This is a genomic window from Chitinophaga sp. MM2321 (assembly GCF_964033635.1).
GTDB lineage: Bacteria > Bacteroidota > Bacteroidia > Chitinophagales > Chitinophagaceae > Chitinophaga.
This window is the reverse complement of record NZ_OZ035533.1, coordinates 1,384,111-1,499,453: the sequence shown is the minus strand read 5'-3', so window position 1 is coordinate 1,499,453 and position 115,343 is coordinate 1,384,111. Positions and strand designations below refer to the sequence as shown.

Below are 115,343 nucleotides of genomic sequence, written 5' to 3'. Positions count from 1 at the left end.
ATTATTTCTCAGGTGGCTCAGATGCTACTAAATGGAAGGAATAACATGTCGGTTTTTTCCAATTTTAAGCACACATATACCGGTAATTTTGTGTTATTGTTTAACAATTAATACTTATAAAGATGGAAATTCCTACAGGACACCAACCCGTCATGCCCTACCTGATGGTCAACGATGCACAAAAATTCATCACCTTCATGGAAAACGTTTTTAATGCTGCATTAACGTTCAAGCGGATGCGGGAAGATAATACAACGGTCATGCATGCGGAAATACAGATCAGCGGCAGCACCATCATGTTTTGCGAAGCTACCGAGCAATGGAAGAAGCAGCCCGCCAACTTATTTGTATATGTGGACAACGCAGACGAAACATACAAAACAGCAATAGACAACGGCGCCACCACCTTAATGGAACTTGCCGATCAGAACTACGGCCGGGCCTGCGGCGTAACAGACCCCTTCGGAAACATATGGTGGATTACGTCCGTACAATAGCACCGGTGAAGAAAAGATGATAAGCCCCCCTTCCCCATAGCGCCTTTAAGCCAAACAGCTTAAAGGCGCTATTTTTTTATAATTTTACTATCTTCGTCTGCATATTCCTGAGAGCATAATAAAAGGACCCCTAAAAAATTCCAAAAAAGCTCTCCCTGATACCGTTTCTGAAAATCATCCAAAAATTCATCTTTATATAATTCCGCGATTTTATGAGTTTCTTCAACTTCCTGATTTCCTATTCGAAAGTCGAATCCGTTCTCGGCCTGTTGTCATTTATTATTGCCGCAACATTGGGCTTTTTAGCCTATCAGCGGGCATCAAAACTAAAAGGGATCGCGAAGATCGTGTCTCTAGCCGACACCCGGAATAAGTCAGATCTGGCGAAAGCCTTACTGGAAGTTATACCATCTTACAAAATACCGGACCTGAACAAAGCCCAGGGTTTTGAAATCATCAAACTGCAAATGCAACAAAAATCGGTTGAGTTTAAGAGTAAGATGAATTTACTGCGTTTAGGAATGATTATATTCTCCGTCATTGTTATACTCATTCTTGTTCAAGCCTATTTTAAGTTTGAACAAACAAGACCGGTTGTCAACGCGGAAACCCACGGTAACAAAAGCCCCATCCTGGTTGGCGACAGCAACCAGGTCAATTATGTTGATACCACAAATAAAAAATAATGAAAACCCTCCTGGCCGTTCTGTCTCTCATTATTATAACTATCAACATAACTGCCCAGACAACCTATGGCGATAAAAGTCCTGTTATTATCGGCGCCAAAGGAAAAGTAAACTATGTAAAAGAGCGCAGCATCCAGCGTAAAGTACCGCCTGAACTTTCTCATTACCTGGCCGGATTGCTTATTTCCAATAACATAAATGCGCATACCTCCAGTCTTAATGCAGCATTGGATGTATGGTTCAAGAAATATAATGAATTAAAAACCGCCATTGACAAAGTACAGGATGCCAACCTGAAGAACCAGGCAAAACTCCGGTTGGCTGAAGGGAACTTTACGGAAGTGGAATCAATCATAAAAACAAAAACGAATTATAGCTCACTCCTGCATACCTTCCCTAAAACCTATCAGACATCAGGCAGCGAAAGCCCCATCATTGTTGGGGACTATGGCAGCGTTACCTATGTGGTGAAAGAAATTATCACCTATAAATTACCGGAGGGACTTACTGTAAACCTGCTGAATGAATTAAAGTCAAAAGATAATCTTGTCAAAACACAACGTACCCAATTAGGGAATTTACAAAGCACCATAGAAAACCGGGAGTCTGTTATAAAAGATTATATAAGCCGGTATAACCTCGTAAAGGAAAAATTAAAGAACAGCCCTTCACAGATTTACCAGCGGGCATACGCCGCCTTTTCCAAAGGCAATTTAACCCAGGCATTAAAAGAGCTCGATTTATCTGCCCAGCATGATAAATCCTATGGAGAATCAAGCATATTAAAAGCAAAGATCCTGCTGCTTCAATTAAATTATAATGCACTGGATTCAAGCTTAAGGGAGATTGATAAATCATACAACATAGGCGTACAGCTCAATCCCAACGGGGATAATACTTTTGAGTATGGCAAGTTCCTGTCTGATTATGCAGGTAACTACCCGGCAGCCATCGTTTTCTTTGAAAAATCTTATGAATTAACGACTGATCAACGCAGAAAAGTAGAGATCCTCAATTACCTGGGAATCGCCTATTCAACTGTCGACAGAATAAAAGCAAATGACTTTCATGAGAAAGCCCTTGTAATCCTGGAAGGGATGGAACCCATACAGGACAAAAGTTTGATTGTTACAAAGTCTTTGATCTTGTCAAACCTGGCAGCCGGTTATGCCAGTGGCTATTTTGATATAGCCATGATCAATAAATCAATCGCATTTTCTAAAAGGGCTATTGAAGAACTGGACAAGCTACCTACACTGTCAGAAGAAGATCAATACAGGAAGGCGCTCTATTACAACCAGCATGGAAAGGAGTATGCCATGATTGCAGACACAAACCATGCAATAGCATGTTATAATAATGCACTAAGTTTCCTGGAAGATGCCGCTCAAAGAAAGCCTTACGTGTTTACGATAGGGTTAACGAGTGTATACTACAACATGGCGGCGCTTTATTCAACTACCGGGCAACCCTTAAAGGCCATTGAATGGCTCAGTAAAGCAATAACGCTCACCGAACCCAAGATAACGCCGGGCAGCCGTATTTACCTGGTAGCTACCGTGCAACTATACTCCGCATTAGTAAGCAACTATGCTTCCCTCAATATGCTGAGTAATGTAATGGCAAGTCTCAATACAATAAATGCGCTGCTTGCACCCTTTGTAGCATCCGACCCCAAAACCTTCCTGATTCAAAGAGCCGCTCTATATACAGATCTCGGGAATATTTATCTGAATACAAATAACATCGATTCAGCCCAAAAATATATCTCCGGTGCTTATGATTATTATAGTAATAATTTTAGTGCTGCCCAATTCAACAAACAAAAATTTGCGCTTTGCATCAACCTGATGAATGAAATACAGCTCCGCACAGGGCAAACAGCAAATGCAGCGTTGTACAACAGGAATTTGCTCACCAAACTTACCAATAGTGCTGTTATCAATAAGTTTGTTTATGATGATTTTATTCCGCAGATATACGCCCAGCTTGCAAAAGTATATGCCACCACCAATCAGAAAGACAGTGCCCTTTTTTATATAGATGCAGCTTTAAACCTGGTAGAACCCAAAGCAAAACAATATGGCACTACTTATCTATATACCTATTTCACCTACGCTATACAGGGTTATGGCATGAGCTTAAAATTCAAGGATTATCAAAATGCCCGGACCAGGGCACAATCGTTCCGTGACAACTGTACCACCATCCTTAATGTAGATCCTTTTGTAAAAGCCAATATGCAGGCAGTGATTGGCGAATGCATATCAGGTTTCTCCGTCGTAACCTTTCAATATACGCAGGACCCGGCCACGGGCATCTTACCAGCTACTGATCTGAATAATTTATACTTATTTGCAGAAGAATATTTTAATGAAGGAGAGAAGTACTATATAGTTGCTGTACAGCGTAACAAAAATGAAACATTAAAATATGCACAAGCCTTGTACTACGCGGCTTTTCTTCAATATTACTGGGCAACAAAAAGTAATACCGCTGCGCAGCAGCAATCACATGCAGATAAGAAATGTGCCATTATTAAAAAGGTGGATGCTTTACTGAAACCCGTTCCGGTCAATCAATTTGTAACCGCATTAAATAACCAGCTGGCATTTATAAACACGGGTTGCAACTAAATATTACACCTGCTTATTGCATAAACAATCTACCAGCTCACCGGCCCCCGGATTACTGATCATACCTCTATAAGGGTATATCTTTCTACTAAAAATTTATGAAATAAAAGTATGATAACAATTTGTTAATTTTTGTATACATTAGTACCGTTAATAAATAAGCTCGCCTGATTAATAGGCTCACAGTCCTTTAAATGCTTATCTGTGGCGGATTTCATTTATAAATAGAACAACCAGGATCACATCTTATCCTTATTACAGGCTTAAAAACGTTATGAATTTGTGTATTCCATTACTACATAGTGATACATCATTGCTGGTCCGGCTGGCCGCCGGCGATGAAGCTGCATTTAATACACTATTTGAAAGACATCGCGATAAATTATATAATTACCTGCTTAAGATCACCAAATCACCTGAAATCGCTGAAGAGTTTGTCATTGATGTCTTTGTTAAATTGTGGGTAGGCAGGGAATTAATGGTACAGGTTCATCACCTGGAAGGCTTTCTGTATAAAGTAGCGTATCATAAAGCCATCGACTTTTTGAGGGTTACCTCCCGTCATGACCGTTTACAGAAAGTATATATTGAGCGGCTGGAACAACTGCCCGAAAAGCGTGCAGACGACCTGTTGATTGATATGGAATTAAGACAACTACTCCTGGAAGCGGTTAAACAATTGCCCCCGAAACGACGGCTTATTTATACCCTTAGCCGCGAACAGGGATTAACGCATGACCAGATTGCTACTGCATTGAACCTTTCCCGCAACACGGTTAAAAACACCATGATGGCCGCCACCAGGTCTATCAGCAACTTTTTACAAAGTAATGGCCTCGATAAAGCCGCCCTTTCCATATTATTTTTCATGGCCTGAATCACCGGGCAATCTCCCTCCTGATAATTATTTTTTTTCCCAATAGCCCTTCTTCTCTATTCATGTCGTCTTATAGATATAAGCATATTTTATGTCTGCAAATCTTCAGCGACTGCAATACTTACTTCAGCAATACCTCCGGGATACCGGAACCCCGGATGAATTACGGGAGTTTTGGGAACGCTTCGCGGAGCTGGAGGAGGATGATCCTTTAAAGAAAGAACTGTGGCTGCTCTGGCAAAGTTCAGCTGTTGAAGATCAACCGGAAAAGAAAGACTGGAAAAATGCGGAACAACGCATCCGGGAGCAAATAGCGACACCGGATAACAGGCAATCTTCCTTCATTACAAGACGCATTTTCGGGCGCGTTGCCGCCGCTGTCATTGTGCTGCTCACCGGAGCCGCGATGTATTTTCTGGTCTTCCAAAAATCATCCGTACAAACAGCCCACACCGAAATGCAGTCGCAACGCTTTAAGAACGATCTTATTCCAGGCGGAAACAAAGCGGTACTCACCTTGTCAAACGGCACGCGGATACTGCTGGATAGCGCAGAAAACGGTATGCTGCTCCAGCAGGGCAATACAAAAATATTGAAACAAGGCACCGGCCAGCTGGCTTATAAAACAACAGGCCCACAGGGAAAAACAGGAAACGAAATATTGTTTAATACGTTGAGTACGCCCAGGGGCGGGCAATACAAACTAACATTGCCCGACGGCACGCAGGTATGGCTCAACTCCGCCTCCTCCATCCGGTTCCCCTCCGCATTTTCAGGAAAAGCAAGAGACATACAAATAACAGGTGAAGCTTACTTTGAAGTAACGCATCTCCAAGCAGCTATTGGAAATGGAAAAAATATTCCTTTTATCGTTACGGTAAACGGCATGAAAGTGGAAGTTTTGGGCACTCATTTTAATATTAATGCCTACGAAGATGAAGGCATCATAAAAACCACCCTGCTACAGGGAAGCGTGAAAGTAATACAGGAAGATCAGCAACAAATACTCATTGCCGGACAACAAGCCAAACTAAAGCAGGATGGGCATCTGGAACTGGTAAAAGGCCCCGACCTCGAAGAAGTGATGGCCTGGAAAAATGGTTTCTTTCAGTTTCAGAACGACTCCATTTCCAATATCATGCGACAGGTGGCGAGATGGTATGATGTAGATATAAATTACCAGGGAAACATCTCCCAGCTTTTTATCGGCAAGGTACCAAGAAATGTGAATGTCTCTACCCTACTCAGTATACTGGAATCTACAGGATGGGTACATTTTAAAATCAATGGCAGGGAAATAATAGTAGAACCATAAATCTATCATTCTAAAAGCATCATTCCATGAAGACAAGGGATCCTTAAATGCTTTCTTAAGGATAAAAAAACCGGAGGTGTTGGAGCACCACCGGCGGATGTTTAGTTATCCTTTTAAGCCACGACTAATGACTCTTAAACATAAAACTAAACCATACAAAGGTATGAAAATAATTGTACATGGTAGATCCATGCATGTATTATCTATTCACAAAGCACTGATGGCTATGAAGCTCACGGTCTTCTTATTAACCGCCTTTTGTTTGCAGGTAAGCGCGGGTGCCTATTCCCAATCGATCAATCTTTCTGAGCGGAATGCGCCCCTGAAAGAAATCTTCCGGGAGATAGAGCGGCAGACAGGCTATACTTTCTTTTATGCCAAAGACCTCCCACAACGATCAAAGAAAGTAACGGTCAATTTACGCAATGCTTCTATAGAAGAAGCATTACGCAAATGCTTTGAAGCGCAACCATTCACCTACAACATTATTAATACCGTCGTTATTGTAAATACAAAAACACCCCCTCCTTCCGCTACAATACCCACCCCGCCGGATGCGCGGGTGGATATACATGGTACCGTTACTGACCAGAATGGAGGACCACTAACCGGTGTAACCGTTATCCTGAAAGGATCACAAACCGGTGCCCTCACAGATGCAAAAGGACATTACACTTTACAGCTGGACGACCTGAAAGGAATCCTGATATTTACCTTCATCGGTTTTGACAGGCAGGAAATACCCATTGATGGCCGTTCTATGGTCGATGTGGTGATGAAACCAAGTGTTTCTTCCCTCAATCAGTTAGTAGTGGTAGGATATGGTTCACAAAAGAAGAAAGATTTAACAGGTGCATTGGCAAGAGTAGATATGGAACAAACCCGCCAGCAACCAAATGTAAACCCCGTTCAGAGCCTCAGGGGCACAGTAGCCGGTGTAACCGTAGTGGATAATGGCAGACCGGGATCAGATGCTTCCATTATTATCAGGGGAAGAAACTCCATTTCTGCCAGCAACAACCCATTAATTGTATTGGATGGTATTATATACGCAGGTGGAAGTTTATCCGACATCAATTCAAATGATATTGAATCCATCGATATCTTAAAGGATGCCAGTTCTTCCGCCATCTATGGCTCCCTGGCGGCAAACGGCGTTATCCTTATCACTACTAAAAAAGGAACAACTACTAAACCGAAAATCACCCTGAACTCCTATTATGGCATTTCCGATTTTGCGCATACACCCGAGTATCTGAATGCCGAACAATATTTAAAAGCGCGTAAAGATGCAGAAGTAGCCGATGGTGGATCGCTTCCTTTTCAGCCTTTGGAAGAAGAAAATATTAAAAAAGGGATTACCATCGATCCGTGGAAAGCCATCAAACAAAATGCACCGGTTTACAGCAATGAGCTGGGTATTTCCGGACGCAGTGATAAAGTAACCTATTACTTTTCGGGCGCTTACACCAGTGTAAAGTCGCCGGTTATGGGTGATAACTTTAGCCGTATCGCCTCCCGGATCAACCTCGATGTAGCCATCACCAACTGGCTGAACATAGGCACCAATACAGGATACAGCGTGAAGGACAATTCAGGGGTAAGGGCCAATTTAGGCGCCGCCAGTATGATAAGCCCCTATGCGGATTTATATTATGATGATGGCGTTCCCCGTCCTCTTCCTATGAACCTGGGTGCGGTAGTCAATCCATTAACACAAACATTGCTCAACGATAATTCCGATATAACAAAAACACTTTTTACCAATACCTATGCGGATGTATCCTTACCACTACCAGGTTTAACTTATAGATTAAACCTGGGATACACGCTGAGAAACCAAAAGGTTTTTAACTATACGCCTTCCTTCAAACGCGAACAGTTTTTTAACCTGGGCAGTGGTAGTAAAAGTTATGCCGAATCCAATAACCTGACCGTAGAAAATATTCTCAAATATGACAGGATGATAGCCAATGACCATGGCATTAACCTCACACTCCTGTATGGCATTTATACCAACAAAAGCGAGAACTCATCATTGAGCAGCAAAAATATCTTTAATGATGTGTTGGGATATAATGCGTTGGAAATCGGTGATAATTTTGCCATCAACACCGATGCAGGTAAAAGCCAGCAAATATCGACCATGGCACGTCTGGGCTATAGGTACAAAGGTAAATATATAGCAGATTTTACGGTGAGACGTGATGGCTATTCCGCCTTCGGACGTGGCAGAAAATATGGCGTTTTCCCCGCAGTTGGTGTAAGCTGGAATGCTTCTGAAGAAAATTTTCTTGCGGATGTAAAGGCATTGAACAATTTAAAATTCCGTGCTTCCTGGGGCAAAAATGGTAACAGAGGTGTAAGCGCCTATTCTTCCCTGAGCAGTTTAGGCCAGGTGAATTATGTGTATGGAGACGGTGGCGCCACGGCGGTAGGACTATATACCACTTCGCTGGGTAACCCGAATTTAGGCTGGGAAACAACTGCCAGTATAAATTTCGGCATTGATTTCAGTGTGCTCTCCAATAGAATTAGTGGCTCCGTTGATTATTACCGGACCCAAACCAAGGACCTCTTATTAAATCAAAGTATTCCAAACATGTCGGGGTTTACTTCGTTCCTGAGAAATATAGGGGAAACGGAAAACAAAGGTTTTGAATTATCCCTGAATACAATCAATATTCAGCAAGGTGGTTTTGTGTGGAATACCAAAGTTGCATTCTCGCTAAACAGAAATAAAATTGTACGGCTTACAGGCAATGATTTAAATAAAGATGGGAAAGATGATGATGATATTAACAACAAATGGTTTATAGGTTATCCGCTTGGTGCAAACTTTGACTATGTCTTCGATGGTATTTACCAGGAAGGCGATGATATGTCATTAATTCCAAGCGCCAAAGCAGGACATATCAGGTTCAAAGATATTGACGGAGATGGCGCCATTACACCCAGAGACAAACAGGTGATCGGATCTAATGAAGCGGATTTTCTAGCGGGTCTCACCAATACATTCTCTTATAAGGGCATATCGCTGATGGTCATTTTCAATATGCGTCGGGGTGGTGAAAGTGCTATCCCTTCCCTCAATCCCGGCACGAATTACTACGATCTGTTTAATACCTTAAATGTTCCCCACTGGACCCCGGAAACGCCCAGCAATATCTACCCGGCTATTAATTACAGGGATCCGTTGGGATACCTCTTTTATCAGAGCAGGGATTTCATACGACTACAGGATATTTCAGTTGCTTATGATTTGCCTCCTTCCCTGCTGGCAAAAATTAAAATGAATGGTATAAAAGTATATGCCAGTGGTAAAAACCTGGTAACCTGGACGCACTGGATGGGCTGGGACCCTGAATTTGGCGCCGGTGACAGAAGTCCGGGCGACAATGGTCCAATACTTAAGACATATACCATAGGTGTGAATATTCAACTTTAAACATTCGGGGACATGAATACTTATATAAGATCAATAATAAAGGATAACTATAATGTGCCTTGCGCAGTTCTCCTATTTATATCCTGTTTTCTTTTGGGAAGTTGTAAAGATTCTTTCCTGGACGAACTCCCGCTGGATAGATTTAGTCCGGAGGTATTGCTGGTTGATTCAGCAGGATTTGAAACAACCCAGGCGGCGCTGTATTATGCTGCCCGGCAGGAAGTAACACTAGGCGGCGTGAACTTCGACTATATGAATTTAGGCACCGATATATGTGATTGGGGGCGGCCGGACAGCAGGGGTTTTAAAGATTATACCCTGCTAAATTCTGAATATGATCCCGTAAATACTTATTGGAACTGGGGATATAAAGACATGATCAGGCAAACTAACCTGATCCTTGATAACCTGGAAGATCCCAGGGCCCGGTTGTCAGCAACAGCAAAAGCAGCTTTCTCAGGACAGGCAAAATTCTTCAGAGCCTATGCCTATAATGTGCTGGTGAATTTATATGGGGGCGTTCCGATTGTAGATCACCAGATTACTGAACCTAAATTTGATTTCCAGCGTGCTACGAAAGTAGAAGTCCTTCAATTTATCAGGAAGGACCTGGAAGAAGCCGGATCAGAGTTGCCTGTTACGGCCAATGAATCAAACGGAAGAATCTATAAAGCAGCCGCCTATCACCTGCTGGCAGAAGTTTATATCAGTTTGGGAATAGAAACAGGAGACGCTTCTTTTTATGACCAGGCCATCGCAGCAGCCAGTAAAGTTATCAACGGAGAAGTAGGCGATTATAAACTAATGACCGCGCGGTTCGGAGACTTAACACGGGAAGGAGATGTTTTTTCCGATCTGTTCTGGACCAATCAACAAAACCGGTCGTCCGGCAACCTGGAAGTAATATGGGCCCTGCAATTTGAAAGCTTTACCATTGGCGGAGGAACAGGCACCGGCGCCGGATCCGGCAATATTCTCGCCCGTTTATGGGGAATGGAGTATGATAAAATCAAGACACCGAATGGTGTTTCCAATATTTCCTCCAGTGAAATGCTGAGAGGTATTGGTGTCATGATCCCGTTGAATTATTTCAAGTACGACATCTGGAACCTGGATGCTAACGACATGAGAAATTCAAAATATAATATCCGGCGGGAATTTTATTATGATAACCCGGCAGATCCGGAATATTATGGCAAAAAAATCCTTACCGGCAGAGATGCCAAAGGCAAGCTGGTTGTGGCAAAAGCAGATGGAACACTTACCAGCCAGGTACTGGATACCACCCGTGGATATTATCCCTGGATCAGGAAAATTGATGGCATTGCTTTCAACAATGATGTAACACTCGGACAAACACCCAATGAAGTGATAAAAATGAGACTGGCAGAAACCTATTTGTTAAGGGCCGAAGCCTACTTCAGAAAGGGAAATCCGGGAGATGCCAAAACAGATATAAATACCGTTAGAAGCCGGGCACACGCCACGCCTATCACTGCCGACCAGGTCAGCATCGACTTTATCCTGGATGAACGCGCCAGGGAACTGGTTATTGAAGAGCCACGCAGAAGAACATTGGTGAGGATGGGTGTATTATACGATCGTGTCCGTAAATACAATCCTTCTTCTGCCGGCACCATCCGGCCCATTAATCTGCTCTGGCCAATACCTCAGAGCGTTATCAACTCCAATACAGGTGCTGTAATAGCACAGAATCCAGGTTATTAAAGCATCCGTCTTTAATGATCAAAGCAGGAAAAACAGGCTATTCATTCAACGCATTTAAAACTATTAAAAATGAACAGGAAACACTTCATACAACAAGCGGCGGCCCTTACATCAGGCGCCCTTTTAATACCTCATATACTGTTAGCAAATAGTAAATCAAATCCGGTTATCCTCCTCGTTTCAGGATGGCAGGATGTAAATATAGGAGACATCGCACACACACCCGGATTGCTGCATGTGCTGCAAACATTCATTCCAAAAGCAAAAATAATTTTGTGGAAGAAAAGCCGCGGAGAAGAAGTAGCAAAAATGCTCCACCGGGATTTCCCCAAAGTAAAAATCATTTATGGAGATGTAGATGCTGATAGAAATGTAGATAACCCTGAAGTACAGGAAGCATTCAAAACGGCAGATATAATGATCCACGGTTCAGGGCCCGCAGTAGTAGGACAAAACAACCTGGAAGCCTGGGTGAAATATTCAAACAAACCATTTGGTATTTACGGAACCACCATACAGTTTATCAATGATCATCTCAAAACCCTGCTCAGGAAAGCATCGTTTATATATACCCGTGAAACAGCTTCCATAAAGAAGCTTCAGGAGGCTGGCATCACCGGAGAACATATATCCTTTGCACCGGATGCTACGTTTTATATGGATATCCAGGATAAAACCAAAGCCGGTAAATTTCTGACAGAAAATAAACTGGAACCGCAAAAGTTTATCTGTGTTATCCCCCGTTTAAGGGTAACGCCCTATTACCAGTTCAGACCCAATAATGCGGGATGGACAGATGAAAAAATCAAAAAGACAAATGAACTAAATGAGAGCAAAAAAGAGGTGGATCATGCCAAGCTGCGCGAAGCCATGATTGCCTGGGTACGTGAAACGGGAAATAAAGTGCTGGTATGCCCTGAAATGACCTACCAGGTAGGTATTATGGACGAGCTATTAATCAATCCGCTACCGGATGATGTAAAACCGCACATCATCAAACGCGGTTACTGGATGCCGGATGAAGCAGCCTCGGTATATGCAAAAGCGCATTCAGTCCTCAGTTTTGAATGTCACTCCCCTATTATCGCAGCAGCCAATGGCATCCCGTTTTTTTATCTGAGGCAACCGGAAGATACCATCAAGGGGCAAATGTATTATGATCTGGGCTTTGATGACTGGGTTTTTGAAATTGAACAAACCAGTGGAAAGCAGATTGCAGCAAGGTTACGGGAGGTATGGCAAAACTACGGTCAGGCCAAAAGTAAAGTAGCTACTGTGATGAAAAGGATAGACAAGATATATGCAGATGGGACAGATTTTGTAAAAGAGGAAATTAAAAAAAGCTGAGAATAAATTATCTTATGTAACATAACCCCGGGCCACCACCCCGGGGTTTTCTGCTTATGGCGATAAGAAATTGGTGAGCAGATAAATTCCACCCACATTACACTCCCTATGCTGAACCGAAGATGATCATGTTAATCAACCTATGATCAGTTTGATCTAATTCAAACATCTCTAATCTAAAATTGAATTCTACTCGTACATATAGGATCAGCATACTACAACTTAACTGACAATCTATCCTAATATAAAGCCCTCTTTGTAGATACCAGGATCATATTAATCAATTACAATGATAGCTGTAATGACCATTAGCTAATGTAAAAAAGGGTTTATGTATCATGTATTGACGGATAAAGAACTACTTACCGCTTACAACAACGGGGATGCTACCGCTTTTAAGGAAATATACGACAGGTATTGGGGCCTGTTGTTTAACCATGCCCGAAGGATGCTTAAAGATCAGGATCTGGCAAGCGATGCCGTTCAGGATGTGTTTATGATGCTGCTCTCTAAATCCCGGCAGGTTGATCAGGTCAAATCCGTTCCCGGTTTTTTATATGGCTGTATGCGTAACAGGATCATTAATGACATGGCGCATGAAAAAGTAAAGGACAACTATGTCAGGTTTCTCCAGCACTATAGCCTGAATGACTTTACAAACATCGAAGAAGAGATTTTCGAAACCCGGGAAGATATAGAAAGGGAACTGCACGAACGCATTGAAGCGGAGATCTCCCTCCTGCCGCCAAAGATGCGAGCCGCATTTGAGCTTGCAAAAAAAGAACACCTCAGTTATAAGGAAATTGCCATAAAAACCGGTACGAGTGAAGGAACCGTCAAGAAACATATCTATACTGCCCTGCGTATTCTCCGTAACAAACTGAACATTTTACTCCCAGGTTCATTTTTTCTATAAATTTAAAAGAATATAACAAATTATATATCAACAACTTACACATTAAAACCTCGAATTCTCCAAAATTTTAATAAAAAAAAGCAAGAATGGACTACCACTAAATGGTACCCATCCTGTACATATTTTTACATCATCAACCCATCAGGCTTAAACATGGAAAAAGAAGAAGCACTAGCATTAATCGCACGTTACCGTAATGGAACCTGCACACCGGAAGAGAAGCTACTGGTCGAGAGCTGGTACCTGGAGATGGCAAAGACTGAGTCCATGCCGGAAGGCCAGCCCGATTTTGAGCAGATTAATGAAAGCATCTGGAATGCACTTATAGATCATGATGCCCGTCTTATTCATAGAAAAAACAAAAGGACCATTCCATTTACCCCGTTAAAGATAGCCGCTGCCGTGCTGGGATTTGTTTTAGCAGCCGGCACGATTTGGTGGTTTCTAAATCCGGTAATTATACCCGACGTACCACAACTCGCTGCAACCGATATAGGGCCTGCCAGTAATAAAGCTATCCTCACCCTTGCAAATGGACAGCAAATCACCTTGGACAGTCTCCACCAGGGTGAACTCTCCAAATTAGCAGGTCTCAGCATTCAACAATCTAAAAATGGAAAGGTTACCTATACCATAACCAAATCTACTATAACCAAATCCGATGAGACAACTGGAGAACAATTGAATACGATCAGTACGCCTAAAGGAGGCCAATATGAAATTGTACTAGAAGACGGTACACACGTCTGGCTGAATGCCGATTCAAAAATCACTTTCCCCCAAAGTTTTACCAAACTAAAAGAAAGGAAGGTAGAACTGATTGGAGAAGCCTATTTCGAAGTAACGAAGAATCCTACAAAACCCTTCACAATTCAGAGTAATGAACAATTGGTAACCGTAACCGGCACACATCTCAATGTATGCTGCTATCCTAAATCTGAAAACATGCAAACTACGCTCGCTGAAGGAAGCGTCGTGGTTTCCCTACCCAAAACCGGGGCACACATAAACCTCTCTCCCGGAAAACAAGCGATAGTTACATCACATGAAATCCTGGTTAAGCAAGTCAATCCAGACGATATCATTGCCTGGAAGGACGGGCTATTCGTTTTCGTCCAAACCCCATTGCAGCAAGTGTTACGAGAAATTAGCCGATGGTACAACGTTGAGGTTGATTACAGCAATATGCCGCAAATAAGTTTCGATGGTGAAATCTCCCGTAAGATTCCGCTATCCGAAGTTTTGAGGTCAATTGAAATCAGCAGCAACATCAAATTAAAGATGGAAGGAAGGAGGATCATGATCAACTAATACAAAACTAACAACACAAACATAATCATTGTAAAAGACTAAAAAACCGGAGTGCTACTAACACCCCGGTTGTAGTCAGGTCTTTTGCATGTCGAGATGAATCAACAATTTTAATTACCTAAACTAACCAAAGATATGAATAATACTATTCATACCGATGCAGCTGCATTTTCTTTTTTCAACAGGAAAATGCCTGTACTCACCCAAAGACAAATTCAATTCATTATAGCCATGAAAATGTTTCTGATACTTCTGGCCATTTCTTTGAGGGTTTCCGCTGCGGCCTATTCGCAGGAAATTACTCTTTCGCTCGAAAAAGCACCCTTACGTGATGTGATGAAATCGATCAGGCAACAAACCGGGTATCAGTTTCTGTTCAAAAGCTCCTATCTTAAAGAAGCTAAGCCAGTAACGATTGACTTACAAAAAGAGAGTGTAAAGGATGTGTTGGAGAAGATTTTTTCGGAGCAACCATTTAGCTACACAATAGAAAATAAAGTCATCATCATACAACCCAAGATTGATAAAAAAAAAGATGACAAATTCACTCCTGAATCAATACTTGATGAGGAAAAACAAATCATCATAAAAGGGAAAGTTATAAACGAAAAAAACGAACCCCTAATTGGGGTGAATGTCAGAGTGAAAAATGGGACAGTTGGAACAACGACCAACCAGAATGGTGAATATTCCATAACCGCAGGGCCAGATGAGACCCTTGTTTTTAGTTATATCGGCTACCTAACACTTGAAAAAAACATCAACCAGCAAAATGAATTAAACATTATACTTATTCAAAAAGACAATCAGTTAGATCAAGTTCAAATTATTGGCTATGGCACGACCACACGCAGGTTGAGTACTGGGAACATTGGAACTATAACTTCAAAAGAAATCCAAGATCAACCCGTTGGGAACCCTTTACTCGCAATGCAAGGCAGGATACCGGGAGTATTTATTAATCAAAACTCCGGACTTCCAGGAGGTGGTATAACAGTTCGGGTTCAGGGCCTGAACTCGATAGGCCAAGGGAATGATCCATTATATATAATTGATGGAGTACCTTATAATTCACAACGGCTCCCAAATCTTGCTTCGCAATTGGGGAATTCAGGGGGAGTGGCAGCCCCGGGCCAGGACATACCTTCAGGCAATCCATTGAGCTATTTAAATCCTGGTGACATAGAAAGCATTGATGTCTTAAAAGACGCAGACGCGACAGCCATTTATGGCTCCCGTGCAGCAAATGGTGCTATTCTGATTACTACCAAACGAGGAAAACCTGGTAAGACAATTTTCGACTTTACAACTCAGCAGGGATATGGTAAAGTCGCAAGTAAGTTAAATTTAATGAATAGGCAGCAATATTTGGAAATGCGGAAAGAGGCATATAAAAATGATGATTTACCTATTCCTACATCAGAAACTATCCCTGACCCTTCAAACTATGACCTAACAGTTTGGGATACGACAAGAAATACCAATTGGCAAAAGGAACTTATTGGAGGAACTGCAAAATATTCTAATTATCAGTTGGCCATTTCAGGAGGAAACGAACAAACTACTTTTAGAATAAGTGGAACCTATAATAGACAAACTACAGTATTTCAAAATGATTTAAATGATTCAAAAGCCGCTATTGGATTCAATTTGAACCATACCACTAATGATCAAAGGTTCAGGACTCAATTTTCAATAAACTATTTAAATGATGACAACCGATTACCAGCTATAGACCAGACAAGAACTGCCATTATCATTCCACCAATTGCACCAAAGATTTTTAATGAAGATGGTAGCTTAAACTGGCAGCGAATCGCTTCAGGAACAGATAGCGTCTCCACTTGGGCAAATCCACTATCAATGATACAAAGTAGGTACAAAAATAAAACTAATAATCTAACAGGGAATCTGTTAATGAGTTATAAAGTACTTGAAGGTTTAGAGATCAAAGGAAGTTTTGGTTATAATTTTGCAAATAATAAAGAGGTTGTTACCTATCCCCTAACGATTAATGCCCCAGAACTTCAATCTATATCCCAACGATATGCGAATTATGGTTATGGCAATATGTCTTCTTGGATATTTGAGCCTCAAATCACATATAATAAGGAGCTCAAAAAGTCTAAAATAGATCTACTAGTTGGTGGAACATTACGTAAAGACATGACTGACAATTTATTGCTCCAGGGTTCTGGCTATATAAGCGACTTGGTTTTGGAAGATATTCGGTCTGCATCATCTTTAAATACCAATTCAACGATTAATTCCATTTATAAATATATAGGAATATTCGGAAGAATAAACTATAACTATGATGAAAAATATATCATTAATCTTAGTGGCAGAAGAGATGGCACCAGTCGTTTCGGATCGAATAACAAATTTCACAACTTTGGTTCTATTGGAGTTGCCTGGCTTTTTAGTAATGAAAATTTCATAAAGGAGATGTTATCTTTTATAAGTTATGGAAAACTAAGAGCGAGTATTGGTACAACAGGAAACGATCAGATAGGGGACTACCAATATATGAGTTTGCTTAATTCACCAATTGGAATTAGTATGCCTTATTTTGGTCAGCGGGCATTAATCCCCAATGGTCACCCAAATCCATCTCTTGCTTGGGAACTTACCAAAAAAATTCAACTAGGAATAGATATTGGCTTTAATAATGACCATTTAATAGTCGGACTTACGTACTTAAGAAATAGATCATCAAACCAACTATTGAGTTATCAACTGCCGATGACTACAGGTTATCCTTATGTACTAAGAAATTTTCCAGCGACCATAGAGAATAATGGTTGGGAAATCAGTATTAATTCAACTAATCTAGCTACAAACAAATTTAAGTGGACTTCTTCATTCAATGTTACTATTCCAAAAAACAAACTAATTGAATTTAAAAACCTAGAAACATCTGTTTATTCAAATACATTAATTGTCGGAGAACCTATTGGTACTGTCCCAGCGTTTAAATTCGCTGGTGTAGACCAGGAAACAGGACTTTATCAATTTTACGACTCAAAAGGAACAGTTACCACTTCACCTTCATACATCACTGATAGAATATACTTCTATAATCCTAATCCTACACTCTATGGAGGTGTACAAAATGAATTTCAGTTCAACAATATATCAATAGATTTTTTGTTTCAGTTCGTTAAACAGGATGGCCAAAATTATCTAACAGGGAATTATCCGGGGGCATTCTATTCAGATCCTACGACAACCTACGGAAATCAACCAACATATGTATTAGATAGATGGCAAGTTTCAAAAGTTAATACGGTAATCCAGAAATATACTACGACCCAACCAGTTTCAGATCTATATGCCCAGTCAAGTAGCTTATCCTTTTCTAATGCAAGCTATATCAGACTAAAAAATGTATCTATTTCCTGGCAATTATTGAAACAAATGAAAATAAAGTCAGTACTAAGAAATAGTAGAATTTTCCTTCAAGGACAAAATTTAATAACAATCACAAACTATAACGGGTTAGATCCAGAAAGTCGATCAATAGCAAATTTACCCCCACTTAAAGTATACACTATGGGGATTCAATTAATATTATAAGAACGGATAACTATTAATACAAATGACATGAAAATAATTAACAATCATATATTATTCATATTGTTGTCAGCAATCCTATTTACTGGCTGCAAAAAATTTGTATCAGTCGATACGCCTATTAACAGTATTAGTGATGAAAATGCATTTAACGATGATAATACTGCCGCTGCCCTACTTAATGGTATATATACAGACCTGAGTTATGGAGATAACTTTTCTACAGTAACAAATACTAGTGTTGCTGCGATATCTATCCTACCCGGGCTATCATCTGATGAATTGAGCCTATGGCCAGGGGTTACCAACACAACACTTTTGGGCTATTACAAAAATGACTTGAGGGCAATCACATTAGGTTCAAATCATTATTGGAATAAACTGTATTACACAATTTTCTTAAGCAATTTTGCAATAAACGGATTATCAACGACAACTAAATTAACACCCTCCATAAAACAGCAGTTATTAGGGGAAGCATTGTTCGTTCGCTCATTTTGTTATTTCTATCTAATAAACTTATATGGAGATGTTCCATTCACAGTAGAAAATAAATATGAAATTACTGCTTCATTAAAACGGACTTCGATGGCAGAAATCTATCAGCAACTCATAAAGGATTTATTGAGTGCAGAAAACCTACTGAACTCTAACTATTTAGACGCACATGGTAATGCCATTTCATATGAAAGAATACGGCCCAATAAAGCAGCTGCAAAAGCATTATTAGCTAGAATCTACTTATATACTGAAGATTATCCAAATGCTGAACTTAAGGCCAATGATATAATAGAAAATAAATATATGTATGATACTGTATCGCTAAATAATGTATTTCTAAAGAACAGCAAGGAAGCAATCTGGCAGCTGCCTTCAGTTAATGGTACTACAAGTCAAAACACTGGAGAAGGACGGCTATTTATTCTACCACAGACCGGCCCCTCTTCTTCATTGCCTATGTTCATAAATCAAAATCTTTTGGATGCGTTTGAGAATGAAGATTTACGAAAATCAAATTGGACCAAACAAATTACGGTGTCAGATAAAGTTTATACATATCCATACAAATATAAAATAGGTAAAGTAAATACACCGACATCAGAATATCTAATGATATTACGTACTGGCGAGCAATATCTTATAAGGGCAGAAGCAAAAGCCAAACAAAATAAACTGGATCAAGCAAAATCAGATCTTAATGTCATCAGAAGACGTGCCGGTTTGCAACCAACCACCGCAAAATTACAACAACAAATACTTGTAGCTATCGCTCACGAGAGGCAGGTTGAACTATTTACAGAATGGGGTCATAGATGGTTGGATCTAAAAAGAACAGGTCAAATAAATGAAGTAATGAGCAAAGTTACTTTGGAAAAAGGGGGGACTTGGGATAGCAAATGGGCTCTATATCCAATTCCTGCCCAGGAAATAAGTCTTGACCCCAATCTAAAACAGAATCCAGGATATGAATAGAAGTTTATAGCCAACAATCCGACTAAATAAAACTCCTATTATACTCCAAAATAATATTTCCAATGAAAATTATTTCAATTGATAATGAATTTTTATTAATGTAAATGATGAGTAATTAAAACGAAATAATAAAACAAAAAACATTCACATTATTTACAACAGTAATATCAAAATGAAGAAAATTAACTTAACTATAATACTTTTATCATTGCATTTTACATTAAATGCGCAAAGTTCGGGAATATCCTTTTCAAGGGGTCTAAGTTGGAATCAAATTTTAGAAAAAGCTAAAATTGAAAAAAAGTTTATATTCTTAGATATTTATGCTACGTGGTGTGGTCCATGCAAAGAAATGGATCGTGAGGTTTATTCACAGCCAATATTAGGTGATTATTTTAATGATAAATTCATATCGATTAAAGTTCAACAAGATACAACAAATGCTGATGATGAATCGACTAAAACATTTAGGAAGGACGCAGAGAATCTAACTAAAAAATACAACGTATCTGTACTTCCTACTTTCCTATTTTTCTCTACAGATGGAGAACTATTACAAAGAGATTTTGGATTTAAAAAAACAAGTGAATTTCTTGAATTGGGAAAACAAGTATTAGATCCAAAGAAGCAGTACTTAACCCTATTAGCTGATTATAAAAATGGCAAAAGAGACTTAGAAAGCATGTTCCTTCTCTTAAATATGGCTAAACAAAATAAAAACAAAACGCTGGTAGACTCAATTGTATTTTCTTGTGGCGAATATTTAGACAAAAAAAATGAATTCGAATTAACTAAAAAAAATAATCTAGTTTTTTATGGATCAAATTCATCCTCCATTTCAAGTGAAGATAGAATTTTCGGTTTAGCAGCAAAAATCCCTAAAAAACTCGATTCTATTATTGGACAAAAAGGATGGGCTAATGACATAAGAGAAATCGTAATCAATAGAGAAGAAATCCAGCCCAATTTGTGGGACGGTTTAAAAGAAAAGAACACGAAGCCAAATTGGAAATTAATGGAATCTACAATTAGTAAAAAGTATTCCGGTATTGATGCAGATTTAATGGTTTTGAAAGCTAAGATTAACTATTACAGAAAAATTGAAAACTGGAGCAAATATATTAAATTTAGAAACCGGTTGAATTCGATTGATCCGCCCAGATCTGAACCAATGGAAATTTTTCTTCGCTACAATGCACCTGCCTGGGATATCTTTTTATATTCTACCGATAGAAGTGCATTAAAGGCAGCACTAAAGTGGAGCGAACATTCTCTCAATCAAGAGCTAAATATTGAAATTAAAATGCAATTCTATGATACTAAATCTAATCTCTTATATAAATTAGGAAGAGAAAGGGAAGCTATCCAACTGGAAAAAAAAGTTATAGAAATCTCAAATGAACTTGGTAAAAGAAGCACTAAAAATGGAAAGGGCCCATTGATAGATGATTATTTACTAAACCTCAAAAAAATGAAATTAAATCAACCCACATGGCCTGTTCAGAAAAATCGCTAGCACATATACTCCAAACGATCATACTTGCGATAAGTATACTTTTAAGTACAAACACATATGGTCAAAAGCCCAAGCTTGACTCTACAGTATTTGAAAGCTGGCCTACACTAATAGGAATTACACAGGTAAGCGGAGATGGAAAATTTATAGCTTATACGGAAAGTCACAAAAGTCTAGGGCAATTAAGCTACATTATCAAGTCCATAGATGGATCATGGGAAAAAAGGTTTCAAAATATAAAGCTTTTCCAATTTACATTATCCAGCAAGTTCATCACAATATACAATACAGGAGATAGTATCATAATCCTTAAACTAGGTGGAAAAGAACATAGTATCATTACAAACGTAACTAGTTGCGAAGTCCTAAAAGACCATGACCATGAATATTTAGCGTATCAACAAGCAGGGATCAGTAAGAATTTTTTTTTATTAGATTTTGAATCCTTTAAAACATGGGTATATCCAAATATTGAAGCAATATCCTATAGTGAAAATAACGCTACCATTATATTGAAAAGGAATATGCTTGGAAAAGAATCATTGTCTTGGCTGAATTTAAATAATAAAAAAGAATCAAAATTTTGGGAAGGGGTCAAGGTTTCCGATATAACAATAGACCCTAAAGGAAATCAGATTGCATTTATAACGGAAGATGGGATAAAAACAATTTGGAACTATAAAAAAAACACTTCGAAATGTATCAATTTACTATCAAATGACTCAATAAATGGGATTTTGAAATACAATAATTCTACGGACCTATTATTTATTAAGCTGGCAGGCAGAATAAATGAAAATGAAGCAGAATCTCCATTGGTTGATATATGGAGGTATTCGGATATCGATTTGTCAAACCCATCTGGAAGAGTAAAATTTCCTAAAAGCTATATTGCATCTTTAGAAATAAAAAGTTCAAAATTAGTAATCTTGCAGGGAGACAATGAGAAACTTACATTGTTCGATAAATCCATTTATGACTATGCCTTATTGACATTAAGTAAAGGTGATCAAAGGGAATTATTTTGGAACAATAAAGTTGTTAGTCAAAATTTTATCATCAACTGTAGAACTGGCGATAGAATACCAACAGAAATTGAATATATATGGGGTATATCTCCAGATGGGAATTACTTCTTGGGAACTGACTCATTACAGAATAAATTGCTCTCACTAAACCTATTAAATGGAATTACAAGAAATCTTTTGGATAAGGTTCCAGATATATACAAGGAAAACAACAATTTACCAACTACGATTGTGTGGTTTAGTGCCTGGTTGCCAAATAAAAAATCAATACTAATTCATGACAAATATGATATATGGGAGGTAAAACTTAACGGAGATAAAGTCCCTTATTGTTTGACTGGAAAACAAGGTAGAAATAACAAGATCCAATTTAGCATCATTAATATTCATTCCAATTCAATAATTATCAATGATGAGTCTATTCTAGGGAGTGCTTTTGAAGAAAAAACTAAAAGGAATTGTATTTTTATGTTGAATCCAAAAGCACCACCTAAAATTAAATCACTGGCTTTAGAAGATGTCTTTACCTATGACGACAATAATACAGACTACACCAGTTTTACACCTATAAAAGCAGATAAAAGTAACCTTTGGGTAGTGAGAAGAGAAACGGCAATGAAAAGTCCTAACTTGTATTACACTACAGATTTTAAAAATTACAAAGAAATTTCGAGTATATATCCTGAGTTAAACTATAACTGGTTAACCAGTGAACTAGTTAATTATTATACATCCTTAAATGATACTTATCAGGGAATAATTTACAAACCGCAAAATTTTGATTCAACCAAAAAGTATCCGGTTATTATCCATTTTTACGAACAAAAATCGAATCAACTTAATGTTTATCAAAAGCCTATCGCCACTGGTGACAACCTAAATATACCATGGTATGTAAGTCGAGGCTATATCGTTTTTACACCAGATGTAAAATATTCCGAAGGTGATCCCGCCAAAAGCGGGTATAAGCAGATCATTGCCGCCGCACAATTCATATCAAAAAAAAGCTGGGTCGATTCCTCTAAGATTGGCATTCAAGGTCATAGTTATGCTGCATATATGATAAATTATGTTGTCAGTCATTCTAAAATATTTGCAGCAGCTATCTCAAGCGATGGGGTTTCTAATATAGTTTCAAATTACTTGCAAACCTACAAAGGAAGGGGATTTCAATATTTTTATGAAAGAGGCCAGGGAAATTTAATAAAAAACATGTGGGAGGCAAAAAATCTTTATACTGAAAGTTCACCAGTTCTGGAGGCAGAGAATGTAACTACTCCACTACTTCTTGTTCATGGGAAAAAAGATGAAATTGTTAAAGTAGATCAAAGCGTTAGCTTTTTTTTAGCCTTAAGAAGGTTAAAAAAGGAGGTGTGGCTACTGCAATATAATAATGAACCTCATGTAATAATGAAGGATAGAGCCAGAATAGACTATACCAAAAGAATGGATCAATTTTTTGATTATTTTTTATTGGGCAAAGATTGTCCCAAATGGATGTTAGGAGTAGGTGGTAATTAAAGTAATATTTTAAATTATATAAAACTATATAGAAAAAACGGATTCAAAATCAATTGAATCCGTTTTGTAATTTGATTATTACGTTTATTGTTTGTCAACAATATAACGCAAAGTTGTACATGCTAAGCCGGATGTTGCATTACAATACTTTTGTAAGCTTGTAGTTTGGGTTGAGACAGCCAAATCATTGATAGGAACAGTACAAACCTGGCCGGATGGGCTTGGTATTGATCCATCATCATTGAAACAATAGATAGTAGAACCCCTGCTTGCAAATGCTAAAGAAACGGCAACAAAACCAAATACGCCAATGGCGCTAAATACTAACTTTTTCATATTAAATAGATTTTATAAAGAAAGATTATTGCCTACTATTTTATTAGGGTTTTCGGCTTTTCCCTGTTCCCCGGAGAAATTTATTTAATTATATATAATACATCAAGGAAAAAAAATAACAAGATACTTTATTACGAAATTAATAAGGCCTTTATCAGCATACGTTTATTTAAATGTTTTGGCTATAAAACAATTGCCATTAGATAATATATCGCAGAATCTAAGTGAATCAACCTTTGCTGAATATCTGTAGTTATAAATTACGCTATCACATAAACCGGCAGTAGTTCCATTTCCATGGCAGTAAATCGTGGCACTTTTTAGATTGAATGCCAAACAAGAAATCACAAGTATTGTAATTATAAATGGGCTCAGATATACCTTATTTTTTTTCATCTAAGATCCTTTAAGGAACAAACCATTTTTACAATTTAATCGAGGCTTCTAGTTGATTTAAGCTAATTGCACCTAAGTATGCACTATTCAATTTTTTGTCTCTTAGATAGATACCTAAAAATGGAACACTAGGAGGCCTGAAATATTTGGTGGTAATGTACCCAGTATCGATACCAACTATTATATATAATGGTCCCCAATGTCAGGACCGATAATTTGTCGATCTAAGCTTTATCAAGTGCTTACAAAATAGATGCGCTTGCGCATCTGTTTTGTAAGCACCAGCCCCACCAGGGGCTAGGCAGCAATCGTTTTATAAAGATCCGCTGGCGTTTTGTATCCCAGTGATTGATGGAAGCGCGCCGTATTATAAAACTCAAAGTACTGTTGCAATCCTTGATACAAACTTACTCCGTCTTCGTATACGTTCAAATAAATATTTTCATATTTAACACTTTTCCATAACCGCTCAATGAAAATATTATCAATCGCTCTGCCCTTCCCATCCATACTGATCTGTATTTCATGATTTTTCAGCATGCCGGTAAATATCTCGCTGGTGAATTGGCTCCCTTGATCAGTATTGAATATTTCAGGTTTACCACTTGTCGTTATTGCTTCTTCAACTACGCTTTTACACCAGTCTGCGGTCATCGTATTACTGACACTCCAATTTACTACGTACCGGGTATGCAAATCAATTACCGCACAAAGGTACATGAAGCCTTTACGCATAGGCACATAAGTAATGTCTGTTGCCCATACCTGATTGGCCCTCGTAATCGCTAACCCTTTAAGTAGATAGGGGTATACCTTATGCGATGTATTCGGATCACTCGTACCTGGTCTTTTATATAGTGTCTCCCAGCCCATTAGCTGCATTAGGCGGCGAAGCCGCTTGCGGTTGACGAAATATCCCAGGCCACGCAACCAGATCTTTAACTTCCGTTCCCCGAAAAACGGGGTCTTATAGTACTGCTCATCAAGCAAGCGCATAATGGTCATATTCTCCTCCGTTTCGGCAAGCGGTTGGTAGTACAATCCACTGCGATGCAGGCTTAATAACCTACATTGTTGCCGAACACTTATCAATGGATTTGAAGATTCAATCATTCCCCTACGGGAGACTAATGACTTCAACGCAACTTTTTTTTCAAAAAATCATTCTCCACCTTTAACTGACCAATTTGGGCATATAGTTTCTCCATTTGGGCCTCCTGGTCTTCACTAGTGCTTGTGGGAGTATCAGAGTCAAATGCTCCAGCCAATTTCGCGGCCGCCTCCCGCTTCCACGTGTTTATTTGTGTTGGGTGTAATTCATACTTCTTCGCCAGCTCCTCAATTGTGCTGCGCTCCTTGAGGGCTTCTAATACTACTTTTGCTTTGAAGTCCCCGGTAAATTTACGTCTGCTCTTTTTTGTCATTACTTGGCAATTTAAGATGATTTTTTATATCTTAAATACCGGACCTTTTTTCGGGGACCATTATAATATTCTTATGTTTATCTAGATCAAAAAGTTTACAAAAGCCTCTTAATTCTTCAAAATCCCCGTTTGTAACTAAACAAAATTGCACATCTTTAAATTTGCTAATATTATTTACGATTCTCCTTGTTTCCATTCTGCAATATGGACATCCAGGAGAAAAATAGAATAGGACAATGGGCTTTCCCGCATCAAATTCAGCAGTATTAAAAAAACTAGTGCTATCGCTCAATAAAATATTAAAGATCGGCAGATTCTCGCCTTCCTTACCAGTAATTACAGGCTTTACATCTGGCTTTGTACAACTACCAATTCCGACCCCGAAAAATATTAAGGCAAAAACAAAACGGTTCATAGTTTGTAGTTATTAACGGCTATATTTTAATCTCCCTTGATTAATTTCTTTAATAGGGAATCTGCTTGCTAATATTGCTATAACCCCGATGAGAACAAAAAAGAGATTGAATAAAAGGTGTTGTGGCCAAGTGAGATTCTGTAGGAAGCCACCACATGTACAAGGCAAATGGCTAAAAAATTTCATCATGTATGCAACATACATAGTAAACCCTATCATTAATCCGGTACTTAAATATAGACCTATCCTTCTAGTTCTCGGAACAAAAACGACAAGTGCAATAATAATTTCAGAAACAGGCAAAAGCCATGTAACTATACCAGAAAATGGACTGATTACTGGCATCACAGCCATTTGCTCTCTTGTCAAATCATATTGCATCAGTTTTGAAATTGCCGTATAAAGTAACAAACATATGTAGAGCAAAGGGATACCTTCCCCAAGAATCCACTGCCTAATTTTGTTCATATTATAAACATTAATTACAAGAAGTATTGTTCAAAAATTAAGTTTGGAACAGATATTAAAATTCAATTAGTAGGCGCCACAAAATTCAATTTTCTACAGGTAAGGTTCTGCACTGCATTGCAATATCGAAGGTCACCTGTATTGTAAATTGTTATTTTTAAATCCGATATTGGTATGTTACAAACCATTCCGGCAGGGCTTGGAACTGCTCCATCAGGGCTGAAGCAATAAATTAGATCATAGGGGCTAGTAAAAGCCATGGAGATTATAACGATACACATCACACCAGCTGCGTTAAAAATTAGCTTTTTCATATGGTATTGTATTTTAATTAATATTTTACAAAGACCCTATTTGTTGCTATCTTCTCTTTGTATCACTATTACAATTTGAAATTGACATTACTTTTTACGGTACCTTAATAAAGATTTGGAAATCAAAATTTCATGGATAGAAACAATGAATCTACTAGTTCTACAAATCTTAAAACTGTACATTGATAGGCAAGCGGCACCTTGCAAGTGGCTGGCCTGCTCAAATTACAGGATACCTACCGCTACCTATTATAAAAAAAGCAAGAAATTGAAAGGCACAGCACTTCTTCAATGGGTTACTTAAAAAGTAACGATCATTTGTTGCATGCACATTCCATGCGCTATCTTAGATTGGATAGCAGGAATTACAGTGCTAAAATTTTTAAAAATCCGGTCTGAGGGTAAACTGTGTCTTTAATTGGCTATAGATTATACACCTGGGCTAAAGTTATTTTGAGTGTTTTCTTAAATCCTAATACGGGTCGTTGGTCACAAGGCGTTTTCATCTAATCCTTCTACTAAATTAAAACTTTAAAAAATACTAACCAAAGGAAAAGTGCGATCAAATCTGTTATTTTTCACTGCGTTTCTTCTTCAGCGAAATCAAACCCGGTGGCTTACTAAATACGTATTGAAATGCCCTGGTGAAATTCGTTGCATTCCGGTAGCCCAATTTGCGCGCCACCAGCTTGACCATCATGCCATCCTCCAATAAAGCTTTGGCGTACTCCATAGAAATATCGCGGTGGTATTCATATATGGTAATCTGGAAGCAAAATTTGAAACCAAGCCGAAGTGACGTTTCACTTAGCCCTGAAGTCCTCATTAATTGTTCTATGGTCAGGCCATGCCCTGCATTGCATTCAAGATAGGCTTTAACCAGGCAGAATGCCGCTATTTGGGTTCTGGATAGGTTCATTTGAAGATTATCTGAGGGTGAGTGTATGAATTAATTTAGGTTAAGACGATACAACTATGGCAGCAAAAACGCTATTTTAAATAAATAGGAATTTACTAAACTCCAGCTGAATAATAATAGCAGTAGTAAAAATCATGAATTTGTGTACCGATTCGAGAAATTTAAGTAATGATGAGGTATTCATTGGAAATACGAATGAGGTGTGACGAACTTACGAAAGCAAGAAGTTGGTTGCTGCTGACAATTGGCTTCGATGGATTATATGATGACTAAGATGACGATACAATCCAGGGTGCAGTTATTACCTGATTCTCATATCAGGTGTATAATACTGGCAAATTCATTTTATTAATAAAGGCGCCACCTACTGATGTATAATGTTTTATGCCATCAGCTATATTTTGATTTGAAATTTATTTGTATCTGAAAGCTGCTTCTCTTAATAACTATATAATTACTGTTTGTTGTTATCCCCTGTCAGCTTAACTTTGAGCTGAGAAGCATATATTTTTTTTCTTACCCCATCAACCCCACTTTTATGAGAAAGCTATTTCTGTACATGGCATTGGTAACGCTATTACTGGCCTGTAAAAAACTTCCATTCCCATGGTCTGATCATTCCCCGGAAAACATTGATCTGAAGATCACAGATATGAAAGGTAATACATTGGAAACTGTATTTTCGGGACTCACAATCAAACTATCCTCACCGGAATTTGTAGCATGGAACAAGCAAGGACTGCTTAAAAAAGCAGCTAAATTTTATTTTGATAAACAGGAAGTTCCCATAAAAGATGCGCAGGACGACTATATACTGTTAGACCTCTGCCCATACTATACCAGATTGATACGGCGCGTCTGGGGATGAACCTGTACCTCAATGGCCGGTACTATGAATTATGCCGGGCCTGCATACTTTACAGACCTACCGTAACCGGCACCGTGCTGGCAGGCGGTCCCTCATCTTCATTGTTCACACTTCCTGCGGAGATGATAACAGATGCAGCGGGAAATATTTATATAATCGATCAGCGGGCTACACACGATGTTGTATTGAAAGTAACACCGGATGGTGTAGTAACTACCTTTGCCGGCGGCGCCAATGAATTTGGCCGCTTAATGGGTATGGGCCTTGATGCCGTCAGGGGATTACTATATGTAGCAGATGCCACCAGTCAACAGGTGAAAGCTATCAACTTCAGCGCCCCCGCTACCATTACAATACTGGCCGGAAGCGGTACTGCCGGTAATGCAGACGGTACAGGCGCTGCAGCATCCTTCCGTTTTGGTGCGCAGCTGGTGAGTAATTTCGGCTCTTCAGAAACCGGCCAGGGGTTAGTAGTAGATGCAGCAGGCAATGTAATTGTAGGTGATAATTCACCTGATGCGCCTTTTGCTTCACAATTGAGGAAGATCACACCCGCAGGTGTGGTAACAACTGTTGCAGGCAGTGTAATCCGCCCCACCAATCAAGCAGAGGCGGCTTCTCCTTCCGGCATTGCTGTAAATGCAGCCAACGATCTTTTGTATGTGGGTGGCAGCTCAGGTTTTTTTCAGGGTATTACAAAGATCACATCAACCGGCACTGCTTCCAGGCTTGCAGGCCATATTACTTTTGAAGGGCTGCATGACGGATTGGGTGCGATCGCGCAGTTTTCCTACCCCAAAGCTATTCATTACCAGTTCCCTTATTACTATGTAGCAGATGGCACCAATGGTGCGTTACGCAGGGTAAGCGCAGATGGAAATGTAATCACACTGGCTGGTGTAGGACATTTCCTGACACCCACCTTTTGCAGTTGCCCGGATGCAGGCCCTGTGAGCGGCAGTTATGTAATGCCATGGTTGGGTTTAACTACAGATACCTATGAACTACTGGCCCGGAACATTAAGATGAACCAGGCAGGTGGTGTGGCCGCTGTAAACGGGGGATTGATCTATGTGGCAGATTACGGGTATAAATGTATCTGGAAGATTACGATCAGGTAGTACTTTTAAAATACAAGACGGTTCATCAGCGTTATATGAAGTCACACCTATTGCGGTTATTATATAACGCTGAGAAAACCGGCTTTCATTCTACCTGGTACCTGATGTTTTTTCTTCTTCCATAAAAAATTTGGGTAACTTAAAAGTTACATTTATATTTGGGTAACTCAAAAGGTACATATAATGGAAAGAGCAATTAAACATACCTGGTTTTACTCCCATCCACCAGAAACGGTATGGGATTACCTGACCAAACCTGAATTATTATCACAATGGCTGATGGAGAGCAACTTTCAACCCATTGTCGGGCAGAAATTTCAGTTCAATACAAAGCCTAAAATAAAATTCGGTTTCGATGGCCGTATTTATTGCGAAGTTTTAGAACTTATCCCCTATAAAAGACTTTCGTACTCATGGAAAGGCGGTATCGGAAAGGAGAATGTTACGCTTGATTCTATTGTTACATGGACACTTACCCAAAAAGATAATGGAACACAGCTAACCCTGGAGCATAGCGGTTTCAGAGGAATGAAAAATTTCATCTCGTACCTCGTAATGAACAAAGGATGGGCAAAAATTGGGAAAAGATTGGGTGAACGTATAAACACTTACAGGCATGACACAACCAACACTTGATACATTTCAGGTTATCGCAGATCCAAGCAGGCGACAAATTCTGCAACTGCTGACAAAAGACAGCCTGACCATCAATTCCTTAGCTGAAAATTTCGACATGAGCAGGCCCGCTGTTTCAAAGCACATAAAAATACTACACCATGCGGGCTTTATATCTATTCAGAATATAGGTAGGGAAAGACATTGTATACTTAAACAGGATGGATTTAATGAATTGCAGGAATGGATCAATTATTTTGACAAATTCTGGGTATCAAAATTGAAAAAACTGGAAACCCTTCTAAATAATAAAAACAAAGAAAAATAAAAGGACGTGATATTTCAAATCATATCTTTTCATTTATAATTTTCTTTATCAGGACAATCTGTCCAAGGTGATAATGCGTGTGCTCAATAACGCCAAGCAAGTTTCTGTAATAATTTCCGTATTTCGGATCTGCAAAATCGTGGAATAGTATTGCTTCGTCTAAATTCTCCATCAGCAAAGCTAATTGCTCTGCCTCCGTAAATGTTTTCGTTACCAGCTCCTGCCACGCATCTTCAGCCGTGATGGGATGTAGATCAAAGCTGAACTTATCACTGGCCTGTAAAGGTTTCCCTTGCAAAACCTTTAAAATAGCACTCACATAATAGTTAATGTGAAAAACTAAAACAGCTATCGTATTTAGATGATGAACCTTTGTGGTCGCCTGTTCCCAGTTTACATCCGCTAACGTATCTTTCAAATTTACACTAGTCCAGTTACCTCCAAAATAAACATCCCTGAAGTGCTTTGATATTTGTTTGGTTGAAGTCATAATAGAAAAAAGAGTGTGAGCATAAAAATAGTATCCAGCTATTTCATCAATGAAAAATACCACTGGAAATTTCGCATCGAAAATCTCCATCTGAGATACAATATACTAAATGAAAACGTGATACTAAATCCAGTTTTATCTTTTAATTTTGTAGCTGTTAATAAGTGTTATGGAATTAATTGTAACATTATTGAATTGCCTTATTTTCCTTTTGCTGGCAGCTCTCCATTTGTATTGGGTATTTGGTGGTAAATGGGGAATGGACGCTGCTATACCTACCCAAGGAAATGGGAAGAAACTATTCCGGCCTGGCAGGTTGGCAACCTTAGTGGTTGCATTGGGATTGATTGCTTTTGCAGTCATCAATCTGGCCCATGCCGGATGGGTATCGTTAGGCATACGGCCACAATATTTAGATGCTGGCCTGTTGGTGATTTCCTTAATCTTCTTATTCCGGGCAGTAGGTGATTTCCGGTATCTCGGTTTTACCAAACGTCACAGACAGTCGCTATTCGCAAAGCGGGATACTTTTTTTTATAGTCCGTTGTGCCTGGTTCTTGGCGCTTTTCATTTATTCATTTTCTTATACTAAAGGTTGCGTACGCATACTCCGGCAAGGTTGGCATTTTTAATTTCATTTCTTATCTTTTGTAACCTTTCAGGTCTGCATTATTGCTGAATTCGTCAAAAAATAAAATTATGAAAGCAGCCGTCATAAATAATTTTGGAATAACACCGCGTTATGAGGATTTTGTCGATCCTGTTCCCAGTAATGATGAAATACTTGTTCATGTAAAAGCCGTTGTACTCGAAAACTTTGAAAAAGGGGTCGCCGGTGGAAAGCATTATTCAAGCAAGAATATGTATCCTCAATTTCCAGCCGTTGTGGGGCATAGAGGAATAGGTATGACGCCTGATGGCAAATTAATAGGTTTTAGCATCATGTGGTCACCCTACGGTTCATTCGCAGAAAAAGCTGTTGCAAAAAATTTTACGCCCATTCCCGATGGGATTGATGCGGAGATCGCGGCGGCTATCCCCCCTTCAGCACTGACTTCTCTCCTGCCATTTAAAAATACCGTGAAGCTTAATAAGGGAGAAACAGTTTTGATAAACGGAGCAACAGGGGTTTCCGGAAGAATGGCCATCCAAATAGCTAAATTATTGGGCGCAGGACGGATTATAGGTACAGGAAGAAATGAAACATCACTCAAATTAATAAAAAGTTTAGGTGCAGATGCAGTTATCGATCTAAAACAATCCGATGAAAACCTTTTAGATGCATTTGAAAAAGAAGGAGGAGAAAAGGGCTATGATGTCGTTATTGATTTCCTTTGGGGACACCCTGCCGAAATACTGATGCAATCCTTTGTCCCAAAGAGTATGGGGGTCGCCAGGAAACGTATACGCTACGTAAGCATAGGCGAGAAAGCAGGTTCAGTTGCCAATATTAAAGGTGAGATGTTGCGGACCTCAGGCCTTGAATTATCTGGTGCAGGCAAAATTTCTCCCGAAGAAATTTCAGCAGGTATGATGCAGGTGTGGGACTGGATAAAAGAAAACAAGCTACACATGGACATTGAAAAAGTGCGACTCGCCGATATAGAAAAAGCCTGGCTAAGAAATGATCTCGAAGGAAAAAGACTGGTAATTATTCCTTAGTAATATTTACTATTGTTGATTTCTATATCTTTCAATGTCTTCCTTTGTTGCCGTATATATTTCTGCTACCTCAGCCTGATTATCTTCGTAGACTTTCACTCTTACCGGAACATCTGCTTTATTCGCTTTTTTGATGAGATCGATATATCCATCACTATTCTTTAATCCAAGATCGATAAAGAAAAAACGGGCATGTGGGTAAAGTGCAAGTTTTACCGTGTCATTTTGAGTGGTTCTTATTTCTGGCAAAACAAGCCCAACTTCTAGTGTTGCGCCTTCTTTCACTCTTTTTTCCTGGGCTTTATCATGAGTCTTTTTACAACTTCCCAAAAGCACAAGGGCGCCAATACTAATAGTGCAAAAAAATGCAGGACTGATAATTTTGAAATTAAGCATATAATTTAAGGGCTTAGCTGCACAATTTATGTATTATTTAGATCAGTTATGTTCTCAAATAATTTCATTAAATTTAATGCACTGAAATTAATCCTCAATCTCTAGTATGTTATTCCGTTTCCCACCAGAGGCTCCAGACATAAATGACCCCACTTTTTTATCTACAGATTTTGAAACCTTTGCCAAGCTTAAAATCGAATCCAAAGTGGTGGAAGAAATACCGGAGATGTTAATGTTGACATTTCTTCACCATCGTCTATTCTTGAAATGTTTAAAAAAACCGGTAAGGTGGATGCTATTATTTGTACGGCCGGAACGGGATATTATGGTCCTTTCTACGGAATGACACAAGAAGATTTAATGCCGGGAATTAAAGGGAAGCTATTGGGTCAAATAAACCTGGTTCTTTTAGGGAAAGACTTTTTAAGCCCTGAGGGTTCGATTACCTTAACAACAGGTATAGCTGCCGTTCATCCGGCCCGTAACGGCGCTGCAGTCGCAATGATAAACGGCGCAATTAATAGCTTTGTATTGGCAGCTTCGCAAGAGCTTAAGGAAGGTAAAAGAATTAATGCAGTGAGTCCAGGCCTTGTTGAAGATAGTAAAGAACGGTACGGAGAATTTTTTCCCGGATATAACCTTGTACCTATGAAAAAGGTTGTGAACGCCTATATTTTAAGTGTTGAAGGTGCGGTACAAGGAAAAATCTTAAAGGTATATTCATAAGAATGTCCTATCGAATGCACCATTCAAATTAAAAACAGCCCAACCACACCATCTTAAAAATGAAAAAGCGACACAAAATCCATTATTGAATTTTGTGTCGCTTTTTGCGGAGAGTCAGGGATTCGAACCCCGGGACCTGTTACAGTCAACAGTTTTCAAGACTGCCGCAATCGACCGCTCTGCCAACTCTCCAGGAGCGCAAAAGTATAAAAGGAAATCAAAATAAAAAAATATTTCGGAAAAAATAATGCAGATCAGCCACTATAGCGGATAAGGAGTAATTAAATCAGCCTGATTAATGAAGACCGGAACCAAGAATAACATCTTAATCCGTTTTAACCTCCACCAATCAGGCTGATTATATAAATCAAATAAATCCCGCTTTTATTTCCATCCACCACCAAGGGAACGATACAGCTCTACCATGGCGCTTAAACGCTGCCGGTCAATATCTGATTGTCCCAATTCAGCTTGCAGTGCGCGTGACTGCGCTGTAATTACTTCCAGGTAATTGGCCATGCCGCTGCGGAACAGCAACTGTGCCTGCTGTACGGCCAGTTGCGTGGTGCCTACCTGCTGGTTGGCAATCGCCTGTTGTGATTTGAGTTTATCCAGCCTCACGAGTGCATCACTCACCTCTCCTACTGCTGTAAGTGTGGATTGCTTGAATTCAATCACTGCCTGTTCCCGCTGTATTTTAGCTACTTCCAGCTGTGTTTTTAATGCACGGCGCTGGAAAATGGGTTGGGCTATGCTGCCCGCTACCGTACCAAACAAAGAGGCCGGCAGGTTGAACCAGTTGCTCGCTTTAAATGAATTAACGCCTCCGTTGGCGGTGATATTCAATGCCGGGTACATGCTTCCCTGTGCCACACCTACGGCTGCGTTGGCGGCTTCCAGGCCCATTTCGCTGGCACGTACATCAGGACGGCGGCTCACCATGGCTGCGGGAATACCGGTAGGTAAAACATCCCCCACCTGGAAGTCGTGCAACGCACTACTCCGTGTAACCGTTCCCGGTAGATCGCCGGTTAATATACGGATCGCATTTTCCTGGATAGCGGTGCCCTGTTCCAGTTGCGGTACCAGTAATTCGGCCGTTTGTTTTTGTGAGATCGCCTGTTGTACCGCCAGTTCTGTCACATCACCGGCTGCCTTCTGTAAACGGATCATTTGCACAATCGTATCACTGAGCGACACATTCCTTTTTGCGATGCTCAGCTGGTTGTCCAGCATCAGCAGATTGAAATAGCTGTTGGAAATAGCCGCTACCAATCCGGTCTGTACTGTACGCTGGCCTTCATAGGTCTGCAGATAAGTGGCCAGTGCAGCCTCTTTCTGACGACGGATCTTTCCCCATACGTCTATCTCCCATGACATCCCAACACCGAGGTTATAATCTTCCACATGATCCCCGAAATTAAACTGACTGAGGTTCATGCCATTAAAACTATTCTTGGAAGGGAAGTTTGTATTGGCACTTACCTGCGCCGTAAAAGCCGGCAACCACGCCACTTTCGCCTGTTTCAGGTAAGATTGTGATGCTTCTACACGCTTTACTGCCAGCTGCAGATCATAGTTGCCGGTAAGGGCCTTCTCTATCAGCTGTTGCAGGGTAGCATCGGTAAAAAATCTTTTCCATTCCATTTCTGCTATACTGCTATCGGATGGAGCAGTGTTGCCGAATTGTGCGGGCAGCGCCACCGGGGGCCGCTCATAATTGCGACCAACCCGGCATGCTGCTACACCTACAACTAAGGACAACAACAAAAAATGAAATATGCTATATCTTGTTTTCATTTGTATTATTTCTGATTCTGATAATATTATTGACTGGTCGCATTAGTGCACCAGTGCCTCTTCTTCTGCTTCAGCACTCACCATCATCGGTTTACGCTGGATCTTTTCCTGGAGATACTGGAAGATCACAAACAACACCGGTATCACAAAAACACCCAATACCACACCCGTCAACATCCCACCGGCAGCACCGGTACTGATAGAGCGGTTACCCAATGCCGATGAACCTGTAGCACGCATCAGCGGCAATAAACCCGCAATGAAAGCGAAGGATGTCATCAGGATAGGGCGCAAACGCAGGCGGGCCGCACGGATGGCCGAAGCCACCAGTCCCATTCCACTACGCCGCCGCTGCACCGCATACTCCACGATCAGGATGGCGTTCTTCGCCAGCAAACCAATGAGCATGATCAACCCTACCTGTACATAGATGTTGTTGTCGATACCAAACAGGTTGATGAATACAAATACACCAAAGATTCCCAACGGAATAGAAAGGATCACCGCCAATGGCAGGATATAACTTTCATATTGTGCCGCCAGCAGGAAGTATACAAATATGAGACACAGTGAGAAGATGATCACCGCCTGGTTACCGGCACTGATTTCTTCCTTCGTCATCCCTACCCATTCGTAGGTGTACCCTCTCGGCAGGTACTGTGCTGCCACTTCTTCTACCGCTTTAATGGCGTCACCACTACTATAGCCGGGCTTGGCCTGACCATTAATCGTTACCGCATTAAAGAGGTTATTACGTGTCACGGTTTCTGGTCCGTATACCCGTTTCAGTGATACTATTGTATTGATAGGCACCATTTCGCCATGCTGGTTCTTTACGTATACCCCTTCCAGTGATGAAGGTTCTTTACGCAGGTCTGCATCCGCCTGCACAATCACCCGGTAGTATTTACCAAAGCGGTTGAAGTCAGACGCAAACATACTGCCGTAGTATACCTGCATGGTTTGCAGTACATCACTAACCGGAATACCCAGTTGCTTTGCTTTGCGGTCATCTATCTCTATTTCATATTGCGGATGGCCATTGTTGAAAGTAGTAAAGGCAAACGCTATCTCTTTGCGCTTCATCAGCTCACCGATAAATCCATACGCTGTTCCGCCCAGTTTATCCAGGGTACCACCGGTACGATCCTGTAATACCACTTCAAAGCCGGCCACATTACTGAATCCAGGAACGGTAGGCATATTGAATACAAAGATGCTGGCTTCTGGTATAGCTGCCAGTTTACCCTGCAACATGCCCATGATCTTATCCATATCCTTCAGCTTACCACGGTCAGCATGCGGTTTCAGTTTTATAAAACCTACACCCGATGTAGCACTGCTGGAGTTTGACAGAAAGTTAAAACCGGATACACTGAGGTAAGAGCTGGTAGACTCCAGGTCTTTCACAATGTGTTCTACCTTGGCTACTACCTCGCGGGTACGTTCCAGGGAAGAGCCGGGAGGCATGGTTACGGCGTATACCGCAAAGCCCTGATCTTCTGTAGGAATAAAGCCGGATGGGGTTTTACGCATCATCCAGAAAGTTGCCAGCCCAATGATCACAAGCCCTCCGATAGTCACCCATTTCCTTTTGATCAGAAATTGTAAACTACGTGTATACTTGTTCGTCATAGCATTGAAGCCGGTATTAAAGGCGGTAAAGAAACGTTTACCAAAACCTTTTGGTGGCGCATCTTCTTTATGCCCCGGACCACCCACATGGTTACTCTTCAGCAACAGTGCGCACAAAGCAGGACTGAGCGTCAATGCATTCAATGCGGAGATCAGGATGGCAATAGCCAGCGTAAAAGCAAACTGCCGGTAAAATACACCCGCCGGCCCCGTCATAAAGCCTACCGGGATAAACACCGCAGACATCACCAACGTAATGGAGATAATGGCGCCGGAAATTTCCTGCATGGATGACAAGGTAGCTATACGCGGATTCACGCCCTTCTCCATTTTGGAATGGACGGCCTCCACCACCACAATCGCATCATCCACCACTATACCGATAGCCAGGATCAATGCAAACAAGGTGAGCAGGTTAATAGAGAATCCAAATAACTTCATAAAGAAGAAGGTACCGATAATCGCCACAGGCACAGCTATCGCCGGGATCAGGGTAGACCTGAAATCCTGCAAAAAGATGAACACAACGATGAACACCAGGATGAAAGCTTCTATCAGCGTATGTTTCACCTGGTCAATAGATTCGTCCAGGTATTCTTTGGTGCTGTAAATATTGAAGTATTCCACACCGGAAGGAAAAGTAGCGGCCGATTTCTTCATCAGCGCATTGATCGTTTCCTGTATTTCATTCGCGTTGGAACCTGCGGTCTGATTGATCGCGATACCTATACCGTATTTACCATTTACTTTGGTATCACTGCCATAGGTAAAGGAACCAAATTCTACGCGGGCTACATCTTTCAGGCGCAGTACGGATCCGTCGGCATTGGCGCGCAGGATAATATTTTCGTACTGTTCGTCTTTATTCAGTTTCCCTTTGTATTTGATCACATACTCAAAAGACTCCTTGCTGCCTTCACCAAAACGGCCGGGTGCTGCTTCCAGGTTCTGGTCGCGGATAGCGCCCAATACTTCCTGGGGAGACATATTATATGCTGTGAGCCTGTCGGGCTTCAGCCAGATACGCATGGAATAATCCTTGGCGCCGAATACCATTGCCTGACCAACACCTTTTACACGCTGGATTTCAGGAATGATATTGATCTTGGCGTAGTTCTGCAGGAATGTTTCATCGTATGCAGGTTTATCACTCATCAGGTTCACCACCATGATCATACTGTTCTGCACTTTCTGTGTGCTGATACCGGCCTGCACTACTTCCGCAGGTAGGAGACTGGTGGCTTTGGCCACCCGGTTCTGCACATTCACCGCTGCCAGATCAGGGTCTGTACCCAGGTGAAAATAAATGGTGAGTGACATGGAGCCATCGTTATTGGAAGTAGAGGTCATGTAAGTCATGTTCTCCACACCATTCACCGCTTCTTCAATGGGTGTGGCAACAGAACGTGCCACAACTTCGGCATTGGCACCCGGATAGGATGCGGTCACGGACACACTGGGTGGCGCGATTTCCGGGAACTGGCTCATGGGAAGCGTTACGAGCGCCAGTATCCCCAGTAAAACCAGTATGATGGATATAACGGTAGCCAATACGGGCCGTTCTATGAATTTCTTGAACATAAAAGCATTAGAATTTAAGCGTCATCAATTAGATGCCGTAATAGATTTTTTTTCCGCCGCGCAACAACACAAATAGTATGCTTTGCGTGAAAAAATTAAAGAGGTCTTACTTTCAGCAGGCTGTCGAGTGAAATGTGCTGCGGTGCAATCACCACACCATCATGCAGACGGTCAAGACCGGAATACACTATTTGCTGACCGGCTTTTACGCCTGTCTCCACAAAATAGTAGTTACCGCTTTTACCAGCTATCGTAATAGGAATACCTGTTACTTTATTACTGTCTGCCACAACAAACACCATTATTTTATCCTGCAACTCGTAGGTAGCTTCCGTTGGAACAACGATGGCCTTCGAAAACACTTCAGGGATGCGGATCTTACCGGTATTACCGGAACGCAGCAGGCCGGAGGCATTCGGGAATGCAGCACGGAAGCTGATAGCGCCCATCGTTTTATCAAACTGACCTTCCATGGTTTCTACCTTTCCTTTTTCAGGATAGATGCTGTTGTCTGCCAGTTTCAGTTCTATCTGCGGCAGTTGTTTCACTTTATCAGCAATGGTGTTGCCGGATGTTTCATTCTTGAATTGCAGGAAGTCGGCTTCACTCATAGAGAAGTAAGCATACACTTCGCTTACATCAGACAATAAAGTAAGTGGTTGTGGTTCTGCCCTTCCTACCAACGCGCCTTCTTTGTAAGGAATCCTACCTATATAACCACTCACGGGTGCCGTGATCAGGGTATAACCTACGTTGATGCCTGCACTGCCCACCTGCGCCTGTGCTTGCGCCACAGCGGCTTTGGCGGCCTGATAGGCTGCCTGTGCAGTTTTCAGCTGTACGTCTGATACCACATTATTAGCGACCAGTGGTGTGATCCTGTCCACTTCTACCTGTGCTTTATCCAGGTTAGCTTTTGCAGCCAGTAAAGATGCATTGGCATTCCCTTTTAATTCACTGTATACGCGGTCATTGATTTTAAATAAAGGCTGTCCCTTTTTTACATAAGCGCCTTCATCTATATAGATCTTATCCAGTATTCCTTCTACCTGTGCGCGTATTTCCACGTTCACACGGCCTTCCAGCGTTGCGCTGTATTCACGGTAAGTAGTGGCAGGCAATTCACCTACTTTGATCACCGGCAAAAGAGCCGCCTGCGGGCCATCATTTTTGGCCTGGGTAGTACCACAGCCAGACAGCACTGCGAGAACAATAACACTATAAATTAAGCCTGCCGGCAAGTTTGCGAAAATTGATTTCAATGGTTTCATACTTCTTTTTTTAAATCATGCTAACAATAAAGTCACCTTCCCTGGTACGAAGACGGGACAAGAGAAGACAAAACAGCTCATGTCGCTTCGCAGCAGCAGCTTATGTAACAGCAATCGGGTGTGAAAGTACAGGTAGTAAATGCTATGGCTCCGGGCCACGCATAATGTTACAGCACATTATACGTATGAGCACAGCAATAAGTTACTACTGTAAAAAAATAAATGCAAGAAAAGATATTGCGGCTTTCCGCTAAAACACTATCATGGTTTTCAAATTTTGAATGATGTACGGGCAACATCATTAATTGACAACGATGCAAAAGTATAACAATAATATTAACGGACGTTTAAATTATTACGGGATTAATTGTACTTTTCACGGGTAGTCTTTTGAAATGATGCCGGGGTCAGTCCGGTATGCTTCTTAAAGAAGCGGTTAAAGTAGGCATCATCCTCAAAATTCAATCGCCCTGCTATCTGCTTGATAGAGTGCTCACCCCAATACAGCAGCCGCTTTGCTTCCATGATGCGTTTTTCATCAATCACATATTTGGCATTCCGTCCCAGCAAACCTTTTACTGTATCGTTCAAATGTCCGGGTGTTACAAAAAGCATTTCTGCATAGTCGGCCACCTGTGGTTTCTCATGATAATGTTTATCTACCAGTACCTTAAACTGTCTCGCCATATTGTACTGCGAATTCTCCGCATTGAGCCAGCCGGAGGAGGGTTCAGAAATACGTCCGCAGGCAATCACAAAAGCATTCAGCAGGTTGCGGATCACCGCATCGCGGCGCAGCTTATTGCTGTCGTACTCCTTTGTAATAAGACTTGCATACGACATCACTTCATCCATCTGCTCCTCATTCAACGGAATGAGGCCGGAGCTGAACACACAGCGCCAACAGCTTACTACGCCCTGCATTTCAGGTATCAGGAAATCGGGAGAGAAATAAATATTGATCATTTCTGTTTCCGTTTCCATCTCATGCTGATGCACCTGGTCAGGTTCCATCAGCATGATAGCCGGCGCACTCACTTCATATTGTTTAAAATCAATCGACTGCCGGATGGTGCCTTTAATCAATATGTCAATACTATATCCATTATGACGGTGGGGTATCCCTAATTTTTCTACTGCCTGTTCACAGCCTTTCATTTTTCCAATGAAAAACGGCGAACCTCCTACACAATCCTCTAACCGGTAAACAGGAATGCCTGCAACACTTCCGTATTTTGCTACTTCCATTTAAAATCGGGTTTGTAAGGTGATCAATCTACTGTTTCTTTTGGCTTCTCCTGCACCACCACCAGGTCACTGAGCTTCACATTGATAGGGATATTTCCCAGCTGCACAATAGCCCGTTTATCACGGATCTCCAGCAGCTTGCCTACCTGTCTGTTACTCACAATCTTTACCTGGTCTCCTACCTGACACTGACCGCCAACTTCTTCAAATTTATCTTTTACTTTTTTGTCGATCTTTTCGTTTATCTGCTTTTCACGACGACGGAATAACAGGATCTCAGCCTGTTTCATCACCCGTTCTTTATCATCGGTACGCTTCCATTCCACGACGATCTGCTTCAACTTTCGTTCCATATCTTTCAGATATTGCAGGTCATTTTCCTTGATCTGGTTCTGCAATTTCATAAAAGTAACCTGCTGGTGCTTCCGCTCTTTATCTGCCAGCAATTCGTATTCCTTCTTCAGCCGTTCGTTTTCTTTCAGCAGTTTCTGCAACTCTTTTTCCTTCGACTCTACTACCTGGAGATCCTGTTCTGCCTTGTTCAGCAATTTATCCAGCTGGAAGTGTCCTTCATCCACGAGCTTTTTAGCACGCGCAATGAGGGCAGGATCAAGACCAATACGTTCCGCAATAGAGAAGGTGTAAGAGCTGCCCGGTTTTCCTACCATCAGCTTATACATCGGCATCAGGCTCTTTTCATCAAAGCCCATCGCGCCGTTGATGATACCTCTTACCTTGTTGGCCATCACTTTCAGGTTGAGATAGTGCGTGGTTACAATGCCAAAGGCGTGCTTCTTCGCCAGTTCTTCCATAATCACTTCTGCAAAAGCACCGCCCAGGTTCGGATCTGAACCACTTCCCAATTCATCTATGAAGAACAACGTTCTGCCGTTGGCGTTCTCCATAAAATATTTCATGTTCTTCAGGTGAGAGCTATAAGTACTCAGTTCAAATTCCAGCGACTGTGTATCCCCGATGTGGATCATCAGTTGTTTGAAGATGCCCATCTGGGAAGAAGGATGCACGGGTACCAGCAAACCGGATTGCAGCATCAGCTGTAGCAGTCCTACTGTTTTTAACGTCACCGTTTTACCACCGGCATTGGGTCCGCTGATCACGAGGATATGCGCATCCTTATCGAGATTCAGGTTTACCGGGATCGTTGGCTTGTTGCTTTTACGGTTATATAATAACAGAAGGGGATGATAGGCTTGTATGAGGTGCAGCTGTGCCTGTGGTACCAGCATCGGGTAGTTGGCGTCCATGTCCAGCGCCAGTTTGGCTTTAGCACGGATAAAATCAAAGGTCCCCAGGATTTCGTGGTAGCCGTTGAGCAATCCCGCGTAACTGCTAAGGGAGGCAGTCATCGCTTTCAGGATGCGGTACACCTCACGGCCTTCTTCTCTTTCCAGCGATTGTATATCATTATTGAGTGCAATCGTTTCGTCCGGTTCGAGGAAGGCAGTTTTGCGGGTATCGGATTCACCGTGGATGATGCCTTTGATCATGCGCTTGTTTTCTGCATAGATGGCTACTACCCTGCGGCCGTTCAGAAATGCTTCTTCCTGGTCGGCCAGGTAGTTGAGCTTCTGCAACTTTTGCAGGATACGGTCAAACATGCGGCGCAGCTCCGTACGCTTGCGGTACAGGGAGATCCTGATCTTCGACAGCTCCGTAGAGGCATTGTCGCGCACCTGTCCGGCTTCATCCAGCACTTCATCTATCAGTGCGGTGATCTTCTTTTCGTAGTGGGTATCTTTGATCACTTCAAAAAGGCCACCATATTGAATACGGCGGTCATGATCAAAAAAGCGGACGATACTATGCATGCTTTCCGCCAGTTTGCGCAGCATCATGGCCTGTTCGCCAGATAAAACCGCGCCCTGGATAGATAAGAGACGTAGCTCTGTTTTCAGGTTTAAAATATAGTCGTTAGGAAAATATTCCTGCAACAGGATCAGTTGTTTGAATTCATGTGCCTGTTGTAAAGCTGTTCTAACGTAATCTATATGCGTGTGCAGCCGGAGGTCGATAGCCATCTGCTTACCTAGTTCCGTTTTGCAATGCTCTTGCAGCAATGCCTGAACTTTATCGTATTCCAACTGCATTAACGCAGACTCAGGAAAATATTTCAAGTGATATTTATTTAAAGATAAAACGGCACCATCGTTTAACAACGGTTTGTTGCCAGTAAAAATGATTAATTATCGGGCGCTTAAACGCGCCGCCCATAAGATGGCGGAGAAGTAGAGTCTGGGAAAATTGATTATCTCTTTATCATCGGCGATGTCATTATGCTATCAATGTATCCGGTTTCCCGGCTTTTTATATCTGTTCCTGCTGCTGCTGACGTATATTTTTTGACGGATTTCAGGGCCACATAGGTTCCCACAAACGGCAAAAGAATGTTAAAGTTACTTAACTTGTCGTTCTCTTGCATCATTTATTACGTAAATTATAAGGAATACAGACCTGTCAAAGATGAAAAGATATCGTGCAATACCGCAACAGTATTATATTCAGATACATATAAAAAAAAGCTGTATTCCTCCATTTTTTATGAGAAAATATTCAATATTCATGTTTCTGATCACATTGGCCCTCTTTGCCTGTGCGCAGAATAAAAAAGATAAAGTACCCGGTGATATGGAAGTAAAAAATAACACGAATGTAGAACAGGCCACCTTCGGCGGGGGCTGCTTCTGGTGTACAGAAGCCCAGTTTCAGTACCTGGATGGTGTACTAAAAGTGGAATCGGGATATGCGGGCGGATCAGTACCCAATCCTACCTACGAACAGGTTTGTGAAGGCAATACCGGTCATGCGGAAGTAATCCGGGTTACCTACGACACCACAAAAATCAGCTATGAAGAGCTGCTACAGGCATTCTGGGTAAGCCACGACCCTACCCAGCTTAACCGGCAGGGCAATGACGTGGGTACCCAGTACCGTTCCGTGATCTTCTACAACAATGAAGACCAGCACCAAAAGGCCGAATTTTATAAAAACAAATTACAGGAGTCAGGCGCCTACGATAAACCTATCGTTACCGAAATAGCGCCCATGACCACCTTCTACGAAGCAGAAGATTACCATCAGAACTACTATAACCAGAACGGCAAACAGCCCTATTGCACCTTTGTAATCAAGCCCAAACTGGAAAAATTCAAGAAAGCGTTTAAGGACAAACTGAAGAAATGACCAGGATTAAAGGATTTGCAGGATTTATAGGATGGGTGTAGAAGATCTAAGTGAATAAGATGTAAGCGGATAAGTTAAACTATGCAAACATCTTTGCTTGTATCTTCTACACCCATCCTATAAATCCTGCAAATCCTTTAATCTTGGTCAATCCTTTTTAATCCTGGTCAATTGTGCGTATATTAATGGTATCCTAAAAACTGCCATCTGTTAATGAGTGCTATTCTACAAGCTGCCTGCCCCTATTGCGGCAGTACTGATACAATTCGTACTATACCTGAAAAAGATCCATTTAATATAATGGTTATCTGTAATAACTGCCTGCGGGTGGTTGCCGGAAATGAAAGTGAAGCCATCAGGGGCAAACGGGCTCCTGTGGCCGCAAGGAAGGCTATTGCAGAACAAACGGTCAAACTTTGCCTGGATAACGGCAAAATCCACGGTGTCAAATATTACTATACAGAATACAACAAACTGCCCGGCATTGAGAAAATAGAGCTGCTACAGGCAAAGGAAGACGTGGAAATGCTGTTGCAGTCCCGCGGCCTTACCAATGCCATAAAAAGACCCAACAAAAACGGCTGCGTGATCGTCATCATCATACTCCTCCTGATTACCGCCAGCGTGATCTATTTCTTTACCCACCGGTAAAACTGCTTTACAACGATAAATTTTTCCATTCCCCCCAATTGGCGTACTTTTGTACTGTAACAAAGTCAATTACAGAATGAACAACGCCCGCTTTCCCATATCACTGCATATTCTTACCCTCATGACCAGGGAAACCGGGACATTACTGTCATCCGACTTTATTGCCGGCAGCATTAATATCAACCCCGTGCTGGTGCGCAAAGAAATCAGTAACCTCCGCAACCACGGACTGGTAGAGAGTAAGGAAGGAAAGAACGGTGGCGCCACCCTGGCTAAACCGGCATCGCAGATAAAACTGTCAGATATTTATCACGCCGTGCAACAGGTATCGCTGCTGGGCAACAGCCGCAACAGCCCCAACCCCGATTGCCTGGTAGGTAAACAGATTAATACACACCTCGATCATTTATACCAGGAAGTAGAAGGGGCACTACTGCATAAACTGGATAAAATAACCCTGGCTGACTTTTCAGGGCAGTTTATCTAACATTATAAATTTTCGATTTTGAGATTTTATTTCAACTATTAATCTCCGCTGTATTTCAAATTCCAAAATCAAAGATAAATAAATCCCAAAATATTTAACATGGAATTGCACGACCTCCATCATATTGCCACCGATTTTAAAAATACCGATGAGATGCCTGTGATGTTTATCGGGCACGGTAATCCTATGAATGGTATCAGTGACAACGCTTTTACCCGTACACTGGGAAAAATGGGAAAGTCGCTTCCCCACAAACCCGCTGCTATACTGGTGATCTCCGCGCACTGGCTCACCAAAGGCACACATGTGCTGGTAGCGCCACAACCAAAAACCATTCACGACTTTGGCGGATTCCCCGAGGCGCTGTTCCAGGTACAATACCCTGCACCAGGCGCACCGGAACTGGCACGTGAAACCAAACAACTTATTACAGGAACCACGGTTATAGAAGATGATCACTGGGGCCTGGATCATGGCGCCTGGACGGTATTGAAACACATGTACCCGCTGGCGGATGTTCCGGTATATCAACTCAGTATCGATTATCAGCAACCACCGGCATATCATTATAAACTGGCCGCAGAACTGAAAGCACTGCGCCGCAAAGGTGTGCTCATCATGGGTAGCGGCAATATTGTTCATAACCTTTACCAGGTAGTGTTCAGCCACAACGCACAACCATACGACTGGGCTATTTCCTTCGATGCCACCGTGAAACAGAAGCTGGAACAACGCGCCTTTACCGACCTGGTAAACTATCATACCCTTGGACAGGAAGCGCAATTATCTATCCCTACCAACGAGCATTATCTCCCGATGATCTATACCCTGGGACTGGTCAACAAAAATGAGGACATACAGTTTACGTATGAAGAAATACAGAATGGCAGCATTAGTATGCGCTGCTTTCAGACGGTATAATTTAATCAGTTCTTAAACTTTTTGCCGGATTGGTCGCTGCTGCTTTCACCGCATGGAAGCTCACAGTGGCCAGTGCAATAACAGCTACGCCACCTCCCGTGAGTACAAACACCCATAAACTGATACCGGTACGATAGGCGAAGTGACTAAGCCAGCGATCCATTACCCACCAGGATAAAGGAAACGCCAATGCGGAGGCGACCAATACCAGTTTCATAAAATCCTGCGACAACATACTTACAATACTGCTGGTGGAAGCCCCCAGGGTTTTACGCACGCCTATTTCCTTCGTTCTTTGCATAGCGGTAAAAGCAGCCAGGCCAAAGAGTCCCAGGCAGGCGATGAATAATGACAGCATGGCAAATAACATAAAGATCAATTCCTGCTTTTGTTCACCGGCATATTGTTTCGCAAAATTCTCGTCTATAAAACTATAATCGAAAGTGTGTATGGGGTCAAATGAGCGAAAGGTTTTCCCGATAAATGCCACCGCAGCAGGTACATCTTTCTGGCTGATCTTAACATAAATATTATCCTCAAAATTTGGGGAGGGTGGCATTTCCAACACCAGTGGCGCTATTTTATGTTGCAGAGAATAGATATGAAAATCATTCATAACGCCCACGACTACACGTTCTACCCTTGTACCCTGATCATCTATTTTAAACTGTAGTCGTTTACCCAATGGCTGTTCCCAGTGGAGCGCCTTTACCAGCGTTTCATTCACCAGCACAGCGTAGTTCCTGTCTGCTTCACCGGTATCAGAAAAATTGCGCCCACTCTGCAGGGTGATGCCCATTGTTTTGAGATAGTCTGCATCTATCATAAAGTTTTGTGCGATATAGGATTCATCGGAGATACTGCCGTTCTTCTCGAAGAAAAATCCGTGGCCGCCGATATTATTCTTCCCTATCGGATTGCTTGCCGCCGATACCTGCTGAATGAGGGGATTGCTGAGCAGCTGCTCTTTCAGCGCCCTGACCTTGTTGCGCACCTCATCGCTGTGGAGATGAAATGATAATACCTGGTCTTTATTGAAACCAAGGTTCTTTTTCATCACATATTGCATCTGATCATAAGCCACGAGGGTGCTTGCCACCAGCATAATGGCAATAATAAACTGGAACGTAACCAGCCCTTTGCGGAATCCGGCATGGCTACCGCCACCCAGCTTACCTTTCAGCGCACTGATGACCCGGAAACCGGACATGAATACAGCAGGATAAATACCGGCCAGCAAACCCGCACATAACGACAACATCCCGATAGCGCCCAATGTACGGGCTATTCCGTATTGCCAGATGTACAGGTGCGTACCCGTAAAGGAACTGAAATAAGGTAACGTTACAACCACAATCATCAGCGCCACCACCGCTGCTATCAGCGTCAGCAGAATCGCTTCTATGAGGAACATGCGGGCAATATCATCTCTCCCCGATCCCATTGTTTTCCGCACTCCCACTTCCTTTACACGGCCGGCTGCGCGAGCAGTAGCCAGGTTCATATAATTGATACAGGCAATGAGCAGAATAAGTAAACCGATGAAGAGAAAGATATAGATATACAGGATATTCCCGTTGGGAGAAATTTCATAATCCAGGTTCGAATGCAGGTGGATATCATGCACCGGTTGCAATTCCATCTTATAGGTAACGTTGCCCATGTGTGGTTTTAAATATCGTTCGAAGAACGCCGGGAGTTTACTTTCCAGCTCTTTAGCCCCGGCTCCCTCCTGTAATAACAGGTACGTATATACGTCGAAATTCTGCCAGCCATCTGCATTGTACCCCGGCGGTAATACGCGCAATGCACGGAACGAAAAATGAGAGTTGGAGGGCACGTCTTCCATCACGGCGGCAACGGTGTAAGAGATGCCGTCTTCCATCTGCAATGTTTTACCGGCAGCAGCAGCTGCATCGCCAAAGAGTTGTTGCGCCAGGCTGCGTGTGAGTACCAGTGCATGTGGGTCCGACAAGGCAGTAGCCTCATTGCCCGCCAGCAGCGGGAAAGAGAAGACACTAAAAAAAGAACTGTCCACAAAAAACATGTCTTCTACCTGCACATTCTTTTCACCATATTTCAATAATGCACCGCCATCCGGCAGTACCCGCGTAATACTTTCTATCTCCGGATAATCCTGCTTCAACACCGCTGCAAAAGGCGCCGAGGTAGAAGCCAGTTTAAGATTGCCACCAGACCAGGTAGCATGATTCACGGCCCGGTAAATACGGTTGGCATGCGGATAAAAATTATCGTAGCTGCTTTCCTGTAAAACATATAACAGCAACAGCCAGCAGGCAGCCAGGCCAATAGACAAGCCTGCTATATTGATCAATGTATAATACTTGTATCTGATAAGATTACGCCACGCAATGAGCAAGTAATTCCTGTACATCCTGAAAAAATATTACCGTTGAAAAATAACCCGCACCACATTGCCTTTATACAAAACAGGTAACAGCAAAAACATGCCATTACCTGTGCTGGTTAATTATTAATCTAAAATATATTATTTATTATATTAACATGTTCGGTTATGATACAAACTTTGTACGATATCAGGCTTTGAGCAGCTCTCCTTCCTTTTGTACTACCTTATTATCAATATTGATATCAATTGCTTTCAGGATCTCTTCTTTCATTTCTTCTGTAACACGGCTGTAGCCAAACATTTTTGCAATGAAAGGCACCGCATCTTCCCGTTGTATGGCAACGGCATCTTTCACTACTTTTTCCAGTGCTACGCCCATTTCTTCTACGGAAATATAATTGACCTTGCGGGCGCTGGCCGGTAACTGGCTGCGGTTGCGCACTACAGGCTCCGGCAATGAAGTATGCCACAGGAACTGTCCTTTGATCCTGATCCTTTTGCCGGCATCCGCATGCCTGACAGCATGCCGCAATACTTCGCGGATGCGGGGACCAACCCGCGTAATGCCTGCTGCTTCTACCATCCGGCGTGCTACTTCGTCGAAATGAACGGGGCTTTCTACGGTCACCACCTGCTCAATCCAGTTACACAACTCCCCGATAGGAGAAAGGTGAAATTCCTGGTCTTTGATCGTTGGCGGCAGTACCGCAATTTCATAAGCCGGCGCTTCCCTGCTTTCTGCCGCTACCACCTCCCGTGTCAATGTCAAGGGCGCGGTATCCAGTGCAACGGCTGCCTGTACTTCGTCTTCTATTAACAGGGCGCCTTTGGCTTTCTCAATAGCGGCCACCAGGCGGTGTAGTTCCCGCTCCGGATTGCGGAACCAGTCTGTACTCCAGATCCGGTGGATCTGCCAGCCAATAGCTTCCAGCATTTGCTGACGCAGCCTGTCACGGTCGCGTGCTGAGCGGGCGGAATGATACGCAGCGCCATCACATTCAATACCGAGGATATAACGGCCCGGATTTTCTGCATCTACAATAGCCATATCTATATAAAAGCCCCTGGAACCAACCTGCTTTCTTACAATGTATCCCATCGCTTCCAGCTTTTCAGCCACATTCTCTTCAAAGGGGCTGCCCGCCGGAAGGCCCGTCTCTACAGTGGTGTAGAGCCTTCCATGTTGTGCGAAATACAGGAAATTTTTCAGCGACCGGATGCCATAACTTTTTGTTCTGTTCAGGTCAATATCATCAGATGTGATGTTCGTAAATACTTCACAGCGGGTCTTTGCGCGGGTGATCAGTACATTCAGCCTCCGCTCTCCGCCTTCATTATTCAGTGGTCCGAACGACATGGCCACATAGCCTTCCTCCGTACGCCCGTAACCGATAGAGATAAAGATCACGTCGCGTTCATCCCCCTGCACATTTTCCAGGTTCTTTACAAAGAAAGGTTCATCCTGGTGATTATTGAAGAAGGATTCCAGCTCAGGATGTTGTCTGCGCCTGAGTTCCAGCACGTCGGTGATCGCCTGGCGCTGTGAGGTACTGAATGCCACCACACCCAGGCTGAGGGCTGGATTTTTGCGGGCATGCGCCATGACCGCATCGGCAACGATCTCTGCTTCTTTAGGGTTGGTGCGTGTTTTACCACGGTCGTACGCCGTATCTTTCAGGTGATGGAACACCAGGCCCTTGTTGTCTTTGGAACCGGGACTGGGAAAGATCACCAGTTTATTTTCATAAAATTCATGATTGGATAACGTGATGAGCGATTCATGCCGGCTTCTGTAATGCCAGCGTAGCATGCGTTGCGGCGCACCCTGCGCATCGCAGAGACCCAGGATGCTCTGCATGTCTGCCGTCACATTTTCTTCATCATCTGTTTCTTTTATAATTGTATCAAAGAAACTGGTGGGTGGCAACTGCTTAGTATCTCCCACTACCACCAACTGTTTGCCACGGAGAATAGCGCCCAGCGCCTCTACCGGGCGAACCTGGCTGGCCTCATCAAAGATAACCAGGTCAAATTCCAATGCACCCGGCGGCAGGAAATTAGCGATAGACAAGGGGCTCATCATAAATACCGGCTTGATGGCCTGTATGGCCAGTCCCGCTTCCTGCACCAGCTTGCGTATCGGCATATGCCGCGCCTTTTTATTAAACTCCGTACGGAGAATATTTACCTGTCCACCTGCATCTACACGAGGCATCTGCTCCCAGTGATGAAGCGCGGCACGGGCACGGTTATACTGTAAATTCAGCACATCTACACGCCGGAACTGCTGTATCAGTTCTTCATGACTGGGGCGGTCAAATTTACGCAGCACGGGCTGTGTTTTCACAGCTGTTTCCACGAGGTATTCATACCATGTTTTCAGCAATGTCGTTTTCAGGGAATGCTGCGCCTCCGGCCAGTCGAGGGCCGGTGTGATCAGGCAGCCGAGGTTTTCCTGTATAGCCGTTTCCGTTATATTGTTCCAGGCAATGACATGATAGATTTCCGGGAGCTGATTGATCCAGACAGCTAACCGCTGGCTTCTCGCGGCAAATGGCGCGGGCAATGCCGCTGGCCCCATTTCCAGTTTTTCCAGCAGCCGTGTTTGCACGGCTGCTACCGCCGCCAGTAATTGCATGATCAGATCACGGTCTGCTGCAGCGAGTGCCGGATTTATATGTGTGCCCAGATAGGCCAGTACAGCAGCCGGACAGGTACCTGCTGCAATACGTTTATGCGTTTCTGTTAGATAGTCCGTAACAATGGTTAATGCCTCCCAGTCGGATTGCTGTTTCTCATACCGGCTGCCGAACAGTTCTCTTCCCAGCACTGCATGCTCTTTGAGGATAGCATCATGACGCCGGTATTCCAGGATCGTATCTATATACAACAGTTTGTCATCATTATCTTCCGGCAGTACACCTTTGCATAATGCAGCCAGTTGCTGATTGCTGCGTTTGTAAGCACCGATCAGGAACTTATACCACTTACTACCATGTGCCAGCAGGTTTTCCCGGATCTCCAGTACATTTTGCTCATATGCTTCCGGTAAGAAGATCCTTTCAAATGCCTGGTGAATTTCGGTGGTACGTTTGCCTGCTGCCAGCCATTCCGCGATATCCTGCCGGTTCAGCAGCCAGCCTTTATGTGCAATATTTATGTCCGTCAGATCGGGTTGCCGGGATAGCAGATCGCATACATCCGCGAGTTGTTCGCATTCCCTGGCATCCAGGGGGACGGTGATGCCCATCTTTTGCGCGATGCCGGCAGTGGTTTGTTCCAGTTCCTGTAGCGAAGCCGCCGTTTCTTTCAATAAGCGCAACAATGCTTCCTGTTCATGTGGCAACAGTACCGTCAAGCGGCTGCCCCGGAACGTATGTGCCGATGGGATGCCGGTGTCCTGCAAACAGGCCTGGATGCGTTGCGCCAGGCCAGCAGCCTTGTTCATCGCAGCAGCATCCCAGGATGCCACTCCCGGTATATTGATCACCGGCAATTCCATACCGGCAGTTTCTTCGTTGATCCGTAACAGGTAGCCAATCACCTGGTGTACAGAAAGACCGCTTTGCGCTATCGGCGCATTTACCGACAGGCAATATTCATTCAATTCATTTTTATAATTGCCGAGCAATAGTACTTCTTCCTGTAATTGCTGTATAGTGGGGCGTCCCAGCTCCAACACACGGCGCAGCTCCTGGTGTAACTCTTTTTTGTTGGCTTTATGGCTGTGTAATTCCAGGCAGGCTTCGCCCAGCTGGATGTTATCCAGTCTGCGTTTTACCACTTCCAGCGCCGCCATCTTTTCCGCTACAAACAACACTTTTTTTCCTTTGCCGATAGCATCTGCAATAATATTTGTAATCGTTTGCGACTTCCCTGTACCCGGCGGACCCTGGATCACCAGGTTACGCCCTTCCTGCACGGCCAGCATGGCCATGATCTGTGAACTGTCGGCATCCACTACCTGGAATAATTCATGCGCATTGGTATCATTATCAAGAAAAGCATCTTCCGGCACCTGCGGTAAATTATCTGAAAACCCGCCACCAAAAAGGCTCTGGATCACAGGATGTGTCAGCAGTTCATCGCCCTGTTGCCATTTGGCTGCGTCCAGGTCGTTGTAAATCATAAACTTACCGAAAGAGAAAAAGCCCAGCTCAATAGTATCCGAAGCCACTTTCCAGCCAGGAACACCGGCCACCGCTTCTGTAACCTCCACAAAATATGCGTTGACATCAAAATCATCGGCCTCCGGCAGATCCGGAATAATGATATTGAACTCCGATTTCATCTTCGCCTGTAACGAAATATTCGCGCCTACTTCTTCCAAAGTATATTTCAAACGGAAACGCTCCCGCGCACTGGACCGGTCCAATAACACCGGCACCATGATCAGCGGGGCCATCCTCACTTCCTCACTGCCAGCCTCCTGCCAATGGAGCATACCCAGTGACAGATACAGAATATTCACCCCCTGCTCTTCTATACTCATCCTTGCGGCATAATATGTATTCAGCAACCGGGTATGCAGGCTTACCTGGTTTTCATTTGTCTGCAAACGTGTATCATTATACGCTTCTTTCGACACTGCTGCAACCGGTTCATTATACACCACCTCACTCTCCTCCCCCTTCTTATCAGGGCGTCCTAAAAAAGACATGGCCTTATTCTCCTTTACGAGAATCTCATAAACAGCGGCGGAAAGTTCTTCTACAATATGTAAACCTTTACCCGCCGGCAATTTGTAATTCAACAAAGGATTTCTAAGACCTAAGTCCAGTAATTCCTTGCGGGATGACTCAAGCTTTGTTAATATGGATGCGATCATAATAGCTATGGAAGAATGAAAAACGTTGCAAATATAACCCTATAAACGGGATGGGGGGCGGGGAAGTATGTAAGGCAATAAAAATTACGGATTACACCGGCCGTCTTTCCACTACTTTTGTTTTTTCCAGCCAGGAATTAAAAACGGTATAGAATACCGCCAGGATAATAGCTCCCTTAAACATCCCTGTAAATCCCCAGGCTACCATTCCACCTATCACCCCCAGGAAAAGCACCAGGAAAGGGAGTTTGCCGCTCTTGGCAATTAAGATTGGTTTTAAAACACCATCTATTACCATCACGCCGGCTCCATAGATGGCAATAAAAACAGCCCATCCGGTACTGCCTTGCGCCACCATCCATATCACCAACGGGATCCATACCCACAGCGGGCCTACCTGTATCAGCACCAGGAAATAAACCAGTGCTGCAAGTCCCAATGCAAAAGGAATACCCGCTATTGTAAAACCTATCCAGGAAATAACAGCTGCAATAAATGCCGTACCCATTACGCCAATGGCGACGCCTTTCACCGCCTGCCCGGTGGCATCAATCAAAGCATGACCATCTTTTTCACCAAACATATGCGTCATGGTAGCGTATAGCGGACTTAACATCTTCTCACCACTCACCAGGAAAATAGCCGACACAATAATGCCTGCAATAAATTGTAACGCCACCCCTATAATACCCGCGCCGGTTGTAATAACATGATGTAAAACATCCCTGATCTGATGCTCATAAACACCCGCAGTTTCTTTAGGATTAAGTTGCAGATGCTGCCAGAACGAGGCAATATCGCCACCAACATATGGCATCCCTGTAATCCATGCAGGCAACCCCGGAATACCGTTATCGCGCGCATTCGTAATCCAGTGATTTACATCTTTCACATGCTGATTCAGGGCGGAAATAATATAGATAAATGGTAACGCCAGTATTGCAATAAGTATCACCGAATAGATAGTGGCGGCCAGTTTACGTCTGTTACCCAGCAACACAACCAAACGTTCAAAAAGCTTGGCAAACGAAACAGCAAAAATGATCGCAAACGTAAAAACACCAAAGAACACTTTCAATACATCATACAAGGCATACATAAGACCCAGTAATAACAGCAACACTAAAACTGTTTCAATGATTCTACGCGAAGTAGATGGGATGCGGGAGTTCATGGTGAAGATCAGATTTACGGTTACTGAATAGTTACTGTACTGCGGGCACTAAACAAATTACTAAAATATATGCGAATTGCAATATGGACTCTTCGCTACAATCGGTCCCTCCGGGACCCAATGCAGCGGATGATTGCAGCGAAACGATCATTGCTTTATCTTCATCGTTTATCGCTAATATTTTGTAAGCAGGAGGTAGATTCACAACACTATCGCTGTTTAGTATGTCGATTTTCACCACTCATCAACAGGGGTTAATATCGTCCCTGACAGGAAAGATTAACAATTATTAATTTAATAATATCGACGATTGGGTATCCTGGAAAAAGGAAGATTCCTGTATGTAACACCTCATAAAAAACCGGAACTTTTTGCAAAAAGTTCCGGTTTTCGGTGTCGGGGATAGAAAATTCTACGAACACACCTATCGTTTTATGACGTTATTAAACTTTATATATGATGAAATTAATATACATATAAGTAAATAACAATATCAAGTAATTTATGTATCCACTAACACTAAATACAATTAAGATGATTAATAAAGAAATTAAAAATATGAAAAATGTAGCGAATCTGTTGAAACTTCACAGATAAGTAATACACAGCAACCATACAATATGGCCTATGTTTATTCTCACCCTAATAAACCCAGCTTTATCCTTTTTGAGCCTTTTGCCTTCAACTTTTATCTTTCCCTGGACCTCTAAATATATTTCGCTCCTGCCGTCTTTGAGGGTCTGCATATTCAGATTTAGGACTTCATTAAGTTCGGGTTACAATGACCGCTAACGGTTTATAGCTTTGCCTTCGGTGTGGAATAAAAAGCACTAAAGTTCAAATTTAGCACAAAAGATTATAGAAAGTCAAATGTTCAACCTAGTACTAAAGCCACACTGGCGCAAAAACAATGTTAGCGGTTCGGCTTTTGTTTGATTAATGCTTGTATTTTGTTATCAGTTGTCTGAATGCTTGTTTGATTTCGTCAACAGGAATGTCGTCCAATGGATTTACTTCCAAAGTAGTTATGCTATGTTTTTTTCGTTCTACATTAAAAGAAGAAAACCTTTTATCTTCAACAAAACCCACAATAATTTTTTTTCTATGGACCCACAAAAATCCCAGATTCAATTCATTGTAACAGAAAAATGGAATTTGGTATTTCCGTTTGTATACAATGTTTTCGTCAACCGACAGTACAATAGATTTCAACGCAAGCAAACATTCTCTTGTTGCTGTTTCCTGCTTTTCGTAATAATGTTGTAATGGGTTTATTATCGAATTTTCCATTTACTGTTTTGTACACTTTTTTTGTTACAGAATTCTATTTGTAAGAGCTTTTAATTAGGACAGATTTCCCTTTACATAACCAATTGCTTCTGTAATTTTGCTGTTTGAAATGGTCATTAAATTAATTCCCCGAGTTGAATTTTCTAAATTATCTCCCCATAAAAATTCCCATTGAACAGTTGCTTTTTCTCCAAGCACAACAATTTTTTCAGGGCGAAATTGAGTATTATGTGTATTTATAAGTGTTTCCCAAAACTTATAACATTCTGTAAAACCTGTTGTTATTAAATTATCTGCCCCTTCCATTACACAATTCTCGTCTATTAATTCATTTAGTAATGTTGCATCGTGAATTTGAAATGCTTTATTGAATAAATCAATAACTTCGGCTGTAGTAAGTTGTTTCATTTATATTTTTTTATATACATTGTTAGCGGTTCGTTGTTATTTTCTCTGTTGTGTTCACGAAGTATTTATCAATCCGCCACTGGAATGCCTGGTCAGTCATTTTTTGGTTCGTAACTCAAAACAATTTTCCCGCCTGGATATAGCTTTGCTTGAGTAGGATTAAATTTTAGGACGCGATCAAGTGAATTGAAAATAGTCATCCCGTTACTAATGGCGGTTGGATTAACAATAAAATGATACTCGTCAATGAGTCCTTCATTTATTAGCGAAGAAACAAAACTTGCACCGCCAAAAACAAGAATGTCTTTACCATCTTGTTTTTTAAACCTGGCAATTTCTTCTACAAGATTCCCTTTTGCCAAATTGGTGTTGTTCCAAGTTGATTTGCCAAGTGTTTTAGTGAAAACTACTTTTGGAATATCCGCTATTTTTTTTGCAAAGGGATGCGTTGGATTTTCGATAGATGTATCCTCCCAATATTTTATGATGCCTTCTGCCGTTTTTCTGCCAAGTAAAAGAATGTCAGAGGTATCAAGGAGAGAACTCATAAACGATGTAAGTTCGTCATCTGGATTCCAAGTCATCCAATCACTTTTTCCATTTGGTTGTGCAACGTATCCGTTAATGGTCATTTGCATTTGTAATTTCACTTTTCTCATTGTCGTTCTATTTTTTAAAAGTTGATAATAATGTGTCTAGTTCATTTAATGTCATTGTAAATCCTTCTTTGAAGCCCATTTGGATATGCATTTCAATGTCGGAAAGCTTTTTATGCTTTATTGCAATAGCTACTTTTGTCGTCCCGTTGTCTTCGCTAAAATTCAATTCCCATTCTGATGTTGGAAATTCCGCGTTAATATTTTCATCCTTGTCAGCAAAAGAAGACAGCCATTTTAAATTTGTTTTTGGGGTAATTGAAGTGAATTTCTGAACTGAATAATGTTCTTGTCCTTCGGGACTTACCATTGCATAAAATCTGCGTCCACCCACTTTGAAGTCCATATTTTTAGTTTTGGAAGTCAAAGGTTTAGGTGCCCACCATTGGTCAAGAATTTCTTGTTTTGTAAATGCGTCCCAAACCAATGAAAGTTCGGCTGCAAATTCTCTGTTTACAAATACCGTATTTGTTGTTTTGTCAACGTTAAAATCAAATAGTAAATTTTTCATCGGTTATTGTTTTTTGAGTTGATTAATATTTTGTCTCAATTATCAAGAGTTAACATATAGCCTTTTTTGATGTCCGAGGCATGCCATTTTTTCAAAAACATCTATGCTCCCATATTGGGCAATAACTGTTACCAATCGTTGTCGAAGCTCTCCAAACCAATTCAATGTTTGCGGAAAATTCACGATTAATGATAATCGTTTTATCTTTATTATTGACTGTAAAGTCAGACAATAATTCTGTTCTCATTTTTTCTGATTTTTAATCGATAATAATACTTTGTCAAGTTGATTAAATCGGGTTTCCCAAATCTTTTTGAATTGCTCTAACCATTTTTCTATTTCTTTCATTTTGTCAATTTCAAGTGAGTAGTAAATTTCTCTGCCTTGATGTTCTTGTTTTACAAGTTCGCACTCTGTCAAAATGCGAAGGTGTTTTGAAACGGCTTGTCGTGTCGTGTCAAAGTGTTCGGCAATGGCGTTTGGTGTCATTGCCTGCAAAGCAATTAAAACGATTATCGCTCGTCTTGTCGGGTCTGCTATTGCTTGAAAAATGTCTCGTCTCATTTTGGTCTTTGTTGGTTGTGAAACCATTCGGTTGCAAATATATGTGCAACTATTCAGTTTCGCAAATTTTTTTTTCGTTTTTGGATTGCTAAAGAATCTGTCGGAATTGTCGGAGAGTAGGGGTTGTCCAAAAATTGCCCATACCTAATGGCTAATCCCAATTAGGGGTAAATTAAAAGAAAGGTACAAAAAGCGCCACGACTTCGTTGTAGAGGATTTTTTCTTAGCATTTTCTTTGAATACTCAATTCTTAGGGCTTAGCGAAATATTCCGACGAATAGTATTTATGTCCATTACAGTACTATTTTTTTGACGCATCTACTTTCTTTTTATCTATCACTTTCGCATAAACCGCTGTAGTTTTTAAATGCCTATGCCCCAAAAGCTTTGATACAGTATAAATATCTGTACCCATTGTTATTGTAAAGTAGCATAAGATTTCCACTTAGAGGTGTGCTAAAATGCTGGTGTGGTGTTTCAATGACCGCTGGATACTCAAAAGGCAAATTGAAATATTACTTATACTACACTTGCCAGGTGCATAGAGGACAAAATTTTCCTGGAGAAATGCTCCATAGTAAATTAGAAGAGCTGCTTGACCATTTGAGCTTTTCTGATAAACAGGGGGATCACATTATTGCTACCTGTAAAAAAAGATTAGAGGCTTATTTTAAAGAAAGCCTCCTCGAAATCGAGGAGGCTTCGGATTCTTCTTATGGAGTCCAGTTCTGTGTCCCGGATTGGATTCGAACCAATGGCCTGCTGCTTAGAAGGCAGCTGCTCTATCCAGCTGAGCTACCGAGACGACTGTGTGTTTTCCTTTTAATGTGAAATAAATAACTATATTTATCTCTCTTTTTGGGAGTGCAAATTTATGGAAATTCTTTCCAATAAATCAAATTTAATTTATTTTTCTTAAATATCGATGTGAATACCATGAATGTACAAATTGAAGAAAGCTGGAAGGAAGTACTGAAAGATGAGTTTAATAAAACCTATTTCGCAGAAATTGTGATGCACCTGAAACACGAGAAGGCGTTGGGTAAAATCATCTATCCTCCTGGCAACCTGATGTTTAATGCATTTGAAAAAACACCTTTTGACAAGGTGAAAGTAGTGATCCTGGGACAGGACCCTTATCATGGTGCCGGACAGGCGCATGGACTGAGTTTTTCCGTACCTGATGGTGTAAAACCACCACCATCACTTGGAAATATTTATAAAGAGATGAAAACAGATCTTGGCCTGGAAATCCCTAAGAGCGGCAATCTTACCAAATGGGCGGAGAACGGGGTATTACTGCTCAACGCCTTTCTGACCGTAAGAGCGGGCGAACCAGCCTCACACAGTAAGATCGGGTGGGAAAGTTTTACGGATGCCGTTATCCGCAAAATTTCAGATCAGAAGAACAATGTTGTATTCCTCCTCTGGGGCCGTTTTGCACAGGATAAACAAATTCTGGTAGACGCTACCAGGCATTATATTCTAAAGGCAGCGCATCCATCTCCTTTTAGTGCAGATAAAGGTTTCTTTGGTTGCAGACACTTCTCAAAAACAAATGAATTACTACATAAAGCCGGCATACAACCCATAGACTGGAGACTGTAATACTGGTGTAATTTTGCTATATTCCATACCAAATGAACCGGCTAAAGGCTACGCGCTAAAGCTAACAGCTATGTTAAAAAATATCTTCGGAAGAATATTTGCACTTTATGCATTGCTGCTGTTTGCAGGCACCATGCTGGTCATCTTTATTCCCATCTGGATAATATCTTACTGGCCCGATCCAAAGAAAACAAAGGGCTTCCTGGCCATCGGGCGCATATGGATGAAAGTTTATATGCCCCTGATCGGATGTCCGGTGATCAGAAAAGGACTCGAAAATTTTGCTCCCGGTCAAACCTATGTAGTCGTATGCAATCACAACTCACTGATTGATGTTCCGGTAACAACTGCCGGCATTCCCGGCCCCAATAAAACACTGGCAAAAGCATCTATGGGAAAGATCCCCCTGTTCAGCGTACTGTACAAAATAGGCGGGATCATGGTAGACCGCAGTAGTGAAGCCAGCAGAAAACAGAGTGTGGAAGACATGAAACATGCACTGAGCCTCGGCATGCATATGCTGCTGTATCCCGAAGGCACCCGCAATCGTACTAATGAGCCGCTGAAAGAATTCTACGACGGCGCTTTTGCCCTCGCCATAGATACGCAGCTGCCCATCATCCCTTCATTGCTATTTCATACCAGGAAGATAATACCGGCAGAGAAAAAACTCTCTGCATGGCCGCATCATATCGAATATCATTTTCTGCAACCCATACCTACCACCGGTATGACACGTGAAGACGTCCCCGCATTGAAAGAGAAAATTTTCCGGCTGATGTGGGATTATTTTATAGCAAAAGACAAGCAATAAAAAATGACGGCATTGCAGCGCATTATAAGCGAAGATCAATCGCCTGTATCTCTCTACAACACCGTCATTCATCACTTCTTCTTAGTACAGCGGGTTCTGCTCCATATTCGGATTCGCCAGCAATTCCGTTAATGGAATCGGATACCTGACATCCCTTTCCGGGTTACAGGAGCGCGTTTCTACCGGTAAAGGCTTCCCCGTAGAAGGATCTACTGCACCATACACCGATCCGTTCATAATAGTGCCGAGAATACCCCAGCGCCGTATATCATAAAAGCGGGCGCCTTCAAATGCCAGCTCCGACATACGTTCGCGGCGTATCAACTGCCGGATCTTCTCCGCAGAATTATACCTGCTCACATCTACTTCGGGCATACCTGCCCGCGTGCGGATATCATTCAGGTATTTTATTACATCCGGATTCTGCCAGTCGCCCAGCTCCACCAATGCTTCCACATAGTTCAACAATACTTCTGCATAACGGATGATCATATAATCCAGTGAAGGACTGGCGCCGTTACGATCTTTCGGATCAAGGTATTTACGCACCCAGAAACCGGTAGCTGTACTGTTGAGCAAGCCTACACGGTCACTGCCCGTTTCGCCAAACGGACGGAGCGTATCCTTTTCATACACCTGGTTAGGCGCCAGTACGGATGCCGCCATACGTGGGTCCCTGTTGTTTTTAAAGAAAGGATCTTTCTCGTAAATAGCCATCGAATCGGGGCCCAGTTCTTCCAGTGTTTTTCCCTGCAATGTTTCAAAATTATTCACTACCTGTAATGTAGGCGAAACAACGGTTTGCCCGCCAACACCATATGGGGCAAAGGTTCTCCAGGCAGTGGAACAACCATTATCTCTGAAAAATATCCGCTCTTTATTTAATTCGCCGGCATAGGAAAACAACTCGGCAAAGCTGTTGACTTTTGTAGAAGTACTGCGGTGCAGGGCATACACGTTCTGATCCATCACTTTTCTGGCAGCCATTTTAGCCGTTTCGTAGTTCTTATAAAACATGGCCAGCTTACAGATCAATGCCCAGCAAACACCGGAAGAAATACGCCATGCTTCATTGTTGTTATAAACATCCGGAAGATGCGATGCAGATGCCGTCAGTTCATTTACAATAAAATCATACACTTCTTTTTCCGTATTACGTGTTGTATTGCTGCTGCCCGGTTCCAGGGAAGTAGTAACAATGGGTAAGCCACCAAAGAACAACAACATTTCCATGTGATAATAAGCCCGCATGGCGCGCGCTTCATTCTTGTAGCGGTCTTTCAGTGAAGAATCCATGTAGCACTTGTCTACATTTTCCAGGAAACGGCAGGCACGGCGGATATCCTTATAATCATCCCGCCAAAGATTGGTGGCCACATCCCAGTCGCTGTTCTGCAATCCTTTTGCATAGGATTCATAAGCGCCGCGTGTATCCTGACGTGCAACTGCTTCATCACTCAGCGCAGAAAGGAACATCAGCTGTCTGCCGCTGGAGCCGGCCGGCAAACCGGCATACACAGAACCGAGTGCACCGGTGGCATTGGTTTCTGTTTTCCACCAGGTCTCATCCACTACATTTATCGGATCATCATGTGTGAGAAACTTCTTACAACTACTGATCATCAACACAAATGCTAAAAGCATAAAGGAACATATCTTTTTCATACTACCCATTATTAAAGTTGAACATTAATACCGGCAATAAATGCCTTCATTATACCATAAGTCCACTGATCTCCCTTGCTCTCCGGATCCGTCAGTTTCAACGAAGTAAAAGTGAACGGGTTCTGTGCATTCAGGTAAAAACGCAAACCGTGGATACCTGCACGCTTCAGGAAATCAGCCTGCGTGTTGTATCCTATCTGTACATATTTTATGCGCAGGTAAGCGGCATCCTGTAACCAGAAATCAGATGATAATTTATTATTGGCCGGTAAAGTATTTAAGCGTGGAAACATAGCATCCGTGCGGTCCGGCGTCCAGTAATTATCTGCATAAAAACGGGTAGGCACGCCCCCGTCCCTGCTGTTATCCATAGGCAATGCCAGCATACCCGCCAGCAATGCATCTGCTTTGTTGGTGCCCTGCAACAGGAACTCCAGGTCAAAATGCTTATAGGCAATCCTGAAATTTGCAAAGTAGTTCAGCCTGGGAACAGGATTACCGATCTCGGTCTGGTCTTCACTGCCGATGAGTTTATCACCGTTGAGGTCCAGGTATTTTATATCTCCCGGTTGTGCGCCCGGCAACACAGGAATTAAGGGATTACCATCTTTATCAAAATCACTTTGCTGCAATAATCCGCCCGTTTTATAACCAAACATACCAGCGGTGGTACCACCCTCCTGCCTGATTGTGGTAGCTGTCACATAGGGGCCGTTTAACAGCGATACGATTGTGTTTTTATTATAGGTAACACCGGGACGGAAAGAGATATCCACCTCTTTACCGATATTGCCGTTATAATTCAGGGATAACTCCCATCCTTCATTCCTTACCTTTCCTGCATTCACAGGTACCGCATCTTCAAAGCCACCGGTATATGACAACGGAGGTGCGAGGATAATATCATTTGTAAGTTTATTATAGTAATCAAATACTACTTCCAGTTTGTTCTGAAATAAACCCATATCCAGTCCTATATCCAGCATATTCACGGTTTCCCAGGTAATATCGGGGTTACCATAATTTCCTTCTATACCACTACTGTTACTGATCGTGGTCTGGTATCTGTACAATCCGATGTCTTCATTACCCAGCTGTCCGTAAGAAGCGCGCAGCTTCATATTGCTGATGGTGGGCAGTTTCGCCATAAACGGCTCTTTGCTGATATTCCAGCCGGCAGCCACGGAGGGAAAGAAACCATATTTATGTCCCTGGGCGAATTTGGAAGAACCATCCAGGCGACCGGTAATTTCCAGCAGGTATTTCTCTTTAAAAGAATAATTTAATTTGGCATAGGTAGATACGATAGATGAGATGTTCAGCGTAGTAGTCGTATTGTTATCTTCTTCCTGCGAATAGCCGGCCATCGCAAAGAAATGGTGATCTTTCACATCCAGGGTGTAATCTGCATTGGCGCCGATATAATAATAAGTAGTGCGCCCCTGCGTATAGGTCCGTTGCTGGGACCAGGTTTGCAATAACTGACCGGTATAATAATCAAAGAAGTTATAGTTGTCACGTAGACTTCCTTTCAAATCACTGTTGAGCCGGTAACTGAACTGCCCGCGCAGATTAAGGCCGGGAATCACTTCCCATTTGGGTTGCAGGTTAATACTGGACTGCGCATATTCATTACTGAACTTACCGCCTTTTTCTACATAGGCCAACGGATTCACAATATCTACATAACGGCCGTAGATATCATCAACGCCCTCTACCTGTGGATATTTAGCAAGAATGGTAGGCGGTACACGGTACACATCCTCGAGGATACGGGTACCATTATGACCGAGCGTACGATTAGGTAACAGGATGTTCCGTTTAATGGCCAGCAGGTCCATATTCACCTGGAAATTCTTTGCCAGTGAAATAGAAGTGTTAGCCCTGATATTATATTTCTTGCTACTGGTAACAGGTGTCATCCCTTCCTGGTACTGGTAGTTGGCATTCAATGCAAAACGCGCCAGACTGTTACCACCACTGAGTCCTACGGAGTGACTGGTAATAGGCGCTCTTTTATTTACGATCAGGTCCTGCCAGTTGGTATTGGGATATTTTACAGGATCTGTACCGGCAATGGTGTTTTGAATATCTTCTTCGGAATACAGTGCGGGTTTACCGGAATTTATCAATCCTTCATTGTACATGCGCATATACGCAGGCGCGTCTACCAATGAAGGCATAATAGTGGGCGACTGCACGCCGTAGTATCCGTCATAGGTCACGGCTACACGGCCGGGCACCCCTCTTTTGGTGGTTACCAGGATCACGCCGTTGGCCGCCCTGGCGCCATAAATAGCAGCAGCAGCGGCATCTTTCAGTACGGTTACACTTTCTACCGTCAACGGGTCTATGAAATCCATATCCATCGGTACGCCGTCTACCATCACCAACGGACTAGAACCATTGATAGTACTGATACCGCGGATTTTGATAGTCGCCGCATCTCCGCCGGGCAGACCGGAAGCCTGGCTTACCTGTAAGCCCGTAACACCGCCCTGCAATGCCTGCGAAATAGTAGTGATCGGCTTTCCGGACATCGCTGACTTCACATTCAAGGTAGCCACGGAGCTGGCAATGTGTTTGCGTTGTTGCTCTGTAAGTCCCACTACCACTACTTCATCCAGCGCCGATACTTTTTCTGCCAATGAAATAGAAAGCGCATTATTGTTCTTTAACACGTTAAATTCCGTAGGCGTAAACCCAATCAGTGAAAATACCAGCACTGCGTTTTTTGGCGCCTGGATACTGAAGTAACCATCCGCATCACTGGTGGTTCCCCTGCTGCTTCCTTTTACGCCAACCGATACGCCGGGAAGCCCCTCAGGTGGCTCGTGCGTATCATATACGCGGCCTTTGATGGTAAGCAGGCTATCTTCACGTACCTGTTGTGAAAAACGCGGTGGTTGTTCTGCTTTAGGTACAATCGCTACCTGGTTACCAATAATCGTATAGCCGAGTCCGGTACCTCCCAATGCTTTGTCCAGTACTTCCACCAGTCGCCGGCCCTGCAAACGCAGCGTGATGTTTTTCTCTCTGCTGAGCAGTTCATCTTTATAAAAGATGCGCCAGTTGCTTTGTTGCTGGATCTGCCGGAAAAGCTCCGTCAAAGGAGCATCTTTAACGTTCACGTGCAGGGGGGAATTCTGTGAAAACGACTTACCATACGCGCTTACCAGTCCCGCGAAAAAAAGGATCATTACCAGTCGCATAACATGCCATAATTTGGCTGGCGCATTGCACAACGGCAAACTGCGCCAACAAACGTAAAATTTTTGCATACATTTGTTTGGTTTAATTAGTGAAAATAGTTAACCGGACTGCCTGTTTGCGCAGGCAACCTATACCGGGAGATGCTGATACATCTTCCGGTTTTTTTTGTCTTCCTGGATTTTATCTGGTCTTAAAAATTACTTTCCCTCCGTGTTTTTCATATTGCAAAGAAGTGGTAGCTGCTACTATATCCAATACATCGTCCACTGTTTTCTCCAGGTTTAAATTCCCTGAAAACGTTTCATTGCCTGATTGTGTATCTACATCAATTGGTTGATTATAATATCTCGCCAGTTTTTTCAATATTTCTTTAAGCGGTGTGTGTGTGGCGATAATAAGTCCTTCCTTCCAGGATAAGTATTCGTTTATGTTTACATCATTCACTGTAATATTCTCTGCACCGGCAGTATACATCCCCCTGTTGCCAGGTCGCAGCTGCGTAGCTGTTCTCCCCGCCCTGCCGTTGTGATAGGTCTGCAACTGTACACTTCCGCTGGCAAGCACCACCTGTTGTGTGGCATCATCTTTATAGGCGCTCACATTGAAAGCGGTTCCCAACACCGCTACTTTCAGATCGGCGGCATATACGCTGAACGGTCTTCCCGCCTCCTGCTTCACCTCAAAAAAGGCTTCTCCTTCCAGGAATACTTCCCGCTTGTTTTTTCCGAAAGCAGCCGGATACACCAGCCGGGAGCCTGCATTCAACCATACCTGTGTACCGTCTTCCAACTGCAGACTGGCAATATTGCCGTAAGGAACCAGTAAAGTATTAAATACAGGTTTATCCTTAACAAGCTGCTGATGCACTTCCTGGGAATCTACTTTCAACGTGGTTCCGCTGGACTGGTAAGTAATCACTGCATGATTATTTTTAACCAATAGTTGCCGGTTATTACCGAGGATCACACTGGTGGAAGCAGATTTACCGGTATCAAAATGTTGTTCAGCTGCAAATGCCAGTAACGCATGTTCATCGCCCTGCTGTTGTTGCAGCGTCCATAAACCCGCGCCCAGCAATACCAGGATCGCAGCAGCCACTTTCCATACAAGCGGCCATGACACTATCTTCGGGCGAACAACAATATCACCTGCTATCTGTTTCCACAGCAACGCTTTTTCTTCCTGCGATAATTGTTCATTACCCGATGCCTGCACAATGGCAATCATATTATCCATCTGCTGACGGTCGTCCGGATACTCACTTTGCATGCCGTCTTCCGGGGAATTATTTTTGTCTCTGGCCATAAATTATAATTGCCCTCCTATAATAGAGTAACGGAAAACGATTTTATAGACACGATAGCGAAAGTTTTTTTAAAATTTTTTGAAGAAGGCCAGCAGCAGAAATCCAAAAACAGGAATAGCCGTGATGAGCAGCTCTTTTCTCAGCTGCCTGATAGCGCGGTAAGCCAGTGTACGACAGGTAGGAACGGAGATCTGCATCAGCTGCGCAATCTCTTCATAGGACAACGCACAGTTATATTTCAGGTACAGGATCTCCTTCTGACGCGCAGGCAATTTATTCATTTCCGCTGCAAGCTGTGCCAGTGCAGCGCATTGTTCTTCTTTTGCAATGATCTGACTTTGTACATCCGCTGCTTCAAAGGTGAGCGCAAAATGGCTTTCTATAGCAGCCATATCATCCTGTAAGGATAAACGTGCAGATTTTTTTAGGGCCGCATTGAGTTTCCGCCGGAACGAAATCAACAGGTAAAATTTTATATTGACCTGTGACGCCAGGTTGCGCCGGTGCGTATAAAGATCTGTAAACAAGTCATGGATGGTATCTTTGATCAACTCCGTGTCACGCACATACCTCAACGCATAGGCGTAAAGCATGTCCGCAGAGGCCTCATATAATATCTTAAATGCCTGCTGATCGCCTGCAATGATATCTTGCCACAATGTTTTCTCATTTACGCCGGTAAGCTTCATCGGATGATTATATTAGTGCGGGTCTGTAACGGGCTTTAAGTTACACAACAGCCTATAAAATTAAAACACCTTTCTTAATTTAATATTATGAAATCATGATCCTCCTCAGATATCGCAACTCAGGGAGAAAATAATATCAAAAAAAATCCCGGTCACCTGAAGTAACCGGGAAAATACTGTTGCTATACTAAAAATCGTAGAACTGTCGCGATCGGTTTATACGGAGATCCCGCAGGATACCGGCCTTCGGGTTGATGGTAATACTAAACTGCCGGAAGGTCCCAAACGGGATCAGGTTGATCGACATCTGCCAGCAGTGCAGATCACGCGAGATATACATATTGGTATAGGCTACCTGCATATTGGTAAAATCAAAACCACTATTCAAACCAATTTTCCATTTCGGCGTAAGACTGAAATCACCGTTGAAACTAACGTATTGGGTTATACGTTTTACAACACCACCGGAATCCAGGATAATCGTATTGGTATAAGATAAGCTATAGGACAGATCCACACGCCAGGGAATGTCAAAGTCCACATACTCGCCCGGGTTATTACGCACCATTTGTAACTGCCGCTGCTGCGCTGCAAAGGCAGCATCGCCCGTTTGTGCATTCTCAATGGAATCTATCTTCTCTTCTTTATCCTTGCTCTTTTTATCTTTCGACTGGAACGAAGTACTCATTGATACACTCGCATTGGTCAGTCTTCCCAGGCTGATCTTTCCCTGCTGCCATACATATTTATCCAACCGGTGACCGCGGGCATCTACCTGGTATGGATCAATATTACCACTGGCCGAAATATTCAGTTTATCAAACAGGTTGGTACGTGCATAAATACTGAAAGTAGATAGCTTAAAGGAGTCTGCTACCAGGTTATAACTACCATTGATCCCAAAACCATCCAGCAATTTCACTTTTTTCTCATGGTTACCGGTCGTATCCTTTTTCGAGAACACTTTCATCTCCAGGTTATTGTCCAGCCCGAAATTCAGGCCCCCGAATGCACCGGACGATGGCACCCCGATGATGGCGCCATCAAAATAGGATACCCTTTGCGAATCTCCGGGGTTATTGGAATACCGCAGGTTGTAATAATACTGGCTGGAAAGATCCGGACGATAGCTGGCACTGATGGTAGGCCGCACTACGTGCCGGATGCCCTTCACCTTGGAATGTTTGCTGAAAGCATACATACCATACACGGCAGTAGACAGTGATAAGCTGGCGCTGATATCGCGGGCAGCATAAAAACCGGGAACATACGTGGTATCAATAGCACCCAGCGTATCCGTGGTAAAGTTGTATTTATTAGGATCCCAGGATCTTACAAACTTCTTCGTATACCAGTACTCGCTATAGTTGATACCGGGCGATAAAGTCAGCGTTTTAAGGATCGGGATAGAAAAAGACACCGGAATATTATGTTGCATACCTGTTTGCATGGCATCAAACATCTGTTGCTTGCCAAACAGGGAATCCTTGAAGTTTGCCTGGTTACGTAACAGGGTATTATAGGAAACCCCTATTTTTTCATACCATTTGGGTGTTCCTACCATTTCTTTTGGCTGGAACGGATAGATGGTATTTACGGTAAATGTTGCATCCGGGAAGGACAACGACACATCGCGGGTACTCAGGTTCTGCGAGTGATTGATCCCCACGCTGAGGTTGTAAGGCTTACCCTGCCAGCTTTTGGAGAAGCTGATAGAGGACCCGATGTTATTGTTTACACGGGTATTATAATCAAAAACGTTGTACTTGTTATAAGAGGAGGTACCGAAGTTTACGCTGGCGCCAAAGTTTACGCCGGGCCGCGCCTTACTGTCCATACTATGATTCCAGGTGATACGGAAATCTTTGGAGGTACTGAATTCTGACTTTACCGCCGGGTCGCCGAAGCGGGTATTGGCGAAACTGAGGTTTAGCCCCCCATTGTACCGGTAACGCTTCCGGTAGGTAGGACTGGCCGTGAGGCTCCAGCTGCCGTAAGAATATACATCTCCCCGTAAAGTCATGTCCAGATGATCCCCCATCCCGAAATAGTAACCGCCGTTTTCGAGTCCCATACCCTTCTGCTGGTTGACCACATATTGTGGTGGCAGGATCCCCGAACGTTGTCCCTGTGTAATCGGAAAAATGGCGAACGGGATAAATAAAGGAGTAGGAATCCCCATAATTTCCAGGTTTGCCGGACCGGAAATAATAAGTTTGTCAGGGATAACCTTTATTTTGCGGGCTCTGAAGCTAAAGTGAGGGGTATCGAGGTTACAGGTAGTGTAACCGTTTTTGAAACCAAAAATGGTATTACCGGCACCTTTTTTTGTTTGCTCACTATGAACAAACCCTTCACCGTATTGAGAACGGGTATTATAGATCTTTGCTTTCTGGGAGGTAAAATTATAACGGAGTGTATCTGAGTCAAAGCTCTGACCACCATCGTTCATCACCGGGCGACCATATATTTTTCCGGCAGTATCCTTTGCGTTGGTAGCTTCCAGCACACCGGTAGCCTGATCAAAGTTCATTTTTTCTGCGGAGAGGTCGATGGTTTTATATTTGGTATTAGCGGCGCCATACAGGTAAAAACGCTTATCCGGTACCATGAGGATAATAGAATCCTTTGCTTTGTAATTAACCGGTGCATCCAGGGTATCTTTTGATATCTTGGGAATAAATAAGGTATCTACGCTCCCTTCTGTGCTGGTATCTGTGTCCGGAGACAGCTTGTTGGTATCTGCTTCAGACACCGGAACGGCTTTGGGAGGCGTGATTTTACCGGTATCTTTCCGGGTAACCGGAATGGTATCTGCCAAAGTTTTGTTAAAAATAGGCGACAAATGTGGCCTACTGATGGCAAATGCATCTATAATAAGGGGAACGGCAATGATCACACCTGCTAATACCAGGTATGTCTGTCGGAAAAAATTTTTATAATTATTTTTGTAGCTAGCGTTCATGTGTTAAGGCGGGCACAAACCTACAAGATTTTATACAATATATTACAAATGGTAACTTGTAAAGTTTGGACGGCTACAACTGAAAAAATAAAGTAAACTCCCATGGAGCAAGTGAATTATTAATTAAACAGATAAACTTTTTTTTATTTTTTGCGAAAAACAGCACCCATTAAAATGAGAATCATGCGCTGGAACCGACTTTGGATTTTAGGACTGGGAACATTATTCACCTGTACCTTTTTTATTCAGGCAAAAAACAATCCAGTTTCTTCGAAACGGGATAACCCTATCAGAACAATTGTCATTGATGCCGGCCACGGTGGTGAAGACCCCGGCGCCAAAGGCAGCTATTCCACTGAAAAACAGGTAACGCTGGCAGTGGCACTTAAGCTGGGAAAGATCCTGGAAGATAACATGCCCGATGTAAAGGTGGTGTATACACGAAAATCTGACCGTTTCGATGATCCCCGTAAAAAAGCACAGATTGCCAACGATGCCAAAGGTGATCTCTTTGTATCTATCCACTGTAATTCTACCGGAAAGATCCGGAAAGTGACCGGTTACAAAACTGTATACCACAGAAAAGGTAAAAAGAAAATACCTGTCAAACAGGCCATCTACGCCTACTATCCCAGCAATGCCAAAGGTACGGAAACCTATATATGGGCAACCAGTAAGAACAGCGCAAAAATGGAATCCCTGAAACAGAATTCCGTGATCGTACTGGACGCCAATTCTGAAGAAACCAGGCAATTAATGGATGATACCGATCCCGAAACGTTCATCCTGCTGAATACCCTGCGTAATGCCTACTTTGATCAGAGCCTCCGTTTATCCACCCTCATTGAAGACGAATTTACCCGCGTGGGCCGCATCAGCCGGGGAGCCAGACAACGAAATGAAAAAGGTATCTGGGTACTATCGGCAACGGCTATGCCGAGCGTATTAGTGGAACTGGGATTTATCAGCAACCCGGAAGAAGAAGAATACCTCAATTCCAGCAACGGGCAACAGGAACTCGCCAATGGTATCTACAAAGCCATCAAGCGTTACCGGGATGAGTTACAGCGGTTTACCGACAGTCGCCATGCCCAACCCGCTACCAGCGGCGCACCGCAAACACGCCTGAAATCCCCCAAAGCCGGCAAAGGCCAGCCCGCCATACCAAATAAAAACACCCAGTATTGTGTACAATTACTGGTGACAGATAAATTTTATAAACCAGGAGCTTCCATTTTCAGGAAGCTCCAAGGCGCCCATATCAACCGGGAACAGATCGTCCTGAATAAAAAAAAAATGAACAAATATACCTGGGGGCGCTTCAAAACAAACCAACAGGCCTACACAGCTGCGCGTAAGGCCCGCAAACTGGGATTTAAAGATGCCTTCGTTGTCTCCTGCTAGCACTACCCTACCCCATACCCCCTCACTTTTGTCCCCCTCCCTTCTATTTTATTACTAACATTTTACCCTAATCACTTCCCGTGCATCCTTTTTGATTATTTTTGCGTGAACGTATACGAATCACATGCTCAAATTATCTAACGAAACAAAAGTAGGCATACTTACCGTACTGGGTATTACCCTGCTTGTACTGGGCTTTAATTTACTGAAGGGAAAGAGCCTGTTTTCACACAATAAAACCATCTATGCTGTATACAAACAGGTAAATGGACTACAGCCTTCAAATGCTGTACAGGTAAACGGTCTGATTGTCGGCAACGTTTCCAAACTGGATGTAATGGACAAAGACGCTTCCAGGATACTGGTTACGCTTACCATTACCAAAAAAATAGAAATCCCCCGCAACTCTGTAGCCCGCATCAGCAGTGACCTGCTTGGCACCAAAACCGTACAGATGGACCTCGGCAACGCCGGCGAATACCTCCAGAGCGGAGATACTATCTACGCTGCTGTAGACGGTTCCATCACGGATGCCCTCAAGGAACAGCTAAACCCATTCATGAAAAAACTGGAAGGTACCCTTGTTAATATCGATTCTGTACTCATGGCTGTAAGCTCCATCCTCGATACCACTGCCAAAGATAACCTCCAGGAAACCATGCGGAACCTGAACACCACCATGCTGAACTTCAGACATTCTTCCGCTTCATTAAGTGGTATGCTCGATCCTGATAAGGGTAATATACAGGCTACCTTCAACAACCTGGCCGCAGTAACCGGTAACCTGAAGGATAATAACGCCAAAATCAGCGGTATCCTCGATAATGCAAAAACAGCTTCTGATGCACTGGCAAATGGTAATATCGACAAAACCCTTCACCAGTTGCAGGAAACAGCTACTAACCTGAACGCTACCATCGCCAAGTTGAACAATACAGATGGTACCGCCGGTCTCCTGCTGAATGATAAAAAGGTATATAACAACCTCCAGTATTCACTCAACAACCTGAATAAACTGCTGGAAGACCTTCGCATCAATCCCAAGCGTTATGTACACTTCTCCCTGTTTGGCAAAAAAGATAAATCGAAACCGTTACCTTCTGATACAGCAACGGCACAATAAAAAGATTCAATGCACCAATATATAAAATCAGTCTTTTTCCTGACAGGTATCTGCCTGGCTGCTATATTGCCCGCCAGGGCCCAGTTTCCGGCACAACCTGCCCAGAAACCAGGTACCGTCATCGAAATCATAAAGGCTGATACTTTACAGACTATAGAACGGGATTCCATCAACGTAACCAAATTCATTGGCAACGCTATATTCAAACAAGGTACTACCCTCTTTAACTGCGACAGCGCCGTAAAGAACAACAATACCAACATCATTGATGCTTACGGAAATATTCATATTAACCAGGCAGACAGTGTACACATCTATGGCAACTACCTGAATTACGACGCCAGCACACGCATCGCTATTCTGAAAGAAAATGCCCGGCTCACAGATGGGAAAGTAACCATCTCAGGGCCCGAACTGCAATATGATATGAATGCCAAAATCGGCAGCTATCTCAAAGGAGGGAAACTGGTAAACGGTGCAAGTGTACTCACCAGCGATGAAGGCTACTACTACACAGAAACCAAGGAGATGCATTTCCAGCGGAATGTTGTACTGGTGGACCCGGAATATACACTGAGCACAGATGCCCTGTTGTATAATACCGAAACCAAGATCGCCAATATCATTGCACCGACTACTATCAACGAAGGAAACCGCATCATGTATGTGACCAGCGGCTACTACGATACCGATAAAGGATACGGCAACTTTGGCAACCGCCCTACCATTGAAGACAGTACCGGCACCCTGACAGCGGATAATATTGAAATGGACAAGATAACCGGCCTGGCTTATGCCAACGGTAACATGGTATACAGGGATACCGTCCGCAAAATGTCGCTGCTGGCAAACCACGGAACCGTGAATCAAAAGGAAAGGACTATCCTGGCCACGCAGAAACCACTGCTGATCATGGAGAAAAATAAGGATACCCTGTACATGGCCGCCGATACCCTGTTTTCAGGTGTGATCGGGCACAACGACAGCCTGTCCATCCCTTCTGTAGAAGGTTTCAAGAGAACACCTCCCAAAGAAGAGATCAGGGCCGTAAAAACCGCCCGGCCACGATACGACATTCCAACTACCATCTCACTGATCAATAAAGGCGATTCGCTGGCGCATCAGCAAAAAGATAGTATACCCGGCACCGTTATGATGTTTCTGGCAGACAGTGCGCTCGCCCGAACAAAAAACAAATTGGATACCGCCCTGGTCAAAACCGTGAAGATGGCTCCTGTAGCAGCCGTCATACCACATGACTCGTTGCCGGGCATGAAACACCATGCCGACAGCATGGCCCTGACCGCCCCCAAAGACACCAGCGAACAACGGTACATCCTGGCTTATCACCATGTAAGAATGTTTTCAGACTCCCTGCAGGGCGTGGCAGACAGCGTATATTATTCTACCAAAGACTCTATCTTCCGCTTCTTCCATGATCCGGTACTGTGGTCCAACAATACCTCGCAGCTGAGTGCAGATACCATACTGCTGTTTACCAAAAATCAGGCAGCCGACAAGATACAGATGAATAAAAACGGATTCATTATTAACGAAGCCGGCCCAGGTATGTACAATCAGATCAAAGGCAACGCCATCACCGGCTACGTTGTAGGCGAAACCCTCGACTGGATGCATGTGGAAGGAAATGCAGAAACTATCAACTACATAAAAGATTCAGAAGGGGCTTATATGAGTGTAAATAAAGCCCAATGCGCTATCATCAACATCTTCTTTAAGAAGGGAGAGGTTGATAAAGTAGTACTGATCAAGGATCCGGAAGGAACCGTATATCCATTTACACAAAGGCCGCTGGATCAGTTAAAGCTGGAAAATTTCCATTGGGATGTCAAACGCAAGCCCAAAACAAAGTATGAGTTGATGCAATAAATTCAATTAAATATTTTGGAATTTTGGAATTTACAGATTTAGAGATTTTGTTTTTAATGGAAATTTCTTTTGAAAACAAAATAATCAAATCTGTAAATTCCAAAATTCCAAAATTCCAAAATTTTTTCCTGTGATCAAAGAATCTATCCGGACTATCCGTCAAACACTGCTATCTCCTATTCATACCTTCTTAAAGGATAGCCGCGCAGTGGGTATTGTACTGATTGTATGCACCCTTGCTTCCATGATCCTGGCCAATTCGGCGGTACAAGCCGATTACATCGGTTTCTGGAATACCCTGTTTGATCCGGAAGGAGGACATCATTATCATTACAGGGCATTATATCTTCCTAACTCCTACCTGTTATGGATAAACGACGGAATGATGGTATTGTTCTTTTTCCTGGTAGGCATGGAGATCAAAAGGGAATTGACCGTAGGGGAGCTTTCATCTTTCCGTAAATCTATTTTACCTGTACTGGCGGCCATTGGCGGCATGCTTTTCCCCGCGCTGATCTTTACATTATTTACCAAAGGCACCCCCTATTCACATGGCTGGGGCATTCCGATGGCCACCGATATTGCCTTTTCACTGGGCATCCTGTCATTACTGGGCAAACGGGTACCTGTAGCCCTGAAGATCTTCCTGATGGCACTCGCTATCATCGATGACCTGGGCGCTATTCTGACCATTGCTATTTTTTACACTCCGCATCTGGATCTGAAATACCTGCTGATAGGTGGCGGTATATTTTTAATTCCGGTATTGCTGAATGTATTGAAAGTAAACCGGCTCATCTTCTATTTTATCCCCGGCATCCTGCTGTGGTACTGTATTTTCAACTCCGGTATCCATGCAACAATTGCAGGGGTATTGCTGGCCTTCTGCATTCCACAGGATAAGATTGCCAGCCTCGAACATGCACTGCATGACCCGGTGAATTTTATCATCATGCCCGTCTTTGCACTGGCCAACACGGCGATCCTGCTGCCAGATGATATCTGGGGCGCGCTGCATAACGACATCAGTTATGGTGTTATCATGGGGCTGGTGTTAGGGAAACCAATGGGTATTTTCCTCCTTTCATTCCTTGCCGTAAAACTGAAGCTGGCGGAGCTCCCCTCAAAATCGGGCTGGATGCAGCTCATAGGAGTAGGCTTGATTGCAGGTATTGGTTTCACGATGTCCATATTCATTTCTTCACTGGCTTATATAGAAAAAGAGTACCAGGTTATTGCGATCATCTCAGTTATTGTAGCGTCTTTGGTGGCGGGCATTGCAGGGTTTATTTTCCTCCGTGTGCTGAAGCCTGTACATGCGATAAAAACAGGCTCATAAACTACGGTTGGCATTGTTATTGTAAGGCTACCTTGATTTTTAATCAATATGCCGGCATAATTTATGGAGTATAGCCAACATTATCAGACGCATACATTTTAAGTATCAAATTCAAATACGCAACAGCTATGAAAAAAGCCGTGTTATTTTTTGGCCTGTTTGCCATGTTGGCAATCCAGGCAAACGCGCAGAAGAAAGGCAATTACCGCAGCAGCAGCAATGGAGTAGGAAACTACAATACTGCATTAGGTATTCGTCTTAATCCGTGGGTAGTAGGTTTTACAGTGAAGCATTTCATCCAGGGTCCGCATGCTATTGAAGGCCTGGTAACCACTAACACCAACCACAAGACCAACGTTACTTTTACCGGTTTATATGAATACAACTGGAATATCGGTGTTCCTGAACTGAATATGTATGCCGGTGGCGGTGCACACGTAGGATTCTACGACCGTCGCGACTACGATTGGGACCGTTATACCTCAAAAGGTAAGGGTACTTATGTATCTCCGGGACTGGATGGTATTATTGGTATAGAATATACCTTCAAAAATATTCCCTTGAATCTCAGTGCTGATCTGAAACCTTATGTACAGTTTGTTGGACCAACCAACTACCTGGGTGAAGAGATCGGTGGTATCTCAGCGAGATATACCTTTAAGTAAAGGACAGAACTGCACTGTTTAACGGATCACGAGGCAAGCGTGATCCGTTTTTTTATGCCCGGGATTCCCGGTATCCTGTTACTATCTTCCTTATTTTGGAGTACTTTTAGTGTTCAACTTCTGACATGAAAATCTTCACTGCAGCACAAATAAGGGAGGCTGATGCCTTTACTATCCTGCATGAGCCGGTGAGCAGCACAAACCTGATGGAAAGGGCTGCCGGCAAATGTGTGGCCTGGGTAGAAGAACATTATACCCCCGTACACCCTTTTTATATTTTTTGCGGAAAAGGAAATAATGGAGGAGATGGATTGGTGATGGCCCGGCGACTCCTGCAAAGCGGCTACACCGTCACCACCTGCCTGCTGCAATATGGTCACCACGCCAGTGAAGACTATACCCATAACTTAGAGCTGCTGCAACAACTATATCCTGGCAGTATCCGCGAAATCAGCCAGGTAGCCGATTTACCGGAGCTGGCGGCACCGGGTGTGATCATAGATGCCATTTTCGGTACCGGGCTGAATAAGCCCATAGAAGGCTGGCTGGCAGGTATTATTCATCAGCTCAATGATCAGCGGCACCGGCACACGATTATCGCTATCGATATATCATCCGGACTCATGGCTGATGCCAGCTCCATCAATGCGCCCATTATACAGGCCCATCATACCCTCAGCTTTGAATTTTATAAACTTGCGTTCCTGTTGCCCGAAAACGCACCCTATACAGGACAAGTACATATTTTACCTATCGGGCTGCATCCTGATTATATAACGCAAACGCCTGTACGCTATCATTTATCAGACCGGGAGATGATGCGAACCATTTATCAGCCACGCGATCCTTTTGCACATAAAGGCACTTATGGTCATGCGCTGCTGATAGCCGGCAGTCACGGAAAAATGGGCGCAGCAGTGCTGAGTGCCCGTGCCTGTCTGCGCGCCGGTGTGGGGCTCCTCTCCTGTCATGTACCGCAGTGTGGCTACAATATTATGCAGATCAGTGAGCCCTGCGCCATGTGTATCACAGATGAGCAGCCGGACTTCAGCGCCCACTTCCATGAGCAGGCGGATACCCGTTATAAAACAATCGGTATCGGGCCGGGACTTGGTACCGCCCTACCTACGGCGCGCTCACTGGAGAAGTTGCTCGAAACCTACAAGCGCCCGATGGTTATTGATGCAGACGCGCTGAACATTCTATCCGTATACCCGTACCTGTTATACAAGATCCCGGCCGGCTCTATCCTGACCCCGCACCCTAAAGAATTTGAGCGCCTGTTTGGTCCTGCCGATAATGATGTAGCACGGCTGGAACTGTTATCCAAACAGGCGGTAAGGCTGCAGCTATATATATTAATGAAAGGGAGATATACGGCCATTGCCTGCCCGGATGGCGCCGTATATTTCAACTCCACCGGCAATCCCGGTATGGCTACAGGTGGTAGCGGAGATGTATTAACGGGTATCCTCACGGGACTGCTGGCACAGGACTATTCACCCAAAGCAGCTATCCTGCTCGGCACATGGCTGCATGGCCATGCGGGTGACCTCGCAGCTGCGCAACTATCACAGGAAGCACTTACCGCCAGTGACATCATCAATTTCCTGGGAGAATCATTTAAGTTTTGAATTACACATGATGAATTACGTAATTCATTTTTTATGTTTTATATTTATCTGATACACTTTTTGTATTTTTTGGATATTTTAGTTTTATACGCTGTTTTTTCAACCGGGCATTTTTTAAATACGCATCTATGAATATCGTTTACCTCGTTCCATGTTTTGGAGTACTGGCTTTGTTATTTACCGCTATCCGTAGTTCCTGGGTTACACGCCAGGATGCGGGTAATGAAAAGATGAAAGAAATAGCGCAACACATTGCAGATGGCGCTATGGCATTTCTGAAAGCAGAGTATAAAGTCCTTATCTACTTTGTAATTATTGCGGCCCTTCTGTTAGGATACATGGGCGCAACACATGAAAACTCCCACTGGTCAATTGCACTGGCCTTTATTATGGGAGCTGTATTTTCCGCTGTCGCTGGTTTTATTGGAATGAAGATCGCTACCAAAGCCAACGTACGTACCGCACATGCAGCACGCACCAGTCTGGCCCAGGCCTTAAAGGTATCTTTTACCGGAGGTTCTGTCATGGGTATGGGCGTTGCCGGTTTGGCCGTATTAGGGCTCGGTTCTTTATTTATTGCCCTGCAGGCATATTTTGGTGCAGGCGCCAATTCTGCTGAAATGGTGAAGACCATTGAAGTACTGACCGGATTCTCCCTGGGAGCAGAAAGCATTGCCTTGTTTGCCCGCGTGGGTGGTGGTATCTATACCAAAGCTGCCGACGTAGGTGCTGACCTTGTGGGCAAGGTAGAAGCAGGCATCCCGGAAGATGATCCCCGCAACCCCGCCACTATCGCCGACAACGTAGGTGATAACGTTGGTGACGTAGCCGGTATGGGCGCCGATCTGTTCGGTTCTTATGTGGCTACCGTACTCGCCACCATGGTACTGGGCTCCGAAACCACCTCCACTGATGCATATGGCGGACTTGCTCCTATATTGCTCCCCATGATGATTGCCGGCACAGGTATCATATTCTCTATTATCGGAACTTTCTTTGTAAAGATCAGCGATAAAGCAGGATTAAGCACCGCGGTAGTGCAAAAGGCGCTGAACATGGGTAACTGGGGTTCTATCGTCCTCACAGCTATTGCTTCCTGGTTCCTGGTAAACTGGATCCTGCCTGACGGCGTAATGGTGTTACGCGGTCATGAATTCGTAAAGACAGAAGTATTCGGTGCCATTATGGTGGGCCTCGTAGTAGGTACGCTCATGAGCATTATTACTGAATATTATACGGCTATGGGCAAACGTCCTGTACGTTCCATCATCCGTCAGTCTGCTACAGGTGCTGCCACTAATATTATCGGCGGATTATCTGTAGGGATGGAATCCACTGCGCTGCCTATTCTTGTACTGGCAGGTGGTATCTACGGCTCTTATGCTTTTGCCGGCTTATACGGTGTAGCTATTGCAGCAGCCGGTATGATGGCAACAACAGCTATGCAGCTGGCGATTGATGCATTTGGTCCTATTGCTGACAACGCAGGCGGTATTGCGGAAATGAGCGAGCTGCCAAAAGAAGTACGCGAAAAAACTGATATCCTGGATGCAGTAGGTAATACAACTGCTGCTACCGGTAAAGGTTTTGCGATCGCATCTGCTGCCTTAACGGCACTGGCATTATTTGCTGCCTTTGTAGGAGTAGCTGGTATCAACGGCATTGATATTTACAAGGCGAATGTACTCGCTGGTTTATTCATTGGTGGTATGATCCCATTCATTTTCTCCTCACTGGCAATAGCGGCTGTAGGTCGTGCTGCCATGGCTATGGTAGAAGAAGTACGGCGGCAGTTCCGGGAAATCCCCGGCATTATGGAAGGTACCGGCAAACCGGAGTACGATAAATGTGTGGCTATTTCCACACAGGCATCTATCCGTGAAATGCTGCTGCCAGGTGCTATTGCACTCATCTCTCCCTTGCTGATCGGCTTCATTGCAGGTCCTGAAGTATTGGGTGGTTTCCTCGCCGGCGCTACTGTAACCGGTGTACTGATGGGTATTTTCATGAACAACGCAGGCGGCGCCTGGGATAACGCGAAAAAATCTTTTGAAAAAGGCGTAGAAATCAACGGTGAAACCTTCTATAAAAAATCAGAACCACACAAAGCTTCTGTGACAGGAGATACCGTAGGCGATCCGTTTAAAGATACTTCCGGCCCTTCTATGAACATCCTCATTAAATTGATGTCGATTGTATCATTAGTGATTGCGCCTACCCTGGCAGAAAGGTTCCACACCAAAGATGCTGCGGTACCAACCGTTAAAACAACTCCCGTAACGCCTGCTGCCAAAACAATCAACAGCAAGGCTACGGCATACCTTATTGAACATAAACAATAGATTTTTATCCAGGAATTTTTTGATTCAGGGATTTTTTGATTTTATTTTTCCGGAGATAAAATCAGAAAATCCCTGAATTTTTATAGCCCATGCTGCTCTTCTCCCAAAAAATAAAATTTAAATATGGTTGAAATCAAAATAATGCCCTACATTTGTACTGTAATTTATTTTATTACAGATTAAAAGATCTGTATTTTTTATCTTCATAACTGTAATAAAAATCATTTCAATTAAACAATCAGTCATACTAAGCTGTATTTATAACACTACCACTTAAAACAAATAACATGAAAGTAGCTATCATCGGCGCATCGGGGTTTATTGGCACCGCCATCCTGGAAGAAGCATTAAACAGGGGTCATGAAGTAACCGCCATTGTTCGTCATCCTGAAAAAATAACTATAAAGAACGCAAACCTCACCATCCAGCAAGGGGATGTGAGCAGCGAAGCAGCAGTAGCCACCCTGGTAGCAGGCAATGAAGCGGTGATCAGTTCTTTCAATTCATATGATTCCGCTACTTACGTAAACGTCATACACGCTATCATTAATGGTACGAAGAAGGCCGGTATCAAAAGATTACTGGTTGTAACCGGTGCAGGTTCACTGGAAGTTGCGCCCGGTGTTCAGGTATTGGATACCCCCGACTTTCCCGCTGAATGGAAAACCGGCGCATCCGCTACCCGCGACGCATTCAATGTAATTAAACAGGAAAAGGAACTGGAATGGACTGCATTGAGTCCTGCCGGCATGATTGCCCCCGGAGAACGTACCGGTAAATTCCGTCTTGGCAAGGATCAGTTGTTAACCAACGATCAGGGAGAAAGTAAAATTTCCACCGCAGATTATGCCGTAGCGATGATTGATGAACTGGAACAACCGAAACATATCAGGGAGCGGTTTACATTAGCGTATTAAAAAGAGTTGCGAATTATTATAAAGAAAAAACAACGTCGCCGCTTAAATCGCAGGATTTGAGTGGCGACGTTGTTTTGGAAGTATTACATCACCAGTCCCTTCATTCAACGTACCTATTTCTCCGCTGTAATGCATATCTGACCGGGTAATTGGAATTTAAGCCAAATCAACTTATTTCATGTAAGTTTGAATTATAACTCTTTTAAAATGCTAATTGAAAAATCATTTATAACAGAGATTAAAAGCTTACTCAAAACCGCAAGACATAAAGTTTATAATGCTATCAACAGTGCAATGGTGGAAGCATATTGGCATATTGGTAAACGCATTTTTGAGGAAGAACAAAAAGGACAGGAAAGGGCTGATTATGGTTCTTTCCTTCTAAAAGAGCTTTCCAAACAGCTAATTGAAGAGTTTGGAAAAGGCTTTGAGGAGAGGGAGTTACGTCGCATGAGGCAGTTTTATCAGGCTTTCCCAATTCGGGACGCACTGCGCCCCGAATTGACCTGGACTCATTATCGTATTATTCTAAGAGTAGAGAATCTTAGTGCGAGACAGTATTACATTGCAGAAACAGCAGAACAATCGTGGAGTACAAGACAACTAGAGCGTAATATTAATACGCTCTATTATGAACGTTTGCTTTCTACCCAAAATAAGAAGGAGGCTTTATTGGATCAGCAAAAGATGGAGAAGGCCGTGCCACCGGATATAATTAAAAACCCGTATGTTCTGGAGTTTCTTGGGTTAGAGAAACCTACAGGGTACTCAGAAAGCAATCTTGAAACGGCTATTATCAGCAATTTGCAAGCTTTTTTACTGGAAATGGGGAAAGGTTTTTCATTTGTTGGTCGTCAATATCGTATAAAAACGGATACTAAGGTTTTTTACATAGACCTCGTTTTTTATAATTACATTCTCAAATGTTTTGTATTAATTGACCTGAAAATACATGAATTGACGCATCAGGACATAGGCCAGATGGATATGTATGTTCGTATGTTTGAAGATATTAAGAAAACAGAAGGAGATAATCCTACAATTGGTATTATTCTATGTGCTGAAAAGGATCAGACGATTGTTAAGTATAGTATGCTTGAAGAAAACAAGCAGTTATTTGCGTCTAAATACAAACTGATATTACCGACAGAAGAAGAGTTACGTGCCGAATTAGAGCGGGAAAAGCAATTTATCCGCGAGCACATTGAACATGGAAGATAGCTTTAATAAAATTATCTCTTCGCTTTCCCCGGGCTTACCCCAAACTTCTTCCTGAAAGCATTGCTAAAATGCTGTGGAGAGGAATACCCCGCTTCATCTGCAATAACAGCAAGCGGCTTCTCTCCTGCCATTACCAGCTCATACGCCAGGTTCAGGCGATGGTCGCTGAGGTAACCAAATACGGTGGTATCAAACAGGGTTTTGAAGCCCGACTTCAGTTTGAACTCATTCAAACCCGCTTTACGGGAAAGCTCCGGCAGGTTGGGCGGATGTTGCAAATCCTCTAATAGTATATAGCGGGCATGATGCAGCTTTTCAATTTCCGCGGCGGATATTTTATTCCGTGCAGGCGTGCCGGTCAGTAATTCGTTTTCTATCTGTTCGCATTGCAGTGCCAGTAGTTCAATAGCCTTTGAATGCAGGAACAATTTTTTTAGTCCTCCCTGGAACCCGCACTGCCTTATTTCTGCCAATACCGCCTTCATCCTTGGGGTGATATGGGGATTCATTTTATCTGCCAGTATCGCATTTTTATTACCCGCTATTTTATTGGCCAGATTATCCAGCACCTGACCATTATGATCTGCCAGCTCCAGGAAACGTTCACGGGTAAAGCTCAGGCCAAACAACTGGATGCCGCGCTGCTTCTTAACTGCTGCGGACTCCTCACTATGTGGGGAAAACATCAGGTTATGTTCGCGGGAGCTAAACCTGAAATCATTTGCAACGCCCTGAACAGTGGTACTTACTTCTCCCTGTTCCATAAACATCATCATTACCCGGGGAGGTACCACATCATCAGTAGCTACATGGATATTTTCATATACCTCCGCATTGCACACAACCATGTGTATGCCATCAAAGCTGAATTCCTGTATCTGGTATGATCCAAAGTCGAATGTCTCCTGCTGCCTCTCTTCAATGATCACCCTGGAGGAAATTTTCTCGAAGGCAAACGGCGTATCTTCCTGTAAGAGTATACGCTGGGCATCATCCCTGATGACTACATTCATAAAAAAATCCGTTTCGTGTAAGTTTTAATCCGTTTCGTGTAACAGTTATACGGATGAACAGTAGCAAATTTGCATAAATATATTCCACAAATATTAAATAACGACGACATGATTGGAATATTTCGTACAAATATCAGTACGGTCCGGGATAAAACGAGTGTTATCAATGCAATTTCCGCCCAGTTTGCCGTTAACGCCTGTAGTGTGGATATAGAGGACTGCGACAAAGTACTGCGTATCATCAGCCCGCAACAGCTGGCAGAACAGGTAATCATTGAATTCGTGACCCGCCTCGGCTTCTACTGCGATATCCTCGACTAAACCCGGCATATAACGAACAAAGTACCCGGAATATTGAGTTTGAAACATACCACCCTTCAAATCTCAATATTCCTTTTTCATTTTTCCCCCTATCTTCGCCGCTTTACTACTATTATCAAAATAAATAATTTATCCAGGTAGGGGTAAGCGTATTCTGCTACGTCTTATATGCATGTTACCAAACAGGAATAAACCTTATAAAAAGCTTGATTTACCTTTTATGAAAACAACGGCAATCATGTTGATGTCTCTGCTGGTATTAATACTGGCAACACATACAACGATAGCACAGCAGCAACGTTATACAGTAAGCGGCTATGTAAAAGACAAACAGAATGGCGAAAGCCTGGTAGGCATTTCTATCGGCAAACCCGGTACCAGTATCGGCACAATATCCAACCAATATGGCTTTTATTCACTCACGCTGCCGGCCGGTGAGCATGAACTGCAATTTACCTATATCGGCTATGCACCGTATAAAACCACTGTCAGCCTCACTTCCAACAAAACCATCGACGTAAAGCTGGAAAGCAGCAGCAGCCAGCTCAACGAGGTGACTATCAGCGGGCAGAAACAGGAAAAAAGTGTTCATACCCTGAATACCAGCATCAATAAACTGGATATACAGCAGATGAAAAAAATGCCCACCTTCCTGGGTGAAGTGGATGTACTACGTGCTATCCAGACCCTTCCCGGTGTAACCACCGTAGGTGAAGGCGCTGCGGGCTTCAACGTACGTGGCGGCAACAGCGATGAAAACCTCATCCTGCTGGATGAAGCACCGGTATACAACTCCACACATATGCTCGGCTTCTTTTCCGTATTCAATCCCGATGCCGTAAAAAGCCTGAACCTGATCAAAGGCGGTTTTCCCGCTGAATATGGTGGTCGTACATCTTCCGTACTCGATATCCGTATGAAAGATGGTAACAACCAGGAATTTAATGTCAATGGCGGTGTCGGTAATATTTTCAGCCGTCTCTCTGTAGAAGGGCCACTGGTAAAAGATAAATCCTCTTTCATTGTTGCTGCCAGAAGATCTTATATAGATATCCTGATGAAGCCGTTCGTAAAAGGAGATATGAAAGATACCAAACTCAACTTTTACGACCTGACCGCTAAAGCCAACTACAAATTCAATAAAAACAATACCCTGTTTGTAAGTGGATATTTTGGCAGGGATGTATTTGGGGTAGGTAAAGACGTAAACATGAACTGGGGCAACAGCACCGCTACCATCCGCTGGAACCATGTGTTCACCAACCGCCTGTTCCTGAACCTCACCACCTACTACACCAAATATGATTATAGTCTCAGTTTCAATAATGAATCAAAGAAAAAAGATAATGAAGACAAGCAGGGATACGACTGGACTTCCAACATCATCAACTACGGCTTAAAACCATCTTTCACTTATTATATCAATAGCAGCAACAGCCTGCACTTCGGGGTACAGGGAATTTATTACACCTTTAAACCCGGCACAGGCATCGGTACAGAAGGCGATAAGCAACTGGTAAAAGAACTGACAGATAAACATGCCCTGGAATCAGCGGTGTACCTGGATCATGAATATAAACCTTCCAGTAAGTTCGGTATCCAGTACGGCGCCCGGTTCTCTGCTTATCAACTGATAGGAAAAGGCACGGCCTACTACTTCAATGATACCACACCGGGTATCCGGAAAACACTGATAGGTTCCAAAACCTATGGCGCCAATGAACTCATCAAGGCATATTATTATTTTGAGCCCAGGATCAGCGCCAGGTACGCATTTTCAGACCAACATGCCGTGAAGCTGGCCTATAGCAGAACCACGCAGTTCATGCACCAGCTCTCCAATACCGCCTCCCCTACACCACTCGATATCTGGACACCCAGCACCAACAACATTCAGCCGATGCTGGCAGATCAATATACCGCCGGATACTTTTATAATGCACCCAATGATGCATATGAATTTTCTGCGGAAGTGTTTTACAAAACAACCGATCATCAACTGGATTATATAGATAATGCTAACCTGCAACTGAACCAGCTGATTGAAGCAGACCTGCTGCCCTCACAGGGACGCGCCTACGGACTGGAATTGTATGCTAAAAAAGATATCGGTAAAACCAGCGGCTGGGTAAGCTATACCTTATCACGTACAGAAAGGAAAACACCCGGTATCAGTATGGATGAATGGTTCCTTAACCGTTACGACCGTACGCATAACATCAACCTGGTGTTAACACATACTTTCACCAAACGTACTTCCATGTCGGCAAACTGGGTGTATGCATCCGGTACACCAGCCACCTTTGCGGACAACAGGCTGGAATTCCAGGACTGGGATATTCCATACAACAGCACCGAAAAGCGCAATAACTACCGCTTACCTGATTTCCACCGGCTCGACCTTTCCCTCACACTGAAGGGCAAACAACTGAAACGCTGGAAAGGAGAATGGGTATTTTCACTCTACAATGTGTACGCCCGCAGAAATGCCTACACCGTGTATTTCAAGCAGAATGATGATGACCCTACAAAACGTGAAGCCGTTCGTTTATCGATCATAGGCTCCATCATCCCGGGTATTACGTACAATTTCAAATTCTAATTGTCCAAATTTAATCAGATGAAAAAATTAGCATTCCTTACTATATTCGCTGCCTTTGCCGGGTTGACCGCCTGCGAAGACAAAATAGATCTTGACATCCCCAATGGGAAATCCTTCCCGGTAATGGATGCATGGATCACAACAGACATGGGCGTACAGAAAATCAAATTCACCATGTCGGTTCCCTACACAGATAATAATCCCGCGCCGATTATAACGGATGCCGCAATTACTGTTTTTGATCTTACCGCAGGTACCACTTACCCTTTCGCCTTTAAAGACAATGTATATAGCTATGACGCCACCAATAAACCCATTGGTGTATTGGGTCATGCTTACAAACTGCATGTGGAGTATAAGGGAGAGATCTTTGAAGCGTATGATACCATCAGAAGAGTACCACCGATCGATTCCATCTCTTATCAATTTAAAACAAAAGAGGAATCCATTAGTGGGAAAGAAGGCTACTACGCCAAGTTTCACGCAAAAGACCTGGATAACGGTACCGACTATTACTGGATCCGCTCTTACCGGAATGATACCACCAAACGCCTGGGAGATGCCTTCTCTATTGACGGCTCTTATGATGAAGGTATTTCTGATGGATCAACCTTTATCCTCCCGATTGCAGAAGGGATTACTGATTACTCGAAACCTTTTCAACAAAATGAAAAAATAATAGTGCGGCTTTCCTCGGTGACCCATCGCAGCTACGATTTCCTCTCGCAGGTAAATGAACAGGTAAATGCCGGTGGCCTTTTTGCCAAAGTGCTGGAAAATGTAAAAAGCAACATAGATAATATTACCCCTTCCGGCAAAACAAGAATCCTTGGCTGGTTTGGTACATCAGCAGTGAGTAAAAGCGAGAAAGAAGTCAAGTAATATTTTGGGATTTACGAATTTTGGAATTTTGGAATTTTGTTTGTTAGGAAGATGTATTTTAGATACTAAATATCTAAATACATAAATAACAAAATCTCAAAATTCCAAAATTCGTAAATCCCAAAATTTTTCCTGTAACTTAGGTAGATAGAACGTTACACGATATGCCTCCTAACCTCATCATGTATGCTATACCCGGGTTTGTGTTGCTGATTTTGCTCGAAATCATCTTCACCGCCATCGATAAAAAAAACCTGTATGAGCCGAAAGATGCACTCAGCAGTATTGCGATGGGATTAGGCAATGTATTTACCGGCATCTTTACCAAAGCAATTATTTTCGGCGTTTACCTCTTTCTTTATCAATTCCGGCTGTATACCCTGGGCTTTACCTGGTGGGTGTGGATCTTATGTTTCTTTGCAGATGATTTCAGCTACTATTGGTTTCACCGCAGCAGCCATGCCATCCGTTTTCTTTGGGCGTCGCATGTGATCCATCACTCTTCACAGCGATATAACCTCGCCACTGCGGTCCGGCAAACATGGACCGGCAATATTACCGGTACCTTCGTTTTTTGGTTATGGATGCCGCTGGTTGGTTTTCATCCGGTTATGATAATGAGTATGCAGGCTATCAGCCTCATTTATCAGTTCTGGATCCATACCGAAGTAATTCATAAACTGCCTGCGCCGGTGGAATACATCTTCAATACCCCTTCCCACCACCGCGTACATCATGGCTCCGATATTGAGTACCTGGATCGTAACCACGCCGGAATCCTCATCATCTGGGACCGGATGTTCGGCACCTTTGTACCGGAATCCAAACGCCCTGTTTACGGGCTCACTAAAAATATTCATACCTATAATCCTCTCCGTATCGCTACCCATGAATGGATAGATATCTGGCGTGATCTGCGTCATGCCCGCTCCTTCCGGGAAGCATTCCATTATGTATTTGGTGCGCCCGGCTGGAGCGCCGATGGTAGCCGTAAAACCACGAATCAGCTCAGGCAGGAACAGTCGTTTTGATCATCCGCTTTTATCTCCGTTCATCCATATAATCACGCAAATTTCATAAATAAATGTCTTTTTTTTGGTGATTACGAAAACTATCGTACATTCGTTTACGAAGATATTCGTACAACAATAATCATCACTGTTAAATCATTGCTGTGAAACAAACAAAGCCTACAGAAAGTGAACTGGAAATTTTAAGCATCTTGTGGGAGAAGGGCGCCAGTACCGTGCGGGAAGTGCATGAAATTCTCTCAGAAACAAAAGAGGCGGGCTATACCACTACGCTTAAACTGATGCAGATCATGCATGAAAAGGATTTGTTGCAGCGCGATACCAGCAGTAAAACGCATATATATACAGCTGCCGTTTCACAACAGAAAACACAACAACAGTTACTGAATAAAATGATTGATACCGTATTTGGCGGATCTGCTTCACAGCTGGTCATGCAGGCGCTGGGGCATCACCACTCTTCTGACGAAGAGCTGGAAAAGATCAGGGAATACTTATCTGCCATGGAGAAGCAACAAAAGCGATAACAGGTAAATTTTACATCATGAACTTATTACCTTTTACCGGCGATCTGGTACACGCCCTGGGATGGACTATCCTACACGCTATCTGGCAAGCATTTTTCGTATATGCCTGTCTGAAAATAGTCCTGAAATTATGGCCCATGGCCAGTGCACGGATAAAATATAATTTATCCATGTTTTCGCTGGCCGGTATTTTCACGTGGTTCCTGATCACGCTTTATCAGCAGTTACAGGTACTGAGCCAGACAAAGCAACTGGTGCTGCAATTGTCGGCCCAACAACTGGCCATAACCGGACAACCCTTACCTGCTGTATACCAGGGACAGGAAGAAATGGCCACGTTGTTTCCCAGCCTGGAAATGTGTCTCCCTGTATTGGTAGCACTCTACATTGCCGGGATGGCGGTCATGATCATCAAACTGGTATCCGACCTGTTACAACTGCAACAGATCCGCACCAAACAGGTGGAATCAATGGGAGAAGCCTGGGAGAATCACCTGGAACACCTCGTTGCCCAACTACAGCTCCCCCGCAAAGTACAGCTGCTGGTATCCCGCTACATACAGGTACCTGTTATGCTGGGCTTCTTTAAACCGGTTATACTGCTGCCCATCGCCATGGTAAACAATTTATCTGAAGAGCAGCTGGAAGCCATTTTACTGCACGAACTGGCCCATATCAAACGCAATGATTATCTGTTGAATATCTTCCAATCAATTGTTGAAACCATTCTTTTCTTTAATCCTTTCGTATGGCTTATCTCCAAAACGATCCGCCAGGAAAGAGAACACTGTTGCGACGACCTCGTTATAGCAGGTACCGTGCAACCCCTGCATTATGCCAGGGCACTGATTGCGCTGGAAGAATACCGGTTAACCGCCAATCCGCTGACCATGGCTATTGCAGACAATAAACAACATTTGTTCCACCGTATCAAACGTATCATGGAAATGAAAACAAAACATCTTAATTATAGCCAGAAATTTCTGGCAGTATTAATCATTGCCACCGGCCTGGTGTCCATTGCATGGCTCAATCCGGGCAAAGTAGAAAATCATGGAACGCTGACTAAAGAAAAAGACCATGCCGTAGCTGAAGTACCACGGGAAATACAAATACCTGCTGCTGATACTGTAGCTCCGCAGCCAGTCTTCTCTGCAACACCGGCACCCACTATTACTGCAACACCCAGCGTTACCACTGTAAATACCACACCTAACGTGAATATCAACCGGGATATACATGTAGTAACCAACATAGATGCTGCGTCTGATATCCATACCAACCTTTCCTTTCATGCCGTTCCTGTAGTATTTTCGCCGATGTCTGTTAACCTGTCACCGATGGATGTTAACCTGTCGCCGATGGATGTTAATTTGGTCTTTGACACTACCGCACCACAAAAGCTGGACAACGAAGACATAAGACAACAGGTTATTGCTGCGCAGAAAAATGTGCAACAGGCCATGAAACAATTACGGGATGTGGATTTAAAAAGGATCCAGGCAGAAGCCAGGGCCGCTACTGAAAAAGTAGACTGGAAAGCACTTTCCGAAGAAACAAAGAAAGCCCAGTTAGAAGCTACCAACGCTTTGAAAAGCATCGACTGGGAAAAAATCAATAAAGAAGTACAGGAAGCCTATAACAAAGTTGATTGGAAGGATATCAATAACAAAGTATCCAAAACCTGGACAGAGAATAAGATTATTATAGAAAAGTCCATGAAGGAAGCCCGCAACAATATGATGGCAGCCAACAAAAACAAGGATGCTGCTATACGGGAGGAAGTCAGGGCCAACACGGCGAAAACACAAGCGGAGAGAGAAGAAAGAGTCGCTGAGATTAGCAGAAAAAATGCCGAACTGGCCAAAGTCCGTGCAGAAAGAAACCAGCTTTTTGCTGAAGATGCAAAAGTTAAAGCGGAAGCTACCAACAAAAAATATCGTGAACTCATCAGCAAAATGGGTAGCGACAACCTTCTTGATACTGACAAACCTTATACCATAGAAAAAAACAGTTCCGGTCTCTTTATCAATGGCGTTAAACAACCGGATAGTGTACAGGAAAAATATAAGGGCTACCTGAACAGTAAACACGTGACCATCAAAAAAACTGACGACGATAACTTCAATATCAATATAGAGGACTAGCCACTGCCGCCATACTACAGATTATAAAAATACCACTACCACTTATATGGGTAGTGGTATTTTATTATTAGGTATTCCCTTAACTTTAGCGGTATCATTTAAACGTGAAGTATATGAAGGCATTTTTTATCGCATTAGCCATGCTGGCTATGGCAACGGTGAACGGACAGGGCAAACGGATGATCCTGGAGAAAAGCAATGCGGCCACCCCGATAAAAAACCAGGGCAGAACAGGTACCTGCTGGTCCTTCTCCACCACCTCCCTGGTAGAATCGGAATGCCTGCGAAAAGGAATGCCCGCAATAGATCTCTCCGAGATGTTTACCGTACGTAACATTTATATGGAGAAGGCAAAGAATTACATCCGCCGGCAGGGCAGTGCGCGTTTCGATGAAGGTGGTCTTGGTCATGATGTAATCAGGTCCATGGCACGCTACGGCATTGTACCTGAAAGTGCTTACAGCGGTTTAAAAGCCCAGGCACAACTGCATAACCACAGCGTAATGGTGGGTGTTCTGAAAAACTACCTGGATAGTATTCTCAAAATAAAAGCACCTATCCCCGAAAACTGGGCGATACAATTCTCCGCTATCCTGGATGAATACATGGGTAAAGCCCCCACAGATTTTGAATACAATGGTAAAACATATACCCCGCTTACTTTTGCAAAGGAGGTAGTAAAGTTTGATGCCAACGATTATGTTTCCCTGACATCCTTTACACACCATCCTTTTTACCAGCCCTTTATTGTGGAAGTACCGGATAATTTCTCTAACGGCGCCTATTATAATTTACCGCTGGATGAACTGACACAGGTCACCAAAGCTGCGCTGAAAAAAGGTTATACCATTTTATGGGATACCGATGTAAGCAACAATGGATGGGCTGCCAGCAAAGGATATGCTGTACTCCCACCGGCAGACAATGCCTTTGAAAAAGATAGTATAAACCCAGACATGACCGAAGGTAATTATTCGCAGGACACACGTCAACGGTTATACGAAGAATTGGTTACAGAAGATGATCACCTGATGCATATCACCGGTATTGAAAAAACACCGCAGGGAAAAACATTCTTTATCGTCAAAAATTCCTGGGGCTTAAAGTCCAGTCCTTTCGAAGGATATGTACATGTTTCCGAACCCTATTTTGCCATCAATACTGTAACGGTTATTGTACCAAAATCTGCGCTGGATAAGTCTTTAAGGAATAAGATCGCTGCTTCCATGTAAGGATACATGGAAAATCACTACTTCCAGATAAGGATACATGAAAGATCACTACTTCCAGATAAGGATGTACTGAAGATCACTGCTTACAGCTAAGGACGCACCGAAAATCGCTACTTCCAGGTAAGGATACAGCAAAGGTCACTGCCTCCCGCTAAGCATGTACTGAAGATCACTGCTTCCAGGTAAGAATACACCACTCATATGCAAAAAGACATAAGCACGCAAAACCCATGAAGGATGGTAAGGTAAATAAATAACCCGTCTTTCTTACCGGGTTTTGCCTGCTTATTTTCCTTTGCACACAAATGTTTCTTTGCGTACTGTTTATCTATATGTGAAGGATAGTAAATCCACTGATATTTTCGACGTTGCCGCCGGTAATTTCCAGCTCTGTCACCTTTGCAAGTGCAGGACCTTTACGGCACCAGGCAAGAAACTCTTCCATAACAACCGCTTCCGCTTCTGCCAATATCCACACATTTTTATCCGGAAGATTTTTAATTTGTCCCTGCACGCCTAATAAGTCAGCTATATGCTTGGCATTAACCCTGAATCCCACTCCCTGCACACGGCCTTTTACAATGATCTCTTTGTGTTCGATTGATGTGGTTGTCATAAATATCGATAGTTGTGTGGTAATAATCTGAAACAGGATTTCCCGGATTACAGCTCTCGCCGGATCATACGAAAGTATATGATCAACGAATGTAAGAATAAGTCCCGTTGCGCTCAAATACATTCAGTTAATACATGCAATTGAATGTACAGAACGTCCATTATAAATATATAAATAGAAAGCTCCTCATCCTGGCTAATAAAGTTAGACAGGTATGGCGTCATCCATTATAAATATACAAATGGAAAAGGGAATGGTTAACATGAATGAGGGAAACAAACCAGCGAAAGATCTAGCCCGATCCTTCCTGTTCCAGACAACTAAAGTATAGCTATGCAGCATAATTAAATAACGATCCCGCCATGTGTTCAATATCTCCAAATACGAAGTCTCTTACCTTTTCATATTTACCACCGGCAGCAGGCTTTTTCAACAAACTGAAACAATGGCAATTAAAACTGCGGACAAACAACTGCTGCGCCAATGCTGGTGCCACTTTACTAACATCAGCATCCTGGATGCCCCGTGCCAGCAACATATAAGGCCGGAATGCCTGGGGCTTTAATTCAAAAGCCTGCATAACACTCCTGTGCAGTTCTACCAATGGTTTGGGATTAGCCACATTCACACATACACTCTGCCTCCCATCGGCATGTCTGAACGCTTCCAGCCGGGAAGTATAGATAGCAAAGCCCGATTGCTTTCTGGCTACTTCTTCCAGCATGGAAATGAAATCGTCCTCGTAACGCTCCGGAAATGCGGAACGGAACAAGGCCACATGCACTGGTGTTGCTATAACCGCAGCATCGTTCAGCACAGTGGCAATATGCTGGCGGATATGGGTCACATCTTTTGTTACCACTACATCCGGATTAACTACCAGTAAATAATCAAATAACTCTTCCGAAATTTCATAATTCGTATTCATAACCGATATTTTAATTCTCCCTGTTAGAATGACAATACGAATATACAACCTTTTTTCGGAATTACTAATTTTTTTAGCATTTGTTACTAAAAAAATACGCAGCACCAATAACTGCGTATTTTCTATTATCATTAAGCCAGCTTCTGAACAATCGCTGTAAAGTCTGCCGCTACCAGAGATGCGCCACCAATAAGGCCGCCATCTACATCAGGATTAGAAAACAACTCTGCTGCATTGCCCGGTTTTGCACTGCCGCCATATAAAACGGAAACATGCAAAGCGGCTTCACGGCCAAATTTATTAGCAATCCGCGACCTGATGAAGGCATGCATATCCTGCGCCTGCGCTGCACTTGCTGTAAGCCCTGTACCAATTGCCCAGATAGGTTCGTAAGCAATTACCACATCTTTCAACTGTTCTGCTGTAAGATGATACAGGCTTTCTTCCAACTGCGTGGCTACATAATCATTCTGTGTTTCTGCCTGCCTGATTTCCAGTGGTTCTCCACAGCAAAAAATCGGTTTAATACCGTTTGCCAGTGCCAGATCTACTTTCTTAGCCAGTACTGCATTACTTTCCTGGAAGTATTCTCTTCTTTCGGAGTGACCTATAATAACGTAATCAACACCTACTGATTGCAGCATTTCAGCGGATACTTCGCCGGTGTAAGCACCTGATTTTTCACTGGAACAGTTCTGCGCCGCTACATAAAAACCAGGATAATTTTTCAGCAGGGACTTCGCTTTCGCCAGATAAGGAAACGGCGTAGCAATCACTACTTCCTGTCCCTCTTCCAGTTTCAGACCGGCCTGTAAAATGTCGTTGATCAGCTGCTCACCCTGTGCCAGCGTAAGGTTCATTTTCCAGTTACCTGCAACAATTTTCTTTCTCATAAATACTGTGATTGTGATATTAAGTTTTAAGGTCTTTTTCGCTGATTATTTCATGTACTGCTTCCAGTATCTTACGGTCTGCTTCTTCCAGCTGACGGCCCTTCAGGCCCATCCAGGCGCCTGCATCCCGCAACGCTTCCTCCAGGCGGTATTCTCCTGCACGGCCCAGGTTTCCCCAACTAAAAGAAGGCGTGAATACCGGCGGGAAATGCGCACCAAAAATATTGCAGGACACCCCTATCACGGTCCCCGTATTCAACATGGTATTAATACCACACCTGCTGAAATCACCCATTAGTACCCCGCATTTCTGCCCGGCTACTGCCGCTTCTCCCCTAGCTTCCAGCCACACCCTTACGGGCGAAACATTATTTTTCAGGTTGGAACAGGTGGTATTGGCTCCCAGGTTACACCATTCTCCCAGCACCGCATCTCCCAGGTAACCATCGTGTCCTTTATTGGAGTAGCCAAATAAAACACTGTTCTTTATCTCGCCTCCCCCGGTGCAATAAGGCCCCAGGGTGGTAGCACCGTATATTTTAGTCCCCATCTTCAATACCGATCCTTCTCCCATGGCCAGGGCGCCCCTGATCAGGCAGCCTTCCATCACCTGTGCATTTTTCCCGATATAAATAGGACCCGTTGTTGCATTCAGCACACTATATTCCACGCTGGCACCCGGTTCCAGGAAAATATCCGCAGTATTGATTAATTGATTGGTGGATGATATGGGGGCCGATGATCTTCCCTCCGTGAGCAGCTTAAAATCTGCCCTTATAGCTTTGTCATTGAGCGCAAAGATATCCCATGGCTTAAATATTCCCAGTACTTCTCCCGGATAATTTTTTCGCTCACCGGGAGATAACAGGTGAATATCCTTTCCGCGTATCGCTTTTGCCAGCAGGTGGCTATCCTGGTACAGCTCTTCATTGGCCTCCAGGGAGGCGATAGCGGCTATCAGGCCGGCATCCGGCAGGATATGCCCACTGAGCAGGATATTGACCATATTTTCATCTGCCGCGCGGTGCAAAGGAAATTTCTCCTGTAAATGCGGTACGGTGAAATGACTTACGCCTGTACCCAGCCAATGTTCCCATTTTTCCTGTATGGTAAGTATTCCTACTCTACAGGCGGCAATAGGTCTTGTATGTGTAAAGGGGTATAACAAGTCACGTACGGGCGTGTCAAAAAGAATGTAGTTACGCTCCATAAGGAGTTAAAAATAAAAAATCCCATCGATAAGCCGATGGGATTCTTTAAAAAAATATTTTACAAAACGACTATGCCTTCTTAGCGTAGCGTTTGTTGAATTTATCAATACGTCCGGCAGTATCCACCAATACGTTCTTACCAGTATAAAAAGGGTGAGAAGTATTGGAAATTTCCAACTTGATCAAAGGATACTCATTACCGTCTTCCCATTTCATTGTTTCGCTGGAAGAAGCGGTAGAGCGGCTTAAAAAGCTCTCTCCGTTTGACATATCTTTAAATATCACAAATCTGTAACTTTCTGGATGGATTCCCTGTTTCATATCAAAATTATTGTAAATACAGGGTGCAAAGTTAGCAAAAATTCTTTAACACCCAAAGATTATTAGAAAAAAAATTACGCTTTCATATTAATATACTGCAAAGGAATGCCCAGGTTGGCCTCTTTACATTTTTGGATAACATCCTGTAAATCATCGATCTTCTTGCCTGTTACCCGGATAATATCATCCATAATGGCTACCTGTACCTTCAATCCCGCATCTTTGATCATCTTCACAATCTTCTTGGAATCTTCCTGTTTAATACCATTCCGGATTGGAATATCCTTTTTATATACCTTCCCGCTCTGGTAAGGCTCCTTACTCTGGTCATAAATTGTGGCTTCCAGCCCCTGGCGCATGGAACGGCTGATCAGCACGTCCAATACCTGCCCCAGTTTCATATCACTATCTACTGCTACATTCAACACCAGCTCTTTCTTGTTCAACTCAATCTCCACATGCGAACCCTTAAAATCAAACCTGTTGGTGATCTCTTTCTTCACAGTGTTAATGGCATTATCCAGTGTTTGTAAATCTATTTTGCTAACAATATCAAAGGACGGCATAACTAATAAGATTTAATATTCAAGCGACAAATATAAACAAGAAAAAGCAGGTAGTGAACTACCTGCCGACATATAAATCTAAATCTAAAAAAATTAAATCCTGCTAATCCTGCCCATACCGGATACAGCCTGCGTTACAACGGGTGTTCCCTTGTAGTTCACATTCCCCACACCGGAGATCCTTACATCCAGTTTCTTCTCTGCAAATACCTTCGCTTTCCCGTTGCCGGAAATACCAATCTCTACATCCTGCGATTGCAGGTCCAGTGCAGAAATATCTGCGGCTCCGGAAATACGGTACGCCGCATTACTGCTACTGCCTTTCAACTTCACATTGCTGGCACCGGACAAGCCTACTTCCAGCTTTTGCGCATTGATATCCAGGTTGGCATCTGAAGCACCGCTGAACGACAATTCCAGGTGATCGGTCTTTAATACGCCATTGCTGGTAAATCCGCCGGCACCGCTGGCAGACAGCTTCTCAACTTTCTGAAGGGTAACATATACGGTAATAGTCCGGGTAGGATCTATGGAATATCCCTTTTTAGTATGGATTTTCAGCTCATCGCCAGACACATCAGTAATGATGTAGGGTAACAGGTTCTCTTCTGCTGACACCTTTATACTATGGGTACTCCCCTGCTGGATAACCACTTTGAATACACCGGAAGTACTGATGTCTTCAAAAGCAGTTGCATTCCTGCTTTCATCTTTCATGGTACCATTACCTTTTATGCGTTCATTCTTATCAAAAGAGAAGGATGCCAACACTCCCAGGAGCAGCATTAAAGGCAATGCAACCAGGGCAAATTTTGCCAGTTTTTTCATTTGATTTTTTTTAGATAATTATTTATAAAAAAGATTCTAGAATGGCCGTTATCAATATGCATCCAGCTTTACACTACTGTTCGTCCCTTTCACTTTTAAGCGGGGTGACTGCTCACTACCTCCTCCTGCCTGTGCAGTATAATTAAGTACAGACGATACTTTATTTGAAATCACATTTTTAAGTTCCAGCCCACCTGTGCGCAGTTCACCATTGATCAGGCTCACTTCCAGCTGCATGGGCTGCCGCCGTGGCGCGCTGATTTTCGCATCGGCGTAAGTCAGCTGAAAATCGGCTCCTTTGAAACCTGTGCCGATCTTCTTTATAACAACATCTCCATAAGTCATCCGCATATCCAGCTCCTGCTGTAATTCATCCATTTTTACATCTGTATAGGTACAACGCCCGGAGATGCCCGATACCCGCTCGAGCTTATAATCATCATAGTTGGAGGAGATGCTGACAACGCCTACGCTTGCAATCGTATAGTCGCTGTAGTTAGACCGTGTTTCCAGTGCCTCCAGCTGCTCTCCCCGCAAAGAGGAGTAATTGCTTTTCATCCTGACCTTACCGGCCTTTCCTATTTTTCCTTTATCACAATAGTTCACTTTGAATTCCAGATCCTGCGCTTCGCGGATATCATACGTGCAGTAGTTCAATATCAGTTCAGCAGGAAAAGTAAATTTATCGGCGATCACATCTCCAAACTGGTTCTCTACCCGCAGCCGTTGCAGGCTTTGCGGTACATATATGTCGTAGTCTACATTTACATAATCTTTGGAATCCATCTTACCGCCCCATGAAAACCAGGAGGAGCCTGACTTTGAAGGATTATATAACGTACGCAATCCTACTACGGTGCTGCTGCTCTGCTCTGTTACAATGTTCACCATGTCAGCGATAGATTGTGCTTCTTCGTCTTTTTTACCAAAACCTGTAATAGTAATGGTGGCTTTGATTTCATTTTTATTCCAGGTATGAAAAATCACTTTACCATATTTGTTGGAAATATTAAAAGTGGCCCCGGCATTCACTGTAAACTCTTTAGTGATCGTTTTTTTATACGTCAGATCTCTGTTCCTTGCCTGCATTACCAATGGAAGTAACAGACATACCAGGAAGTTAAATTTCAGCTTCATAATGTTTTTTTTGTTGACCGGGAGTTGCATGTTTCGCCTGCAATTCTTCCAAAATTTTATCGAGCAGATCAAGTTTAAGCTGATAATAGCGTACCAGGGCGGCCCGGATCCTTTCATTGCCGGGATTATTTTTTAGCTCTTTTTCAAGCATCCTGTAAGTATCATTGCGGAGTTCCAGTTCCCGGCGGGCAGTGCTATCCATGCCCAGTTCTGTGGCGGGGTAAGCATTGATCAGTTCCAGTTTTTCGTTGATACGTGAGGTATAGTACACCTTTGCTTCCTGCATGTCCGGTGCAATGAATGCCAGTTCCTGCCGTTGTTGTTGTTTGTGTTGGGTGAGATAGAATAACACGGCAGCATTTATCACTAATACCGCTATGACTGCGGCTTTAAACCAGTTTTTGCCCAGAAAATAAACAACGCGTCCTCTGCGGCGGGCTCCCAATTCCTTTTCCAGTGCGTCCCACACTCTTGGAGAAGGCCGGGGGGCTTCAAACTCTTCCCGATGCTGCTGAATAAAACTTTCGAAATTGTCCGGCATTAATGAATTACATTTTGCTGTTTTACAATCTGTCTTACTTTTTCTTTTGCACGCATATATTGCGTTTTTGCGGTAGATTCAGTGATACCAAGCATTTCAGCGATTTCGCGGTGTGAGTACTCTTCAAAAAGATAGAGGTTCAGCACCGTGCGGTATCCTTGTGGTAAGGTATGAATAGCCGATCTGATGGCGGCTACTGTCCAGGTAAAATGCGCTTCATCAATACCTGATTCCTCTGCCACTTCTACTTCTTCCACTTCTTCGAAATATACTTTCTTTTTACGCAGGCTGTTTAAGCAGTGATTCACTACAATGCGTTTGATCCAGGCACTCACGCTGGCTTCATTTTCCAGCTTGTTGATATTTTTGTGTACCTGTAAAAAAGCCTCCTGCAAAGTATCTTCTGCATCACTCACGTTGCCGGTCATACGCAGGCATATGTTATACATCGCTGCTGAATAAGCGTCGTACAGCTCGCGGAATGCGCGAACGTCTCCCTTCTTACAGCGGTCTACTACATTCTCTGCCAATTGCGTTTGATTCAGGTTATTTGCTGATGCTTTCATTATAAAGACAATGATTGTAAAAAAGGTTGCACACTTCCTGGCTTGTAACTTCCTTTATCGGGCTTTTGGGTCGGGTCCAAGGGTCGGGGAAAATGCATAATAATATTTATTATTAATGTTTTATACAGAAAATATGTTGATTATATCTCTTTAAAAAATTTTATTAAAATTAGCGTAAAGCTGTATTCTCCTTTTTTAAATTCCACTAAACACCCCTTTTTTGTGATGAAACGGGTACATCTTTATTTTAATCTGACTTCCATTACTCCCTTTGCGTGAAGGAAAGGAAACGCAGCCTGCGAAAGGCCGCGTTTTTCTCCATCCTTATATACCTAAAAAACCATCTTAGTGCAGGATATTAATTGCCGCCCTGTTTAACACGATTCTGCTCTGCTTCCAGTCCTGTCTCACGGTTACGGGCTGCTTTCACATTGTTATTACCAAAGCGGTAAGTGAATGTGAGGCGTACCTGTTGTGCATCCCACTTACTGTATACAGCCGTATTTCTGCCGGCGTTATCAAAGGAACCACGGAAATACTGCGTTTTAAGTATATCTGTAACATTCAGCTTCAGGGTACCCTTTCCTTTGAGTACTTTTTGCTGTAAACCCAGGTCCAGGCTATACATAGACTTCATTTTGAATAAACCCTCATTAGCCACCTGCGGAGAAACATAAAAGAAGGAGGCTTCTGCAGACAGGTCTTTTGTAAGGGTAAATGTTTGCTGCGTACGGCCAAAGAAGCCGGTAGCACCAAGTTTTACGGGATTGTTGTTTACAACCGTTTCATACATATTGTAAGAAAGCGATACTGTTGTAAAGCTGGTCCACCATTTAGTGATGGGTAACGGCATAGAAACATTCAGGTTGAAGTTATCTGCTTTTGCCACATTCAGGAACTTATATTTAAGCACGGTTGTATCGCCGGTAGCGTGGTCCACATCTGCTTCCAGTATCCTGGTCATCATATTTTTGGTGTGGGAATAACCAAGAGAAGTGATCAGGAACTGTTTGAAGGTATGGGTCACTTCAAAGTTGTTGGAATACTGCGGCTTCAGGTTAGGATTACCTGCTTCCTTGGTATATCTGTCCAGATAAAACTCAAATGGATTCAGGTCTTCATAGCTGGGGCGCTGAATACGGCGGCTGTAGGTCAGTCCCAGGGTATTGTTCTTGTTCAGATTATACGTTACAGCCGCACTTGGAAACAGGTTGAAATAAGTAGAGTCATTATTTGCTGCCGTCATTTGCTGATCCTTCATGGATTCTGAATGACCAGAGATATGTGTCTGTTCTCCCCGTAATCCCAGCTGCACACCCCATTTGTCAAACTGTTTATTGTAGTTAATATATGCTGCATTGATGTTCTCCTTATATATAAAATGATTGGAGCGGTTTTCATCCATTATCCAGGCGCCGCTTCTCAGGGAATCAAAACGGGCATTGTTGTCAGTTGTCACGAAACTCACTTTGACACCGGCTTCCAGCTTAGCCTGATTTTTCAGCGGATGCGTGTAGTCGATCTTTGCCGTTTTAATTTCAATATTGGAAGGCTGGTTATTGCGGGAAGTATCGCTGCCCAGTATGTTTTTTCCTGCTCCATCACGGGAGAGTGCGAGGATCTCTGAATGTTGTCTGTCTGTATTCCGGGCATAGTCCAGGTCAACATTCAGTTCTTTACCGGTAGAATCCAGCACGCCGCGGTAGTTGAGGTTGTATGCACCTCTCTTCCATTTTGCGCCATCATTGGTGTTGGTATATAAGATAGAATCAACGGTATTGCCGTTACCGATACGGGTGGTAGCGTAGCTGGGAATAGTGCGGTCCCTGGCTGCAAGGTCCACCATCACACCGATGGTATGTCCTTTGGCGACAAAGTAGTCGGCGCCTATTTTACCGGCCTGGTAGTTGGATTGCTGACGCATGGTGTTGGTCTGGTCATACACCCGGAACACACCTTTGTCTGTTAAAGAGCGGTACAAACCCAGATCTTGCTGCTGTTCGCGGTGACTGTAATTATAAGACCCATATATATTGAACTTTTCATTGCGGTGGTTCAGGTTGAGTCCTGCGTTATAGCGGGGCCATACACCATAGGCGCCACCCAGCGTAACATTCCCGTTGGTACCGTAGTTCCTGTTCTTTTTCAGTTTCAGGTTAATGATCCCTGCGTTGCCGGCTGCATCGTACTTGGCGGAAGGATTGGCAATCAGTTCAATCTGTTCAAGATTTGAACTGGGCATGCTTTTCAACAACTCGGCAACGTCCTGGGAGGTCATATTGGTTGGTTTACCATCTATCATGATTACTACCCCACCTTTACCTTTCATAGAGATGTTACCATCTTTATCAACATTGATAGTGGGCGATTTTTCCAGCACTTCCATGGCAGTACCACCGGCGCCGGTGATGCTGTTTTCTACATTTACGATCATTTTATCTGCCCTTTGTTCTATAAAAGGCTTTTGTGCGGTTACCTCTACTCCTTTCAGGTTTTTGGCGGCGGTTTCCAGGGAAATCGCTGGCATCCGTAAGCTGGTGGTGTTTATGTCGAATGTTTTGCTATAGGCTTTGGTCATACCTACTGCCGCAGCGGCTACCAGGTACTTCCCCTGTTTAACGTTTTCAAATTCATATTTACCGCTGATATCAGCTATAGCGCCTTTTACGAGCGATGAGTCTTTTGCTTTCAATAAAGTTACTGTTGCAAATTCTACTGGTTTTGCACCGGCTTGCGTTATTTGTCCAGCCACTTTAGGACCGCTTTGAGCCTGAGACGTGAATGCAGCGCCTAACACACCTATTGTTAATGTAAACGCTTTAAAAGTTGCTTTCATATAAGGGCGGATTTAGATTTTTTTAGTTTTTTAGTTTTTTAGATCAGTCCAGCTTAAAGAACCTTGGTTTCTATACTACAGTAGTAAGTCCACTACAGTAGCTTAACTACTACAGTGTAAAAGTAGGTATTGTGCATTGCATAGTACATAACTTTACATAAACGGTCTGTAGATAGGGATGATTGGTAATTTTGTTAAAAAGACGACTGGGCAGAAAGAATGTTGCAGGGGGAATTGGGGGAGATCAAATAGCGGTATTTATGCAGGATAACCGGCAGAAAATAGGGGTCAAATCGGTTTTTGGGATTTAATTATTTAGAGATGTAGCTATTTTGTTTCCAGAGTTGAAACAAAATAGCTACATCTCTAAATAATTAAATCCCAAAATATTAATTGAGGCTTTCGTCTATGCGGATCATTTTTCTGTGGGTAGTTCTGCGGCGGTGGTAAAGCTGCATCGCATATACAAATAGTACCATAACGGAAGAAACGAGTAGCAGCGACCAGGTGTTGCGCAGCCATAGCAGCAGGTATTCGGGGGAAAGTATGTCACTCACAGTCCATGTTCCGGAGGTTCCGATGGTGGCCAGGTCTGTAATGGGGTTATAATCTGTATACCTGCTACCCGGTTTAAAATGCACATGCTGCATCAGTTCAGGCAACAGTTTCCTGATATTTTCGAGCTGAGAAGCCGCTGCTATGGCATTAAAACACAGGGCGCCCTTCCTGCTAAGGATCCGCATCTCATAGTTGAGCACGGGTTGTTGGTTATTGCTGAAGTGGAGTATCCTCGCCCAGTGCAGGGTATGATCTTTTTTATCGAAATAGGGCGGGAAGGCCCACTGCATGGTGGTAACAACGTCAATATCATTCTCCCGGCGCCAGTCATTCTCTGTTTTTATATCCTCTTTCATCTGCTGCAACAGGTTGGCATAATTAATATGCCTTGCTTCCTTTTCACTCACATAACCGGATGACTCCAGCGAAACTTCGAGGCCCCACACGTCTTTATCCATTGGACCTACACGGGCAGGCAGCAGGAGCCCTACGGAATTCGGGTTTTCCGGATTTCCCCATAGATGTGCTACCAGTAACTTGCTCTGTGCGGCATCCAGGAAACGATAACCAGCAGGCACCTGCAATACCACCCCTTCGCCCAGCACTACCTCGCCCTGTTGGTAAGAGAAAGAGGCACTGATCAAATCGGCAGCATCCAGTTTATCATATTTACTCAAACTGTCTTCCCTGTTGTTGGCTATCATCTGCAGGGGCACTAACAAGCAAACAATCAATAAGCTCCAATAAAACTTATCCATAACTCTGATTAAATGGTCACTGTATTATTATCAGCTTAACAAAAATGGATTAATAATAAGGAGGGTGTTATAAATTAAAACAATGGGGTGTTTTTGACTCTTCTGAAAAATAAAAAAATTATCAATGCCATCCTATAGCACATTATATACATTTTGGTTCCGCAGACAAATGTCATGGAGGATTGTCATCCGGCACCCACCAAGACCTGTAATGACGACACATAACAATCCTGTATACCTGATGGTAATCTCCACATTTTCATTGTTCTCCACTATATATAAGGATATGCTTACAAGATAGAAAAAACTATTTACTTATTCACCCAACTGCAAATTATCCAGGAGATCGGGTAGCTCCTGTTGCAGCAGTTCAAACAATTCCCGTTCTTCTTTTCGTATATGCGCTTCCAGGCTGATGGCCAACTGGTCCATATCATCATCCAGTTGCACACTGTCCACCAGGCCACTGTACATACGGGAAATGCTCCGGTGCTCTGATTGCAGTTCCGCTACCAGGGCATCAATGGTGGCATTTTTACCAATACATTTTTCGAACAGGTATTCTTCTTTCCGGATGTGCGGCACCATTAATTCCTGGAATACTTTTACGATGTATTCAAACCTGGCCTGGGTTTCCAACGGAAAACCCTCATATGCGGCGGCATTTTTCTTAAGATACCGGCATACAAATAAAAGACGCTTATGCTCGTGCGATAAAGGCACTAAAGTTGAGTGGCGTTGCATATAATATTATCAGGAAATAGTGGTTTCGGCTGCCCTTTTTTTACGGCAATACCATATTAATACAATACCGGCTACTACCATCAGGGTAGCAATAATTTCAGCCTGGGTGGGATGAAAACCGAAAATATTGTACTTCGTATTCACTCTTATCTTCTCTATAAAAAATCTTTCAATACCATTCAGGATCAGGTAAATGCCGAAAATAACGCCTGGTGTAGTCACCTTCTTACGGATTGACCACAATACCCCGAACAAAATCAGGCAGGCAATAATCTCATATAACGGTGTGGGGTAAACGCCGATTGGTAATACCCTGCAATATTGCCCATCGCAACCTGGTAAAGGCACGCCTTCTTTAATGACATTGTGGGGATACCCGGAGGCAAAGAACCAGTCGGGCAGAAAGCCCAGTGCGGCCGGTTTTGCGAATGGTGCGTGCGGGATGTGTGCCACATCGCTGTATTGCTGCTGAAAAAAGAAAGCATTTTGTTTTACAACCTGGTCAAATTCTGCCGGGGCCACATTCACCACATGGCCGGTAGTATCTGTAACATAGGCACTGTTGTAAATGCCCCAGTCGCCGTCGCCGGAAAACTGGCAGCCCATTCTGCCGATAGCATAAGCCAGCATGAGCGCAGGCGCAGCACTATCTATCAGTTGTCTGACATTGATCTGTTTTTTGCGGGCATACCTGATGATCACAATGGCAGCTACTATCAGTCCACCATAAAAAGTAAGACCGCTAAAAGACAGCAAAGCCCCGATAGGATCCTGTACAAAGTCGCTCCAGTTTTCGAGGTTGTGGAATACTTTAGCACCGAGCAACCCGGCAACAGCCGCCATAACAATAATGTCCGGCACACGCTGGTGTGGCCATACAGGTACTACTTCTTTCTTAACGGTGGTAATTTTTCTTTTTCTGGCGCTGTTGTATTTGAGGAAAACAAAAAGTGCGGCCAGCAACAGTCCGGCCAGGAAACTACCCTGACTGGAAAGGATGTATCCCTGAAAATCCTGCGAAGCAGTATCCCAGTTTAATACCAGCCCTACAGCTTTCCATCCCAGCAGGAAACCCATCACACCATTTCCTATCAACTCTCCCGTAGTAGCAGGACCGCTCACCACCATCATTTCAGACATTGGCAGCAGCCAGCCCAGTTTTTCCCGGCGCTTTAATTCCAGCGTCAGTATATAAGCGCCGGCCAAAAAAGCGATTGCTACAAAAAAGCCAAAAGTCTGGAAAATTTTCAGGACGGGAATCTCTAAACCTAGCAGATCTCTGAAAGCGTAATATAAATTAGGATACATAGCCAAAAAAAATTGGTGATCTGAGTTTTCCTATGAACAAAGCCGAATTTAATCAAAAGGAAAATCAAACCACCAAAGTACGATGCAATTTTCAATTTCGAAATTTGAATTTCGAAATTTCCATATTTAACAATATTGTTCGAATGCGTCTGCGAGGTTAGCCGCAATCATTTGTGCAGAACGACCTTCAATCATGTGGCGTTCAATGAAATGTACTAATTCACCATTCTTAAATAAAGCAATAGCGGGAGAAGAAGGAGGATAAGGCAACAGATGTGTACGGATCTGGTTTACTGCTTCTCCGTCAAAACCGGCAAAGCTGGTAGTCAGCCTGTCTGGTTTCTTTTCACTGTGAGCTACGGCTAATAATACACCTGGACGCGCAGTACCTGCAGAGCAGCCACATACGGAGTTAATAACTACCAGGGTAGTACCATCTTGCTTCAGCGCGCTTTCTACGCTGGCTGAGGTCAGCAATTCTTCAAAACCTTTGTCTGTTAATTCTGCCTTCATGGGCATTACTAGTTCTGCTGGATACATATCGTTTATAATTTTTTTTGTTTAGCGTTTTCACAAAGTTATACATATAGGAGCAAAAAGTAAAAAAATGCATGATCAAAAAGACTTTTTGACACAACAAATACAATACAAATGACACTTTGTCATAATCTGTAACGTTTTTACTAACAAAATAGCAGTTTTAGCGGCATGGTATCCCATTTGATCTGTACCTGGTACCGAACAAAATTTTATTTCTCACTAAAAATTTATAAAAGCTATGACACTCGTAAAATTTAACCACAGCCCTCTTCCCAAAACATTTAACGGAATCGTTGAAGACATTTTCAATGGCGGATGGAACAAGTATGTAAAAGATGATTTTCTGACCAGCGATTACTTTACCACACACCCACCGGTAAACATCGTGGAAACCAAAGAAGCATTTTTAGTTGACGTAGTAGCACCGGGTTTCTCTAAAGAAGATTTTAAAATCAGTGCAGACGACAAAACCTTAACCATCAGCGCAGAAAAGAAGGTAGAAACTAAAAGCGAAAGCGACAAACAGGTACGCCGTGAATTTAATTTCAAATCCTTTAAACGCTCCTTCAGCATCAGCGATGTGGTAGATGGCAGCAAGATCCAGGCTAAATATGATAATGGCGTCCTGAAAGTAACCTTACCTAAAAAGGAAGACAAACAGGAAGCAGTGAAAGAAATAGTAGTAGAATAAGGACCAGGATTATAGGGAATTAACAAGATGGCCAGGATTGAACTGGGAGAAAAATGCGAATATCTTCGCTAATATCTCCTGGTTCAATCCTGGCCATCTTGTTAAATCCCTATAATCCTGGTCAATTTCACACGAACGTTTAATCTACCTAGTATATTAATACGATAATTTGCCAATCCTAAGCATGCAGCAATGGCAAAGTATTTCAGGCAAGCCTGGTTATTCACAAGATTCATTTATACCAGCTCGGAAAAGGCTGTGATCGGAAACAGTGTACTTCATACGGAAGATACCTATGAACAGGCCCGGATCCGGCTTGTCTTCGATTATATTTTCTTCTATCTCGTGCTATTGATGCCCATCATGTTCATCGCTATGATCAGTCAGAACGAGATAAACATGTTACTGATACCGCTTCTGGCCGTCATCCTGTTCGGCTGCCTGCTCTTGCTGAGAAAGGGAGCTTCCACTAAAAAAGCGGCCAGCGTCGCATCTTTAAGCACCTTGGGCATTCCCATCCTCTCCTCTTTTTTCAACAACCAGGACCTTTCACCCAAGTATGCGGTGATCTGGGCCATGAGCATCCTATTGGCTTATATTGCGGTAAACCTGCGCACTTCGCTTGTATACTGCCTGGTATTAGCCGGCTACCTTTCTGTGGTGGCATATATTAAACTGCACCATATCCACGTGTATGTAAGCCCCGGGCATTCTGCCTTCTTTCAATATGCAGTCAACCCCGTTATCGTGGTATTGTACATGCTGTTACTGATCAGAACACTGGGACAGTACTACCGGAACATCATATCTATGGAGCAAAGACGCACTGCGGCAAAGCACAAACAACATCTTTCGCTGATCAATCAAAATCTGACCAAACAGTTCCTGCTGGTGAAAGGTTTTTCCAGCTCCGGTAGATCGGCTTTTATGAATGGAGAAATGGAGCTGCTGGAAGCCTGTTTTACAGAAATTGAAAAACAATGCGGCACCGCCATCAGCTACCTGGAAGATGCGCAGGAAAACTGACCTACACGTCCGTGTGAGATATAACATTTTTTTACAACTCATTTCATCGATTGTTATTCAATTGGTCCATATTGCCCTTCCGCTGATAAGCGCGCTACTGGTCATCTTGATAAAATGAGTAATAATAAATTGTTGTTCCAACAACTATTTTTGTTAATAGGAGGTTAAAAAAAATTACAACTTTTAGGTCTTACAAATGGCGCGGAGCTACTATATCTTTGTTACACCAAACTTACTCCTATTGTCCTTATGCTGTTGAATATCATCTAACCTATGCCATGATAGGGGTCTCAGTAACATGAACCCCTTTTTTTATTTAGTCATTTAATTATTTAGAGATTTGGTTGTTTAGTTTCAGAAAGGAATTTCCCTTTGTACTAAGCAGCCAAATCTCTAAATAATTAAATGACTAAATAAATTAAGCCCCCCGAAAAATCGGGGGGCTTCCAGTAGGATTACTAACCCATTTTTTTAATAACCCAAAATCTTCAACATGCTCTGAGCTGTTTGCTCCTTTGCGTATAACCAATCTTTCAACTGGCCGTTTTTGTCGTACCCCACGATGACATGCTTGGGCGAAGGTATAAGACAATGCTTGATACCACCATACCCGCTCAGCTGATCCTGGTAAGCGCCTGTATGGAAGAAGCCAATATATAGTGGTTCTCCCGTAGGCTGTTGTTTCGGCAAAAATACCGCGTTTATATGCTCTTCAGATGTATAAAAATCATATCCGTCGCAGGTGAGGCCGCCCAGGTGAACTTCCTGGTATTCCTGATCCCACTTATTAATAGGTAGCATCAGGAACTTCTCCCCGATCCCCCAGGTGTCCGGCAACGTGGTAATGAAAGAGCTATCAATCATATACCAGGATTCCCGGTCATTCTGCATCTTTTCACCTATCACACTATAAATCACTGCACCGCTTTCTCCCACTGTAAAAGAGCCAAATTCTGTGTAAATATTCGGCACAGGTACCTTATTCTTCTTACACATGCTTTTGATATTGGCTACAATTTCATTGACGATGTAATTGTAATCGTAGTCAAAACCCAGGGAGTGCTTAATCGGAAAACCGCCACCCACATTAATACTATCCAGCTCAGGACAAATCTTCTTCAGCTGGCAGTAAAGGTTGATCACCCGGTTAAACTGACTCCAGTAGTAGATATCATCCTTAATCCCCTTGTTCATGAAGAAGTGCAGCATTTTCAGCTCAAACTTCTCATTACCCTTGATCTTATCTACATAATACTCCAGGATATCACGGGGAGGAATACCTAACCGGGAAGTATAAAAATCAAAGCTGGGCTCTTCTTCTGCTGCTACACGCAAACCCAGTTTCACTTTATCCTTTATTCTTATATTCCTTTTATAGTCTTCCAGTTCTTCTTTGTTATCAAGTACCGGTACAACATTCTTAAATCCGCTGTTGATCAGTCGCGCGATGGCCCGGGTATAAGATTTTGTTTTAAAACCATTACAGATAACAAAGGTCTCCTTATTAATCTTCTTACGCTCGTGTAACTTATTGATGATGTCAATATCGTATGCAAAAGACGTCTCTATATGTACACCATGCTTCAACGTTTCCTCCATTATAAAGGAGAAATGCGAGCTTTTGGTGCAATAGCAATAATAATAGTCCCCGTCGTACCTGTTCTTTTTAATGGCATCCTGGAACATCTTTTTTGCTTTGTTGATCTGCATCCCGATTTTAGGAAGGTAGGTCAACTTAAAAGGCGTCCCGTACTTGTCAATCAGCGCCTTAATATCCAAACCGTTAAATTCCAGGTAGTTATCTTTTACTTCAAAGCCCTCCTGGGGAAATTCAAAAGTCTGTTTAACGAGGTCGGTGTAGGTGTTGTTCATTTAAATCTGCAAATGATTTAGTAATAAAATTTAAACTACAGGATAAATGCTCCTTTTCCCTCGCTGGAAACTCCTGGTTTACACACCTACGTCAGTTCTAAACCCAGCAAAATTGGTTGCAAATCTAAATATTTTGTCGATTGCTACAGTAATTTTTTTCCAGAGGTGTTAATTAAAAGTGGGCAAAAACCACTACAAATATACAAACAATTATAAATCAACACATTGAATAAATTTATTTAATGTTTTAATCAACCTTCTTTAATAACGCTTAATGCCTGTTTTCCTTCGCAAAAAAGCGGGTCGAGGATACTTAAGCCGGGAATAAAACCGGCACGCTCCTGAAATACCTGGGTATAACGGGTTGGTTCTGCGGAAATCACGTTTGGTAAAATAGTACCACGCGCATCGGTAACACCAGGCACATCCTTTTGATAACTTTCCGTAAAGGTAACCGGCACCGAAAGGCCGAGCTTGCTGTTTATCCATTCAAAACATGCCATGTTCCAGTCGAGCAAGAAGTCATATTGCTTTTGAAACAACCCTTCAAAGTCGGCTTCATAATATTCAAACCAGGGAGAACGACGATAAGCAGACACGAGCGTTTTCCAATGCAGCGACTGCCATTTTTCTTCATTGCTGATCCGAACATCCTTCATAACCGTGCGCTGATTTTTTCCTCTCGCCAGGGGGACACTTAAAATCATACGGCCATTTGGTCCAGCAACATAACAACGGTTCCTGAAACTCAGCTTCTGGTAGTGTTCATATTTTTCAATCTGTAATATGTCGTGTTTAATTAAAGTTTTATAGAAGTCAATCGGCGGAAAGAACTGAGACTCAATTAGTAATGTTCCTTCCTTTTTGTTCTCTGTCATAATGTCAAAATTTTTACCTGCGGATACAAAAGCAAATCATTCACCTGTGCAGTTGCTTAAGATCAAACACTTAACAATTAACTTTAAGTAACTGGTTAACAGTTCATAGAAAAGTTAATAATATGCTAATAAACTTAGTAGTCGTATGATTACGGCAAAAGACCAGGCTAATGCAAAAATACTAAAGAAATTAGTCGCTTTTTTGATCATTTTTAGCGAACAGAGGAGGAAGTGTAAAGATAACAGAAATTTATAAAGAATGTATTTTTTTATATTTGTTTTATGAGCAATACAAATGTAGTCCGCTCCCATTCCCGATGAGTATCCAACATTTAGAAACAGCAGAACCCCCTTCAATTTATCCAAAACGGTAGTGTTTGCTATCCTCACAAAAAGAAAGATAAACATACACCCCTCTAAAGAGACTGTCATCAAAAAAGTGAATTGTCATCACTCTATGATGGCTTCTTTTTCGGCAACACTTCCCCATTTATTCTCTCAACCGGAGATCTCAAATCAACGCATTACTCCTGCCTCCGGAAATGGGAAGGAGGTTAAAATGATGTTATTTTGCCTTGATCCAAAAACACGGAATTACCCACCCGATACCCCGATTGTCTCCCGGCTACCAATATGCTCCCCTCCGGGAGCAACCTAAGCAAAGACCATTTTAGCCCGTTTTACGCCACTTAAAAGAATGGCGCAGTAGTGTCAGGGTTGGTTAAATGTTTCCTAATAAAGCACCTCGCTTTTGTTAAGTAAAACCTTTGCAGTAGGTTTGGGTTTGAAAAAATCAAATGCCAACTTTCTCATGAAAGCATTCCGTTTATTATTGATAATTTTTGCAACCTGGGGACTCATCAGTTCCTGTGAGAAAATGAAGGATCTGCAATTTGTGCGGGTAGCCGGATTGGAGATGGATGAACTGGGTATGTCCAAAAGTATCGTAAGAATGACCCTGGCATATTACAATCCAAATAACTATAACCTCCAGCTGAAAGACGCCAATTTTGACCTGTTTTTTGATGATACACAGGTAGGCCATTCCATGCAGGACACCATGATCTATATCCCTGCTAAGGACACTTTCTATTTCCCGGTTAGACTCGAGCTAAATATGGCGAATGTGCTGAAAAACGCATTTAGCGCCTTTGCCAATAAAGAGGTGACCATCAAGGCCACCGGTAATTGCAAAGTAGGTAAAGGTGGGGTGTATCTCCCGTTCCCTATCAAATGTGAGACGAAACAGGCCTTAAATTTCTTCTGATAAGCAATAATAAAGGAAGCCGGTTAATTGGAAGAAGGGATTTTGTAAAACGATAAGGGCTGACTTCTCAGCCAGCCCTTCAAATATTTAGTGTTTCTTTTTCTTGTCTTTCTCCATGCCGCCGCCATCTTCAGGTTTCTTGCAGCAGGTAGGCAGTTTGGCGTAAGATTCTTCGTTAGCCGTTACATTATCCGCATCATAACCGGCATTTGCAATACCCGTTTTGATATTTTCAATGTTGGTACGGTCATCCCAGTATTTTACAGTGGTAATATGTTTCTTATAATCCACTTTTACCATCTCCACGCCTTCTTCCTGCGACATATACCGTTCGATACGGTTCTTACAGGACTCACACTGTACTGTTGGCGTACTGATTTTAGCGGTCAGTACCGTTTTCTTTTTCTGTTGTGCCATTGCTATGCCCATACTGGCCACCAACAAAAGCATCACTAATTTTAAGATACGCATAGTATAGATTTTGACACCCGAATATACAAAAAAAGTTATATCCATCAATCACTACCTGCCCCACTGATCCGGCGCACTCCGCCAGGCCTGCAAGGTGGCTATTTCATCAGCAGATACAATCCCTTTCTCTTCAGCCAGGGCAATCATTGCATTGTAATTGCTCAGGGAATAGTAGGGTACCCCCGCCGCTGCAAAGGCTTTCACGGCCACATCAAAGCCATAATTAAAGATAGACACCATGCCCACCACTTCGCCACCGGCTTCCCGGATAGCCTGTACGGCTTCGAGGCTGCTCTTACCGGTAGAAATCAGGTCTTCTACCACCACCACCGGCTGACCGGACTGTAATACACCTTCTATCCGGTTACCCATACCATGTTCTTTTGGTTTGGACCGTACATAAATAAACGGCAGCTTCAGCTGATCCGCTATCAGCGCACCATGCGGAATACCCGCCGTGGCAACGCCAGCAATCACCGCTGCATCCGGAAACGTTTCAAATACGACATTGCACAACTCCGATTTTATGTAGTCACGCACATAAGGAAAAGATAAAATCTTCCTGTTATCGCAATAGATCGGCGATTTCCAGCCGGAAGCCCATGTAAAAGGCTGTGAGGGGCTTAATTTCACCGCCTGCACCTGCAGCAATTTTTCTGCAACTTGTTTTTCGCTTATTGTACTCATACAGGCGCCAAAATTACTATGATTTATTTTGATTAAAACATATTGTTTTCATCAAAGTAATGATCCCCGTTATTACATTTGCAGGCATGCAAGCAAATATAACCATCTACCTGAATGAGCGCCCGCTGATCATCAGTGAAAACACAGGATCAGTACCCCCGGAAATTACTGCTATCGCAAAAATCTATACGAATCCTGATGCAGAGAAAATAGAAAAGATCCTGCAAAAGCTGGAAGAAGGGAAAAAAGAAGCGGTTGTTTTTATTACAGCAGATGTAAAACAGTTATTTAAAAAGATCTCCCTGCATTTTACCGTACTGGTAGCCGCAGGCGGACTAATCACCAACCCTGCCGGAGAAATACTGATTATGTTCCGCAGAGGTAAATGGGACCTCCCCAAAGGAAAACAGGATCCCGGTGAAGACCTGGAAACCTGCGCTGTCCGTGAAGTGGCAGAAGAAACCGGTTTACACAACATTACGCTGCAACATAAGATCACGGAAACCTTTCATTACTACCCCCTGAAAAATAAAAAGGTACTGAAACATACCTACTGGTATCGTATGCAGTTTACCGGCAATGAACTCACCATCCCACAGA

At 42.9% G+C, this 115,343-nt stretch carries 94 protein-coding genes and 2 tRNA genes (2 of these 96 only partly in view); 48 read left to right on the top strand and 48 right to left on the bottom strand.

The features are described from left to right. From ABQ275_RS05720 to ABQ275_RS05650, 15 genes are all read left to right on the top strand, one after another. Positions 1-44: the 3' end of a helix-turn-helix domain-containing protein gene (locus ABQ275_RS05720; RefSeq protein ID WP_349317312.1), read on the top strand. The gene continues 751 nt to the left of window position 1, outside the view; only the last 44 of its 795 coding nucleotides appear in the window; its start codon lies beyond the left edge, outside the window; it ends in the stop codon at positions 42-44. Between the two features lie 78 nt (positions 45-122). Next, entirely contained in the window at positions 123-497 is a 375-nt protein-coding gene (locus ABQ275_RS05715; RefSeq protein ID WP_349317311.1) for a VOC family protein, read from the top strand. A gap of 212 nt (positions 498-709) precedes the next feature. After that, positions 710-1,183, top strand: coding sequence for a hypothetical protein (locus tag ABQ275_RS05710; RefSeq protein WP_349317310.1), 474 nt, complete (start codon positions 710-712; stop codon positions 1,181-1,183). Next, entirely contained in the window at positions 1,183-3,819 is a 2,637-nt protein-coding gene (locus ABQ275_RS05705) for a hypothetical protein (RefSeq protein WP_349317309.1), read from the top strand. The genes ABQ275_RS05710 and ABQ275_RS05705 overlap by 1 nt, the downstream gene beginning before the upstream one ends. 274 nt (positions 3,820-4,093) lie before the next feature. Beyond that, positions 4,094-4,696, top strand: a complete 603-nt coding sequence (locus ABQ275_RS05700; RefSeq protein ID WP_349317308.1) for a sigma-70 family RNA polymerase sigma factor — start codon at positions 4,094-4,096, stop codon at positions 4,694-4,696. A 91-nt stretch (positions 4,697-4,787) separates the two neighbouring features. Continuing rightward, complete coding sequence (locus ABQ275_RS05695; protein ID WP_349317307.1) at positions 4,788-6,011, top strand: FecR family protein; 1,224 nt, start codon at positions 4,788-4,790, stop codon at positions 6,009-6,011. Positions 6,012-6,174: 163 nt separating this feature from the next. Next, positions 6,175-9,459 (top strand): TonB-dependent receptor, encoded by a 3,285-nt coding sequence (locus ABQ275_RS05690; protein ID WP_349317306.1) that lies wholly within the window; start codon positions 6,175-6,177, stop codon positions 9,457-9,459. Between the two features lie 93 nt (positions 9,460-9,552). After that, the gene (locus ABQ275_RS05685; RefSeq protein ID WP_349317305.1) at positions 9,553-11,187 is read left to right on the top strand and encodes a RagB/SusD family nutrient uptake outer membrane protein; all 1,635 of its coding nucleotides are present in this window, start codon (positions 9,553-9,555) and stop codon (positions 11,185-11,187) included. A gap of 69 nt (positions 11,188-11,256) precedes the next feature. Continuing rightward, positions 11,257-12,534, top strand: coding sequence for a polysaccharide pyruvyl transferase family protein (locus tag ABQ275_RS05680; protein WP_349317304.1), 1,278 nt, complete (start codon positions 11,257-11,259; stop codon positions 12,532-12,534). 331 nt (positions 12,535-12,865) lie between these two features. Continuing rightward, positions 12,866-13,450, top strand: a complete 585-nt coding sequence (locus ABQ275_RS05675; RefSeq protein ID WP_349317303.1) for an RNA polymerase sigma-70 factor — start codon at positions 12,866-12,868, stop codon at positions 13,448-13,450. A gap of 153 nt (positions 13,451-13,603) precedes the next feature. Further along, positions 13,604-14,761 carry a FecR domain-containing protein gene (locus ABQ275_RS05670; RefSeq protein ID WP_349317302.1) on the top strand — a complete coding sequence of 386 codons (1,158 nt, stop codon included), beginning with the start codon at positions 13,604-13,606 and terminating at the stop codon, positions 14,759-14,761. Positions 14,762-14,896: 135 nt separating this feature from the next. Further along, on the top strand, positions 14,897-18,340 hold the full coding sequence (locus tag ABQ275_RS05665; protein WP_349317301.1) for a SusC/RagA family TonB-linked outer membrane protein: 3,444 nt from the start codon (positions 14,897-14,899) through the stop codon (positions 18,338-18,340). Between the two features lie 27 nt (positions 18,341-18,367). Next, on the top strand, positions 18,368-19,810 hold the full coding sequence (locus tag ABQ275_RS05660; RefSeq protein WP_349317300.1) for a RagB/SusD family nutrient uptake outer membrane protein: 1,443 nt from the start codon (positions 18,368-18,370) through the stop codon (positions 19,808-19,810). A gap of 172 nt (positions 19,811-19,982) precedes the next feature. Next, positions 19,983-21,326: a thioredoxin family protein gene (locus ABQ275_RS05655; protein WP_349317299.1), complete on the top strand. Its 1,344-nt coding sequence runs from the start codon at positions 19,983-19,985 to the stop codon at positions 21,324-21,326. Then, complete coding sequence (locus ABQ275_RS05650) at positions 21,302-23,875, top strand: prolyl oligopeptidase family serine peptidase (protein WP_349317298.1); 2,574 nt, start codon at positions 21,302-21,304, stop codon at positions 23,873-23,875. Before ABQ275_RS05655 ends, ABQ275_RS05650 begins: the two co-directional genes overlap by 25 nt. Before the next feature lie 84 nt (positions 23,876-23,959). Here the strand turns inward: ABQ275_RS05650 and ABQ275_RS05645 are convergent, their stop codons facing one another. The 6 genes from ABQ275_RS05645 to ABQ275_RS05620 all read right to left on the bottom strand — a co-directional run bounded on the left by ABQ275_RS05645 (position 23,960) and on the right by ABQ275_RS05620 (position 28,147). After that, positions 23,960-24,211, bottom strand: coding sequence for a hypothetical protein (locus ABQ275_RS05645; protein ID WP_349317297.1), 252 nt, complete (start codon positions 24,209-24,211; stop codon positions 23,960-23,962). A gap of 693 nt (positions 24,212-24,904) precedes the next feature. Then, entirely contained in the window at positions 24,905-25,720 is an 816-nt protein-coding gene (locus tag ABQ275_RS05640) for an IS3 family transposase (protein ID WP_349318787.1), read from the bottom strand. A gap of 23 nt (positions 25,721-25,743) precedes the next feature. Beyond that, positions 25,744-26,031, bottom strand: a complete 288-nt coding sequence (locus tag ABQ275_RS05635; protein ID WP_349314898.1) for a transposase — start codon at positions 26,029-26,031, stop codon at positions 25,744-25,746. A gap of 31 nt (positions 26,032-26,062) precedes the next feature. After that, on the bottom strand, positions 26,063-26,446 hold the full coding sequence (locus tag ABQ275_RS05630; protein WP_349317296.1) for a hypothetical protein: 384 nt from the start codon (positions 26,444-26,446) through the stop codon (positions 26,063-26,065). Between the two features lie 12 nt (positions 26,447-26,458). Then, complete coding sequence (locus ABQ275_RS05625) at positions 26,459-26,914, bottom strand: MauE/DoxX family redox-associated membrane protein (RefSeq protein ID WP_349317295.1); 456 nt, start codon at positions 26,912-26,914, stop codon at positions 26,459-26,461. 885 nt (positions 26,915-27,799) lie between these two features. Next, positions 27,800-28,147 carry an AraC family transcriptional regulator gene (locus tag ABQ275_RS05620; RefSeq protein ID WP_349317294.1) on the bottom strand — a complete coding sequence of 116 codons (348 nt, stop codon included), beginning with the start codon at positions 28,145-28,147 and terminating at the stop codon, positions 27,800-27,802. 538 nt (positions 28,148-28,685) lie between these two features. Between ABQ275_RS05620 and ABQ275_RS05615 the strand changes: the two genes are divergently transcribed. The 4 genes from ABQ275_RS05615 (at position 28,686) to ABQ275_RS05600 (ending at position 31,079) form a co-directional block, all read left to right on the top strand. After that, positions 28,686-29,015: a hypothetical protein gene (locus tag ABQ275_RS05615; protein ID WP_349317293.1), complete on the top strand. Its 330-nt coding sequence runs from the start codon at positions 28,686-28,688 to the stop codon at positions 29,013-29,015. After that, entirely contained in the window at positions 29,012-30,136 is a 1,125-nt protein-coding gene (locus ABQ275_RS05610; protein ID WP_349317292.1) for a hypothetical protein, read from the top strand. Before ABQ275_RS05615 ends, ABQ275_RS05610 begins: the two co-directional genes overlap by 4 nt. Positions 30,137-30,319: 183 nt before the next feature. Continuing rightward, positions 30,320-30,772: an SRPBCC domain-containing protein gene (locus ABQ275_RS05605; RefSeq protein ID WP_349317291.1), complete on the top strand. Its 453-nt coding sequence runs from the start codon at positions 30,320-30,322 to the stop codon at positions 30,770-30,772. Continuing rightward, positions 30,753-31,079 carry a metalloregulator ArsR/SmtB family transcription factor gene (locus ABQ275_RS05600; protein ID WP_349317290.1) on the top strand — a complete coding sequence of 109 codons (327 nt, stop codon included), beginning with the start codon at positions 30,753-30,755 and terminating at the stop codon, positions 31,077-31,079. Before ABQ275_RS05605 ends, ABQ275_RS05600 begins: the two co-directional genes overlap by 20 nt. Positions 31,080-31,098: 19 nt before the next feature. Here the strand turns inward: ABQ275_RS05600 and ABQ275_RS05595 are convergent, their stop codons facing one another. Beyond that, entirely contained in the window at positions 31,099-31,659 is a 561-nt protein-coding gene (locus ABQ275_RS05595; protein WP_349317289.1) for a DUF1572 domain-containing protein, read from the bottom strand. Between the two features lie 79 nt (positions 31,660-31,738). On the opposite strand from ABQ275_RS05595, the gene ABQ275_RS05590 reads away from it, so the two are divergent. Both ABQ275_RS05590 and ABQ275_RS05585 read left to right on the top strand, forming a co-directional pair. Beyond that, positions 31,739-32,161: a DUF3995 domain-containing protein gene (locus ABQ275_RS05590; RefSeq protein WP_349317288.1), complete on the top strand. Its 423-nt coding sequence runs from the start codon at positions 31,739-31,741 to the stop codon at positions 32,159-32,161. A gap of 107 nt (positions 32,162-32,268) precedes the next feature. Beyond that, on the top strand, positions 32,269-33,231 hold the full coding sequence (locus tag ABQ275_RS05585; RefSeq protein WP_349317287.1) for a zinc-binding alcohol dehydrogenase family protein: 963 nt from the start codon (positions 32,269-32,271) through the stop codon (positions 33,229-33,231). 9 nt (positions 33,232-33,240) lie between these two features. Here ABQ275_RS05585 and ABQ275_RS05580 read toward each other — a convergent pair whose 3' ends face one another. Continuing rightward, the gene (locus ABQ275_RS05580) at positions 33,241-33,627 is read right to left on the bottom strand and encodes a hypothetical protein (RefSeq protein ID WP_349317286.1); all 387 of its coding nucleotides are present in this window, start codon (positions 33,625-33,627) and stop codon (positions 33,241-33,243) included. Positions 33,628-33,894: 267 nt separating this feature from the next. Between ABQ275_RS05580 and ABQ275_RS05575 the strand changes: the two genes are divergently transcribed. Continuing rightward, positions 33,895-34,353 carry a short chain dehydrogenase gene (locus ABQ275_RS05575; RefSeq protein WP_349317285.1) on the top strand — a complete coding sequence of 153 codons (459 nt, stop codon included), beginning with the start codon at positions 33,895-33,897 and terminating at the stop codon, positions 34,351-34,353. Between the two features lie 107 nt (positions 34,354-34,460). Here ABQ275_RS05575 and ABQ275_RS05570 read toward each other — a convergent pair. The 6 genes from ABQ275_RS05570 to ABQ275_RS05545 form a co-directional block, all read right to left on the bottom strand. After that, positions 34,461-34,545, bottom strand: a tRNA-Ser gene (locus tag ABQ275_RS05570). Positions 34,546-34,737: 192 nt separating this feature from the next. Then, the gene (locus tag ABQ275_RS05565; RefSeq protein WP_349317284.1) at positions 34,738-36,153 is read right to left on the bottom strand and encodes an efflux transporter outer membrane subunit; all 1,416 of its coding nucleotides are present in this window, start codon (positions 36,151-36,153) and stop codon (positions 34,738-34,740) included. Positions 36,154-36,195: 42 nt separating this feature from the next. Further along, entirely contained in the window at positions 36,196-39,369 is a 3,174-nt protein-coding gene (locus ABQ275_RS05560; RefSeq protein ID WP_349317283.1) for an efflux RND transporter permease subunit, read from the bottom strand. A 95-nt stretch (positions 39,370-39,464) separates the two neighbouring features. Continuing rightward, on the bottom strand, positions 39,465-40,640 hold the full coding sequence (locus ABQ275_RS05555; protein ID WP_349317282.1) for an efflux RND transporter periplasmic adaptor subunit: 1,176 nt from the start codon (positions 40,638-40,640) through the stop codon (positions 39,465-39,467). Positions 40,641-41,003: 363 nt separating this feature from the next. Then, complete coding sequence (locus ABQ275_RS05550) at positions 41,004-41,888, bottom strand: helix-turn-helix domain-containing protein (RefSeq protein ID WP_349317281.1); 885 nt, start codon at positions 41,886-41,888, stop codon at positions 41,004-41,006. Between the two features lie 23 nt (positions 41,889-41,911). After that, positions 41,912-44,023: an endonuclease MutS2 gene (locus ABQ275_RS05545; RefSeq protein WP_349317280.1), complete on the bottom strand. Its 2,112-nt coding sequence runs from the start codon at positions 44,021-44,023 to the stop codon at positions 41,912-41,914. A 511-nt stretch (positions 44,024-44,534) separates the two neighbouring features. Between ABQ275_RS05545 and msrA the strand changes: the two genes are divergently transcribed. The 4 genes from msrA (at position 44,535) to ygiD (ending at position 47,148) form a co-directional block, all read left to right on the top strand. Beyond that, entirely contained in the window at positions 44,535-45,089 is a 555-nt protein-coding gene (msrA, locus tag ABQ275_RS05540) for a peptide-methionine (S)-S-oxide reductase MsrA (protein WP_349318786.1), read from the top strand. Between the two features lie 213 nt (positions 45,090-45,302). Then, positions 45,303-45,740: a hypothetical protein gene (locus ABQ275_RS05535; RefSeq protein WP_349317279.1), complete on the top strand. Its 438-nt coding sequence runs from the start codon at positions 45,303-45,305 to the stop codon at positions 45,738-45,740. 76 nt (positions 45,741-45,816) lie between these two features. Then, the gene (locus ABQ275_RS05530) at positions 45,817-46,227 is read left to right on the top strand and encodes an Rrf2 family transcriptional regulator (protein ID WP_349317278.1); all 411 of its coding nucleotides are present in this window, start codon (positions 45,817-45,819) and stop codon (positions 46,225-46,227) included. Between the two features lie 99 nt (positions 46,228-46,326). Continuing rightward, a complete protein-coding gene (gene ygiD / locus ABQ275_RS05525) occupies positions 46,327-47,148 on the top strand; it encodes a 4,5-DOPA dioxygenase extradiol (RefSeq protein WP_349317277.1) in 822 nt (273 codons plus the stop codon). Position 47,149: 1 nt separating this feature from the next. Here the strand turns inward: ygiD and ABQ275_RS05520 are convergent, their stop codons facing one another. From ABQ275_RS05520 to ABQ275_RS05480, 9 genes are all read right to left on the bottom strand, one after another. Then, positions 47,150-49,543 carry an ABC transporter permease gene (locus tag ABQ275_RS05520; protein ID WP_349317276.1) on the bottom strand — a complete coding sequence of 798 codons (2,394 nt, stop codon included), beginning with the start codon at positions 49,541-49,543 and terminating at the stop codon, positions 47,150-47,152. A 163-nt stretch (positions 49,544-49,706) separates the two neighbouring features. Continuing rightward, positions 49,707-54,272: a DUF3320 domain-containing protein gene (locus ABQ275_RS05515; protein WP_349317275.1), complete on the bottom strand. Its 4,566-nt coding sequence runs from the start codon at positions 54,270-54,272 to the stop codon at positions 49,707-49,709. 166 nt (positions 54,273-54,438) lie between these two features. Beyond that, a complete protein-coding gene (locus ABQ275_RS05510) occupies positions 54,439-55,521 on the bottom strand; it encodes an AI-2E family transporter (protein ID WP_349317274.1) in 1,083 nt (360 codons plus the stop codon). A 936-nt stretch (positions 55,522-56,457) separates the two neighbouring features. Then, on the bottom strand, positions 56,458-56,811 hold the full coding sequence (locus ABQ275_RS05505) for a DUF1801 domain-containing protein (protein ID WP_349317273.1): 354 nt from the start codon (positions 56,809-56,811) through the stop codon (positions 56,458-56,460). Between the two features lie 54 nt (positions 56,812-56,865). Next, positions 56,866-57,219 (bottom strand): nuclear transport factor 2 family protein, encoded by a 354-nt coding sequence (locus ABQ275_RS05500; protein WP_349317272.1) that lies wholly within the window; start codon positions 57,217-57,219, stop codon positions 56,866-56,868. Positions 57,220-57,311: 92 nt separating this feature from the next. Beyond that, complete coding sequence (locus ABQ275_RS05495; RefSeq protein ID WP_349317271.1) at positions 57,312-57,878, bottom strand: dihydrofolate reductase family protein; 567 nt, start codon at positions 57,876-57,878, stop codon at positions 57,312-57,314. A 7-nt stretch (positions 57,879-57,885) separates the two neighbouring features. Then, positions 57,886-58,386, bottom strand: a complete 501-nt coding sequence (locus ABQ275_RS05490) for an SRPBCC domain-containing protein (RefSeq protein ID WP_349317270.1) — start codon at positions 58,384-58,386, stop codon at positions 57,886-57,888. A gap of 243 nt (positions 58,387-58,629) precedes the next feature. Then, positions 58,630-58,950 (bottom strand): metalloregulator ArsR/SmtB family transcription factor, encoded by a 321-nt coding sequence (locus ABQ275_RS05485; protein WP_349317269.1) that lies wholly within the window; start codon positions 58,948-58,950, stop codon positions 58,630-58,632. A 731-nt stretch (positions 58,951-59,681) separates the two neighbouring features. Beyond that, positions 59,682-59,755, bottom strand: a tRNA-Arg gene (locus tag ABQ275_RS05480). 131 nt (positions 59,756-59,886) lie between these two features. Between ABQ275_RS05480 and ung the strand changes: the two genes are divergently transcribed. Beyond that, complete coding sequence (gene ung / locus ABQ275_RS05475; RefSeq protein WP_349317268.1) at positions 59,887-60,558, top strand: uracil-DNA glycosylase; 672 nt, start codon at positions 59,887-59,889, stop codon at positions 60,556-60,558. 70 nt (positions 60,559-60,628) lie between these two features. Further along, the gene (locus tag ABQ275_RS05470; protein ID WP_349317267.1) at positions 60,629-61,372 is read left to right on the top strand and encodes a lysophospholipid acyltransferase family protein; all 744 of its coding nucleotides are present in this window, start codon (positions 60,629-60,631) and stop codon (positions 61,370-61,372) included. 81 nt (positions 61,373-61,453) lie between these two features. Here ABQ275_RS05470 and ABQ275_RS05465 read toward each other — a convergent pair whose 3' ends face one another. From ABQ275_RS05465 to ABQ275_RS05445, 5 genes are all read right to left on the bottom strand, one after another. After that, positions 61,454-63,037: a RagB/SusD family nutrient uptake outer membrane protein gene (locus ABQ275_RS05465; RefSeq protein ID WP_349317266.1), complete on the bottom strand. Its 1,584-nt coding sequence runs from the start codon at positions 63,035-63,037 to the stop codon at positions 61,454-61,456. An 11-nt stretch (positions 63,038-63,048) separates the two neighbouring features. Next, a complete protein-coding gene (locus ABQ275_RS05460; RefSeq protein WP_349317265.1) occupies positions 63,049-66,318 on the bottom strand; it encodes a TonB-dependent receptor in 3,270 nt (1,089 codons plus the stop codon). 112 nt (positions 66,319-66,430) lie between these two features. Continuing rightward, positions 66,431-67,555 carry a FecR domain-containing protein gene (locus ABQ275_RS05455; RefSeq protein ID WP_349317264.1) on the bottom strand — a complete coding sequence of 375 codons (1,125 nt, stop codon included), beginning with the start codon at positions 67,553-67,555 and terminating at the stop codon, positions 66,431-66,433. A 69-nt stretch (positions 67,556-67,624) separates the two neighbouring features. Further along, positions 67,625-68,245: a sigma-70 family RNA polymerase sigma factor gene (locus tag ABQ275_RS05450; protein ID WP_349317263.1), complete on the bottom strand. Its 621-nt coding sequence runs from the start codon at positions 68,243-68,245 to the stop codon at positions 67,625-67,627. A gap of 187 nt (positions 68,246-68,432) precedes the next feature. After that, entirely contained in the window at positions 68,433-71,210 is a 2,778-nt protein-coding gene (locus ABQ275_RS05445) for a putative LPS assembly protein LptD (RefSeq protein ID WP_349317262.1), read from the bottom strand. 183 nt (positions 71,211-71,393) lie between these two features. On the opposite strand from ABQ275_RS05445, the gene ABQ275_RS05440 reads away from it, so the two are divergent. The 9 genes from ABQ275_RS05440 to ABQ275_RS05400 all read left to right on the top strand — a co-directional run bounded on the left by ABQ275_RS05440 (position 71,394) and on the right by ABQ275_RS05400 (position 83,745). Then, positions 71,394-72,614, top strand: a complete 1,221-nt coding sequence (locus ABQ275_RS05440) for an N-acetylmuramoyl-L-alanine amidase (RefSeq protein ID WP_349317261.1) — start codon at positions 71,394-71,396, stop codon at positions 72,612-72,614. 124 nt (positions 72,615-72,738) lie between these two features. Next, on the top strand, positions 72,739-73,737 hold the full coding sequence (locus tag ABQ275_RS05435) for an MlaD family protein (protein ID WP_349317260.1): 999 nt from the start codon (positions 72,739-72,741) through the stop codon (positions 73,735-73,737). 9 nt (positions 73,738-73,746) lie between these two features. Beyond that, the gene (locus tag ABQ275_RS05430; RefSeq protein WP_349317259.1) at positions 73,747-75,627 is read left to right on the top strand and encodes an OstA-like protein; all 1,881 of its coding nucleotides are present in this window, start codon (positions 73,747-73,749) and stop codon (positions 75,625-75,627) included. Positions 75,628-75,757: 130 nt separating this feature from the next. After that, entirely contained in the window at positions 75,758-76,966 is a 1,209-nt protein-coding gene (nhaA, locus tag ABQ275_RS05425) for a Na+/H+ antiporter NhaA (protein ID WP_349317258.1), read from the top strand. Between the two features lie 128 nt (positions 76,967-77,094). Next, positions 77,095-77,631 carry a hypothetical protein gene (locus ABQ275_RS05420; protein ID WP_349317257.1) on the top strand — a complete coding sequence of 179 codons (537 nt, stop codon included), beginning with the start codon at positions 77,095-77,097 and terminating at the stop codon, positions 77,629-77,631. 125 nt (positions 77,632-77,756) lie between these two features. After that, entirely contained in the window at positions 77,757-79,265 is a 1,509-nt protein-coding gene (locus ABQ275_RS05415) for an NAD(P)H-hydrate dehydratase (protein WP_349317256.1), read from the top strand. A 128-nt stretch (positions 79,266-79,393) separates the two neighbouring features. Beyond that, entirely contained in the window at positions 79,394-81,607 is a 2,214-nt protein-coding gene (locus ABQ275_RS05410; protein ID WP_349317255.1) for a sodium-translocating pyrophosphatase, read from the top strand. Between the two features lie 287 nt (positions 81,608-81,894). Further along, a complete protein-coding gene (locus tag ABQ275_RS05405; protein WP_349317254.1) occupies positions 81,895-82,524 on the top strand; it encodes an NAD(P)-dependent oxidoreductase in 630 nt (209 codons plus the stop codon). A gap of 207 nt (positions 82,525-82,731) precedes the next feature. Next, complete coding sequence (locus ABQ275_RS05400) at positions 82,732-83,745, top strand: PDDEXK nuclease domain-containing protein (protein WP_349317253.1); 1,014 nt, start codon at positions 82,732-82,734, stop codon at positions 83,743-83,745. Between the two features lie 11 nt (positions 83,746-83,756). Here the strand turns inward: ABQ275_RS05400 and ABQ275_RS05395 are convergent, their stop codons facing one another. Next, a complete protein-coding gene (locus ABQ275_RS05395) occupies positions 83,757-84,758 on the bottom strand; it encodes an AraC family transcriptional regulator (protein WP_349317252.1) in 1,002 nt (333 codons plus the stop codon). A 108-nt stretch (positions 84,759-84,866) separates the two neighbouring features. Here ABQ275_RS05395 and ABQ275_RS05390 point away from each other — a divergent pair, with 108 nt between their 5' ends. The 7 genes from ABQ275_RS05390 (at position 84,867) to ABQ275_RS05360 (ending at position 93,500) form a co-directional block, all read left to right on the top strand. Next, on the top strand, positions 84,867-85,079 hold the full coding sequence (locus tag ABQ275_RS05390) for a hypothetical protein (protein ID WP_349317251.1): 213 nt from the start codon (positions 84,867-84,869) through the stop codon (positions 85,077-85,079). Positions 85,080-85,299: 220 nt separating this feature from the next. Next, positions 85,300-87,681, top strand: coding sequence for a TonB-dependent receptor (locus ABQ275_RS05385; protein ID WP_349317250.1), 2,382 nt, complete (start codon positions 85,300-85,302; stop codon positions 87,679-87,681). A gap of 18 nt (positions 87,682-87,699) precedes the next feature. Continuing rightward, positions 87,700-88,563: a DUF4249 domain-containing protein gene (locus ABQ275_RS05380; protein ID WP_349317249.1), complete on the top strand. Its 864-nt coding sequence runs from the start codon at positions 87,700-87,702 to the stop codon at positions 88,561-88,563. Positions 88,564-88,727: 164 nt separating this feature from the next. Then, entirely contained in the window at positions 88,728-89,594 is an 867-nt protein-coding gene (locus tag ABQ275_RS05375) for a sterol desaturase family protein (RefSeq protein WP_349317248.1), read from the top strand. 143 nt (positions 89,595-89,737) lie between these two features. Next, entirely contained in the window at positions 89,738-90,121 is a 384-nt protein-coding gene (locus ABQ275_RS05370; RefSeq protein WP_349317247.1) for a BlaI/MecI/CopY family transcriptional regulator, read from the top strand. Between the two features lie 17 nt (positions 90,122-90,138). Then, entirely contained in the window at positions 90,139-92,268 is a 2,130-nt protein-coding gene (locus ABQ275_RS05365) for a M56 family metallopeptidase (RefSeq protein ID WP_349317246.1), read from the top strand. A 113-nt stretch (positions 92,269-92,381) separates the two neighbouring features. Continuing rightward, on the top strand, positions 92,382-93,500 hold the full coding sequence (locus ABQ275_RS05360; RefSeq protein WP_349317245.1) for a C1 family peptidase: 1,119 nt from the start codon (positions 92,382-92,384) through the stop codon (positions 93,498-93,500). Positions 93,501-93,828: 328 nt separating this feature from the next. On the opposite strand, the gene ABQ275_RS05355 is transcribed toward ABQ275_RS05360, so the two are convergent. The 15 genes from ABQ275_RS05355 to ABQ275_RS05285 form a co-directional block, all read right to left on the bottom strand. Further along, positions 93,829-94,116 (bottom strand): acylphosphatase, encoded by a 288-nt coding sequence (locus ABQ275_RS05355; protein WP_349317244.1) that lies wholly within the window; start codon positions 94,114-94,116, stop codon positions 93,829-93,831. Positions 94,117-94,447: 331 nt separating this feature from the next. After that, entirely contained in the window at positions 94,448-95,044 is a 597-nt protein-coding gene (locus ABQ275_RS05350; protein ID WP_349317243.1) for a 2'-5' RNA ligase family protein, read from the bottom strand. Between the two features lie 131 nt (positions 95,045-95,175). Further along, positions 95,176-95,937 (bottom strand): triose-phosphate isomerase, encoded by a 762-nt coding sequence (tpiA, locus tag ABQ275_RS05345; RefSeq protein WP_349317242.1) that lies wholly within the window; start codon positions 95,935-95,937, stop codon positions 95,176-95,178. A 19-nt stretch (positions 95,938-95,956) separates the two neighbouring features. Then, the gene (locus ABQ275_RS05340) at positions 95,957-97,147 is read right to left on the bottom strand and encodes a putative sugar nucleotidyl transferase (RefSeq protein ID WP_349317241.1); all 1,191 of its coding nucleotides are present in this window, start codon (positions 97,145-97,147) and stop codon (positions 95,957-95,959) included. A gap of 70 nt (positions 97,148-97,217) precedes the next feature. Further along, on the bottom strand, positions 97,218-97,469 hold the full coding sequence (locus ABQ275_RS05335) for a type B 50S ribosomal protein L31 (RefSeq protein WP_349317240.1): 252 nt from the start codon (positions 97,467-97,469) through the stop codon (positions 97,218-97,220). A 74-nt stretch (positions 97,470-97,543) separates the two neighbouring features. Beyond that, positions 97,544-98,035 (bottom strand): YajQ family cyclic di-GMP-binding protein, encoded by a 492-nt coding sequence (locus ABQ275_RS05330; RefSeq protein ID WP_349317239.1) that lies wholly within the window; start codon positions 98,033-98,035, stop codon positions 97,544-97,546. 93 nt (positions 98,036-98,128) lie between these two features. Beyond that, complete coding sequence (locus ABQ275_RS05325) at positions 98,129-98,863, bottom strand: head GIN domain-containing protein (protein WP_349317238.1); 735 nt, start codon at positions 98,861-98,863, stop codon at positions 98,129-98,131. Positions 98,864-98,914: 51 nt separating this feature from the next. Continuing rightward, positions 98,915-100,000 carry a hypothetical protein gene (locus tag ABQ275_RS05320; protein ID WP_349317237.1) on the bottom strand — a complete coding sequence of 362 codons (1,086 nt, stop codon included), beginning with the start codon at positions 99,998-100,000 and terminating at the stop codon, positions 98,915-98,917. Further along, positions 99,984-100,541: a hypothetical protein gene (locus ABQ275_RS05315; protein ID WP_349317236.1), complete on the bottom strand. Its 558-nt coding sequence runs from the start codon at positions 100,539-100,541 to the stop codon at positions 99,984-99,986. The genes ABQ275_RS05320 and ABQ275_RS05315 overlap by 17 nt, the downstream gene beginning before the upstream one ends. Further along, the gene (locus tag ABQ275_RS05310) at positions 100,541-101,107 is read right to left on the bottom strand and encodes a sigma-70 family RNA polymerase sigma factor (protein WP_349317235.1); all 567 of its coding nucleotides are present in this window, start codon (positions 101,105-101,107) and stop codon (positions 100,541-100,543) included. The genes ABQ275_RS05315 and ABQ275_RS05310 overlap by 1 nt, the downstream gene beginning before the upstream one ends. 358 nt (positions 101,108-101,465) lie before the next feature. Beyond that, complete coding sequence (locus ABQ275_RS05305; protein ID WP_349317234.1) at positions 101,466-103,943, bottom strand: outer membrane beta-barrel family protein; 2,478 nt, start codon at positions 103,941-103,943, stop codon at positions 101,466-101,468. 389 nt (positions 103,944-104,332) lie between these two features. Beyond that, on the bottom strand, positions 104,333-105,259 hold the full coding sequence (locus ABQ275_RS05300) for a DUF2167 domain-containing protein (protein ID WP_349317233.1): 927 nt from the start codon (positions 105,257-105,259) through the stop codon (positions 104,333-104,335). Positions 105,260-105,574: 315 nt separating this feature from the next. Then, positions 105,575-106,003 carry a hemerythrin domain-containing protein gene (locus tag ABQ275_RS05295; RefSeq protein ID WP_349317232.1) on the bottom strand — a complete coding sequence of 143 codons (429 nt, stop codon included), beginning with the start codon at positions 106,001-106,003 and terminating at the stop codon, positions 105,575-105,577. A gap of 9 nt (positions 106,004-106,012) precedes the next feature. Next, positions 106,013-107,311 (bottom strand): prolipoprotein diacylglyceryl transferase family protein, encoded by a 1,299-nt coding sequence (locus tag ABQ275_RS05290; RefSeq protein ID WP_349317231.1) that lies wholly within the window; start codon positions 107,309-107,311, stop codon positions 106,013-106,015. A 126-nt stretch (positions 107,312-107,437) separates the two neighbouring features. Continuing rightward, positions 107,438-107,851, bottom strand: a complete 414-nt coding sequence (locus ABQ275_RS05285) for a BrxA/BrxB family bacilliredoxin (RefSeq protein ID WP_349317230.1) — start codon at positions 107,849-107,851, stop codon at positions 107,438-107,440. Positions 107,852-108,089: 238 nt separating this feature from the next. Between ABQ275_RS05285 and ABQ275_RS05280 the strand changes: the two genes are divergently transcribed. Both ABQ275_RS05280 and ABQ275_RS05275 read left to right on the top strand, forming a co-directional pair. Next, a complete protein-coding gene (locus ABQ275_RS05280) occupies positions 108,090-108,542 on the top strand; it encodes an Hsp20/alpha crystallin family protein (RefSeq protein ID WP_349317229.1) in 453 nt (150 codons plus the stop codon). A gap of 192 nt (positions 108,543-108,734) precedes the next feature. Further along, entirely contained in the window at positions 108,735-109,568 is an 834-nt protein-coding gene (locus ABQ275_RS05275) for a hypothetical protein (protein ID WP_349317228.1), read from the top strand. A gap of 471 nt (positions 109,569-110,039) precedes the next feature. Here ABQ275_RS05275 and ABQ275_RS05270 read toward each other — a convergent pair whose 3' ends face one another. Further along, positions 110,040-111,440: an arginine decarboxylase gene (locus ABQ275_RS05270; protein ID WP_349317227.1), complete on the bottom strand. Its 1,401-nt coding sequence runs from the start codon at positions 111,438-111,440 to the stop codon at positions 110,040-110,042. 251 nt (positions 111,441-111,691) lie between these two features. Next, entirely contained in the window at positions 111,692-112,318 is a 627-nt protein-coding gene (locus ABQ275_RS05265) for a WbqC family protein (RefSeq protein WP_349317226.1), read from the bottom strand. 811 nt (positions 112,319-113,129) lie between these two features. Between ABQ275_RS05265 and ABQ275_RS05260 the strand changes: the two genes are divergently transcribed. Continuing rightward, positions 113,130-113,585, top strand: coding sequence for an LEA type 2 family protein (locus tag ABQ275_RS05260; RefSeq protein ID WP_349317225.1), 456 nt, complete (start codon positions 113,130-113,132; stop codon positions 113,583-113,585). An 87-nt stretch (positions 113,586-113,672) separates the two neighbouring features. On the opposite strand, the gene ABQ275_RS05255 is transcribed toward ABQ275_RS05260, so the two are convergent. Next, complete coding sequence (locus tag ABQ275_RS05255) at positions 113,673-114,056, bottom strand: heavy metal-associated domain-containing protein (RefSeq protein ID WP_349317224.1); 384 nt, start codon at positions 114,054-114,056, stop codon at positions 113,673-113,675. Positions 114,057-114,107: 51 nt separating this feature from the next. Continuing rightward, a complete protein-coding gene (pyrE, locus tag ABQ275_RS05250) occupies positions 114,108-114,743 on the bottom strand; it encodes an orotate phosphoribosyltransferase (RefSeq protein WP_349317223.1) in 636 nt (211 codons plus the stop codon). An 86-nt stretch (positions 114,744-114,829) separates the two neighbouring features. On the opposite strand from pyrE, the gene ABQ275_RS05245 reads away from it, so the two are divergent. Then, positions 114,830-115,343, top strand: partial view of an NUDIX hydrolase gene (locus ABQ275_RS05245; RefSeq protein ID WP_349317222.1) — the 5' portion only. It continues 113 nt past the right edge of the window; only the first 514 of its 627 coding nucleotides appear in the window; its start codon is at positions 114,830-114,832; its stop codon lies off the right edge, out of view.

What these genes read in the sequence shown, in the direction of transcription:
- ABQ275_RS05715 (WP_349317311.1), top strand. Translation starts at nt 123, where the DNA reads ATGGAAATTCCTACAGGACACCAACCCGTCATGCCCTACCTGATGGTC.
- ABQ275_RS05710 (WP_349317310.1), top strand. Translation starts at nt 710, where the DNA reads ATGAGTTTCTTCAACTTCCTGATTTCCTATTCGAAAGTCGAATCCGTT.
- ABQ275_RS05705 (WP_349317309.1), top strand. Translation starts at nt 1,183, where the DNA reads ATGAAAACCCTCCTGGCCGTTCTGTCTCTCATTATTATAACTATCAAC.
- ABQ275_RS05700 (WP_349317308.1), top strand. Translation starts at nt 4,094, where the DNA reads ATGAATTTGTGTATTCCATTACTACATAGTGATACATCATTGCTGGTC.
- ABQ275_RS05695 (WP_349317307.1), top strand. Translation starts at nt 4,788, where the DNA reads ATGTCTGCAAATCTTCAGCGACTGCAATACTTACTTCAGCAATACCTC.
- ABQ275_RS05690 (WP_349317306.1), top strand. Translation starts at nt 6,175, where the DNA reads ATGAAAATAATTGTACATGGTAGATCCATGCATGTATTATCTATTCAC.
- ABQ275_RS05680 (WP_349317304.1), top strand. Translation starts at nt 11,257, where the DNA reads ATGAACAGGAAACACTTCATACAACAAGCGGCGGCCCTTACATCAGGC.
- ABQ275_RS05675 (WP_349317303.1), top strand. Translation starts at nt 12,866, where the DNA reads ATGTATCATGTATTGACGGATAAAGAACTACTTACCGCTTACAACAAC.
- ABQ275_RS05670 (WP_349317302.1), top strand. Translation starts at nt 13,604, where the DNA reads ATGGAAAAAGAAGAAGCACTAGCATTAATCGCACGTTACCGTAATGGA.
- ABQ275_RS05665 (WP_349317301.1), top strand. Translation starts at nt 14,897, where the DNA reads ATGAATAATACTATTCATACCGATGCAGCTGCATTTTCTTTTTTCAAC.
- ABQ275_RS05660 (WP_349317300.1), top strand. Translation starts at nt 18,368, where the DNA reads ATGAAAATAATTAACAATCATATATTATTCATATTGTTGTCAGCAATC.
- ABQ275_RS05655 (WP_349317299.1), top strand. Translation starts at nt 19,983, where the DNA reads ATGAAGAAAATTAACTTAACTATAATACTTTTATCATTGCATTTTACA.
- ABQ275_RS05650 (WP_349317298.1), top strand. Translation starts at nt 21,302, where the DNA reads ATGGCCTGTTCAGAAAAATCGCTAGCACATATACTCCAAACGATCATA.
- ABQ275_RS05645 (WP_349317297.1), bottom strand. Translation starts at nt 24,211, where the DNA reads ATGAAAAAGTTAGTATTTAGCGCCATTGGCGTATTTGGTTTTGTTGCC.
- ABQ275_RS05640 (WP_349318787.1), bottom strand. Translation starts at nt 25,720, where the DNA reads ATGATTGAATCTTCAAATCCATTGATAAGTGTTCGGCAACAATGTAGG.
- ABQ275_RS05635 (WP_349314898.1), bottom strand. Translation starts at nt 26,031, where the DNA reads ATGACAAAAAAGAGCAGACGTAAATTTACCGGGGACTTCAAAGCAAAA.
- ABQ275_RS05630 (WP_349317296.1), bottom strand. Translation starts at nt 26,446, where the DNA reads ATGAACCGTTTTGTTTTTGCCTTAATATTTTTCGGGGTCGGAATTGGT.
- ABQ275_RS05625 (WP_349317295.1), bottom strand. Translation starts at nt 26,914, where the DNA reads ATGAACAAAATTAGGCAGTGGATTCTTGGGGAAGGTATCCCTTTGCTC.
- ABQ275_RS05620 (WP_349317294.1), bottom strand. Translation starts at nt 28,147, where the DNA reads ATGAACCTATCCAGAACCCAAATAGCGGCATTCTGCCTGGTTAAAGCC.
- ABQ275_RS05615 (WP_349317293.1), top strand. Translation starts at nt 28,686, where the DNA reads ATGAGAAAGCTATTTCTGTACATGGCATTGGTAACGCTATTACTGGCC.
- ABQ275_RS05610 (WP_349317292.1), top strand. Translation starts at nt 29,012, where the DNA reads ATGAACCTGTACCTCAATGGCCGGTACTATGAATTATGCCGGGCCTGC.
- ABQ275_RS05605 (WP_349317291.1), top strand. Translation starts at nt 30,320, where the DNA reads ATGGAAAGAGCAATTAAACATACCTGGTTTTACTCCCATCCACCAGAA.
- ABQ275_RS05600 (WP_349317290.1), top strand. Translation starts at nt 30,753, where the DNA reads ATGACACAACCAACACTTGATACATTTCAGGTTATCGCAGATCCAAGC.
- ABQ275_RS05595 (WP_349317289.1), bottom strand. Translation starts at nt 31,659, where the DNA reads ATGGAGATTTTCGATGCGAAATTTCCAGTGGTATTTTTCATTGATGAA.
- ABQ275_RS05590 (WP_349317288.1), top strand. Translation starts at nt 31,739, where the DNA reads ATGGAATTAATTGTAACATTATTGAATTGCCTTATTTTCCTTTTGCTG.
- ABQ275_RS05585 (WP_349317287.1), top strand. Translation starts at nt 32,269, where the DNA reads ATGAAAGCAGCCGTCATAAATAATTTTGGAATAACACCGCGTTATGAG.
- ABQ275_RS05580 (WP_349317286.1), bottom strand. Translation starts at nt 33,627, where the DNA reads ATGCTTAATTTCAAAATTATCAGTCCTGCATTTTTTTGCACTATTAGT.
- ABQ275_RS05575 (WP_349317285.1), top strand. Translation starts at nt 33,895, where the DNA reads ATGTTTAAAAAAACCGGTAAGGTGGATGCTATTATTTGTACGGCCGGA.
- ABQ275_RS05565 (WP_349317284.1), bottom strand. Translation starts at nt 36,153, where the DNA reads ATGAAAACAAGATATAGCATATTTCATTTTTTGTTGTTGTCCTTAGTT.
- ABQ275_RS05560 (WP_349317283.1), bottom strand. Translation starts at nt 39,369, where the DNA reads ATGTTCAAGAAATTCATAGAACGGCCCGTATTGGCTACCGTTATATCC.
- ABQ275_RS05555 (WP_349317282.1), bottom strand. Translation starts at nt 40,640, where the DNA reads ATGAAACCATTGAAATCAATTTTCGCAAACTTGCCGGCAGGCTTAATT.
- ABQ275_RS05550 (WP_349317281.1), bottom strand. Translation starts at nt 41,888, where the DNA reads ATGGAAGTAGCAAAATACGGAAGTGTTGCAGGCATTCCTGTTTACCGG.
- msrA (WP_349318786.1), top strand. Translation starts at nt 44,535, where the DNA reads ATGGAAGTAAAAAATAACACGAATGTAGAACAGGCCACCTTCGGCGGG.
- ABQ275_RS05535 (WP_349317279.1), top strand. Translation starts at nt 45,303, where the DNA reads ATGAGTGCTATTCTACAAGCTGCCTGCCCCTATTGCGGCAGTACTGAT.
- ABQ275_RS05530 (WP_349317278.1), top strand. Translation starts at nt 45,817, where the DNA reads ATGAACAACGCCCGCTTTCCCATATCACTGCATATTCTTACCCTCATG.
- ygiD (WP_349317277.1), top strand. Translation starts at nt 46,327, where the DNA reads ATGGAATTGCACGACCTCCATCATATTGCCACCGATTTTAAAAATACC.
- ABQ275_RS05520 (WP_349317276.1), bottom strand. Translation starts at nt 49,543, where the DNA reads ATGTACAGGAATTACTTGCTCATTGCGTGGCGTAATCTTATCAGATAC.
- ABQ275_RS05510 (WP_349317274.1), bottom strand. Translation starts at nt 55,521, where the DNA reads ATGAACTCCCGCATCCCATCTACTTCGCGTAGAATCATTGAAACAGTT.
- ABQ275_RS05505 (WP_349317273.1), bottom strand. Translation starts at nt 56,811, where the DNA reads ATGGAAAATTCGATAATAAACCCATTACAACATTATTACGAAAAGCAG.
- ABQ275_RS05500 (WP_349317272.1), bottom strand. Translation starts at nt 57,219, where the DNA reads ATGAAACAACTTACTACAGCCGAAGTTATTGATTTATTCAATAAAGCA.
- ABQ275_RS05495 (WP_349317271.1), bottom strand. Translation starts at nt 57,878, where the DNA reads ATGAGAAAAGTGAAATTACAAATGCAAATGACCATTAACGGATACGTT.
- ABQ275_RS05490 (WP_349317270.1), bottom strand. Translation starts at nt 58,386, where the DNA reads ATGAAAAATTTACTATTTGATTTTAACGTTGACAAAACAACAAATACG.
- ABQ275_RS05485 (WP_349317269.1), bottom strand. Translation starts at nt 58,950, where the DNA reads ATGAGACGAGACATTTTTCAAGCAATAGCAGACCCGACAAGACGAGCG.
- ung (WP_349317268.1), top strand. Translation starts at nt 59,887, where the DNA reads ATGAATGTACAAATTGAAGAAAGCTGGAAGGAAGTACTGAAAGATGAG.
- ABQ275_RS05470 (WP_349317267.1), top strand. Translation starts at nt 60,629, where the DNA reads ATGTTAAAAAATATCTTCGGAAGAATATTTGCACTTTATGCATTGCTG.
- ABQ275_RS05465 (WP_349317266.1), bottom strand. Translation starts at nt 63,037, where the DNA reads ATGAAAAAGATATGTTCCTTTATGCTTTTAGCATTTGTGTTGATGATC.
- ABQ275_RS05460 (WP_349317265.1), bottom strand. Translation starts at nt 66,318, where the DNA reads ATGCAAAAATTTTACGTTTGTTGGCGCAGTTTGCCGTTGTGCAATGCG.
- ABQ275_RS05455 (WP_349317264.1), bottom strand. Translation starts at nt 67,555, where the DNA reads ATGGCCAGAGACAAAAATAATTCCCCGGAAGACGGCATGCAAAGTGAG.
- ABQ275_RS05450 (WP_349317263.1), bottom strand. Translation starts at nt 68,245, where the DNA reads ATGAAGCTTACCGGCGTAAATGAGAAAACATTGTGGCAAGATATCATT.
- ABQ275_RS05445 (WP_349317262.1), bottom strand. Translation starts at nt 71,210, where the DNA reads ATGAACGCTAGCTACAAAAATAATTATAAAAATTTTTTCCGACAGACA.
- ABQ275_RS05440 (WP_349317261.1), top strand. Translation starts at nt 71,394, where the DNA reads ATGCGCTGGAACCGACTTTGGATTTTAGGACTGGGAACATTATTCACC.
- ABQ275_RS05435 (WP_349317260.1), top strand. Translation starts at nt 72,739, where the DNA reads ATGCTCAAATTATCTAACGAAACAAAAGTAGGCATACTTACCGTACTG.
- ABQ275_RS05430 (WP_349317259.1), top strand. Translation starts at nt 73,747, where the DNA reads ATGCACCAATATATAAAATCAGTCTTTTTCCTGACAGGTATCTGCCTG.
- ABQ275_RS05420 (WP_349317257.1), top strand. Translation starts at nt 77,095, where the DNA reads ATGAAAAAAGCCGTGTTATTTTTTGGCCTGTTTGCCATGTTGGCAATC.
- ABQ275_RS05415 (WP_349317256.1), top strand. Translation starts at nt 77,757, where the DNA reads ATGAAAATCTTCACTGCAGCACAAATAAGGGAGGCTGATGCCTTTACT.
- ABQ275_RS05410 (WP_349317255.1), top strand. Translation starts at nt 79,394, where the DNA reads ATGAATATCGTTTACCTCGTTCCATGTTTTGGAGTACTGGCTTTGTTA.
- ABQ275_RS05405 (WP_349317254.1), top strand. Translation starts at nt 81,895, where the DNA reads ATGAAAGTAGCTATCATCGGCGCATCGGGGTTTATTGGCACCGCCATC.
- ABQ275_RS05400 (WP_349317253.1), top strand. Translation starts at nt 82,732, where the DNA reads ATGCTAATTGAAAAATCATTTATAACAGAGATTAAAAGCTTACTCAAA.
- ABQ275_RS05395 (WP_349317252.1), bottom strand. Translation starts at nt 84,758, where the DNA reads ATGAATGTAGTCATCAGGGATGATGCCCAGCGTATACTCTTACAGGAA.
- ABQ275_RS05390 (WP_349317251.1), top strand. Translation starts at nt 84,867, where the DNA reads ATGATTGGAATATTTCGTACAAATATCAGTACGGTCCGGGATAAAACG.
- ABQ275_RS05385 (WP_349317250.1), top strand. Translation starts at nt 85,300, where the DNA reads ATGAAAACAACGGCAATCATGTTGATGTCTCTGCTGGTATTAATACTG.
- ABQ275_RS05380 (WP_349317249.1), top strand. Translation starts at nt 87,700, where the DNA reads ATGAAAAAATTAGCATTCCTTACTATATTCGCTGCCTTTGCCGGGTTG.
- ABQ275_RS05375 (WP_349317248.1), top strand. Translation starts at nt 88,728, where the DNA reads ATGCCTCCTAACCTCATCATGTATGCTATACCCGGGTTTGTGTTGCTG.
- ABQ275_RS05365 (WP_349317246.1), top strand. Translation starts at nt 90,139, where the DNA reads ATGAACTTATTACCTTTTACCGGCGATCTGGTACACGCCCTGGGATGG.
- ABQ275_RS05360 (WP_349317245.1), top strand. Translation starts at nt 92,382, where the DNA reads ATGAAGGCATTTTTTATCGCATTAGCCATGCTGGCTATGGCAACGGTG.
- ABQ275_RS05355 (WP_349317244.1), bottom strand. Translation starts at nt 94,116, where the DNA reads ATGACAACCACATCAATCGAACACAAAGAGATCATTGTAAAAGGCCGT.
- ABQ275_RS05350 (WP_349317243.1), bottom strand. Translation starts at nt 95,044, where the DNA reads ATGAATACGAATTATGAAATTTCGGAAGAGTTATTTGATTATTTACTG.
- tpiA (WP_349317242.1), bottom strand. Translation starts at nt 95,937, where the DNA reads ATGAGAAAGAAAATTGTTGCAGGTAACTGGAAAATGAACCTTACGCTG.
- ABQ275_RS05340 (WP_349317241.1), bottom strand. Translation starts at nt 97,147, where the DNA reads ATGGAGCGTAACTACATTCTTTTTGACACGCCCGTACGTGACTTGTTA.
- ABQ275_RS05335 (WP_349317240.1), bottom strand. Translation starts at nt 97,469, where the DNA reads ATGAAACAGGGAATCCATCCAGAAAGTTACAGATTTGTGATATTTAAA.
- ABQ275_RS05330 (WP_349317239.1), bottom strand. Translation starts at nt 98,035, where the DNA reads ATGCCGTCCTTTGATATTGTTAGCAAAATAGATTTACAAACACTGGAT.
- ABQ275_RS05325 (WP_349317238.1), bottom strand. Translation starts at nt 98,863, where the DNA reads ATGAAAAAACTGGCAAAATTTGCCCTGGTTGCATTGCCTTTAATGCTG.
- ABQ275_RS05320 (WP_349317237.1), bottom strand. Translation starts at nt 100,000, where the DNA reads ATGAAGCTGAAATTTAACTTCCTGGTATGTCTGTTACTTCCATTGGTA.
- ABQ275_RS05315 (WP_349317236.1), bottom strand. Translation starts at nt 100,541, where the DNA reads ATGCCGGACAATTTCGAAAGTTTTATTCAGCAGCATCGGGAAGAGTTT.
- ABQ275_RS05310 (WP_349317235.1), bottom strand. Translation starts at nt 101,107, where the DNA reads ATGAAAGCATCAGCAAATAACCTGAATCAAACGCAATTGGCAGAGAAT.
- ABQ275_RS05305 (WP_349317234.1), bottom strand. Translation starts at nt 103,943, where the DNA reads ATGAAAGCAACTTTTAAAGCGTTTACATTAACAATAGGTGTGTTAGGC.
- ABQ275_RS05300 (WP_349317233.1), bottom strand. Translation starts at nt 105,259, where the DNA reads ATGGATAAGTTTTATTGGAGCTTATTGATTGTTTGCTTGTTAGTGCCC.
- ABQ275_RS05295 (WP_349317232.1), bottom strand. Translation starts at nt 106,003, where the DNA reads ATGCAACGCCACTCAACTTTAGTGCCTTTATCGCACGAGCATAAGCGT.
- ABQ275_RS05290 (WP_349317231.1), bottom strand. Translation starts at nt 107,311, where the DNA reads ATGTATCCTAATTTATATTACGCTTTCAGAGATCTGCTAGGTTTAGAG.
- ABQ275_RS05285 (WP_349317230.1), bottom strand. Translation starts at nt 107,851, where the DNA reads ATGTATCCAGCAGAACTAGTAATGCCCATGAAGGCAGAATTAACAGAC.
- ABQ275_RS05280 (WP_349317229.1), top strand. Translation starts at nt 108,090, where the DNA reads ATGACACTCGTAAAATTTAACCACAGCCCTCTTCCCAAAACATTTAAC.
- ABQ275_RS05275 (WP_349317228.1), top strand. Translation starts at nt 108,735, where the DNA reads ATGGCAAAGTATTTCAGGCAAGCCTGGTTATTCACAAGATTCATTTAT.
- ABQ275_RS05270 (WP_349317227.1), bottom strand. Translation starts at nt 111,440, where the DNA reads ATGAACAACACCTACACCGACCTCGTTAAACAGACTTTTGAATTTCCC.
- ABQ275_RS05265 (WP_349317226.1), bottom strand. Translation starts at nt 112,318, where the DNA reads ATGACAGAGAACAAAAAGGAAGGAACATTACTAATTGAGTCTCAGTTC.
- ABQ275_RS05260 (WP_349317225.1), top strand. Translation starts at nt 113,130, where the DNA reads ATGAAAGCATTCCGTTTATTATTGATAATTTTTGCAACCTGGGGACTC.
- ABQ275_RS05255 (WP_349317224.1), bottom strand. Translation starts at nt 114,056, where the DNA reads ATGCGTATCTTAAAATTAGTGATGCTTTTGTTGGTGGCCAGTATGGGC.
- pyrE (WP_349317223.1), bottom strand. Translation starts at nt 114,743, where the DNA reads ATGAGTACAATAAGCGAAAAACAAGTTGCAGAAAAATTGCTGCAGGTG.